General features: G+C 63.7%; 111 protein-coding genes (1 of these 111 running past the window's edge). 65 read left to right on the forward strand and 46 right to left on the reverse strand.

The features are described 5' to 3' along the window. Positions 1-419 carry the 3' portion of a Crp/Fnr family transcriptional regulator gene (locus tag ACN9MU_RS12440; protein WP_426322667.1) on the forward strand. It extends 301 nt beyond the left edge of the window, so 419 of the gene's 720 nt are visible here — the last part of the coding sequence; the start codon falls outside the window, past its left edge; the stop codon is at positions 417-419. Here the strand turns inward: ACN9MU_RS12440 and ACN9MU_RS12445 are convergent. Together ACN9MU_RS12445 and ACN9MU_RS12450 are read right to left on the reverse strand one after the other, a co-directional pair. Beyond that, the gene (locus ACN9MU_RS12445) at positions 416-637 is read right to left on the reverse strand and encodes a glycine zipper 2TM domain-containing protein (RefSeq protein WP_426170985.1); all 222 of its coding nucleotides are present in this window, start codon (positions 635-637) and stop codon (positions 416-418) included. The two genes, ACN9MU_RS12440 and ACN9MU_RS12445, sit on opposite strands and share 4 nt — an antisense overlap. A gap of 89 nt (positions 638-726) precedes the next feature. Further along, positions 727-2,742: an AsmA family protein gene (locus ACN9MU_RS12450; RefSeq protein WP_426344667.1), complete on the reverse strand. Its 2,016-nt coding sequence runs from the start codon at positions 2,740-2,742 to the stop codon at positions 727-729. A gap of 110 nt (positions 2,743-2,852) precedes the next feature. On the opposite strand from ACN9MU_RS12450, the gene ACN9MU_RS12455 reads away from it, so the two are divergent. From ACN9MU_RS12455 to ACN9MU_RS12480, 6 genes are read left to right on the forward strand one after another with little or no spacing between them, the layout of a single operon-like run. Continuing rightward, the gene (locus tag ACN9MU_RS12455; RefSeq protein ID WP_426170988.1) at positions 2,853-3,245 is read left to right on the forward strand and encodes a DUF4398 domain-containing protein; all 393 of its coding nucleotides are present in this window, start codon (positions 2,853-2,855) and stop codon (positions 3,243-3,245) included. A gap of 13 nt (positions 3,246-3,258) precedes the next feature. Beyond that, entirely contained in the window at positions 3,259-4,152 is an 894-nt protein-coding gene (locus ACN9MU_RS12460; protein ID WP_426170989.1) for an OmpA family protein, read from the forward strand. 12 nt (positions 4,153-4,164) lie between these two features. Then, positions 4,165-4,671, forward strand: coding sequence for a ferritin-like domain-containing protein (locus ACN9MU_RS12465; RefSeq protein ID WP_426170991.1), 507 nt, complete (start codon positions 4,165-4,167; stop codon positions 4,669-4,671). Between the two features lie 26 nt (positions 4,672-4,697). After that, entirely contained in the window at positions 4,698-5,000 is a 303-nt protein-coding gene (locus ACN9MU_RS12470; protein WP_426170993.1) for a DUF883 family protein, read from the forward strand. Positions 5,001-5,003: 3 nt separating this feature from the next. Further along, positions 5,004-5,390, forward strand: coding sequence for a phage holin family protein (locus tag ACN9MU_RS12475; RefSeq protein WP_426170995.1), 387 nt, complete (start codon positions 5,004-5,006; stop codon positions 5,388-5,390). A gap of 10 nt (positions 5,391-5,400) precedes the next feature. After that, positions 5,401-5,760 (forward strand): hypothetical protein, encoded by a 360-nt coding sequence (locus tag ACN9MU_RS12480; RefSeq protein WP_426170997.1) that lies wholly within the window; start codon positions 5,401-5,403, stop codon positions 5,758-5,760. Here ACN9MU_RS12480 and ACN9MU_RS12485 read toward each other — a convergent pair. The 4 genes from ACN9MU_RS12485 to ACN9MU_RS12500 all read right to left on the reverse strand — a co-directional run bounded on the left by ACN9MU_RS12485 (position 5,757) and on the right by ACN9MU_RS12500 (position 7,422). Then, positions 5,757-6,368 carry a Crp/Fnr family transcriptional regulator gene (locus ACN9MU_RS12485; protein ID WP_426322672.1) on the reverse strand — a complete coding sequence of 204 codons (612 nt, stop codon included), beginning with the start codon at positions 6,366-6,368 and terminating at the stop codon, positions 5,757-5,759. The two genes, ACN9MU_RS12480 and ACN9MU_RS12485, sit on opposite strands and share 4 nt — an antisense overlap. Before the next feature lie 78 nt (positions 6,369-6,446). Next, complete coding sequence (locus ACN9MU_RS12490) at positions 6,447-6,794, reverse strand: hypothetical protein (RefSeq protein ID WP_426171001.1); 348 nt, start codon at positions 6,792-6,794, stop codon at positions 6,447-6,449. Between the two features lie 14 nt (positions 6,795-6,808). Further along, entirely contained in the window at positions 6,809-6,961 is a 153-nt protein-coding gene (locus tag ACN9MU_RS12495) for a DUF3309 domain-containing protein (RefSeq protein WP_082507486.1), read from the reverse strand. An 11-nt stretch (positions 6,962-6,972) separates the two neighbouring features. Beyond that, complete coding sequence (locus tag ACN9MU_RS12500; protein ID WP_426171002.1) at positions 6,973-7,422, reverse strand: glycine zipper 2TM domain-containing protein; 450 nt, start codon at positions 7,420-7,422, stop codon at positions 6,973-6,975. Positions 7,423-7,578: 156 nt separating this feature from the next. On the opposite strand from ACN9MU_RS12500, the gene ACN9MU_RS12505 reads away from it, so the two are divergent. Then, positions 7,579-7,890: a BON domain-containing protein gene (locus tag ACN9MU_RS12505; RefSeq protein WP_426171004.1), complete on the forward strand. Its 312-nt coding sequence runs from the start codon at positions 7,579-7,581 to the stop codon at positions 7,888-7,890. Between the two features lie 18 nt (positions 7,891-7,908). Next, positions 7,909-8,979 (forward strand): AI-2E family transporter, encoded by a 1,071-nt coding sequence (locus ACN9MU_RS12510; RefSeq protein ID WP_426171005.1) that lies wholly within the window; start codon positions 7,909-7,911, stop codon positions 8,977-8,979. A gap of 16 nt (positions 8,980-8,995) precedes the next feature. On the opposite strand, the gene ACN9MU_RS12515 is transcribed toward ACN9MU_RS12510, so the two are convergent. The 3 genes from ACN9MU_RS12515 to ACN9MU_RS12525 all read right to left on the reverse strand — a co-directional run bounded on the left by ACN9MU_RS12515 (position 8,996) and on the right by ACN9MU_RS12525 (position 11,543). Beyond that, the gene (locus ACN9MU_RS12515; protein ID WP_426171007.1) at positions 8,996-9,898 is read right to left on the reverse strand and encodes a YihY/virulence factor BrkB family protein; all 903 of its coding nucleotides are present in this window, start codon (positions 9,896-9,898) and stop codon (positions 8,996-8,998) included. Positions 9,899-9,992: 94 nt separating this feature from the next. Then, positions 9,993-11,045, reverse strand: coding sequence for an OmpA family protein (locus tag ACN9MU_RS12520; RefSeq protein ID WP_426171008.1), 1,053 nt, complete (start codon positions 11,043-11,045; stop codon positions 9,993-9,995). 249 nt (positions 11,046-11,294) lie between these two features. Next, the gene (locus ACN9MU_RS12525) at positions 11,295-11,543 is read right to left on the reverse strand and encodes a hypothetical protein (protein ID WP_426171010.1); all 249 of its coding nucleotides are present in this window, start codon (positions 11,541-11,543) and stop codon (positions 11,295-11,297) included. Between the two features lie 232 nt (positions 11,544-11,775). Between ACN9MU_RS12525 and ACN9MU_RS12530 the strand changes: the two genes are divergently transcribed. The 3 genes from ACN9MU_RS12530 to ACN9MU_RS12540 all read left to right on the forward strand — a co-directional run bounded on the left by ACN9MU_RS12530 (position 11,776) and on the right by ACN9MU_RS12540 (position 14,613). Next, positions 11,776-12,411: a winged helix-turn-helix domain-containing protein gene (locus ACN9MU_RS12530; RefSeq protein ID WP_229210060.1), complete on the forward strand. Its 636-nt coding sequence runs from the start codon at positions 11,776-11,778 to the stop codon at positions 12,409-12,411. Between the two features lie 93 nt (positions 12,412-12,504). Continuing rightward, positions 12,505-13,401: a zinc-dependent peptidase gene (locus ACN9MU_RS12535; RefSeq protein WP_426322676.1), complete on the forward strand. Its 897-nt coding sequence runs from the start codon at positions 12,505-12,507 to the stop codon at positions 13,399-13,401. A gap of 18 nt (positions 13,402-13,419) precedes the next feature. Next, positions 13,420-14,613: an ATP-binding protein gene (locus ACN9MU_RS12540; protein WP_426171013.1), complete on the forward strand. Its 1,194-nt coding sequence runs from the start codon at positions 13,420-13,422 to the stop codon at positions 14,611-14,613. Here the strand turns inward: ACN9MU_RS12540 and ACN9MU_RS12545 are convergent. Both ACN9MU_RS12545 and ACN9MU_RS12550 read right to left on the reverse strand, forming a co-directional pair. Continuing rightward, on the reverse strand, positions 14,573-15,835 hold the full coding sequence (locus tag ACN9MU_RS12545; protein WP_426171014.1) for an HD domain-containing phosphohydrolase: 1,263 nt from the start codon (positions 15,833-15,835) through the stop codon (positions 14,573-14,575). The genes ACN9MU_RS12540 and ACN9MU_RS12545 overlap by 41 nt on opposite strands. After that, complete coding sequence (locus tag ACN9MU_RS12550; RefSeq protein ID WP_426171016.1) at positions 15,832-17,253, reverse strand: ATP-binding protein; 1,422 nt, start codon at positions 17,251-17,253, stop codon at positions 15,832-15,834. Before ACN9MU_RS12550 ends, ACN9MU_RS12545 begins: the two co-directional genes overlap by 4 nt. 124 nt (positions 17,254-17,377) lie before the next feature. Between ACN9MU_RS12550 and ACN9MU_RS12555 the strand changes: the two genes are divergently transcribed. Continuing rightward, a complete protein-coding gene (locus tag ACN9MU_RS12555; RefSeq protein WP_426344668.1) occupies positions 17,378-17,908 on the forward strand; it encodes a hypothetical protein in 531 nt (176 codons plus the stop codon). A 166-nt stretch (positions 17,909-18,074) separates the two neighbouring features. After that, positions 18,075-18,434: a hypothetical protein gene (locus ACN9MU_RS12560; RefSeq protein ID WP_426171020.1), complete on the forward strand. Its 360-nt coding sequence runs from the start codon at positions 18,075-18,077 to the stop codon at positions 18,432-18,434. Positions 18,435-18,442: 8 nt separating this feature from the next. On the opposite strand, the gene ACN9MU_RS12565 is transcribed toward ACN9MU_RS12560, so the two are convergent. From ACN9MU_RS12565 to ACN9MU_RS12595, 7 genes are all read right to left on the reverse strand, one after another. Then, positions 18,443-19,342: a universal stress protein gene (locus tag ACN9MU_RS12565; RefSeq protein WP_426344669.1), complete on the reverse strand. Its 900-nt coding sequence runs from the start codon at positions 19,340-19,342 to the stop codon at positions 18,443-18,445. Positions 19,343-19,351: 9 nt separating this feature from the next. Beyond that, positions 19,352-19,729 (reverse strand): TraR/DksA family transcriptional regulator, encoded by a 378-nt coding sequence (locus ACN9MU_RS12570; RefSeq protein WP_055934865.1) that lies wholly within the window; start codon positions 19,727-19,729, stop codon positions 19,352-19,354. A gap of 54 nt (positions 19,730-19,783) precedes the next feature. Further along, positions 19,784-20,248 (reverse strand): hypothetical protein, encoded by a 465-nt coding sequence (locus tag ACN9MU_RS12575; protein WP_426171023.1) that lies wholly within the window; start codon positions 20,246-20,248, stop codon positions 19,784-19,786. Beyond that, positions 20,245-21,069, reverse strand: coding sequence for a hypothetical protein (locus tag ACN9MU_RS12580; RefSeq protein WP_426322684.1), 825 nt, complete (start codon positions 21,067-21,069; stop codon positions 20,245-20,247). The genes ACN9MU_RS12575 and ACN9MU_RS12580 overlap by 4 nt, the downstream gene beginning before the upstream one ends. Positions 21,070-21,141: 72 nt before the next feature. Next, positions 21,142-21,924 carry a 2-oxo-tetronate isomerase gene (gene otnI / locus ACN9MU_RS12585; protein WP_426322686.1) on the reverse strand — a complete coding sequence of 261 codons (783 nt, stop codon included), beginning with the start codon at positions 21,922-21,924 and terminating at the stop codon, positions 21,142-21,144. A 29-nt stretch (positions 21,925-21,953) separates the two neighbouring features. Continuing rightward, the gene (locus ACN9MU_RS12590) at positions 21,954-23,375 is read right to left on the reverse strand and encodes a DEAD/DEAH box helicase (protein WP_426171028.1); all 1,422 of its coding nucleotides are present in this window, start codon (positions 23,373-23,375) and stop codon (positions 21,954-21,956) included. 146 nt (positions 23,376-23,521) lie between these two features. Continuing rightward, entirely contained in the window at positions 23,522-24,304 is a 783-nt protein-coding gene (locus ACN9MU_RS12595) for an inositol monophosphatase family protein (protein ID WP_426172179.1), read from the reverse strand. A 151-nt stretch (positions 24,305-24,455) separates the two neighbouring features. On the opposite strand from ACN9MU_RS12595, the gene ACN9MU_RS12600 reads away from it, so the two are divergent. The 6 genes from ACN9MU_RS12600 (at position 24,456) to ACN9MU_RS12625 (ending at position 32,975) form a co-directional block, all read left to right on the forward strand. Further along, a complete protein-coding gene (locus tag ACN9MU_RS12600; protein ID WP_426344670.1) occupies positions 24,456-25,217 on the forward strand; it encodes an RNA methyltransferase in 762 nt (253 codons plus the stop codon). 68 nt (positions 25,218-25,285) lie between these two features. Then, on the forward strand, positions 25,286-25,783 hold the full coding sequence (locus ACN9MU_RS12605) for a hypothetical protein (RefSeq protein ID WP_426322690.1): 498 nt from the start codon (positions 25,286-25,288) through the stop codon (positions 25,781-25,783). Further along, on the forward strand, positions 25,780-27,387 hold the full coding sequence (locus ACN9MU_RS12610) for a GMC family oxidoreductase N-terminal domain-containing protein (RefSeq protein WP_426337399.1): 1,608 nt from the start codon (positions 25,780-25,782) through the stop codon (positions 27,385-27,387). The genes ACN9MU_RS12605 and ACN9MU_RS12610 overlap by 4 nt, the downstream gene beginning before the upstream one ends. Before the next feature lie 3 nt (positions 27,388-27,390). Next, positions 27,391-28,278 (forward strand): esterase/lipase family protein, encoded by an 888-nt coding sequence (locus ACN9MU_RS12615; RefSeq protein WP_426322694.1) that lies wholly within the window; start codon positions 27,391-27,393, stop codon positions 28,276-28,278. Positions 28,279-28,347: 69 nt separating this feature from the next. Then, positions 28,348-29,316, forward strand: coding sequence for a PAS domain-containing sensor histidine kinase (locus ACN9MU_RS12620; protein WP_426322696.1), 969 nt, complete (start codon positions 28,348-28,350; stop codon positions 29,314-29,316). A gap of 35 nt (positions 29,317-29,351) precedes the next feature. Continuing rightward, positions 29,352-32,975: an EAL domain-containing protein gene (locus ACN9MU_RS12625; RefSeq protein WP_426171038.1), complete on the forward strand. Its 3,624-nt coding sequence runs from the start codon at positions 29,352-29,354 to the stop codon at positions 32,973-32,975. Here ACN9MU_RS12625 and ACN9MU_RS12630 read toward each other — a convergent pair. Continuing rightward, a complete protein-coding gene (locus ACN9MU_RS12630; RefSeq protein WP_426344882.1) occupies positions 32,972-34,489 on the reverse strand; it encodes a SagB/ThcOx family dehydrogenase in 1,518 nt (505 codons plus the stop codon). The two genes, ACN9MU_RS12625 and ACN9MU_RS12630, sit on opposite strands and share 4 nt — an antisense overlap. 444 nt (positions 34,490-34,933) lie before the next feature. On the opposite strand from ACN9MU_RS12630, the gene ACN9MU_RS12635 reads away from it, so the two are divergent. Genes ACN9MU_RS12635 through ACN9MU_RS12645 form a run of 3 tightly spaced genes read left to right on the forward strand, consistent with a single transcriptional unit; the run spans position 34,934 to position 36,539 of the window. Further along, positions 34,934-35,281: a phasin family protein gene (locus tag ACN9MU_RS12635; RefSeq protein ID WP_426344671.1), complete on the forward strand. Its 348-nt coding sequence runs from the start codon at positions 34,934-34,936 to the stop codon at positions 35,279-35,281. 59 nt (positions 35,282-35,340) lie between these two features. Then, entirely contained in the window at positions 35,341-36,006 is a 666-nt protein-coding gene (locus ACN9MU_RS12640) for a TetR/AcrR family transcriptional regulator (protein WP_055934831.1), read from the forward strand. Continuing rightward, positions 36,003-36,539 (forward strand): TIGR00730 family Rossman fold protein, encoded by a 537-nt coding sequence (locus ACN9MU_RS12645; RefSeq protein ID WP_426171042.1) that lies wholly within the window; start codon positions 36,003-36,005, stop codon positions 36,537-36,539. Before ACN9MU_RS12640 ends, ACN9MU_RS12645 begins: the two co-directional genes overlap by 4 nt. Here the strand turns inward: ACN9MU_RS12645 and ACN9MU_RS12650 are convergent. Continuing rightward, positions 36,536-37,036 carry a YgjP-like metallopeptidase domain-containing protein gene (locus tag ACN9MU_RS12650; RefSeq protein ID WP_426171044.1) on the reverse strand — a complete coding sequence of 167 codons (501 nt, stop codon included), beginning with the start codon at positions 37,034-37,036 and terminating at the stop codon, positions 36,536-36,538. The two genes, ACN9MU_RS12645 and ACN9MU_RS12650, sit on opposite strands and share 4 nt — an antisense overlap. A gap of 26 nt (positions 37,037-37,062) precedes the next feature. On the opposite strand from ACN9MU_RS12650, the gene ACN9MU_RS12655 reads away from it, so the two are divergent. After that, on the forward strand, positions 37,063-37,908 hold the full coding sequence (locus tag ACN9MU_RS12655; RefSeq protein ID WP_426344672.1) for an endonuclease: 846 nt from the start codon (positions 37,063-37,065) through the stop codon (positions 37,906-37,908). After that, entirely contained in the window at positions 37,909-38,124 is a 216-nt protein-coding gene (locus ACN9MU_RS12660; protein WP_426322702.1) for a DUF7661 family protein, read from the forward strand. Here ACN9MU_RS12660 and ACN9MU_RS12665 read toward each other — a convergent pair. From ACN9MU_RS12665 to ACN9MU_RS12690, 6 genes are all read right to left on the reverse strand, one after another. Further along, positions 38,111-38,992: a PhzF family phenazine biosynthesis protein gene (locus ACN9MU_RS12665; RefSeq protein ID WP_426344673.1), complete on the reverse strand. Its 882-nt coding sequence runs from the start codon at positions 38,990-38,992 to the stop codon at positions 38,111-38,113. The genes ACN9MU_RS12660 and ACN9MU_RS12665 overlap by 14 nt on opposite strands. Positions 38,993-39,076: 84 nt before the next feature. Continuing rightward, positions 39,077-39,229 (reverse strand): cytochrome bd-I oxidase subunit CydX, encoded by a 153-nt coding sequence (cydX, locus tag ACN9MU_RS12670; RefSeq protein ID WP_426171053.1) that lies wholly within the window; start codon positions 39,227-39,229, stop codon positions 39,077-39,079. Between the two features lie 12 nt (positions 39,230-39,241). Continuing rightward, the gene (cydB, locus tag ACN9MU_RS12675; protein ID WP_426322706.1) at positions 39,242-40,384 is read right to left on the reverse strand and encodes a cytochrome d ubiquinol oxidase subunit II; all 1,143 of its coding nucleotides are present in this window, start codon (positions 40,382-40,384) and stop codon (positions 39,242-39,244) included. Then, positions 40,381-41,937 carry a cytochrome ubiquinol oxidase subunit I gene (locus tag ACN9MU_RS12680; RefSeq protein WP_426322708.1) on the reverse strand — a complete coding sequence of 519 codons (1,557 nt, stop codon included), beginning with the start codon at positions 41,935-41,937 and terminating at the stop codon, positions 40,381-40,383. The genes cydB and ACN9MU_RS12680 overlap by 4 nt, the downstream gene beginning before the upstream one ends. Next, entirely contained in the window at positions 41,921-42,130 is a 210-nt protein-coding gene (gene cydP, locus ACN9MU_RS12685; protein WP_426171059.1) for a cytochrome oxidase putative small subunit CydP, read from the reverse strand. The genes ACN9MU_RS12680 and cydP overlap by 17 nt, the downstream gene beginning before the upstream one ends. Beyond that, positions 42,127-42,711, reverse strand: a complete 585-nt coding sequence (locus tag ACN9MU_RS12690; protein WP_426171061.1) for a GbsR/MarR family transcriptional regulator — start codon at positions 42,709-42,711, stop codon at positions 42,127-42,129. The genes cydP and ACN9MU_RS12690 overlap by 4 nt, the downstream gene beginning before the upstream one ends. Positions 42,712-42,827: 116 nt before the next feature. Here ACN9MU_RS12690 and modA point away from each other — a divergent pair, with 116 nt between their 5' ends. The 7 genes from modA (at position 42,828) to ACN9MU_RS12725 (ending at position 49,374) form a co-directional block, all read left to right on the forward strand. Then, positions 42,828-43,562, forward strand: a complete 735-nt coding sequence (gene modA, locus ACN9MU_RS12695; protein WP_426322713.1) for a molybdate ABC transporter substrate-binding protein — start codon at positions 42,828-42,830, stop codon at positions 43,560-43,562. A gap of 3 nt (positions 43,563-43,565) precedes the next feature. Next, on the forward strand, positions 43,566-44,240 hold the full coding sequence (gene modB, locus ACN9MU_RS12700; protein WP_426171065.1) for a molybdate ABC transporter permease subunit: 675 nt from the start codon (positions 43,566-43,568) through the stop codon (positions 44,238-44,240). Continuing rightward, on the forward strand, positions 44,237-44,917 hold the full coding sequence (locus ACN9MU_RS12705; RefSeq protein WP_426337403.1) for an ATP-binding cassette domain-containing protein: 681 nt from the start codon (positions 44,237-44,239) through the stop codon (positions 44,915-44,917). The genes modB and ACN9MU_RS12705 overlap by 4 nt, the downstream gene beginning before the upstream one ends. Further along, positions 44,910-45,710, forward strand: a complete 801-nt coding sequence (locus tag ACN9MU_RS12710) for a TOBE domain-containing protein (RefSeq protein ID WP_426337404.1) — start codon at positions 44,910-44,912, stop codon at positions 45,708-45,710. The genes ACN9MU_RS12705 and ACN9MU_RS12710 overlap by 8 nt, the downstream gene beginning before the upstream one ends. Positions 45,711-45,787: 77 nt before the next feature. Beyond that, entirely contained in the window at positions 45,788-46,150 is a 363-nt protein-coding gene (locus ACN9MU_RS12715; RefSeq protein ID WP_426171070.1) for a DUF805 domain-containing protein, read from the forward strand. 4 nt (positions 46,151-46,154) lie between these two features. Next, positions 46,155-48,353, forward strand: a complete 2,199-nt coding sequence (locus ACN9MU_RS12720; protein ID WP_426337405.1) for an FAD-binding protein — start codon at positions 46,155-46,157, stop codon at positions 48,351-48,353. Position 48,354: 1 nt separating this feature from the next. Next, a complete protein-coding gene (locus tag ACN9MU_RS12725; RefSeq protein ID WP_426337406.1) occupies positions 48,355-49,374 on the forward strand; it encodes a hypothetical protein in 1,020 nt (339 codons plus the stop codon). Between the two features lie 76 nt (positions 49,375-49,450). Here the strand turns inward: ACN9MU_RS12725 and ACN9MU_RS12730 are convergent, their stop codons facing one another. From ACN9MU_RS12730 to ACN9MU_RS12740, 3 genes are all read right to left on the reverse strand, one after another. Continuing rightward, the gene (locus ACN9MU_RS12730) at positions 49,451-49,738 is read right to left on the reverse strand and encodes a KGG domain-containing protein (RefSeq protein WP_426171074.1); all 288 of its coding nucleotides are present in this window, start codon (positions 49,736-49,738) and stop codon (positions 49,451-49,453) included. Between the two features lie 120 nt (positions 49,739-49,858). Then, the gene (locus ACN9MU_RS12735; RefSeq protein ID WP_426171075.1) at positions 49,859-50,404 is read right to left on the reverse strand and encodes a hemerythrin domain-containing protein; all 546 of its coding nucleotides are present in this window, start codon (positions 50,402-50,404) and stop codon (positions 49,859-49,861) included. 57 nt (positions 50,405-50,461) lie between these two features. Further along, entirely contained in the window at positions 50,462-51,472 is a 1,011-nt protein-coding gene (locus ACN9MU_RS12740) for an NADP-dependent oxidoreductase (RefSeq protein ID WP_426344674.1), read from the reverse strand. A 104-nt stretch (positions 51,473-51,576) separates the two neighbouring features. Between ACN9MU_RS12740 and purU the strand changes: the two genes are divergently transcribed. The 7 genes from purU to ACN9MU_RS12775 are packed head-to-tail and all read left to right on the forward strand — an operon-like array spanning position 51,577 to position 57,298. After that, positions 51,577-52,446, forward strand: coding sequence for a formyltetrahydrofolate deformylase (gene purU, locus ACN9MU_RS12745; protein ID WP_426322723.1), 870 nt, complete (start codon positions 51,577-51,579; stop codon positions 52,444-52,446). 6 nt (positions 52,447-52,452) lie between these two features. Continuing rightward, positions 52,453-52,989 carry a YaeQ family protein gene (locus tag ACN9MU_RS12750; RefSeq protein ID WP_426171081.1) on the forward strand — a complete coding sequence of 179 codons (537 nt, stop codon included), beginning with the start codon at positions 52,453-52,455 and terminating at the stop codon, positions 52,987-52,989. 31 nt (positions 52,990-53,020) lie between these two features. Further along, positions 53,021-53,740 (forward strand): M48 family metalloprotease, encoded by a 720-nt coding sequence (locus tag ACN9MU_RS12755; RefSeq protein ID WP_426337408.1) that lies wholly within the window; start codon positions 53,021-53,023, stop codon positions 53,738-53,740. Positions 53,741-53,755: 15 nt separating this feature from the next. Beyond that, entirely contained in the window at positions 53,756-54,175 is a 420-nt protein-coding gene (locus ACN9MU_RS12760; protein ID WP_426337409.1) for a DUF2946 domain-containing protein, read from the forward strand. Positions 54,176-54,210: 35 nt separating this feature from the next. Then, complete coding sequence (locus tag ACN9MU_RS12765) at positions 54,211-54,657, forward strand: copper chaperone PCu(A)C (protein WP_426337410.1); 447 nt, start codon at positions 54,211-54,213, stop codon at positions 54,655-54,657. 10 nt (positions 54,658-54,667) lie between these two features. Next, positions 54,668-55,054, forward strand: a complete 387-nt coding sequence (locus ACN9MU_RS12770) for a YcnI family protein (protein WP_426171088.1) — start codon at positions 54,668-54,670, stop codon at positions 55,052-55,054. Between the two features lie 9 nt (positions 55,055-55,063). Further along, on the forward strand, positions 55,064-57,298 hold the full coding sequence (locus ACN9MU_RS12775) for a TonB-dependent receptor (protein WP_426337411.1): 2,235 nt from the start codon (positions 55,064-55,066) through the stop codon (positions 57,296-57,298). A gap of 141 nt (positions 57,299-57,439) precedes the next feature. Here ACN9MU_RS12775 and ACN9MU_RS12780 read toward each other — a convergent pair whose 3' ends face one another. After that, positions 57,440-58,210, reverse strand: coding sequence for a head GIN domain-containing protein (locus tag ACN9MU_RS12780; RefSeq protein WP_426337412.1), 771 nt, complete (start codon positions 58,208-58,210; stop codon positions 57,440-57,442). Between the two features lie 139 nt (positions 58,211-58,349). Between ACN9MU_RS12780 and ACN9MU_RS12785 the strand changes: the two genes are divergently transcribed. Continuing rightward, positions 58,350-58,985, forward strand: coding sequence for an SAM-dependent methyltransferase (locus ACN9MU_RS12785; protein WP_426322735.1), 636 nt, complete (start codon positions 58,350-58,352; stop codon positions 58,983-58,985). 78 nt (positions 58,986-59,063) lie between these two features. Then, a complete protein-coding gene (locus ACN9MU_RS12790) occupies positions 59,064-60,176 on the forward strand; it encodes a type IV pilus twitching motility protein PilT (protein WP_426171094.1) in 1,113 nt (370 codons plus the stop codon). A 126-nt stretch (positions 60,177-60,302) separates the two neighbouring features. Here ACN9MU_RS12790 and ACN9MU_RS12795 read toward each other — a convergent pair whose 3' ends face one another. Both ACN9MU_RS12795 and ACN9MU_RS12800 read right to left on the reverse strand, forming a co-directional pair. Beyond that, a complete protein-coding gene (locus ACN9MU_RS12795; protein ID WP_426322737.1) occupies positions 60,303-61,586 on the reverse strand; it encodes a c-type cytochrome in 1,284 nt (427 codons plus the stop codon). 12 nt (positions 61,587-61,598) lie between these two features. Further along, a complete protein-coding gene (locus ACN9MU_RS12800; RefSeq protein WP_426337413.1) occupies positions 61,599-62,282 on the reverse strand; it encodes a c-type cytochrome in 684 nt (227 codons plus the stop codon). 91 nt (positions 62,283-62,373) lie between these two features. On the opposite strand from ACN9MU_RS12800, the gene ACN9MU_RS12805 reads away from it, so the two are divergent. After that, complete coding sequence (locus tag ACN9MU_RS12805; protein WP_426337414.1) at positions 62,374-63,807, forward strand: PLP-dependent aminotransferase family protein; 1,434 nt, start codon at positions 62,374-62,376, stop codon at positions 63,805-63,807. Here the strand turns inward: ACN9MU_RS12805 and ACN9MU_RS12810 are convergent. Then, on the reverse strand, positions 63,790-64,446 hold the full coding sequence (locus ACN9MU_RS12810; protein ID WP_426337415.1) for a 3'-5' exonuclease: 657 nt from the start codon (positions 64,444-64,446) through the stop codon (positions 63,790-63,792). The genes ACN9MU_RS12805 and ACN9MU_RS12810 overlap by 18 nt on opposite strands. After that, the gene (locus tag ACN9MU_RS12815; protein WP_426337416.1) at positions 64,446-64,922 is read right to left on the reverse strand and encodes a ProQ/FINO family protein; all 477 of its coding nucleotides are present in this window, start codon (positions 64,920-64,922) and stop codon (positions 64,446-64,448) included. The genes ACN9MU_RS12810 and ACN9MU_RS12815 overlap by 1 nt, the downstream gene beginning before the upstream one ends. A 350-nt stretch (positions 64,923-65,272) precedes the next feature. On the opposite strand from ACN9MU_RS12815, the gene rpoD reads away from it, so the two are divergent. Beyond that, entirely contained in the window at positions 65,273-67,735 is a 2,463-nt protein-coding gene (gene rpoD, locus ACN9MU_RS12820; protein ID WP_426337417.1) for an RNA polymerase sigma factor RpoD, read from the forward strand. A 111-nt stretch (positions 67,736-67,846) separates the two neighbouring features. Here the strand turns inward: rpoD and ACN9MU_RS12825 are convergent, their stop codons facing one another. Next, positions 67,847-68,959, reverse strand: a complete 1,113-nt coding sequence (locus ACN9MU_RS12825; RefSeq protein WP_426322747.1) for an HAF repeat-containing protein — start codon at positions 68,957-68,959, stop codon at positions 67,847-67,849. A 72-nt stretch (positions 68,960-69,031) separates the two neighbouring features. Beyond that, positions 69,032-69,373, reverse strand: coding sequence for a zinc ribbon domain-containing protein YjdM (locus ACN9MU_RS12830; RefSeq protein WP_426337419.1), 342 nt, complete (start codon positions 69,371-69,373; stop codon positions 69,032-69,034). 10 nt (positions 69,374-69,383) lie between these two features. Between ACN9MU_RS12830 and ACN9MU_RS12835 the strand changes: the two genes are divergently transcribed. Continuing rightward, positions 69,384-70,055, forward strand: coding sequence for a GNAT family N-acetyltransferase (locus ACN9MU_RS12835; protein WP_426322749.1), 672 nt, complete (start codon positions 69,384-69,386; stop codon positions 70,053-70,055). Here ACN9MU_RS12835 and ACN9MU_RS12840 read toward each other — a convergent pair. Further along, on the reverse strand, positions 70,039-70,665 hold the full coding sequence (locus tag ACN9MU_RS12840; RefSeq protein ID WP_426322751.1) for a head GIN domain-containing protein: 627 nt from the start codon (positions 70,663-70,665) through the stop codon (positions 70,039-70,041). The genes ACN9MU_RS12835 and ACN9MU_RS12840 overlap by 17 nt on opposite strands. A 182-nt stretch (positions 70,666-70,847) precedes the next feature. Between ACN9MU_RS12840 and ACN9MU_RS12845 the strand changes: the two genes are divergently transcribed. Together ACN9MU_RS12845 and ACN9MU_RS12850 are read left to right on the forward strand one after the other, a co-directional pair. Further along, positions 70,848-72,614, forward strand: coding sequence for a hybrid sensor histidine kinase/response regulator (locus ACN9MU_RS12845; RefSeq protein ID WP_426322753.1), 1,767 nt, complete (start codon positions 70,848-70,850; stop codon positions 72,612-72,614). Continuing rightward, positions 72,598-78,264: an alkaline phosphatase D family protein gene (locus ACN9MU_RS12850; protein WP_426322755.1), complete on the forward strand. Its 5,667-nt coding sequence runs from the start codon at positions 72,598-72,600 to the stop codon at positions 78,262-78,264. The genes ACN9MU_RS12845 and ACN9MU_RS12850 overlap by 17 nt, the downstream gene beginning before the upstream one ends. On the opposite strand, the gene ACN9MU_RS12855 is transcribed toward ACN9MU_RS12850, so the two are convergent. Next, positions 78,161-78,832, reverse strand: coding sequence for a response regulator (locus tag ACN9MU_RS12855; protein ID WP_426322757.1), 672 nt, complete (start codon positions 78,830-78,832; stop codon positions 78,161-78,163). The two genes, ACN9MU_RS12850 and ACN9MU_RS12855, sit on opposite strands and share 104 nt — an antisense overlap. A gap of 177 nt (positions 78,833-79,009) precedes the next feature. Between ACN9MU_RS12855 and ACN9MU_RS12860 the strand changes: the two genes are divergently transcribed. The 5 genes from ACN9MU_RS12860 to ACN9MU_RS12880 are packed head-to-tail and all read left to right on the forward strand — an operon-like array spanning position 79,010 to position 83,635. Next, entirely contained in the window at positions 79,010-80,512 is a 1,503-nt protein-coding gene (locus tag ACN9MU_RS12860) for a hypothetical protein (protein ID WP_426322759.1), read from the forward strand. Beyond that, positions 80,509-81,069, forward strand: coding sequence for a hypothetical protein (locus ACN9MU_RS12865; protein ID WP_426322761.1), 561 nt, complete (start codon positions 80,509-80,511; stop codon positions 81,067-81,069). The genes ACN9MU_RS12860 and ACN9MU_RS12865 overlap by 4 nt, the downstream gene beginning before the upstream one ends. An 18-nt stretch (positions 81,070-81,087) precedes the next feature. Further along, positions 81,088-81,438, forward strand: a complete 351-nt coding sequence (locus ACN9MU_RS12870; protein ID WP_426322763.1) for a hypothetical protein — start codon at positions 81,088-81,090, stop codon at positions 81,436-81,438. Between the two features lie 4 nt (positions 81,439-81,442). Beyond that, a complete protein-coding gene (locus tag ACN9MU_RS12875) occupies positions 81,443-82,402 on the forward strand; it encodes a hypothetical protein (RefSeq protein WP_426322765.1) in 960 nt (319 codons plus the stop codon). Between the two features lie 27 nt (positions 82,403-82,429). Next, positions 82,430-83,635 (forward strand): matrixin family metalloprotease, encoded by a 1,206-nt coding sequence (locus ACN9MU_RS12880; RefSeq protein WP_426337421.1) that lies wholly within the window; start codon positions 82,430-82,432, stop codon positions 83,633-83,635. A 44-nt stretch (positions 83,636-83,679) separates the two neighbouring features. Here ACN9MU_RS12880 and ppc read toward each other — a convergent pair whose 3' ends face one another. Further along, on the reverse strand, positions 83,680-86,502 hold the full coding sequence (gene ppc, locus ACN9MU_RS12885; RefSeq protein WP_426322769.1) for a phosphoenolpyruvate carboxylase: 2,823 nt from the start codon (positions 86,500-86,502) through the stop codon (positions 83,680-83,682). A 166-nt stretch (positions 86,503-86,668) separates the two neighbouring features. Here ppc and hemC point away from each other — a divergent pair, with 166 nt between their 5' ends. The 6 genes from hemC (at position 86,669) to ACN9MU_RS12915 (ending at position 93,166) form a co-directional block, all read left to right on the forward strand. Beyond that, on the forward strand, positions 86,669-87,652 hold the full coding sequence (hemC, locus tag ACN9MU_RS12890) for a hydroxymethylbilane synthase (protein ID WP_426172183.1): 984 nt from the start codon (positions 86,669-86,671) through the stop codon (positions 87,650-87,652). A 100-nt stretch (positions 87,653-87,752) separates the two neighbouring features. Beyond that, entirely contained in the window at positions 87,753-88,517 is a 765-nt protein-coding gene (locus ACN9MU_RS12895; protein WP_426171116.1) for a uroporphyrinogen-III synthase, read from the forward strand. Next, on the forward strand, positions 88,514-89,692 hold the full coding sequence (locus tag ACN9MU_RS12900; RefSeq protein WP_426171117.1) for a uroporphyrinogen-III C-methyltransferase: 1,179 nt from the start codon (positions 88,514-88,516) through the stop codon (positions 89,690-89,692). Before ACN9MU_RS12895 ends, ACN9MU_RS12900 begins: the two co-directional genes overlap by 4 nt. Further along, positions 89,692-90,888 (forward strand): heme biosynthesis protein HemY, encoded by a 1,197-nt coding sequence (locus ACN9MU_RS12905; protein WP_426322772.1) that lies wholly within the window; start codon positions 89,692-89,694, stop codon positions 90,886-90,888. Before ACN9MU_RS12900 ends, ACN9MU_RS12905 begins: the two co-directional genes overlap by 1 nt. 83 nt (positions 90,889-90,971) lie before the next feature. Next, positions 90,972-91,511 carry an inorganic diphosphatase gene (gene ppa, locus ACN9MU_RS12910; RefSeq protein WP_426171119.1) on the forward strand — a complete coding sequence of 180 codons (540 nt, stop codon included), beginning with the start codon at positions 90,972-90,974 and terminating at the stop codon, positions 91,509-91,511. Positions 91,512-91,588: 77 nt separating this feature from the next. After that, on the forward strand, positions 91,589-93,166 hold the full coding sequence (locus ACN9MU_RS12915; protein WP_426337422.1) for an FAD-dependent oxidoreductase: 1,578 nt from the start codon (positions 91,589-91,591) through the stop codon (positions 93,164-93,166). Here ACN9MU_RS12915 and ACN9MU_RS12920 read toward each other — a convergent pair. Beyond that, complete coding sequence (locus tag ACN9MU_RS12920) at positions 93,163-94,284, reverse strand: GNAT family N-acetyltransferase (RefSeq protein ID WP_426171122.1); 1,122 nt, start codon at positions 94,282-94,284, stop codon at positions 93,163-93,165. The two genes, ACN9MU_RS12915 and ACN9MU_RS12920, sit on opposite strands and share 4 nt — an antisense overlap. Positions 94,285-94,419: 135 nt before the next feature. Here ACN9MU_RS12920 and ACN9MU_RS12925 point away from each other — a divergent pair, with 135 nt between their 5' ends. Further along, positions 94,420-96,474, forward strand: a complete 2,055-nt coding sequence (locus ACN9MU_RS12925; RefSeq protein ID WP_426337423.1) for an NAD(+) synthase — start codon at positions 94,420-94,422, stop codon at positions 96,472-96,474. Positions 96,475-96,495: 21 nt separating this feature from the next. After that, positions 96,496-96,834: a P-II family nitrogen regulator gene (locus ACN9MU_RS12930; RefSeq protein ID WP_028103924.1), complete on the forward strand. Its 339-nt coding sequence runs from the start codon at positions 96,496-96,498 to the stop codon at positions 96,832-96,834. On the opposite strand, the gene ACN9MU_RS12935 is transcribed toward ACN9MU_RS12930, so the two are convergent. The 5 genes from ACN9MU_RS12935 to trxB form a co-directional block, all read right to left on the reverse strand. Continuing rightward, on the reverse strand, positions 96,835-98,040 hold the full coding sequence (locus ACN9MU_RS12935; protein WP_426344675.1) for a GGDEF domain-containing protein: 1,206 nt from the start codon (positions 98,038-98,040) through the stop codon (positions 96,835-96,837). Then, a complete protein-coding gene (locus tag ACN9MU_RS12940) occupies positions 98,037-99,263 on the reverse strand; it encodes a GGDEF domain-containing protein (protein WP_426344676.1) in 1,227 nt (408 codons plus the stop codon). Before ACN9MU_RS12940 ends, ACN9MU_RS12935 begins: the two co-directional genes overlap by 4 nt. A 96-nt stretch (positions 99,264-99,359) precedes the next feature. Then, the gene (locus ACN9MU_RS12945) at positions 99,360-99,986 is read right to left on the reverse strand and encodes a trimeric intracellular cation channel family protein (RefSeq protein WP_426171129.1); all 627 of its coding nucleotides are present in this window, start codon (positions 99,984-99,986) and stop codon (positions 99,360-99,362) included. Positions 99,987-100,064: 78 nt separating this feature from the next. After that, the gene (locus tag ACN9MU_RS12950; RefSeq protein ID WP_426337426.1) at positions 100,065-100,754 is read right to left on the reverse strand and encodes a Smr/MutS family protein; all 690 of its coding nucleotides are present in this window, start codon (positions 100,752-100,754) and stop codon (positions 100,065-100,067) included. Then, on the reverse strand, positions 100,751-101,701 hold the full coding sequence (gene trxB, locus ACN9MU_RS12955; protein WP_426171133.1) for a thioredoxin-disulfide reductase: 951 nt from the start codon (positions 101,699-101,701) through the stop codon (positions 100,751-100,753). The genes ACN9MU_RS12950 and trxB overlap by 4 nt, the downstream gene beginning before the upstream one ends. 179 nt (positions 101,702-101,880) lie before the next feature. Here trxB and ACN9MU_RS12960 point away from each other — a divergent pair, with 179 nt between their 5' ends. From ACN9MU_RS12960 to ACN9MU_RS12970, 3 genes are read left to right on the forward strand one after another with little or no spacing between them, the layout of a single operon-like run. After that, complete coding sequence (locus ACN9MU_RS12960) at positions 101,881-104,277, forward strand: DNA translocase FtsK (protein ID WP_426171134.1); 2,397 nt, start codon at positions 101,881-101,883, stop codon at positions 104,275-104,277. A gap of 8 nt (positions 104,278-104,285) precedes the next feature. Further along, positions 104,286-104,903: an outer membrane lipoprotein chaperone LolA gene (lolA, locus tag ACN9MU_RS12965; RefSeq protein WP_426344677.1), complete on the forward strand. Its 618-nt coding sequence runs from the start codon at positions 104,286-104,288 to the stop codon at positions 104,901-104,903. A gap of 3 nt (positions 104,904-104,906) precedes the next feature. Beyond that, the gene (locus tag ACN9MU_RS12970) at positions 104,907-106,217 is read left to right on the forward strand and encodes a replication-associated recombination protein A (protein WP_426322790.1); all 1,311 of its coding nucleotides are present in this window, start codon (positions 104,907-104,909) and stop codon (positions 106,215-106,217) included. Positions 106,218-106,226: 9 nt separating this feature from the next. Here the strand turns inward: ACN9MU_RS12970 and ACN9MU_RS12975 are convergent, their stop codons facing one another. Next, positions 106,227-107,633 carry an alkaline phosphatase D family protein gene (locus ACN9MU_RS12975; protein ID WP_426322792.1) on the reverse strand — a complete coding sequence of 469 codons (1,407 nt, stop codon included), beginning with the start codon at positions 107,631-107,633 and terminating at the stop codon, positions 106,227-106,229. 134 nt (positions 107,634-107,767) lie between these two features. Here ACN9MU_RS12975 and ACN9MU_RS12980 point away from each other — a divergent pair, with 134 nt between their 5' ends. The 3 genes from ACN9MU_RS12980 to ACN9MU_RS12990 all read left to right on the forward strand — a co-directional run bounded on the left by ACN9MU_RS12980 (position 107,768) and on the right by ACN9MU_RS12990 (position 109,465). Next, positions 107,768-108,346, forward strand: a complete 579-nt coding sequence (locus ACN9MU_RS12980; RefSeq protein WP_426322794.1) for a TetR/AcrR family transcriptional regulator — start codon at positions 107,768-107,770, stop codon at positions 108,344-108,346. Positions 108,347-108,356: 10 nt separating this feature from the next. Then, a complete protein-coding gene (locus ACN9MU_RS12985) occupies positions 108,357-108,647 on the forward strand; it encodes a YciI family protein (RefSeq protein WP_426322795.1) in 291 nt (96 codons plus the stop codon). 77 nt (positions 108,648-108,724) lie between these two features. Beyond that, complete coding sequence (locus ACN9MU_RS12990; RefSeq protein WP_426344678.1) at positions 108,725-109,465, forward strand: alpha/beta fold hydrolase; 741 nt, start codon at positions 108,725-108,727, stop codon at positions 109,463-109,465. Positions 109,466-109,516: the final 51 nt, after the last annotated feature.

Genomic DNA, 109,516 nt, shown 5'->3' on the forward strand with positions numbered 1-109,516 from the left:
CCCAGGTGCGTGCCGTGGTCCAGCGCAGCGGCCATGCGCTGCGCATGGAGGCGGAAGATTTCATCGCCGAGTTTGCGGAAATGGAATCGCTGCAGCGCCTGCTGCACCGCTATACCGACACCCTGCTGGCGCAAGCGATCCAGATCGCGGTCTGCAGCCGCTTCCATGTGCTGGAGGCGCGCTTGGCGCGCTCGCTGCTGGTCACGCGCGACCGCCTGCAATCGGACCGCTTCCACATGACCCACGAATTCCTGGCCCACGCGCTCGGCGTGCGCCGCGTTGGCGTGACCAAGGCGGCCAGCGCCTTGCAGGGGCAGGGCTTGATCAGCTACAGCCGGGGCAATATCGAAATACTGGACCCGGCTGGCCTGGAAGCGGTGTCCTGCCATTGCTACCAGCAGGTCCGCACGCCGTCTTAGCGGCGAGGTTTGTCGACCTGGTTACCGATCACGCCGCCGACCACGGCGCCGCCCACCGTACCGGTGGTGGAGCCGCCCGTCAGCACGGAACCGGCGACCGCGCCGACACCGGCGCCAATGGCCGTGTTCTTATCCTGTTGCGACATCGAGGAGCATGCGCCCAGGCCCAGCATGGCGGTAGCGATGGCGAGGCGGGCTGCGATCTGTTTGGTATTCATGATGTTTCCTCCGTAACGTGGAATGCTGGCTCCAGCTTACGGGGGAGGGCAGATGTGATCTGTTCGCTATTTCACGGTGTAACGGTTTGTTACCTTTGCGTCTTGCCCGGCGGCGGCGCCTTCGGCTTTTCGCGCGCGGCGGCCAGCAGGCTGGCGCATTGGTTGTCGCCTTCGCCGCCCGCGCTGATCAGGGGCACCAGGGCCGCCGGTGCGGCCAGCGCGCCCAGCGCCAGTGCGCCGCCGGCCCGCATGGCGATCACGCCCTTGTCGATGTCGACGTCGGGTTGCTTGAGCGAGCCGCGCACATAGATTGGGGCGCGCAGCGAAATAATGCGCAAGCCCTTGCTTTCCGGTTTCATGGTGAGGTCGATTTTCTCGCTGGCCAGGTTGACTGCGCCGTTGATGCGCACCGTGGCATCGTCGGTATCGGCGATGAAATAGCGCGTCTGCGCCAGGCCGTCGCGCACGCCGAAGTCGCCGGCCAGGCAGTTCAGGTGCACCGGCTTGTCGCCAAACAGCTTGGTCAGCACGATGTTGCCGATGTTCAGGCCCATCTGCTCCAGCAGCAGCTTGCTGACGGTGCCGTCGTTGACCAGGGTTTTCAGTTCGCCATTGGAATGCGCCAGCAGGGTGGCCACCGAGTTGCCTTTCGCAGTCAGCTTGGCGTCGGCATTGATTTCGCCGATGGTGGCCTGCTTGAGTTCGGGCAGCTTGGGCAGCAGTTGCCTGAGCTTGATATGGCGGGCCGTGGCGTCGAGCGTGGCGGCGACAGCTTCGCCGCTGCTGCCGTCCAGCGTTGCCTTCGAGGCGACGCGGCCGCCGGCGAAATCAAAGTTGAGCGGGGTCAGGCGCAGCACGCCGTCTTTCAGGTGGAACGCCGTTTCCAGTTTGCTGAGCGGCAGTTCCTTGGTGCGCACGATGCGCTCGGCGCGGAAGCCGACGTCGGCATCGAGCGCCGTCCAGCGTTCAGTCTTGAAGGTCTCCACCGGCAGCAGCTTGCCGGCCGGCTGCACTGCCGCCACGCCGCGTTCTTCTTTCTTGGCATTGGAGTCGGCGCCGATCAGCGGCCCCAGGTCGGCGAACTGCAGCAGGCGCGAGTGCACTGAGCCGGTCAGCAAGCCGCGCGGCTGGCGCTGCTGGTAGGACAAGGTGCCGGCGATATCGCTGTCGCCGACGCGGCCGGTGAATTTTTCGTAGGTCCACTGGCTGGCGCCCTCGGCCAGGTGGCCGCTCAGGCGCCCGGCGGTACTGAAGGGCGGGGTTTCCGGCAGCAGCAGCCCGGTCAGTGCATACAGGCGTGCGGCCGAAGCGCCGGCGACCTTGAGCTGCAGGTCGATGGCAGCGAGCTGGGCCGGATTGGTCAGCGTGCCTTCGGCAGCCACGCTGACCAGGCCGATCTTGGCATCGGCCTGGATCGGGAAGGGCAGGCCGGTGTCGCGCAAGGCCAGCACGGCGCCGGTCTTGCCCTTGCCGCTGATGTCCTGCTTGTTCCATTTGCCGGCCAGGGTCCATTGCACGCCGTAGCGAGGATCGTTGTCGAGCGTGTCGACGTGGGCGGTGGCCGCGATCTGTTGCTGGGCATCGTCCAGCTTGATGGTGCCGCGCGTGAAGACCACGCGCTCCAGTTCCATGCGCCACTCGAACGGCGGGCGCTTGGGCAGGGTCCAGTTGTTCCTGCCGTCGGCCTGGCGCAGCAGGTCGAGCTGCGGCTGGTCGAAACGCAGTTCCGGGATGGCGATCTTGCGGCCCAGCAGGGCAAATGGACTCAGCGAGAACGCCAGGCTCCGGGCTGCCGCGGTGTCGCCTGCCGGCAGGCCGGCCGGGTTACCGACGTGCACGTCTTGCGCGACCAGATGGGGCCAGGGAATATGGTCGCGCCAACTGCGCGCCTGCGGCGGCAGCGCCTGCTTTTGCCAGGTCAGCGACAAGTTGCCGCGCAGTTCCACCGGCCTTTGCAGTGCCTCGGTGGCGCGCGCGCCCAGCCAGGGGCGGGCGCGGTTCCAGTCGTAGTTCAACACGATCACCAGGGCCACCGCCGGAATGGCCAGCAGGAAGCCCAGCACAGCCAGGCTAATCTTTGCGCGGCGAGAAATTGTGTGTGCCATGGCGCCAGCTTACACCCGGGCAGCCCGACTTCAATGTGCGGCACCGTACTGAACCCATCGGGGACAGCTTATATAACTGGCATACCCCAATCGCTTTGAGGAGAACAACAATGGATTCGCTGAATCGCCTACCGCTGTTGACTACCGCCTGCGCAGCATGCGTGATTGCGTTGGCAGGTTGCAGCAGCATGAAGACCCCGGCCACGGCCGAAGTAGCATCGTCGCGTACGGCGGTGGAAGCCGCTGCCTCGACTGGCGCACCGGAACTGGCTCCGGCCGAAATGGCGGCAGCGCGCGACAAGATGCTGCGCGCCAACCAGGCGCTGGCAGCCAAGGATTACCGCACCGCCCAGGACCTGGCACAGCAGGCGCAAGCCGACGCCAAGCTGGCGCAAAGCAAGGCCAGCAGTGCCAAGGCCACCGAGGCCGCCAACAAGCTGCAAGACGATATCCGTGTGCTGCGCGAAGAACTCGATCGCGCCAACAGCACCATGACTCGCTGAGAAAGGGGCCATCATGTTCAAGCCATTCCTGAAACCTGTTGCCCTGGCCGCCGCCCTGGCCCTGGCAGCCTGCAGCACCACCCCGACCACCACCGGCGAACTGGAAACCGCGCGCGCCAATTACGCGCAGGCGCAGGGCAACCCGATGGTCGCCAAATACGCCAGCGCCGAACTGGCTGCCGCCACCCGTGCCATGGACCAGGCCAATACAGCGGCGGCGCGCAATGAAAGCCTGCAAACGATCGACAAGCTGGCCTACATCGCCAAGCAGAAGACCGCCAGCGCCGAGGAAATCGCGCGTGCCAAGTCCGCCGAAGACCAGTTGAAGGACGCCGCCTCGCAGCGCGACCAGGTGCGCCTGCAAGCGCGCACGGCGGAAGCCGAGGCGGCCAAGCGCCGTGCCGACCAGGCCCGCATGGAGGCCGAAAATGCGCAGAACCAGGCCGCCAGCGCCGAAGCGGCGAAAAGCGACGCACAAGCCCGCGCTGCCGCCCTGGCGGCGCAGCTGGCCGACTTGCAGGCCAAGCAGACCGAGCGCGGCATCGTGATCACCTTCGGCGACGTGCTGTTCAACGTCGACCAGGCCGTGCTGACCTCGCAAGGCATGGCGACCGCCCAGCGCCTGGCCGATGTGCTGCGCGACAATCCCGACCGCACCGTGCTGATCGAAGGCTTTACCGACAGCACCGGCAGCGATGCCTACAACCTGCAGCTGTCGCAGCGCCGCGCCGAAGCGGTGCGCAGCGCACTGGGCCAGATGGGCATCGAGCGCTCGCGCATCGAGACGCGCGGCTATGGCGAAGCGTATCCAGTGGCCGGCAATGCCACGGCTGGCGAGCGCCAGATGAACCGGCGGGTGGAAATCGTGCTGTCCGAAGCGGGCCGCCCGGTGACCTATCGCCGCTGACGAGGAGTTTCCATGATCGATAAAAATGCGATCCGCGCGGCAGCCCGCAATATGGCCGACGGTCCGGTGACCGAAGGCTACAAGGGCAACCGCGCGATGGTGCTGCAAATGCTGAACGAAGCGCTGGCCACCGAACTGGTCTGCATCCACCGCTACAAGCGCCACTACTACATGGTGACCGGCCTGTCGAACGCCTCGATCAAGGCCGAGTTCCTGGAGCATGCGACGCAGGAGCAGCAGCATGCCGACTGGCTGGCCGAGCGCATCGTCCAGCTCAATGGCGAACCCGATTTCAATCCAGCAACGTTGCTCGACAGGAGCCATGCCGAGTATGATGACTCAAGGGAGGTGCAAGCGATGGTGCGGGCCAACCTGGTGGCAGAACGGGTGGCCATCGAGAGCTATCGCCAGATGATCGAACTGATTGGCGACAGCGACCCGACGACCAAGCAACTCTTGACGCAAATCATGGCGGTGGAGGAAGAACACGCCGACGATATGCGAGACCTATTGGCGTAAATCACTTACGAAAGAGGAGTCCTATCATGCTGGAACAGAACATCAGTACCGTCAATAACGATGTGAAAACGCTGGTCAAGGATGCGCAAGCCCTGTTCACGGCCGCCACCGCGCTCACTGGCGAAAAAGCGGATGAATTGCGTGGCCGCGGCATGAAAGCGCTCGATAGCGCACTGGCCAAGGCCCATGAAGCCCAGGCCAGCGCGATTGCCGGCGCCAAGCATGCCGCTGCTTCGACCGATGCCTACGTCAAGGAAAATCCATGGCGTTCCATCGCCGTGGCAGCCGGCGTGGGTCTGCTGGTAGGCGTTATCCTCGGCCGCAAATAAGCGATGTCCGCCGAGAACCAGGTACCACCACCGCCCGGCCTGATCGCCTCACTGGCCGGGCTTGCCAAAAACAGCCTGCATCTTTTACTGTCGCGCCTGGAACTGGCAGCCCTTGAGCTGACCGAGGTGCGCGACACCCTGCTGCAATTGTCCATCGTGTTTGCCGTGGCCCTGCTGGCTGCCTGGTTCGCCATCGCGTTCGGCACGGCGACCCTGATCTACCTGTGTTGGGAAGCGATGGGCTGGAAGATCCTGCTGGTGCTGGCGATTGCCTTTGCGGTAGTGGCGATCGGCCTGGTGCTGTGGGGGCGCAGCCTGGTGCGGCAAGGCAAACTGGGCTTGTCGGCGACGATGGCGGAACTCAAGTCCGACCGCGACATGCTGCTTTGAAAGGGAGACCATGGCGTCCAGACAGGAATTACAGGCGCTTGCCGTAGCCAAGGAAAGGCTGGTGCGGGAAGGCGAGTTGTACCGCCTCGGCACGCTGCGCTCCAAGCATGAAGTGATCAACGCCCTGCAGCCGCAAGCGCTGCTGCATGGGGCGGTGGACCAGGCCATCGGCACGCTGCAGTCACGCCTTGGCAGCTTCATCGGGCAGGGCGGCGGCTTGTCCGGCATCAGCTTCAAGACCGTGCTGCCGTATGCGGTGACACTGGGTTCGTGGATTGCCCGCAAGCGCTTGTGGAAGCCGGCCGCGGCGGCCGGGGTGCTGGCGGCAGTCGGCGCCTGGTGGCTGATGCGGCGCAAGCCCGATGCTTAAAGGGTCTTGCGCAGGCGCGACATGTACTGCGTCGTAATGCCGAGGTAGGAGGCCAGCGCGCGCTGGGTGATGCGTTGTTCCAGGCCGGGGAACTGGCTGCGGAACGCTGCCAGCCGCGCTTCCGCCGTATTGTGGCTGCGGATCTGCAGGTTGGCCGCATAACGGCGGATGCTGCATTCGATGATCTTCAGGTAGTACTCATTCACAAAGCCATGCTCGGCCCTGTGGCGCTGCATGGCCATCCAGTCGATGCGCCAGGCCTCGACGGCCGTCTCGGCGACGAAGAATTCGCGCGCCGGCTCGCCCTGCAGGCCGCCCATCATATCGCTGTGCGAACCGGTGTTTTCACCTTCGGTGATGAAGCCCAGGGTCAGGTCTTCGCCGGCCACCGAGATATGGCCGCGCCGCGCCACCCCGCTGGAAATCCAGTAGTAATGGGTGGCGCGCGTGCCGGCCTCCTGCAGCATGGTGCCCTTGCGCACGTGTACCGCAGTCACGTGCGGGGCGCTCAGCTCGGTGTAGCGGTCGTAGAGCTCAATGCCAATGCCCAAGCGCTGGACGGTGGTAGCCCGGTGTTGCTCTCTTTGTAATTGGTATGCATGTGGCATGCTCGCATCATACCCGACCTGCTGCCAGGCCAGGATGACTTTTTATGATGCGGCCATAACTGGCGGTTGTACGCTTGCTTATTTGCCACTGGTTTCAAAGGTACGCGACATGTCGCGCGTGGCCAGGTGGATCTGGCGCGCGTTGGCCATGTCCGACTGGGCAATGCTGCGCGCTTCTTTCACGCAGTCGCTGTTGGCGCCGGCCCCTTGCTGCTTGCAGGCTTCCAGGGCTTCACGCAGGGCTGCGTTGATTTCCTTGCGCAGCGTAGCAAGCTGGGCCGCTTCGGTGCGGTCCGGCCTGGTCCAGCGCGGCGGGTCGCCGCGCTTCAGTTCTTGCTGTTGCTGCCTTGCAACTTCCGGCGGCGTGACCTGGGCGCTGGCCAACCCGCACAGGGCCAGGGCGGCAGCGCCAATCAGCATTTTCATGATGGGCTCCTTCGCTACAGCCTGCCGGTCAGCAGCAGGATGAGCAAGACGACAACAATCAGGCCGGCAACGCCGCTCGGGGCATAACCCCAGTTGCGGCTATGCGGCCAGGTTGGCAGGGCGCCGATGACAAGCAGGACCAGCACGATCAGCAGGATGGTGGCCATGGCAACCTCCTTTAATAGCGGTAAACCCGGCCATCGACCACGCGCACGCGCGTGCCGACCCGCAGGTCGTAGGCGCTGTCCTGGTTGACGGTACGGTAGTCGCCGTTATCCAGGCGCACGCTGATCTGGTACACATCGCGCGGCATGTTGCGGCTCTCTTCAACGCGGTTGCCGATCACGGCGCCGCCAATCGCACCGGCAGCGGTTGCCGCGGTACGGCCGGAACCGGAGCCGATCTGGCTGCCGGCCAGGGCACCCAGCAAGCCGCCGGCGACTGCGCCGGCTCCGCTGGTGGCCGGGTCAACGCGCACCACGCGGATCGAATCGACCGTGCCATACGTCGAGACATCGGCCTGCGAGGAATAATCGGTTGCCTGGGGATAGGATGAGTTGCTGGCGCAGCCGGCCGACAAAGCGGCCACCGCCACCATCATCGCTGCAAGGGATACAGTCGGTTTCATAACGTCTCCTCCTGTGGGTGGGATTAGGCGCAGCTTATGGCCGCCCGCCCTTGCTCGTCTGTGCGATTCCGCACAATGTTCGCCAGCGAACAGAAAAAGGGGCTTGTTAGCTGGACACTAGTGCCCGGAACACCCACCTCACAAAGGAGAAGCGTCATGAAATTCACCCAGAAATTCGCTACTGCCGTGTTCATTGCCTCAACCCTCGGCCTGGCTGGCTGCGCCTCGACCCCCACCAAGGAAAGCGCCGGCGAATATATCGACGACGCCGCCCTGACCACCAAGGTCAAGGCCAGCATCTTCAACGAGCCATCGCTGAAGTCGACTGAAATCAATGTCGAGACCTTCAAAGGCACCGTGCAGCTGAGCGGCTTCGTGGCCCAGCCTGCCGACATCACCCGCGCCGGCGAAATTGCCCGCGGCGTGAAAGGTGTCAAGGAAGTCAAGAACGACATCCGCGTCAAATAAACGCGGGTGGCATGGCTCATGCGCCTGGCGCAGACCATCCTTGCCACCGTCGCCTTCCTGTACGCCTTGCAGTGGGGCCGGGGTTTCCTCGTGCCCCTGCTGCTTGGCATCCTGCTGGCCTACACGCTGAACCCGCTGGTGGCCTGGCTGGAACGCGTGCGCGTACGGCGTGCGCTGGGCACGACGCTTGTCACTTGCGCCATCCTGGGGGGCGGTGCGGTGACGGCGGAGAAAGTGCACGTCGAATTTTCCAACATCATCGAAGAACTGCCCGATGCGGGGCGCAAACTGTCGCGCCTGGTGGCCTCGACCACCAGCGGCAAGGACAGCACGCTCAAGCGCATCCAGGATGTCGCCACCCAGATCGAGCAGGCGACCGCTGGCAAGCCTGCCACGCCGCCGCGCAAAGCGATCGCCGTGGTCACGCAGGATGGCGGGCATATCAAGGTGATCGACTGGGTCTGGGCCGGTTCGCGCGGCCTGCTGTCTTTCCTGAGCCAGGCCACCATGGTGGTGTTCCTGGTGTTCTTCCTGCTGCTGTCCGGCGACACCTTCAAGCGCAAGCTGGTCAAGCTGGCCGGGCCTTCGCTGACGCGCAAGAAGGTCACGCTGCAGATCCTCGACGAGATCAACAGTTCGATCCAGGGCTATATGTTCATGCTGCTGGTGACCAATGTGCTGCTGGCGCTGCTGATGTGGCTGGCCCTGCATTTCATCGGGGTGGAAAACGCCGGCGCCTGGGCCATCGTGGCGGGGCTGCTGCACCTGATGCCTTATTTCGGCCCGCTGCTGATTGTCTGTGCGCTCAGCGTCGCCTCTTACCTGCAATCGGAATCGCTGCAGATGGTGGCGCTGGTGGCGCTGGCCTCGATCGCCATCGCGACCCTGGTCGGCACCGTCATTGCCACCTGGATGACCGGGCGCATCGCGCGCATGAATGCCGCCGCGGTGTTCGTCAGCCTGCTGTTCTGGGGCTGGCTGTGGGGCGTGTGGGGCTTGCTGCTCGGCGTGCCGGTGGTGGTGATCGTCAAGGTCGTGGCCGAGAAGGTCGAGGGCATGGAAGTGGTCGCCGAGCTGCTGGGCGAGTAGGCGGGGAATGCTGCCGCTATCTGAGCGTATCCATTCGGGGGCTGCCGTGCCGGTGGCGCAGGCTGCCCAGCTGGAGCGCATACTGGCGCGCAAATTCGGCGCCGAGGAAGAACACCTGGGCCGAGTAATAGACCCACAGCAGGACCGCGATCAGGGAGCCGGCGGCGCCGAAGCTGTCGGTCACGCCGCTGTTGCCGATGTAGACGCCGATGCCGTATTTGCCCAAGGTGAACAGGGCCGCGGTGCCGAAGGCGCCAATCACCACGTCGCGCCATGACAGCCTGACGCGCGGCAGCATCTTGTAGATCACGGCAAACAGGGCGGAAATCACGAAGAAACTGATGACGTGGTTGAGGATGGTCAGCAGCAATGCGGCATCCTGCCAGTAAGCGCCCATTTTCTTTTCGACGAGGGCGAGGGCGGCGCTGACCACCAGCGAAACCAGCAGCAGGAAGCCGAGCACCAGCACCATGCCGAAGGATAGCAGGCGCGTGCGTACGGTATCCCAGATGCCGCCGCCTTGCGCAGGTGGCAATTGCCAGATTTCGTCGAGGCTGCCTTTCAGTTCGGTGAACACGCTGGTGGCGCCAAACAGCAGCAGGGCGCCGGCCACCAGGGTGGCGATCATGCCTTGTGTTTCATTGCTGGCGCCAGAGAGGATCAGCTGGATCGCTTCCGCGCCCTGGCTGCCAACCAGGCCGCGCAGCTGGAAGAACAGTTCCCCCTGGGCCGCCTCCTTGCCGTAGAACAGGCCGGCTATCGCGATCACCAGCACCAGGATCGGCGCCAGCGAAAACAGGGTGTAGAAGGCGAGCGCGGCCCCTTTGCTGCTGGCGCGGTGCTCGAGCCATTCGGTGATGGCGCACCAGCCAACGGCAGGCAGCTTCTTGGCGATGTGGGGAAAGCGTCTCCAGCCCATGAGCCGAGTGTACGTCCGGCGCGGCCAGGCTGACGGTGCGCCGGGGCACAAAAAAAGGGGCCCGCAGGCCCCTTCCATACCGCGTTGGCAGTGATTACTTCACACGGCGTTCCGCGGTCACATTGTCGATTTCAACGCGACGGTTTGGTTCCAGGCACTTGATCAGGTCGGCGCGCTTCATCTTCTTGTCGTTGCACTGTACCACTGGCTGGGACTTGCCCTTGCCTTGCGCGGTCAGGCGGGATGCATCAACACCCTTGCTGACCAGGTAGGTCTTGACGGCTTCGGCACGACGCTCGGACAGCTTCTGGTTGTACTTGTCCGAACCCAGGCGGTCGGTGTGGCCGGTGATGACCACGTTGTTGACCGACTTGTCTTCGTTCAGCAGCTTGGCCATGTCGTCCAGCTTAGGCTGTTCCGGCGCCAGGTTGGCGCTGTCGAAGGCGAACAGTTCGTTGGCGGACATGGTGACTTTTTCGAACTTCGGTGCTGGTGGCGGAGGCGCCACTGGAGCGGCAACTGGCGCCGGGGTTGGCTCAGGCGCCACGACTGGCGCCACCGGTGCAGGCGGTGGCGCTGGCTGTGGCGCTGGGCCCAGCAGGTAGTTCAGCGAGAACATCAGGTATTTGTTGTTCGATTTCGAGTTGTCGAACTCGTTGCCGCGGATGAAGCCGTGCACATTGCGCAGGTCAGCTTGCAGGAACAGGCGGTCGGTGATGTTCGACTGCAGACCTACGCCAACGGAGACGAATGGGGAATTGCGCTTTGGCTCAGCAACGCTGTTCGCTGCGGTGAACACATCGCGTTCCATGCCGGCACCAACCAGCAGGAATGGACGCACCGTCTTACGGGTCAGCATGTACAGGCCGTCAACGCCCAGGGTCTTCTGGCCGTAGCGGGAGCCGAACTTCTTGGTGGCAGCGTGGGTGGCGTTGAATTGCAGGTCCCACTGTTCATTCAGGGCTTTACCCAGTTTCAGGCCGTAGGCACCGTCGTATTTGTCGATGCCCCAGTCGCCGTCAGGGCGGAACGCGCCAGCGCCAGCGCCGACGTACCAGTTCTGGTTGAGCAGGGTGTCCTGCGCCGAAGCGGCGAACGAAGCCGACAACATCGCAGCGGCGATGGCGATATTCTTAATCTTATTCACTAGAAAACTCCCGTTGTTTGAGTAGCAAAGTCGCAAAAAAAAGTTGCGCGACTCCCTTTCCCAGCGGTGATACATTGCTGTGGGTTCAGTTTAGGCGGCGTTAACCGTCAGTATCCGTGCGTTGGCGCACATTTGGCTTGAAGTATAGCAATCACGTGGCATTTATACAACATATACCATAATTCACTATTGAAATTTCGTCAGGCCGCCACCTAAACGGGGATAGGTGGCGGTCGGTTGACAGACTGACTATTTCTTTTCAGGCTCAGGCGGCGGCGTCTGCGGCTGCACGATGACGGTGTCGCCGGCCTTGCCTGGCTCGCCTTGCGGACCAGGGGTGCCAGGTTCGCCTTTCGGGCCTTCCGGCCCCGGCGGACCCGGCACGACCGCTGGCGGCGGCGCCGGTTCCACCGTGGGCGGCGGATTATTGGTGACGGTCTTTTCGCAGGCGGTCAGGCCCACCAGGGCCAGGGCTGCGAGCAGGACTGGATATTTCATGGTCGTTCCTCTCTGGTTGGTTGATGCCGGCTCCAGCATAGGCCGCTGTCGGGTTGCGCCTCTGTTCGGGAACACACACAGGAAATCAAGGTCCAAGCTCCTGACGCAGCAGAGATTGGCAAATAACCAATGTTTGTTCGTTTGTATGTTCGTTGCCGCACAGACCGATGAGTCGCAGGCAAGGCACTCTGGAGCCTGCGAATCCACCCTGGCATCTACAAGGAGTGTTCAAATGCACGCAATCAGAGAATCGTCCCATGGCCTCGAAATCGAAGCTACCGCAGAGCTGCCGGCACCGTTGCCGGCTGTGCCGTCCCGTCCACGCCTGGCGCTTGTCGAGCGTCCCGGTCCCGTGACGGAGCGCAAAGCCCTGTCGCTGGCCCCGATCGAGCGCGTCCGATCCACCTCGGCGACCCTGCGCCGCATCGAAAATATGCAGAAACTGGTGGCGGAATTACAAAACCACGAAATGCTGGCTGACGAAATCGCCTGGTTCCTGAAATTTTCCCCATCCGGCGCCCGTAAATATATCCGCGACCTGCGCGAAGCCGGCGTGATCGAACTGGCCCGTTATATCGAAGGCACGGCGACCTACCTGGGCAAGGCTGTCTACCAGCTGACCCCGGATGCCGAACGCGTGCAAGCCTTCCTGGCCGCGATCGCCCAGCCCAAGCGCGAAGGCGCGCCGCCGCGCAAGGAGCGCCCCAGCCTGCGCGAACAGAGCATGGCCGGAAATGGCCGTCACTTCCATATCCTGGCAGATGACACCCATTACGCCATCCGCGTCAACCGCGGCCCGGTCCAGCGCGACCCCTTGGTGGCAGCGCTGTTTGGCGCCCCGAGCTCCCTGCAAAAGGCCATGCCTTAAGCCGGAACAGTGATAAGCTTCCATCAATGGCATGTTGAAATGCCATTGACCAGCCCCATCTGTGGCGGAACGAGTTCTGTTATGGACGGCATCATGGACGCTTGGGTTTTGCTTATCTTGACGGCGCTGGGCATCGCGGCGCCGATCGTGTATCCACGCTGGACCTTGCGGCGGGCGCTGGCCCGGCCGCTGGCAGCCGCCGAGCAGGCTATGCTCGAGCGCAGCATGCCTTTCTACCGCCAACTGGCGCCGGACTTGCAGCGCCAGTTGCAGCGCATGGTGGTGCAATTCCTGCACCAGAAAAAATTCGTCGGTTGCGCCGGCCTCGAGGTGAGCGATGAGATGCGCATCACCATCGCCGCCCAGGCTTGCCTGCTGTTGCTGAACAAGCCGAGCAAGGTCTACAGCGCCTTGCACACCATCCTGGTCTATCCGGGCGCCTTTGTCGCCAACCGCGACGAAGTGGGGGCGGGCGGCGTGATCACGCCGGCGCGCCGGCAGATGCTGGGTGAATCCTGGAGCGATGGCCGCATCGTGCTGTCCTGGGACGATGTCGCGCGCGGCACGCTGGATTGGCAGGGCGGAAACAACGTCGTGCTGCATGAGTTCGCCCACCAGCTCGACAGCGAATCGGGCAGCAATAACGGCGCCCCCTATCTTGGCAGCCCGGACAGCTATCGCAGCTGGTCGGAAGTGCTGTCGCGCGACTACGCCAACTTGCGCCATGCTGCCTGGCTGGGCCGGCAGGATAGCGTGCTGGACCATTACGGTGCGACCAGTCCTGCCGAGTTCTTTGCCGTGGCGACGGAAACCTTCTTCACGCGGCCGTGGCAACTGGCCGAGCGCCATGCCGCCTTGTATGGCGAGCTGCAAAAGTATTACCGGGTCGATCCGCGCAACTGGTTGGCCGCACCGCCGCCGCCAGCGCCCGAACCGGCCTTCCTGTCGATGCCAATGCCTGTGCGGTCGTTCGCCTGGGCCGACTGGTAAGGAGACTCAAAGGCGCCCATGGAATTCGAAGACTTCGATTTCATCACCAGCGAAGCGCCGGCCCGCGCCAGCGAACCGGCCGATCCGCTGCAGCGCCTGAAATACCTGGTCGACAATACCCCGGCCATCATCTACAGCACCGTGCCAAGCGGCGACTTCAAGATGACCTTCGTCAGCGCCAACGCGCTCAACGTGCTGGGCTACCGGCCGGAAGACATGGTGGCCGACCCCAATTTCTGGTTCGACCATATCCACCCCGACGATGCGCCGAACATCTTCTCCAGCCTGGCGCAGATCTTTACCGAAGGCGAGAAGGCCTACGAATACCGTTTCCGTACCGCCGATGGCCGCTACCTGTGGATGCATGACCAGTTGCGCCTGATTCGCGACGAGCAGGGCGCGCCGCTGGAGGTGATTGGCTCGCTGACGGACATTACCGACCGCAAGCAAATGGAAGAGACCCTGGTGCAGGCCCAGAACATGGCCTCGATCGGCCAGCTGGCGGCGGGCGTGGCGCACGAAATCAATAACCCGGTCGGTTTTGTCACCTCCAATATCGGCACCCTGAAAAGCTATGCCGACACCCTGTTCGAACTGGTCGAGCACAGCACCACGGCGGAGCAGCGCAGCGCGGCCGATTTCGAGTTCATGAAGGAAGATACGGAAGCCTTGCTGCGCGAGTCGATGGATGGCCTGCGCCGCGTGCGCGACATCGTGCAGGCGCTGAAAGACTTCTCGGAAGCCGGCGACAGCCAGTGGCAGCAGACCGACCTGCATGAGGGTCTGGAGAGCACGCTCCATGCGCTGGCCAATGAGCTGCGCTTCAAGGCCAAGGTGGACAGGCATTATGGCAAGCTGCCGCTGGTGCGCGGCTTGCCGGGCCAGTTGAACCAGGTATTCCGCAACATCCTCATGAATGCCATCCAGGCCATCCCCGGCGAAGGCATCATCCGCATCGTCACCAGCGCCGACCGCGAGGCCGTGCATGTGCGGATCCAGGACAACGGCGTCGGCATCCCGCCCGAGAATCTGGGCCGTATTTTCGATCCCTTCTTCACCACCAAGCCGGTGGGCAGCGGCACCGGGCTGGGGCTCTACCTGGCTTACGGCGCCGTCAACAAGCACGGCGGCCGCATCAACGTGATCTCCGAGCCCGGCAAAGGCTCGGCATTTACCGTGGTCCTGCCACTGCGCTCCGCTGAACCCAGATAGGCAGGCGGTGGCCGCTCTTTTTCTCGAAGTCCTGCAACTGCTGGATCATGCGCTCATTGAGCACGTGGTCGGAGGCCAGCAGCATCAGGCCATCGCGGCTGACGACGTCACGCGCGAGCACCATGCCGGGCACCAGTTCGCCCGACAGCAATTCGACGTCGGTGCTTTCCGCCACGCCGCGCACGCCGCCGTCGACCACCTGGCGGAAGGCTTGCACCACTTGCGGGTCATAGCGCTTGCCGCTGCCATCCATCACCAGCGACTTGGCTTCTTCCGGCTTCAGGTGGCGCTGCACCAGGGCGCCTTGCTGCAGGTTGAAGTAATCGATCGCCAGCGTCAGGATGCGCGAGCCGATCGGGATCGCAAAGCCCGCCAGCCGGTCCGGGAAGCCCTGGCCGTCGAAGCGCTCCATCTGGTGCCGCACGATGGCGGCGACGCCGGCCATGTCGGTCAGCGGCATCAGCAACTGCGCGCCGGAAACAGGATGCTTGCGGAACAGCGCCAGGTCGGCGCCGTGCAGCATGGTCATCGGGGTGCGCAGCATCTCGTCGGAAAAGCCGATGCGGCCAAGGTCGTGCAGCAGGGCGGCGATGAAGATATCCTGCACCTCGTTCATGTCGAGCTTGAGCTGGGTCGCCATCTTGCGCGCCAGGTCGGCCACCTGGCGCGTCTGGCCGGTCTGGCCGGTGCCGCGCGCTTCGGCGATGCTCGACAGGATCTTGATAGTGGTCAGGAAGTTGGCCTTGAGCTGGCGCGTACGTTCCTCGACCTTTTGCTCCAGGCCGGCGTTGAGCGACTTCAGTTCCTCGTTCTGCTTCAGGGTCAACGCTTCCAGGCGCTGCTTTTCCAGCTCGAGCTGGTGGCGTTCCAGCGCGTGGCGCACGATCAGCAGGATGTCGTTGTCGTCCCAGGGCTTGGTGATGTAGCGGTAGATCTCGCCGCAGTTGATGGCGTCCTGGATCGACTGCACGTCGGAATAACCGGTCAGCAGCAGGCGCACGGTATTGGGCCAGCGCTCGCGCACCTGGGCCAGGAAACGCGCGCCGTCCATTTCCGGCATGCGCATGTCCGAGATCACCAGGTCGACCGGCTGCTGCGCCAGCAGCTCGAGCCCCTGCGCGCCGCTGATGGCCGTCAGCACCTCGTAGCCTTTGCCGCGGAACAGGCGGCGCAGGGAAGAGAGGATGTTCGGCTCGTCGTCGACACACAGGATGGTCATCATGGGGTGGCTTCCTTCTGCTCGTTGGGAGGTCGCTTCTTGGGTAGGGTGACGCGGAAAGTGGTGCCCTGGCCGAGGGCAGAATCGACCTCGATCCGGCCGTGGTGCTTTTGCACGATGCCGTAGGACAGGGACAAGCCCAGGCCGGTTCCCTTGCCGACTTCCTTGGTGGTGAAGAAGGGGTCGAAGATGCGGCCCAGGTTTTCCGGCGCGATGCCGGCGCCGTTGTCGGAGACGCTGAACCAGACGTGATCGCCGTCGCAGCCGGTGCGGATCTCGATGCGGCCGCGCATGGAACCGATGGCGTGGGCGGCGTTGACCAGCAGGTTCATCACCACCTGGTTGATTTGCAGCGGCAGGCATTCGATGTCGGGGATTTCGGCGTATTCGCGCACCACGTCGGCCTTGTACTTGATTTCGTTGCTGACGATGTTGAGGGTGGAGTCGATGCCCTGGCGCAGGTCGGCCCAGACCCATTCCTGCTGGCTGTCGACGCGCGAGAAGTCCTTCAGGTCTTGCACGATATGGCGCACGCGCACGATGCCTTCCTTCGATTCCTGCATCAGGGTCGGGATATCGGTGCGCAGGAAGCCCAGCTCCACCTGGTCGCGCATGGCGCGCAGCCGGGCCGCGACGGCCGGATCCACGATCGCCGCCTCGGCTTCCTGATAGGCGTCGAGCATGGAGAACAGGCTGTCCAGGTAACTTTGCAGGGTGCCGAAATTGGAAAAGATGTAGCCGATCGGATTATTGATTTCGTGCGCCACCCCGGCCGCCAGCTGGCCAATGGAGGCCAGCTTGTCGGACTGCACCAGCTGCTGCTGGGTGCGACTCAGGGTTTCATTGAGCTCGGTCAGTTCGATATTGCGGCGCCGCAGCTCCTCTTCGGCGCTCTGGCGCTGGCGGATGTCTTCGGCCAATTGGGCGGTGCGCTGGCGCACGGTCTGCTCCAGGTTGTCGTGCGCGCGGCGCAGGGCGTTTTCCGCCACGCGCCGCTCGGTCACGTCGCGCAGGCTCTGGATTGCGCCGACCAGCTTGCCGTCATGCCCGCGCAGCGGCGCTGCCGTCGATTGCAGCCAATGCCCGGCCGCGCCGAGGTTGGGGAAGAAGTCCTCTTCCTCGTAGGCGCCGTCGATCAGCGAAGACGGCTTGTATTTGTCGCGGAAATTGCGGTCGGTGGCCGGATCGATGTTATCGACGATCAGGTCGGCCAGCAGGGGGCGCGGCTTGGTATAGAAAGCTTGCCAGTGCTGGCGGGTGCCCACCATTTCGTGCGTGCCCCAGCCCAGCAGGTGTTCGCAGGCCTTGTTCCAGTGGGTGATGACGTGGTCGGTATCGATGACGAAGGTCGCAACGGGGTGACCGTCCAGCAATTCGGACAGGGCGCGTTCGACAGACCTTTCGACGTGGAAGCTGCTCATGTCAAAGTGGCATCTGGTGTGGACGGTCTGATTATACGGCGGGAAATAGAAAAGGTGCGCGTGCGATAGCTAACAGTCATAAAGGCCAGGCTTAGGCAGGCTAGGGCTTTTGGGAGGAACCGCCATGGCCACCATCATTGCAGGACATTTCCAGTTGCAGGAAACCGCGCTCGAGGTATGCGAAGCGTTCAAGGCTGCCGGTTTCGCTGCCGGCAGCGTATCGACCTTCTTCAACAACCCGCCCGGGCAGCACAATGTGATTCCGACCGGCGGCGACCGCCCCGAGTCGCCGGGCGCGCAGCAAACCCCGGAGGCGGTGGCCAAGGGCGAAGTGACCGGCGCGGCCATCGGCGCCGCGGCAGGGGCGGCCACCATTCCCTTGACCGGGCCGCTGGGCCCGGTGCTGGGCGGCCTGGTCGGCGCCCACGTGGGCTCGCTGTACAGCTTTTCCGAACTGAAGGAGAAGAACGAATCGGGGCCGCCGCCACGCCGCTCCGGCATGATGGTTGCCGTGGCAGCCGACGGCGGGCAAGAGGCGCGGGCGATCGAGCTGATGCGCCAGCAGGGCGCGGAAAAAATCGAGCGCGCCCAAGGCATTATCGAGAACGGCGACTGGAAGGATTTTGATCCCTTGTCAGTCCCACAATTTGTTTGAGCGCCCTGTTGCGGAATGCAAACGCCCCCTGTGCGAAAAGTAATTTTCGGTATGATAGTTGCTACAATAAAAGCAGCGAACTAGACGTGGATCATGACCACGGCGTGCCGTCCAGTACATCATCTGCCACAAGAGCTATCGCTTTGTTCTGAGGGGGAGAGGGCCAATGACACAGGCATGGGTAGTCCTTTCGCGGCCGGATCGCCGCGATATTTCGGCGCCGACCGAAGCCCAACTGGTGGCGGCACTGTCGGATGTGTACGGCGGCAAGATCCACGGCCCCGATGGCATTCCCGGCAGTGCCACCCTGAAGTTCGGCTATGACGACGGCCTGATGTACCAGGTCGAAGTCGGCCAGGACGGCGCCGTACGCTACGAGGAGTGGTCGGACCGCGATTGCGAAATTGCGCTCGCCACGCCGCGCCATATGAGCTGCAAGCAGGAAGATGCATTGCAAATCTGGAAGTGGCTGGCGCTGCGCCAGGTCGCCAAGATTCGCAGCCAGGCCTGGCTCTCCGAGGGATGATGGCGCGCTCAATGCGACATCAGCAGCGGCAGCGTCATCGCGTCGAGCACGCTGCGCGTGACGCCGCCCAGCAGCGTTTCGCGGAAACGCGAATGGCCGTACGCCCCCATCACCAGTAAGTCGCAATCGCGCTCGCCGGCCAGGGCCAGCAGCTGTTCGCCCACGTTGCCGGGGCGCTTGAGCAGGCCCATGCGTTCGCTCTGGGCCAGCACCAGTTTCGCCATCACGCCGTGCCGCTCCAGCCAGGCCAGCACGTCGGTGCCGGGCGGATCGCCGAAGACGCCGGGACGCGCCTCGGCATCGACAATCGCCACCGTCACGCGGTCGGCGCGGCGCAGCAGGGGCAGCGCATCCTGCAGTGCGCGCCCGGCTTCGCGGCTGGCATTCCAGCCGACCAGGATGTGGCGCGCCGGCGCCGGGCCGCCCGGGCTGGCCACGCCATCGCTGCTGACGGCAATGGCAGACGAGGTGCGGGCGGCAAAGGGCATGACCAGCACCGGCTTGCCGCTGCCGGCCAGCACTTCGGCCGGCACGTCGGGACCGCGCCCGTTCGGCGCGAGCTGGCCGACGATCACCAGGTCGGCATGGCGCGCCATCAGGCTCAGGCCGGCGGCCGGTTCATCGTCGAGGATGCGCTGTTCGAACGATTGCACGCCCAGCGCCTGCAGGCGCGGCGCGAAGTCGGCCAGCGCATGGCTGGCCCGCTCGCGCAGGATGTCGAGGTGGCGCGCCAGGTTGGGATCGTTGTCGTCCACCGTTTCGTTCTGGTACAGGAAGCGCGAAATGCCGGTGGTGGCGACGCCGATGACGTGGGCGCCTTCCTGCAGCGCCAGTTCGCCGGCCAGCAGGATGCGCGCTGCGCTATGGGGCGCTTCATCGACGTGCACCAGGATAGTTTTGTAGGCCATGGCTTTTTCTCAGCGCAGGGCCGCCGTCGCTTTCTCCAGCCGCGTCTGGCACGCGATGCACAGCGGTGCTTCGGGCCGCGCATTCAGGCGCGAGAAGGGGATCTCATTGCCGCAATTGTCGCACAAGCCGTAGCTGCCTTCGTCGATCTTGGCCAGGGCGTGGCGGATACTGCTGAGCTGTGCCTGCTTGTGTTCGTCGGCTTCCAGTTCGAGCTGGTTGAGGGTGCGATTGCTGGCGCTGTCTGCCGGCGAGGTTTCGATTTCCTCCACCGCCGGGACGCGCGCCAGCTCGCCGTCCATGCGGCCGGCAAGCTGCTGCAAAAGTGCTAGCTTGCGTTGCTCCAGCGCGGCTTGCAATGATGCAAGCTGATCCGGCGACAGGCCCATGGCGGTCTCCACGAATTCATTGTTCGGAAGACCATTGTATGCCTGCTGCGTTAATTACGCACTCTCGCGTGCATGGCGTGCGGCCAGCTGTTTTTTCAGGCTCTCCAGCGGCGCTGCCAGGTGTTCGGGCCGGGCCGCGGCAATCGCTGCCGCCACGGCCAGCAAGTCGGCGCTGATGCCGGCCAGTTCCTTGACGCGCTCGATGCGGCGGATGGTTTCGCGTGCTTCGCTGGCCAGCCGCAGCAGTTCGGGCAGGGTGACGCCCATGCCTTCCAGCGAATGGCTGGCGGCATCGACGTACAGGCTGTTGGCCTGCTGGCGCAGCGCCACTTCGTTTTCGAACAGGGCCTGGGCCGCGCCGTGCGTCAGCGGCGCGCCTGCGCCCTTGCCGTTGTTGCCCTCCAGCCGTTGCTGCTGGCGGATGCCGCGCATGATGCGCTCGTGCAGTTCGTCGGCGCTGGCGGACAGGCTGTCGGCCAGCGTTTCCAGGTCGTGCGGCAGGGCGGCGGTCAGGCTCATGGCTGGGCTCCTTGGGCGGTGGCAGGCGGGATGGCGGACGATGCGCTGCCGGCGGTGTCGGTCGCCGGCAGCGGGTCGAGGCCGCGGTACAGGGCGGCGTGGCGTTCGCGGATGGCATCGATGTTTTGCGCCGCCAGCGTGTGGCGCAGGCCGAGCAGGCGGTACTCCTTCAACTTTTCCTGCTGGTGCGCGCGGGCCAGGGCGGCCAGCAGGCGGTCGCGCGGCGCGTCGGCATAGGGAATTTCCACCGCCAGCATGCCGAGCACGATGCGCTGCTCGTTGTCGTGGTTCTTGTTGAAGTAACGCAGCAGGGTGTGCATGGCGTCAAGCGTGCCTTGCAGCGGCTCGTACCCTTCGCGCAGCATGGCTTGCACGGCCTGGTCCTGTTCGCGTGCCGTGGCGCTGCGCAGCAGCAGGCGCACCAGGCCGGCATAGGCGTTGACATGGCGGTCGCTCAGGCCGGTATCGGGCCAGGCCTTGATGCTTTGCGACATTTGCTTGACCTGGTCGCCGTAATGGAAGGTGTCGCCGCTGGCCAGGGCGCCCAGGGCACGCAGGTAGGTGGTGGCGGCGCTGTGCAGGGCGATGAAATCGGGATAGGCGTCGTGGCGCTTGCGGTCGATCGCTTCCTCGCGCTGGACGGCTGCGGCGCTGAGGTAGGGCTGCTCGCGCTGGAAGGTATCGCGGAAGCGTTGGCTCAGGTCGTTGAATCCGGCCAGCTTGGGCGCGTCGTCGGCAAGGGCGCGCACCTCCCGCAGGCGCGGATTGCTGGCGCAGGCGGCCAGTAGCAGGCACAACAGGATGCACAGGTAACGTTTCATGGCGGGTCTCCTCGGGCGGCAGAGACCATCTTGCACCTCGGCGCAGCGGGCGCGTTTGCGCCAGCGCAAAGGTCAGGCGCGCAGGTAGGGCGTGGCCCAGGCCAGGCTGTCTTCGGTGCGCGCGCCAGGCAGGTACTCGCAGCCGATCCAGCCCCGGTAGCCGAGCTCGTCGAGCAGGCGGAACAGGAAAGGATAGTTGATCTCGCCCGTGCCCGGTTCATGGCGGCCCGGCGTGTCGGCCAGTTGCATGTGGCGGATATGGGGCAGGCAGGCGCGGATGGTGTTGGCCAGCTCGCCCTCCATGCGCTGCATGTGGTAAATGTCGTACTGCAGGAACAGGTTGGGGCGCGCGGCGTCGGCCAGGATCTCGAGCGCCTGGCGGCTGTGGTTCAGGAAATAGCCGGGAATGTCGAAATGGTTGATCGGCTCGATCAGCACCTCAATGCCATGGGGCGCGAACTGGTCGGCGGCGTATTGCAAGGCGCGGATATACGCCTCGCGTGCACGTTCCGGCGCCAGGCCGCCGGGCAGGATACCGGCCATGCAATGCACGCGCGGCGTGTCCAGCTCCCTCGCGTATTCCAGGGCGAGGCCGACGCTATCCTGGAATTCCTCGAAGCGGCGCGGATCACAAGCCATGCCGCGCTCGCCCGCTTGCCAGTCGCCGGGCGGCAGGTTGTGCAGCACCAGTTGCAGCTGGTGGCGCTGCAAGCGTTCCTTGATGTCGTCGGAATCGAAGGCGTAGGGGAAAAGGAATTCCACGCCCTTGAAGCCTGCCGCATGCGCCAGCCCGAAGCGCTCGATGAAGGGCGCTTCGGTGAACAGCATGGACAGGTTGGCAGCGAACTGTGGCATGCCCGCGATTATAGCGGGCCTGGCCTGGTTCAGCGTGGAGGGCGGTTGCGCGGGGCGTTGGATGGGCGCGAGCCGCTTGGGCTGCCGCCTGGACGGGCGTCGCGGCGGATGCCGGCCGGGGCTGCTGCGCGCGGGGCGCCGCCGTTGCCGCTGGCAGCCACGCGTGGCTTGCCCTGGCCATTCTGGCTGCGGTTGCCGCCGCCGTTTCCGCCATTGCCGTTGCCGCCAGGGCGTGGGGGGCGATTCGTATGGCGGCCGACACCGCTGCGCAGCTGGATCGGCTGGGCCTTGGCGTTCGGGTCCGGCTCGAAGCCCGGGATGATTTCGCGCGGCAGCGTGACCTTGATCAGGCGTTCGATATCGCGCAGCATGACGTGTTCGTCCACGCACACCAGGGACACTGCTTCGCCCTTGGCGCCGGCGCGGCCGGTGCGGCCGATGCGGTGCACATAATCTTCCGGCACGTTCGGCAGGTCATAGTTGACCACGTGCGGCAACTGGTCGATGTCGATGCCGCGCGCAGCGATATCGGTGGCGACCAGGCATTGCAGCGTGCCATCCTTGAACTCGGCCAGCGCGCGGGTACGCGCGGTCTGGCTCTTGTTGCCGTGGATCGCCATGGCTTTCACGCCGTCCTTGCCCAGTTGCTCGACCAGCTTGTTGGCGCCGTGCTTGGTGCGGGTGAAGACCAGTACCTGGGTCCAGGCGTGGGTGCGGATCAGGTGCGACAGCATCGGGTGCTTCTTGTCGCGGTCGACCGGGTGGATCTTCTGCGAGATGATTTCCACCGTCGAATTGCGGCGCGCCACTTCGATGGTTTTCGGGTTGTCCAGCAGGCCGTCGGCCAGGGCCTTGATCTCGTCGGAGAAGGTGGCCGAGAACAGCAGGTTCTGGCGCTTCGGCGGCAGGGCGGCCAGCACTTTGCGGATATCGCGGATGAAGCCCATGTCCAGCATGCGGTCGGCTTCGTCCAGGATCAGGATCTCGATCTTGTCGAGGTTGACGGTGCCCTGGCCCATGTGGTCCAGCAGGCGGCCTGGCGTGGCCACCAGGATGTCGACGCCGTGCTTGAGCAGCTTGATCTGCGGGTTGATGCTGACGCCGCCGAAAATCACGGCCGAATTCAGCTTGGTGTATTTACCGTAAGTCTTGACGCTTTCTTCCACCTGGGCCGCCAGTTCGCGGGTCGGGGTCAGGATCAGGGCGCGGATCGGGCGCGGCGAAGTATTGTTGACCAGTTTGCTGCCGAAGGCGTCGGTGGACAGGCGGTGCAGAACGGGCAGCGTGAAGCCGGCAGTCTTGCCGGTACCGGTCTGGGCGCCTGCCAGCAGGTCGCCGCCATTCAGTACGGCAGGAATGGCCTGGCCCTGGATCGGGGTTGGGGCTGTATAGCCGGTTTCGGCGACCGCGCGCAGAATGGCATCGGACAAGCCGAGATCGGAAAAGTTCATAGTTATTATATAAATTATGTGGAAATTATTGCCATACGGAAACGTCGGCCCTGTGCGGAGTATAGCAGCAAGTCCGATTCATTGACGCACGGCAATAACAAAAGAGGCCCCGCAGGGCCTCGTTTGTGGCGGTTTTGGGCTTGTTTTTATGCAAATTCTGCCAGCAGGCCAACCATCTGGCCGAACACCTTTGGCGAGGCCGCGATGATGTGGCCGGTGTTCATATAGTTCGATTCGCCGTTGAACTCGCCGGCGATGCCGCCCGCTTCGGTCACCAGCAGGGCGCCGGCCGCGATGTCCCATGGCTTGAGGTTCTTTTCGTAGTAGCCATCCAGGCGGCCGCAAGCGACGTAGGCCAGGTCCAGGGCGGCGGAGCCGGCGCGGCGGATGCCGTGCGAGCGCTCGGCCATGATGGTGAACATCTTGGCGAACTCAGCGATGGCGGCCGGGCTGCCTGGCTTGTAGCCGGAAGCGAGCAGGGCGCCGCTGATGCGGTCGAGCTTGTTGACGCGGATGCGCTTTTCGTTGAGGTAGGCGCCGGCGCCCTTGGTGGCGGTGAACAGGTCGTTGTGTACCGGGTCGTAGACCACGGCCTGGGTCACGACGCCTTTTTGCTGCAGGGCGATAGAGATGCAGTACTGTGGGAAGCCGTGCATGAAGTTGGTGGTGCCGTCCAGTGGATCGATGATCCACACGTATTCGCTCTCGTCATTGACGGTGCCGGTCACGCCGGATTCTTCGGCGAAGATGGCGTGGTCGGGATAGGCTTTCAGCAGCACTTCGATGATGGCCTGTTCGGCGGCCTGGTCAACATCAGTGACGAAGTCATTGTGTTGTTTTTCAGTTACGTTCACGCGGTCCAGGTCGAAGGATGCGCGGTTGATCACAGCGGCGCCACGGCGCGCGGCCTTGATGGCCGTATTCAGCATTGGGTGCATACTAGCTTCCGTAAAATAGACATTGCCGCCCACGGAAACGCTTCGCGCATCCGGCAGCGGAAATGATGACAAGATTGAAAAAGAGCGGCGCGTTGTGCGGGCAGAGTAAAATGCGGCCCAACGCAGAATCCCGCTATTGTAAATGAAGCAGACCGAAACCGCATCCTCCGCCTTCCACCGCCTCCGGGTCGTCCTGGTGGAAACCAGCCGCCCCGGCAATATCGGATCGGTGGCGCGCGCCATGAAAACCATGGGTTTTTCCGACCTGGTGCTGGTCAATCCGCGCTTCGAAGGGGCCTGCGAGCATGAGGAAGCGGTGGCCTTTGCCTCCGGCGCGCAGGATATCCTGTCGTCGGCGCGGGTGGTGGGCAGCATGGCCGAAGCGCTGGAAGGGATCAACTTCACGGCGGCCGTGTCGGCGCGGCTGCGCGAGTTTTCGCCGCCGGTGGTGACGCCGCGTGAATTTGCCGGCCAGCTGGCGGCCGGGGCGGAGCTGAACGCGGCCCTGATCTTCGGCAATGAGCGCTTTGGCCTGCCGAATGAGATTGTCGAACCTTGCAATGTGCTGGTGAATATCCCGGCCAATCCCGACTATTCCTCGCTCAACCTGGCGCAGGCGGCCCAGGTCCTGGTGTATGAATGCCGCATGGCGGCGCTTGACGGGCGGCATGCGGCCAGCCCGGTCGGTTTCCACGGCGAAGCGGCCAGCGCGGCCCAGATCGACGGCATGTACGAGCACCTGGAGCAGGCGCTGGTCGAGGTCGGCTTTCTCGACGCTAACAATCCGCGCAAGCTGATGCCCCGCCTGAAGCGCATGTTTGCGCGCGCCGGGCTGGAAACGGAAGAAGTCAACATCCTGCGCGGCATTGCGCGCCAGATGCAGGTGCGCAGCCGCAAGGATTAGAGGTCTTTCTCTAGCCGGGGCGCGGCGGCGTCCTTAGAATCCCCCTATAACTATTAAGAGGGGACTAGATGCAACGCAGATCATTCTTGAAGGCTGGGCTGCTGGGCGGCCTGGCGCTGGTCGCCGGCGGGGCCGTGTACCGGCAACTCCGTCCGGCCGTGGCCGAGCGTTTTGCGCTCGATGCCGAGGGCCGCACCATGCTGGCGGCGCTGATTCCAGCCATTACCGGCGTCGCGCCCGACGCGGCAGCGCTGCAGGCGGCAATCGACCGCGTCGGCGCGGCCATCAATGGGCTGCCGCTGCGCGTGCAGAAGGAAATCAGTGACCTGTTCGGCTTGCTGAACATTGCGCCCACGCGCCGCCTGCTGGCTGGCGTGCCGGCCTGGCCGGAGGCAAGCCCCGAGCAGGTGGCGGCCTTCCTGGAGGGGTGGCGCACCCATCGCACCGAGATGCTGCAGACGGCCTACCATGGCTTGCATGACCTGGTGCTCGGCGCCTGGTATGCCGAATCTTCGACCTGGGCGGCCATCGCCTATTCCGGCCCGATGAAGGAGTTGAGCGCATGAGCAGCCCGATTCCAGATCCGATCCAGGCCGGCATCGCCGCCGGCTGGCAAGTCATCGATGCCTCCACCTTGCAGCAGGACCGCAGCTTCGACGCCGACGTGGTCGTGGTCGGCACGGGCGCGGGCGGCGGCGTGACTGCGGAAATCCTGGCGCAAGCCGGCCTGAAAGTGCTGATGGTGGAAGAGGGCGCGCTGAAGTCGTCGAAGGATTTCAAGATGCGCGAGGCCGATGCCTATCCTTCCCTTTACCAGGATTCCGCCGCCCGCAAGACCGCCGACAAGGCGATCAACATCCTGCAGGGCCGCACCGTCGGCGGCACCACGGTGGTCAACTGGACATCCAGCTTCCGCACGCCGGCCGACACGCTGGGCTGGTGGCAGTCGAAATATGGCCTGCGCGACTATAGCGTGGAAGGCATGGCGCCCTGGTTCCAGAAAATGGAAGAGCGCCTGCACATCAGCGACTGGCCGACCCCGCCGAACGCCAACAATGACTTGCTGCGCACCGGCGCCGACAAGCTGGGCATCAAGACCGCCCTGATCCGGCGCAACGTCAACGGCTGCTGGAACCTGGGCTATTGCGGCATGGGCTGCCCGACCAATGCCAAGCAGTCGATGCTGGTGACGACCATTCCGTCCGCGCTGGAAAAAGGCGCCGTGCTGCTGACGCGTGCCCGCGCCGAGCGCTTCACGCTGGCGGGCGGCCATGCCACCTCGCTCGAGTGCGCGGCGCTGACTGCGGATGGCATGGAACCGACCGGCCGCCGCCTGACGCTCAAGGCGCGCCACTTCGTGGTCGCGGGCGGCGCCATCAACTCGCCGGCGCTGCTGCTGCGCTCCGGTGCGCCCGATCCGCAGCAGCTGCTTGGCCAGCGCACCTTCCTGCATCCGGTGGTGGTGTCGATGGGGCTGTACCCGCAAGCGGTGGAAGCCTTCAACGGCGCGCCGCAGACCGTCTATTCCGACCATTTCCTGCATACCCAGGCGCTGGACGGCCCCATGGGCTACAAGCTGGAAGTCGCGCCGCTGCATCCGGTGCTGGGCGCGACCACGCTGGCAGGCTACGGCCCGTCCCATGCCAACCTGATGAAGCGCTTTGCCAACGTGCAGGGCATGCTGGCGCTGCTGCGCGACGGCTTCCATCCGGAAGCGGCCGGCGGCCGCGTGACGCTGCACAGCGACGGCTCGCCGCGCCTGGACTATCCGTTGACGCCTTACTTCTGGGAAGGTGCGCGCCGCGCCTTGCTGACCATGGCGGAAATCCAGTTCGCCGCCGGCGCCGACGGGGTAGGCCCGGTGCACGAACTGGTGCGTCAGCCCTACAAGAACTGGGATGAGGCGCGCCAGGCCATTGCCGTGCTGCCGATGCAAAAGCTGCTGACGCGCGTCGTCTCGGCCCACGTCATGGGCGGTTGCGCGATGACGGGCGATGCCGCCACCGGCGTCGTGGCGCCGGACGGGCTGTATCGCGGCATCGGCAACCTGTCGGTGCACGACGGCTCGCTGTTCCCGACCTCGATCGGCGCCAATCCGCAGCTGTCGATCTATGGCGTCGCGGCCCGGCTGGCAAGCGGCCTGGCCGAGCGCCTGGCAAGGAAGGCCTGACCAATGGTAAAACGCATGCTGCTGATGATCATGGCCACGCAAGTGGCCGTTGCGATCGTCATCGCATGGGCGTTATCGCGCCTGGTGCCAGCCGATGTGGCGCTGCTGCTGGCGGTGATTGTTGTGCTATTGGTACGCCTGGCGATCACGGCCAACAATTTCCGCATGACGCTGCGGCCGCTGCCGGAAGAGGCGCACCTGGGCCTGCTGCAACGCTTGCAACTGTTCTTTCACGAGTATGCGTCCACCATGGCCGTGACGTCTTGGCATATGTTGCGCCACCAGCCGCGCATGCATATTGCAAGGACGCCGCGCGGCTTGCCGGTGCTGCTGGTGCACGGCTATGGCGCCAACGGCGGCTTCTGGGTCCACCTGGCCGAGCAGCTGGAAGAGCGCGGCTACAGTCATGCCACCGTGGATCTGGAACCGGTGTTCGGCGATATCGAAGACTTTGCCGTGCAGCTGGAGCAGGGCGTGCAGGCGCTGCTGGCTGCCAGCGGCAGCGAGAAGGTCATCATCGTGGCGCACAGCATGGGCGGGCTGGTGGCGCGCGCCTGGCTGCGCCGCTTCGGCGCCGCGCATGTGGCGCGCATCATCACGCTGGCTACGCCGCACCACGGCACCGACCTGGCGCACCTTGGGCCGGGCCACAACGCGCGCCAGATGCAGCGCAATGCCGAATGGCTGGCGCAGCTGGATGCCGCCGACCGCAACCGGCGCGGCCTGTTCACCTCCATCTACTCCTGGCACGACAACATCATCGCGCCGCAGGATTCCTGCCACCTGCCCGGCGCCCGCAATATCGCACTGCATGGCATCGGCCATGTCGGCATGGGCCGCCATCCAGCGATCGCAAGCCACATTCTTGCGGAGATTTTGGGTATCACTTAGACTGTCTTGAGGCCAAGCAAGAAACGCTGCAATTTTGACCCTGGTTGGTTTCAATAAGAAAGCGGGACGATGGCGACAGACTACGGCAAGCTCGAAGAAACCCTGGAGGCCGAAGAGTGCTTTGGCAGCCTGCTCGAATCCATGCCGGATGCTATCGTGGTGGCCAACGAATCTGGCCGCATCGTGCTGGCCAACTGCCGCGCGGAAGACCTGTTCGACTACCTGCCGGGGGAAATGCGCGGCATGGCCCTGGAAGCCGTGCTGCCCAAGGGGCCGGAAGCCTGGGGGGCGCGCAAGGGCGGGGACAGGTTCGCGGCCGACGTGCGCAGCAGCCAGCTGGGCGCCGGCGCCAGCAGGCTGCAAGTCCATTCCGTACGTGATATCAGCGAACTGGCAAAGGCCAGCCAGGCCAAGGAGCGCTTCCTGGGCAGCATGTCGCATGAATTGCGCACGCCGCTGAATGCCATCATCGGTTTCACAGGCACGTTGCTGATGCAGCTTCCGGGTCCCTTGAATGCGGATCAGGAGAAGCAGCTGCGTACCGTGCAAGCCAGCGCGCGCCACCTGCTCGCCCTGATCAACGACCTGCTGGACTTTGCCAAGATCGGCTCGGGCAAGGTGGAGTTGAACGCCGAGCCGCTGAACTGCCGTGCCGTTGTCGAAGAGCTGGCGATGGCGTTCCGCCCGCAGGCAAAGCAGAAAGGGCTGGTGCTGCATTTCCGCGCGCCGGCGCAAGCCGTGATGCTGCGCACCGACCGCCGCGCCTTGCAGCAAATCCTGGGCAACCTGTTGACTAACGCGATCAAATTTACCGAACGTGGCGAAGTCAGTATCGCCCTGGAACGCAGCGTGGCCGGGGGCAAGCCCGTGGTGCAGGTCAGTGTCAGCGACACCGGTACCGGCGTCACGGAAGACATCATGCAACAACTGGGCATTCGCCTGAGCCAGAAACTGGCGGCACTGTTGAACGGCTCGGTCCGGCATTTCGACAAACCTGGCAATGGCAGCATATTTGTGCTCACATTGCCGCTGGAATAGCGGATACTAGAGGCGATACATTGACAGGAGTACCAATGTCAGCACGCATCCTGATTATCGAAGACAACCCTACGAATATGGAGCTGATGGTGTACCTGCTCCGTGCCTTCGGCTATCAGCCGCTCCTGGCCCACAACGGAGAGGAAGGCGTGGAAGTGGCGCGCCGCGAAGTGCCCGACCTGATCATCTGCGATGTGCACCTGCCCAAGCTCGATGGCTACGGCGTGGTGGCGCAACTGAAACAAGACCCGGAACTGAAAGACATTCCCGCGCTGGCCGTGACCGCACTGGCCATGGTCGGCGACCGCGAAAAGCTGCTCGCTGCCGGCTTTGACGGCTATATCGGCAAGCCGATCGAACCTGACACCTTCGTCTCGCAAATCGAGTCTTTTTTGCCGGGGGAGATGTCGCCCCGGGATGAGAACGACATCGCGACGATCCTGATCGTCGACGATCATGTACTGAACCGCGAATTCCTGATGACGCTGCTGGGCTACAGCGGCCACCGCCTGCTGGAAGCGTCCAGCGGCATGGAAGGCTTGAAGGTGATGGAAGCGGAGCGGCCGGACCTGGTCATTTCCGACATCCTGATGCCGAACATGGATGGCTATGAGTTCGTCAACCGCATCCGCAGCAAGCCGGAACTGGCTGACGTGCCGATCATTTTCTATACCGCGACCTACCGCGAGCGCGAGGCGATGGCAGTGGCGGAAGCGTGCGGCGTGCGCTGGGTGCTGCCCAAGCCGTCCGACCCGGACGTGATCCTGAAGACGGTGCACCAGGCCCTGGGCATGGCGGAGCAGGGCGAGGCGCTGCCGGCATTTGCACCGGAGCCGCCCAGCCAGGGCCGCCTGTTCGATATCGAGCACAAGGTGGCGGAATACATCGACGAACTGGAGTCGAGCAGCCAGGGCATTACGCGCATCGCCAACAACGGCGAGACGCATGAAGGCGAGCCGGAACACCTGAACCAGATGACCGAGCGCCTGTCGCGTTCCCTCTCCAGCCTGCAGGCTGTCAGCTTGCGCCTGACGGCCCTGATCGAGCTGGGGATCGAGCTCGGCGCCGAGCGCGATGCGCAAGGCCTGATTGAAATCGGCGTGCGCGTGGCCCAGAATATTTGCGTGTCGCGCTTCGCCTGCATCGGCGTGCTGGAACAGGATGCGCAGGAGACCAGCTATTTTGCATCCTGCGGCGTGGGCGAACAGGCCCAGGTCGTGGCGGGCCAGCCGCGCGCCGGCATCCTTGACAGCCTGCTGCAGCAACGCCAGCCGGTTCGCATGAGCCGCCTGGGCGGCGATCCGCGTGAGATCGGGCTGCCGGCCGGGCACCCGCAGGTGCATTCCTTCCTTGGCGTGCCGATTGCCTCGCGCGAACGCGTGCACGGCTGGCTTTACCTGGTGGACAAGCTGGGCGCCGACGAATTCAACGAAGTCGATGAACGGGTGGCGGTGACGGTGGCGGCGCAGATTTCAGTCGCCTACGAAAACCTGCTGCTGTACGAGGAAATCAGCCGCCACCACGCCCAGCTCCAGCTGGACATGAACGCGCGCATCCGGCTTGACGAAGACCTGCGCCGCTTCCGGCTTGCCATGGACGCGACGGCCGATGCGATCTTCCTGGTCGACCGCGCCAATTCCTGTTTCATCGACGTCAATGTGACAGCCTGCCGCATGCTGGGTTTCGCGCGCGAGGAATTCCTGAAGGTTGGGCCGGATCGTGAGCTGGTTCCCGGCTTGCAGCCTTTGCAGGACCTGTACGACAAGCTGCTGGCGGGCGACCAGAGCGGGGCGATGGCCGAGTTGCTGCTTGAATGCAAGGATGGTTCGCCGCTGTCCGTGGAAGTGCAGCGCCGCACGCTGCGCTCGGGCCAGAACTGGATCCTGGTGGCCGTTGCGCGCGACATCACGGAGCGCAAGGAGGCGGAGCGCCGCCTGCTCAAGCTGGCCCATTTCGATACCCTGACCGGCCTGCCGAACCGCAGCCAGTTCTACGATTCCCTGACGCTGTCGCTGAAACAGGCGGCCGAGCATAACTGGGCGCTGGCGGTACTGTTCCTCGACATGGACCGCTTCAAGAACATCAACGACACGCTGGGCCACACCATCGGCGACGAGCTGCTGCGGCAGTTCTCCAGCCGACTGGTGGAGTGCCTGCGCGTGCGCGACACCATCGGGCGTTTCGGGGGCGACGAGTTCGCGGCGATCCTGATGCTGCCGGAAGGTGCGCAGAACGCCATCGCGGTAGTCGACAAGATCCGCGAGGCGATGCGCCAGCCCTTCGACCTGAAGGGCCACGAGGTGACGGTCACCGCCAGCATCGGCATTTCCGTTTTCCCGGAAGATGGCAGCGATCCCGATACCTTGATCCAGTACGCCGATACGGCGATGTACCGCGCCAAGGAGGCGGGCCGAGACGCCTTCCGCTTCTTCACCGCGGAGATGAATGCGCAATCGCTGGCGCGGCTGGACATGGAAAATGCGCTGCGGCGCGCCATCGACAACAATGAATTCAGGCTGTACTACCAGCCCAAGGTGCATATTGCCTCCGGCCGCATCAGCGGCGCCGAAGTGCTGCTGCGCTGGGAGCGGCCAGGCCACGGGCTGGTGTCGCCGGCGCTGTTCATCCCGCTGCTGGAGGAAACCGGCCTGATCGTGCGAGTCGGGAGCTGGGTGATGCATGAATCCTGCCGCAAGATTGCCGAGTGGGCGAAAGGAGATGTCGGCCCCGTGCATTTGTCGGTCAACGTATCCGGGATACAGTTCTTCGTCGGCGGCCTGGAAGAAGAGGTGATGCGGGCGATCAAGGAGAACGATATCTCGCCGGAACTGCTGGAGCTGGAGCTGACCGAAAGCTCGCTGATGTCCAATGCCGAGGAAACCATCACGGTCCTGCAAAACCTGAAGGCGCTGGGCGTGAAGATTTCGATCGACGATTTCGGCACCGGCTACTCGTCGCTGGCTTACCTGAAACGCTTCCCGATCGACAAGCTGAAGATCGACATCGCTTTCGTGCGCGAGGTAACCAGCAATCCGGACGATGCGGCGATCGTGCTGGCCATCATCAATATGGCCCACAGCCTGAAATTGAAAGTGATTGCGGAGGGCGTGGAGAAGGATGCGCAACTGTCCTACCTGCGGCGCCACGACTGCGACGAAATGCAGGGCTATTACTTCAGCCGCCCCTTGCCCGAGGCCGACTTCGTGCAGATGCTGCGCGAAGGGCGCCACCTACAAACGCCGACGGACGAAAGCATCGTCGACCAGCAAACCTTGCTGATTGTCGATGACGATGCCTTCATGCTCGATGTGCTGAGCGATTTCCTGGCGCAGGACGGCTACCGGATCCTGACTGCCCAGACCGCGGCGGAAGGCTTCGACGTGCTGGCGCGGCACCGCGTGCAGGTGATCCTGTGCGACCAGTGCATGCCGATGATGACCGGGACCGAGTTCATGGAGCGGGTCAAGAACCTGGCGCCGGATACGTTCCGCATCATGCTGTCGGCCTATGCAGACCTGACGCCGATCATGGCTGCCATCAACCACGGGGCGATTGACCGCTTCTACACCAAGCCTTGGAAGGGAGCGGTGCTGCGCGAGAATATCCGCGAAGGGTTCCGGCTGCATTCGCAAGTCAGGGCGCCGCAATACCTCAATTAATCGGCCGCCTGGCCGAGGGCGGCGAAGTGCAGGACCCAGCGGCCTTTCTCCGCCTTGACCAGCGCCGCCGCCTCGTCGTCGTAGAACGCGCCGACGGGGCAGGCGCCCAGCCCCCTGGCGACGGCCCCCAGCAGCCAGCGCTCGCTCATCAGGCCTGCTTCCAGGAAGGCCATGCGGTAGCCGCGGGCGCCGTTTTCCAGCGCCCGGGCGCTGTCGGCGGAGAGGATGAGGACGACGGCGGCGTTGCCGATGACGTCCTGGTCCAGCGCCGCGTTGCGGGCCTGTGCCGCGAAGTCGCCAAGCTGCACTGGCTGCAGCGCATGCCGCGTTGGCAGGTAGCGATAGACGCCGGGCCTTAGTCCAGCTACGCGATTCACCACCAGGTCTGCATGCAATGCGCCTGACAAGAGCGGTGCCTGCGCCATGTCGGCCAATATCGATGCCAGTTGCTGGAGCTGGACCGGCTGTTCCGAGAAGCGGCGCTGGCTGCGGCGCTGCAGGATTGTTCGGGCCAGGTCCATTGGCGCCGCATCGCCCGGCGGCAGGGCGACCAGTCCGTCCGCACGCAGTGCGCGCGCGGACGTGCCGCCGTTGGCCGCCGAGGTGGCGGCATGGATTTCGCCGGTCACGCCGAGGCTGGCCCCTGGAGCAGAATCGGCACTGCCGGGAGGCAGCAGTTGGGCCACCGGCCTGCCCGGCGCGGCCGCAGCCGGGCGTGAAAAAGCCGCCATCGCAATCACGCCTTCCTGCACGCCATCCAATCCGAATAGCGACGCCAGGGCCGTTTCGTCGAATTGTTCGAGAAGGACTGCGTGCACGCCAACATAATGTCCCGCCAGCCGGGCATTTTCCACTAGGTGCCCCAGGTCGGCTGCGACATAGCGGTAGGCGCGATCGCGATACTTGTAACCGGTCCTCTGGAAGACAGCCGACACCACCATCAGCAAATCCGCCTCGACTGCAAGCAGCCCGGAAGGAAGTCCGCCAAGCCACGCCAGCCGATGCTGGTCGGGATCAAAATGGTAAAGCCCCGGTTGCAAGCCATTGACACGCCTGGCAACCAGGTAAAGCTCGGCAGGGAACAGGGCGCCGGAAGAGGGCGCCGCGCGCAATGCAAGTCCTCCGCGCCTGGCGGTGACGCCTGCAGTCAGGTGCAGTAACTGCCCAACGGCCGCAAGGTCGAGAGCCCGCCCTGGGTGCGGCGCTGCCGGGCCGCGCAGCATGGCGCCCAGGCTGCGAGAGCCGGCATCGTCCGGTACGGCGCGAGGCAAGGCGATATGTGGCGAGGCCGGATAGCTTTTGAAGGGAGGCCGTTGTGCGCCCCAATCGACCGCAGGAGCGCGGCGCAGCACGCCGCTGCGCGAAGACGATGACGCTTCGTGATAGCGCTGCACCGTCGCAATGGCAGCCGCGAAAGTGTCGCCGCGCGCGTCCGTCACGGCAACTGGGGGCGGTACGCCGCGCGCGCCCCAATGCGCACCAAGCGCAAAGGCCAGCACCAAAGCCGCCGCCATCCCGGCGATCAGCACGCTGCTGTGCCGCGCCCTCGCGCCGGCAGGCCGGTGCGGCGCTGGCGCCGAGCCATGCCGCTGCCGCAGCCAGCGCAGGGCCGTCGGCAAATTAAAGAACAGATGCAGCGACACCAGGAGTAGCGTCGCATAGCCGAACAGGTAATGCCAATCGAACACGGGGAGCTGCTGGTTGGCGACCCAGAACAATCCCAGGCCGGCAGTGCAGAGAAGGTAGGCCATCAGCAGCAGGCTGCTATGCATATTGAGCGCAAGGCGCGACGGTGCTTTCCCGCGCCATGCCAGCGCGAGCAGGGCGGCGTACACCGCCAACGGCAGCAGCACCCACAGGATTTTCGGCCCCATGCGGGCATTGTAGACCGCATTAGAAGCCCCGTTCTAGAGAGCGCGACTTACAATGGCAGCAGAATAAATACAGGAGCCGCCGCCATGGGTAAAAAGACGAAATCGTTTGAGGAAAGCGAAGAACGGCTGACCAAGGCAGTACGCGAATCGGCACAGGAGATCTGGAAGGCGGGGCTGGGGGCCTTCACCGACCTGCAAAAACGTGCCCGAGCCGTCGAAGGCGACCGCGCCGTCCATGTGCGCGAAACCGTCAATTCGCTGGAAAAAGTGTTCGAGGAGCGGGTGACCCGGGCGCTGGACTCGATTGGCGTGCCAATGCGGCAGGACATCAACGCCCTGATCGACCGGATGGATGAACTGAGCCGGCAGGTCGAAGAATTGAAGGCTTTGGTGAAAAAGCCCGTCAAAAAGGCCACAACGAAAAAAGCGTAACTTCTGGAAAACTTCTAATAGTGATATCCTTGCAGGGGAAACAATAGAGCCCCCCTGTTATGCTACAAAAAGCGCCAAGACGAACCCGCGAACGCATCCTGGAACTCTCGCTGCGCTTGTTTAACGAGTTCGGCGAGCCCAATATCACGACCACCGTCATTGCCGAGGAGATGAATATCTCCCCGGGGAACCTCTATTACCATTTCAGGAACAAGGACGACATCGTCAACTCCATCTTCGTCCAGTTCAAGGCTGAAGCGGAGCGCATGCTGCAGGTGCCCAGCGGCCGCCGCTCAAACGTGGAGGACGTGTGGCTGTACCTGCACCTGATGTTCGAGCTGATCTGGCGTTACCGCTTCTTCTACCGTGACCTGAACGACCTGCTGTCGCGCAACCGCAAGCTGGAGCTGGAGTTCAAGGAACTGCTGGCCCACAAGATCAAGGTGGCGCGCAATCTGTGCCTGGACCTGCGCAGCGAAGGCTCGCTGGAAGCCAGCGACATGGCGATCGACGCGATGTCGGTGAATATGGTGGTAGTGGCGACGTATTGGCTATCCTACGAATACGTGCGCAACCCGCGCAAATACTCCGAACAGCAATCGATGGCGGATGCACTGGCGCGCGGCTGCTACCAGGTGCTGTCCCAGATCGGCCCTTACCTGCGCGGCGAAACCAGCCTGCTGTTCCAGAAACTGTCCGAAGAATACCTGAAGAAGCTCAAATGAAATCGATTTGCGTATATTGCGGCGCCAATGCCGGCGCCTCCCCTCGTTACGCCGAACAGGCGCGTGCGCTGGCCGCGGCCCTGGTGGAGCAGAACCTGGCGCTGGTGTATGGCGGCGGCAATGTGGGCTTGATGGGCGTGATTGCCGACGAAGTGCTGCGCCTTGGCGGCGAAGTGACCGGCGTGATCCCGACCGCCCTGGTCGAGCGCGAAGTAGGCCATAACGGCCTGACGCGCCAGTTCATCGTCAAGGATATGCACGAGCGCAAAGCCATGATGGCGCAGTTGTCGGATGGCTTTATCGCCATGCCGGGCGGCATGGGCACGCTGGAAGAACTGTTCGAGATGCTGACCTGGTCGCAGCTCGGCATCCACAGCAAGCCGGTTGGCCTGCTGAACGTCGATGGTTTCTACGACAAGCTGGTCGGCTTCATCGAGCACGCCCGCGACCAGGGATTCATCAAGCCCCAGCATGCAGCCATGGTGCGCGTGAACGCCTCGCCGACGGCCCTGGTGCAAAGCCTGCGCGGCTAAGGCCAGAGCTTCTTGCCTGACGCATCGAGGTGGGTCAGGTACAGGCGGGTGTCGAACTCGTATTGGTGGTAGTTCGGCTCCATATACGTGCACAGCTTGTAGAACGCCTTGTCGTGTTGCTTTTCTTTTACGTGGGCCAGTTCGTGCACCGCGATCATGCGCAGGAATTCCAGCGGCACTTCCCTGAACATCGTCGCGACGCGGATTTCGTGCTTGGCTTTCAGCTTGCCGCCCTGGACGCGTGACACGGAGGTGTGCAGGCCGAGCGCGTGGTTGATCACGTGGATCTTGCTGTCGAAAGCCACTTTGTCAATCGGGGCCGCATTGCGCAGGAATTCGTTGCGAAGATCCTGGACGTAGTCGTACAGCGCACGGTCATTGCGGATATCGTGGGCTTTCGGATAACGTTGCAGCAGTACTTCGCCAAGGCGGCCCTGGTCCATTACCTGGCGGACCTGCGAAAGTGTCTGTTCTGAGTAAGCGCTGAGGTATTTCATGGCGGGGCGAATGGTATCATGGCCGCATGCGCACCCACGTCAATTCGGTGGGACTGCTGGTGGTCAGCGACCCCGTATTGAACTTCAGCTATCCCGCCCACATCCCCAGAGAATGCATCGATGCCTTGCCGTCGCTGCCGGGTATTTACATCTTTCGCGATGCGGCCGGCAAGCCGGTCTACATCGGCAAGAGCGTCAATATCCGCACACGGGTGCTGTCGCACATGCGAACGACGGAGGAAATGCAGATGCTGGCGCGCGCTGCCACGATCGACTTCGAGCGCACCGGCGGGGAAATCGGCGCTTTGCTGCGCGAATCGGAACTGGTCAAACGGCACCAGCCGGTCTTCAATTCCAAGCTGCGCAGGTTGCGCGAAATGTGCTCGATCAGCATGGCGGGCGACCATCCCGAGATCGTCTTTACACGGGAAATGGACTTTGCGTTGGCCGGGCAGCTATATGGACTGTTTGGCAGCAAAAAGGCGGCCATCGAAACGCTGCGCGACGTGGTTCATGCACGTGGCCTATGCCCGGTGGCGACCGGGCTTGAGAAGGGCGTTCCGGGTCGCCCGTGTTTTGCGCGGCAGGTGGAGCGCTGCAAGGGCGCTTGCACTGGCGAAGAGCCTGCCGCCGATCACGCTGCACGCGTACGCCAGGCGCTGGAACCGTTGCGCGTGACGCGCTGGCCGTTCGCTGGCGCGGTGGCAATCGTCGAAGAATCGGCGGGACTGCGCCAGCGTGCGATCGTCGATCGCTGGTGCTATCTTGGTGTCGACAAGCCGCGCGCGGCCGCTGTGAGCTTCGATATCGATGTGTACAATATCCTCGTGCGCCCGCTGCAGTCGGGCACTTTACGCATCGAGGAGCTTTGAATGTCGTTGAAGTTCAATGTATTCGGCACGCGCATCCATATTGAGCGCCAGGGCGGTCAGTGGGCTGCTTTCTATCCCGGTTCGGACGGCAAGCGGCGCGCGGCCGACTTCGTGATCCCGCACGATGTCGAGGAGGCCGACCTGGCCCTTTACCTCGGCGATCTTTTCCATGAAGAGGCGCGGCCTGCCTACCCTGAAGTGATCAGGGTAGCGTAATGGTTCCGTCAACACAGGTGATGGCGTTGCCGCCGACGCGGATTAACTTGTCGCCGATCGACAGTTTCAATATTCCCGCACGTCCGACGCGCGCGCCTTGCGACGCAAGGAAATCGCGGCCAAAGGCGTCTGCCTGGCCGGTGTGGCGCAGGTAGGCGGCCAGGCTGCCATTGCCGCTGCCGCAAACGGGATCTTCATTGACGCCATGTGCAGGCGCGAAGGCGCGCACTTCGATCTGTGTCGCGGCGCCTGCAGCGTGCGGACCGAATATCACTACGCCAGTGTGGCGGCCTTTGGCGCCTTGCGCCTTCATCCGCGCAAAATCCGGAGCGCATTCCAACACGGCTTCTGCGCTCGGCAACTGCGCGACTACCCAGCGCGCGCCGACCTCGACCAGGTGAGGTGAGGCGCCTTGCGCCAGTGGAGTGTTGAGGATAGCGTGCAATTCATCAGCCTGACCGGCGTCGAGCGCGGTACAGGTCGGGGTGGGCAGGTCAAACGCGATCCATTGGGCGCCGTCCGGGGCGATTTCCACCGTCAAGCGGACCAGTCCAGCGGCGCACTGCTGGACTAGCGCGCCATCGCGGGCGGTCACCATGCCGGCTTCCAACAAGGCGTGTGCCGTGCCAATGGTTGGATGCCCGGCGAAAGGCAGTTCGCCACCGGGAGTGAAAATCCGCACGTGGTAGTCGGCGCCAGGGGCGGTTACTGGCAACACGAAGGTGGTTTCGGACAGGTTGGTCCAATTCGCGATTTGCTGCATCTGCGCCGTGGACAGGCCAGCGGCGTCAAGCATGACAGCGACCGGATTGCCCTTGAAGGGCGTGCTGGTGAAGACGTCAACAGTTTTGAGCGGAACGGTTTTCATGGCCTCAAGTGTATTTGCCGCTTGCCGCGGGCTGAAGCGACACTTGAGCAATCCAGGGCCAGTACTGTACTGGCCCTGCGACCGTTACACATCGGCGTCGCGTGCGGATTCGAAGCGGGCGCGCGTCAGTTCTTCCTTGCGCTCTCCGAAGGCGTAGTTCGCCTCCAACCACATCACATTGATGATGGCGGCGAAGACGGCGACGCAGATGCCGAGGATCCAGGTGAAGTACCACATGACTGATTCCTTTCAATAAGCGGTGTGTTCGTTTTCGTGAATATGGGCGCTGGTGACCTTGCCGCGCACCACGCGGTACACCCAGCTTGTGTACATCACGATAATCGGCAGCATGATCACCACGACCCAGAACATCACGGCCAGTGTCTTGTGGCTGGAGGTGGCGTCCCATGCAGTCAGGCTGTGCGAGGGCGCCAGCGAAGACGGCAGGACGAAGGGGAACATGGCGCCGCCAACAGTGAGCAGGATGCCGGCGACGCTCACGCCGCTGGCAAGGAAGGCTGCAACGGTGCGGCCTGCGGCGCTGAGCACGATCACCAGCACGGCGCCGAGGATGGCTGCCGCCGGGAAGGCCAGCGTCAGCGGCCAGTGCGAATAATTGTCCATCCATGCGCCGGCGGCAAGTACCACGGTTTTCGCCGGAGGCATGAAGGCGGTGCCGGCATCGGGCATGGCGGTGATGCGGTAGCCGGGCAGGGACGTGGCGACCCATAGTCCGGCGGCGGCGAACAATACGATGGTCAACGCGGCGGCAACCATCGCCATGCGGCGCGCGCGCTCGGCGATGACGCCCTCCGTCTTCTGGTGCAGGAAGGTGGCGCCGTGCATGGCGAGCATGGCGACAGCCAGCACGCCCGACAGCAGGCCGAATGGGTTGAGCAACTGGAAGAAATTGCCGGTGTATTCGAGCCGCAGCAGGTCGTCGTAGCGGAACGGGACGCCTTGCAGCACGTTGCCCATGCCGACGCCGAAGATCAGCGGTGGCACGAAGCCGCCGATGAACAGTCCCCAGTCCCAGCTGTTGCGCCAGCGCGGGTCGGCGATCTTGCTGCGGTAGTCGAAGCCCACCGGCCGGAAGAACAGGGCGAAGAGGGCGACGAGCAGGGCGATGTAAAGGCTGGAGAATGCCGCGGCATACACCAGCGGCCAGGCTGCGAACAGCGTGCCGCCCGCGGCTATGAACCAGGTCTGGTTGCCTTCCCAGGTCGGGCCGATGGTGTTGATGATGACGCGGCGTTCGGTGTCGTCCTTGCCGAGGAAGGGGAGCGCCATGCCGACGCCGAAGTCAAACCCATCGGTCAGTGCAAAGCCAAGCAGCAGTACGGCGACGAAGCACCACCAGATCACCTTATAGGTTTCGTAGTCGAAGATCATGCTTGCTGCTCCCAATGGTATTTGCCGGTGTGCAGGGCGCTTGGGCCGAGGCGGGCGTACTTGAACATCAGCTTCATTTCAATCACCAGCAGCACGGTATAGAACAAGGCGAAGCCGGCCAGGCTGAAATACAGGTTCGATGGCTGGATGCTGGAGGCCGACAGGTGGGTCGGCAAAATCCCCGCAATCGTCCAGGGCTGGCGGCCGTATTCCGCCACGATCCAGCCCAGTTCCGCGGCAATCCACGGCAGCGGGATCGCCAACACGGCCAGCTTGAGCAGCCAGCGCTGCGGCGCCAGGCGCTGGCGGATCAGGAAGTAGAACGAGGCGCTGAAGATGAACAGGAAGGCCAGGCCAAGTCCTACCATGCCGCGGAAGGCCCAGAACAGCGGGGCTACTTTGGGGATGGTGTCATCCACCGCCATCTTTACCTGGGCGTCGGTGGCGTCGATCACGTTTGGCGTGTACTTCTTGAGCAGCAGACCGTAGCCCAAGTCTTCCTGCAGCGCTTTGAAGCCTGCCAGCGCCTCGGGCGACTTATCGCCGGCCTTGATGCGCGTCAGTGCGGCATAAGCTTTCATGCCATTGCGGATGCGGACTTCGTGGTTCGCCTTCAGCTCGGAAATGCCAGTGACCGGCTTGTCGATCGAGCGAGTGGCAATGAGTCCCATGACGTAAGGGATCTTGATCGCGTAGTCGGTGCGTTGATGCTCGTCGTTGGGCAGTCCGAATACGGTGATGCCGGCAGGAGCGGGTTCCGTGTGCCATTCGGCTTCGATGGCGGCCAATTTGACTTTGTTCACTTCACCCACGGTGTAGCCGGATTCGTCCCCCAGCACGATCACGGACAGGGTCGAGGCCAAGCCAAAGCCTGCGGCAATCGCGAACGAGCGCAGGGCAAACGCCACGTCGCGCGCCTTTAGTAAATACCAGGCGGAGACGCCGAGCACGAACATGGAGGCGGTGACATAGCCTGCCGCCACGGTATGCACGAACTTCACTTGCGCCACCGGGTTGAAGATCACGTCGGCGATGCTGGTCAGTTCCATGCGCATGGTTTCGACATTGAACTCCGCGCCGACCGGATGGTTCATCCAGCCGTTGGCGATCAGGATCCACAGCGCGGACAGGCTGGAGCCGAAGGCCACCAGGAAGGTGACGAGCAGGTGCTGGCGCCTGGAGAGCTTGTTCCAGCCGAAGAAGAACAGGCCGACGAAGGTTGATTCGAGGAAGAAGGCCATCATGCCCTCGATCGCCAATGGCGTGCCGAAGATATCGCCCACATAGTGCGAGTAATAAGCCCAGTTGGTGCCGAACTGGAATTCCAGCGTGATGCCGGTGGTAACACCCATGGCAAAGTTAATGCCGAACAGCTTGCCCCAGAACTTGGTCATGTCGCGATAGATTTCGCGGCCGGTCATCACATAGACCGACTCCATGATGACCAGGATCCAGGACAGGCCCAGCGTCAGCGGGACAAACAGGAAATGGTATAGGGCGGTGAGCCCGAACTGCAGCCGGGACAGGGCAACAACTTCATCGACGGGTGCCATCTTTGACCTTTTCGGTAAGGGTTGGCGCGGGCGCCGCCAGCAGGTGTTTTTCCACCTGCCCGGTCGGCAGCCGCATTTTCTTGGTTTGCGGATGCGAGAAGAAGGCGTACCACAGGCCGTACAGCAGCAAGGCCTTGACGGCCAGTGCGATCGTGATGGTCAGGGCCAGGCTGTGGCGGCCGGGGGGCTTCATTTGCTGTCCTCTTCAGCCTCGCTGCGGCTGGAGCGGAATTTGCCGCGCACAACGTCGCCCACATCAAGCAGCTTCTTGACGGTGGAGCCCATTTTCATCAGGGAAGCCAGGGTGTCCGGCGACAGGCGCTGCACGTCGTCGAACCAGGAGCTGGAAAGCTCGATCAGTTCATACATCTCGCGCATGCGTTCCTGGGCATAGCGGTCTTCCGCCGTGGAGGCGGATTCGAGCATCGCGTCGCGCAGCATGGACAGGGTCGGTTCGACCTCGCGGCGGCGCCGTTCTTCCAGCAAGGCCTTGAAAATGTCCCACACGTCTTTCGGCGGTTCGAAATATTCGCGGCGATCGTTTGGCTGGTGCAGCAGCTTGACCAGGCGCCAGGATTGCAGTTCCTTCAAGCCCATGGAAACGTTGGAACGCGAAAATTCCAGGTGCTCTGCAATTTCATCGGCATTCAGCGGGCGGTTGCTGACGTAGAGCAGGGCATAGATTTGCCCGACAGTGCGGTTGATCCCCCAGCGGCTGCCCATTTCGCCAAAGTGGAGGATGAATTTCTGTGCGAGGGGGCTCAGGTTTACCATTTCTTGATCTGCTTCCTTGAGTTTTTGAATTTTCAGGATTTCCTGAAATTATAGGACGATTCAAAAAACTTTGCGCTGTATAATCGTGTATATTGCGCTTTTGCAAAGGAATGCTGATGAAACGTATCACTGCTGTCTTGCTGTTGGGCGCCGCTGGCGCCGCCTCTGCTGCAGATATCACTGTATCCGCCGCAGCCAGTCTCAACAACGCTTTCCGTGAGGCAGCAGCGGCCTACGAAGCAGCCCATCCGGGCGACAAGGTCCTGCTGAACTTTGCAGCATCCGATGCGCTGGTGGCCCAGATTGCCAAGGGGGCGCCGGTGGATGTCTTTGCCTCCGCCGACCAGGACGCCATGGACAAGGCCCAGCCGCACCTGGCGCCGGGCAGTCGCCGCGACTTCGCCAGCAATCGCCTGGTGGTGGCTGTTCCGTTCGGCAGCAAGCTGGAACTGCGCACGTTGGCCGACTTGCGCCAGCCGGCGCTGCAGCGGCTGACCACGGGCAATCCGGCCAGCGTGCCTGTTGGCCGCTACACCAAGGGCGCGCTGGAAAAAATAGGGCTGTGGGGCGAACTGGAACCCAAATTCGTGTTCGGAACGAATGTGCGCCAGAGCCTTGACTATATCGCCCGTGGCGAAGTCGAGGCAGGCCTGGTGTACCAGACCGACGTCGCTTCGCAAGCGGAGAAGGTGCGCACAGCGATGGTGGTGCCGACCAGGACGCAGATCACCTATCCGCTGGCCGTCATCAAGGACGCGCCAAATCCGGTGGGTGCGCGCGGTTTTGCCGATTTCATCATGTCCGCCGGCGGCCAGGCCATCCTGGCGCGCCACGGATTCGGAAAACCATAAGCAATGGATGCTGCGCTGATCGCCCTTGGCCTGTCACTGAAGGTGGCGTTGTGGGCCACCTTGATTGACCTGGTCCTGGGTGTCGGCTTCGGCTACCTGCTGGCGCGCGGCCGCTTCCCCGGCCGCGATGTGCTGGATGCCTTGCTCACGCTGCCGATGGTGATGCCGCCGACGGTGCTGGGTTATTACCTCCTTGTGCTGATCGGCCGCAATGGCCCGTTAGGTCATTGGCTGCAGCAGCACTTCGGCATCAACCTGATCTTCACCTGGCAAGGTGCAGTCATCGCGGCAGCGGTCGTCGCTTTTCCGCTGGTGCTGAAAGGTGCGCGCTCGGCCTTCGAAGCTGTCGACGTGCAGCTGGAGCAAGCCGCCCGCGTGCTGGGCGTGCCGCCGCTTGGCGTATTCCTGCGTGTCAGCCTGCCGCTGGCGTGGCGCGGCGTGCTGGCCGGCACCTTGCTGGCTTTCGCTCGTTCGATGGGCGAGTTTGGCGCCACGCTGATGGTGGCGGGAAGCATTCCCGGCAAGACGCAAACGCTGTCGATTGCCGTCTATGAGGCGGTGCAGGCGGGGCAGGACGATACGGCCAACCTGCTGGTGATCATTACGTCGCTCACCTGCATTATCGTGCTGGTGGCTGCGAACCGGCTGGTACCGAATCGCGCGCAGGGGGCGGCATGACGATCAGTGTGAATATCCGCAAGGCCCTGCGCGCCGGGCCGCGCAGCTTCCTGCTCGATGCGCGGTTCGAATCGGCGAGCAAGCGGGTCGTGATTTACGGCGCATCAGGTGCCGGCAAGAGCCAGATGCTGAAAGCGATTGCCGGCTTGTCGCGTCCTGACAGCGGCATGATCGAACTGGATGGGCAGAAGCTGTTCGACAGCAGCACGGGAATCGATGTGCCGACGCGCAAGCGGCGCGTAGGCTACCTGTTCCAGGACTATGCCTTATTCCCGCACCTGAACGTGCGGCAGAATATCGGCTTCGGCCTGCAGCGCGGCTGGTTCAATCCGTCGCATCGCGGCGAGCCGGAAGCAGTGCGCTATTGGCTGGAAGCCTTTGGCCTGGCCGAGGTCGCGCATCAGCGGCCGGCGGAATTATCCGGCGGCCAGCGGCAGCGCGTGGCGCTGGCCCGTGCGCTGGTGGCGGAACCGAGTGCGCTGCTGCTGGACGAGCCATTCGCTGCGCTGGACCCGGCGCTGCGCGTGCGCATGCGCGCCGAACTCGATAGCCTGCAGCGCCGGCTCGATATCCCGATGCTGCTGATTACGCATGATCCCGACGACGCCGCCACTTTCGGGGGGCATGTATTGACGATGGCTGACGGCCGCGTGGCCGGAGAGGGCAGCAATGGTTAAAGAGGTCGCACTGCAAGGCGAGGTGTGGATCACGCTTGATGGCAAGGACTTCGGCGGCCACCAGCGCGTCGAATTGCTGGCCAGCATCGCGCAGCATGGCTCGATCACGCAAGGCGCCAAGGCAATCGGCATGAGCTACAAGGCTGCATGGGATGCGATCGATGCGATGAACAACCTGGCCGGCGAACCGCTGCTGGAACGATCCGCCGGCGGCAAGGGCGGCGGCGGTACGCGGCTCACGCATCGCGGCGCGCAGCTGGTGGCGAACTTCCGCCGCATCGAATACGAGCACAGGGTGTTCATGAAACACCTGAGCCGCCAATCGCAAGGGTTGGCAGATGATTACCTCCTGTTGCAATCAATGAAAATGAAAACCAGCGCGCGCAATCAATTCTCCGGAACCGTCACACGCATCAAGCCGGGCGCGGTCAATGACGAAATCATCCTGCGCATTGTTGGCGGCCAGGAGATTGTTGCAATCATCACACACGAGAGCGCAGAAAGCCTTTGTTTGCAAGAAGGAACGGAAGCTTTCGCTTTAGTTAAGGCTTCTTCGATCATCCTGGCGACCGGCGAAACCGGCAAACTGTCGGCGCGAAATCAGCTGCGCGGCACGGTATGCCGCGTGCAGCCTGGCGCCGTCAATTCCGAGGTGACCATCGCCTTGCCCGGCGGCGGCACCATCGCGGCCACTGTCACGCGCGACAGCGAGCAAGCGATGGAGCTCGAAGTGGGCATCGAAGCAACCGCCTTGTTCAAGGCGTCGAGCGTGATCATCGGTGTTCCGATATGAATTCCGTTTTGCAACCTTATGAGGATTTGCTAAGCTAGTCCACTTTTCGGGCCCGCCCCGTCCTTTGTGGAAAAGAAATGGAACTGCTAGCAAAATATTTCCGATGCCAGGGGCGCATCAATCGCCGCACCTGGCTGACACGTATCATCGCGCTTGGCCTGGTCTGCCTGGCCTTCGGCATGCTCGCCAATGAGCTGCTTGGCGATCCCGGCGCCGCCGCGTTCGCGCTGGCCTTCACCTGGGGCGCTCTGGCCGTCTCCACCCAGCGCCTGCATGATATCGGCCGCTCCGGCCCGAGTCTTCTTTTGCTGTTGATCCCTGTCCTGGGCCCGCTCTGGGTACTGCTCCTGCTTTGCCGCCGCGGCGGAGAAGGCAAGAACCGCTATGGCGACGACCCGCTGTCGCGCCACGATTACCTGCAAGTGAACATCGCAAAGTAAGACTATGCCAACTGTAAACGACGTCACCCAGCTCAACCCGATCAATGTCTACGCGGTAGCGACACCAAGCACCACGGCCGACCTGCAGGATGCGTTGCGCAAGACCAGCCTGCCGATTTCCATCGGCGGCGGCCATTTCAGCATGGGCGGCCATACGGCCAGCCCCGGCAGCCTGCACCTTGACCTGCGCGGCATGAACCGCGTGCTCGAATTCTCGCCGGCGGACCGCCTGATCCGCGTGCAGGCCGGCATCCGCTGGTGCGATATCCAGCGCTTCATCGACCCGCACGGGTTGTCGGTGAAGATCATGCAGACCTATGCCAATTTCACCGTCGGCGGCGCGCTGTCGGTCAATGCCCACGGGCGCTATATGGGCCTGGGCCCGGTGGTGCTGTCGGTGCGTTCGATTACGCTGGTGCTGGCCAGCGGGGAAGTGCGCGAAGCGAGCCCGCAGCAGGACAGCGAGCTGTTTTACGCGGCAATTGGCGGCTACGGCGCGATCGGCATCATCGCCGAGGCGGAGCTGGAACTGGTGCCGAATACGCGCGTGCAGCGCGGCAGCGTAAAGCTGGCGACCAGGGATTACCCGGCGTGGTTCGACGTGAATGTGCGCGGCCGCAAGGAGATCACTTTCCATAACGCCGACCTGTATCCGCCGCAGTACAACCGTGCGCGCGCCGTGACCTGGACCGTGACCGACCTGCCGGCCGACAAGCCGCGCCTGCAACCGCTGAACCGCGCCTACCTGGCGGAGCTGTATTTCCTGTGGTCGGTGTCCGAATCGCCGTTCGGCAAATGGCGCCGCGAGTACCTGCTCGACCCGCTGCTGTACCGGAAGAAGAAGGTCCACTGGCGCAATTACGAGGCCGGCTACGACACGGCGGAACTGGAGCCGCTGGGCCGCACCGAGCGCACCTACGTGCTGCAGGAGTATTTCGTGCCTTGCACGCGCATGGACGAATTCGTGCCGAAGCTGTCGGCTATCCTGGCCAAGCATCGTGTCAACACCATCAATATCTCGATTCGCCATGCACTGTCCGATCCGGGCACCTTGCTGTCGTGGGCGCGCGGCGAGACCTTCGCTTTCGTGCTGTACCACAAGCAGCGCACGCGCGACAATGCGCGCGAACGCGTTGGCGTGTGGACGCGCGAGTTGATCGACGCCGTGCTGGAATGCGGCGGCACCTACTACCTGCCATACCAGCTGCACGGCACGCATGAACAATTCCACCGCGCCTACCCGCGCGCGAAAGAGCTGTTCGCCATGAAGCGCGAGCTCGATCCCGAGTACCGCTTGCGCGGCGCCCTGTGGGACAAATACTATGCGCCGACGCTGGACCTGAACCCGGATGGCGAAGCGGCGCGCCGTTCGCTGTTCCATTCGGTGTACGGCAGCGAGCGCGAAGCGGACAAGTTCTACGCCTTCCTGCAGAACATCTTCAACCTGTTCCCGGAAGACCGCTTCCACACCCTGATCCGCAAGGCGACCACCGAAAACGACGACGAGGAATCGATCTACCGCGCCTTGCAGGCTGGCCTGCCGGGCATTACGCCGCCGCTGTCGCTGCTGCGTTATGCCTTGCCGTCATTGATGGTGCAGAAAGAAGAAATGGGTGTTCAGGCCAAGCGCCTGCTGGGCGACCAGGTGTTGAGGGATTACGTGGAGATCGGCACCACCGGCCGCTACGTCAACGCACTGCGCAAGCACCTCAAGCTGAAGGGCAAAGTGACGCTGGTGCACGACAAGGCGCCAGGCTATTCTCCTGTCGATATCGTGGAGCGGGGCGGCTTGCTGCAGGTCGGCAAGTTCGTGCAGATGAAGGACTTCGCGCCCATCGAACTGCCGGAGCAAAGCGCGGACCTGGTCAGCTGCTTCGTCGGCCTGCATCACATGGAACCGCACAAGCTGGCGCCGTTCCTGGCGTCGGTGGCGAATGTCGTGCGTCCCGGCGGCTATTTCGTGGTGCGCGACCACGACGTGAAAGACCGCGCCATGGACGATTTCGTCAGCCTGGCCCATTGCGTGTTCAATGCCGGCCTGGGCGAGCCGTGGGCGGTCAATTCGTCGGAGCTGCGCTTCTTCGCTTCGGTGGACGAATGGATCAAGCGCGTGGAAGCAGCCGGCTTCGAGCACACGGGCGAGCGCATCGTGCAGGCTGGCGATCCGTCCGCGAACGTCCTGATGGCCTTCAAACGGATCTGATATGCGCAAACTCTTGCTGGCTTTGAGCCTGCTGGCCGCTTGCCTGACCAGTTCCGCCGAAAGCCCGATTGCGGCGGAACAACGGCGCAGCGTGGAGCAGACTTTCCTGACCTTCCCTGAATGGTTCCTGGTGCACAGCCCGGCCGAATACGCCCGCTATGTGAAGCAGCATCCGGCCCACAACTTCCCCTTCCTCGGGCATGTAGGCCAGATCTGGACCAGTTATGCAGCCGTGACTGAAGAACAGGTGCGTGCCAGGTATCCGGGCAACGCCGGCTATCACGTGATGATCGGCGTCATCGGCGGCAGTACCTCGGTGGAATATGGCTTGCGCTCGCTGTATGAAAACACGCTGGGCCGCATCAGCTGGGCCACCGCCTCGGCGCTGACGCCGGAAGACGAATACGGCGCGCGCGTGGCGCAGGATTACGTCGACTTCATCCGCAAGGAGCCTTGGTACCTGTACAACTTCAGCATCAAGCTGAAAGGCCTGTGGACGGATACGCCGCTGTTCGGCGCCAATATGCTGCGCAAGCTCGAGCGGCGCTATGCCTTGACCACCGAATACCTGGTGAAGGCGGCCTACGGCAAGTTGATCAAGCTGGCGACCAGTGCCGCCTACGAGCCGGCCCTGATGACGACGCAGGTGGTGGTCGACCACGAGCCTTACGACCTGGCAGACATGCCCAACGTCAAGCTGCTGCGCATGCTGGACGATGGCCGCGCCGTGCTGGAGCTGCCGCGCTATTACGACTTCCGCCTGGCAGCAACGCGCCTTGGGCTGCAGGACGTGCAGTTGCAGGACATTGCCGGCAACAGCGGCGTCATCCTGGTGACGGTACTGACGCGCGGGCAGGGCACGGCGGCGCCACCGGACACGCGGGTGTTGTTCGAACAGCCGATCCTGACCGAACCGGGGCGCAAGCGGGTGGCGCTGGTGATGCGGGTGTCGGCATTGTCACGCTACCTGGTCGACGCGCCGCGCCAGGGCGTCGAGGTGGAGCACGTGTACGACTATTAATGCCGGCCGCTGCTGGCGACGCGCTGGAGCGCGCCGTGCTTGACGCAAGGCGCGGCCAGCGCTCGCCAGGCAGGCCTCAGCCTGCTTCGCCTTTTTCGCCTTGCCGGTTGCCGCCGCGCGCAGTCTGTCGACTCTCGCCGCCTTTGCGCCCGATTTCCGCCATGTGCTCGCGGTTGCGGCTCACCACTTCGCCGCCTTTCTGGCCGGCGCGGCGCGCTTCTTCCGGGGTGAATTCATGCGCCGTGCCCTTCTGGTGCGCGGCCTGGCCGCCCTTGCTGGCAATCATGCGCTGGGTTTCCTTATCCATCGCTGCGAAGCCGCGCTTGCCATTGCCGATTCTGACCTGCTCGTCCTGTGTAGCCATGATCCACCTCCCTCAATGTGCCCAGAAATCCGGGCGTGTGCCCGGGCCGGAAGCAGCGTCGCGGCTGCTTCTTGGGCTTGGAGGGAAGGTCTGCAATAAAGTTCAAACTTTTTTTTCGGTTCAGGAACCAGCCTGCCCGGTGGCGGAACGTTCGCCCTCCGCTTCGGCGGTGTTGTTGCCGCGCACCGGGGTGGCGCCGAAGTCATGCTCCAGTTCTTCCTTGCGGTCCTTGAGCTGTTCGCACAGTTCGGCCAGGTTGGCATCGCTCTGGCGGACTTTGGGGAACATTTGCTGTTCTTCTTCGGTAACGTGGTGTTCCACGCATTCGTGCAGTTTTTGCACGGTGGCATCCAGCTCGCCGTTCCCGGTGGCCATGCCGCGAATGTGCTCGACCAGCTCCTTGATCGAGCCATGCTCCTCGAGGGCTTCATCGACTTGCTGCTGGTGGCCGGTCTCGGCGCGCACAGCGGGATAGAAAATCTCTTCTTCGATGGTGGCGTGAATGGTCAGGTCCATGCAGATTTGCTGCGCCAGGTCGTGCTTCAATCCCTGGTGCGAGGCATCGCATTTCTCGAATTCACGGAACAGTTTCTTGACCTTGTCGTGGTCGGCGGTGAGTAGCGCCACGGCATCTTTTGCCGTGGCGCCCTGGTTTTGCTGGCTCATGCTGGCTCCTTCGCTGCGTCGGTTAGGCCGCGCAGAAGGAGCCGCAGGGGAAGGGGCTCAGGCGACTTGCAGCACCAGCTTGCCGAAGTTCTTGCCTTCGAACAGCATGGTCAGCGCCTGCGGGAATTTCTCGATGCCTTGCACGACATCTTCCCGGCTTTTGATTTTGCCTTCCTGCAGCCATTTGCCGAGCGCGGCAACGGCTACGTGGTAGCGGTCGGCGTAGTCGAACACGACCATGCCTTCCATGCGCGCGCGGTTCACCAGCAGGGACAGGTAGTTGGCCGGTCCTTTGACCGCCGTCGTGTTGTTGTACTGCGAAATTGCGCCGCAGATCACGATGCGGGCCTTCAGGTTGATGCGCGTGAGAACGATGTCGAGGATGTCGCCACCAACGTTGTCAAAGTATACGTCAACGCCATTTGGACAGTGTTCCTTCAGGCCGGCTCGCACATCGCCGCCCTTGTAGTCGATGCAGGCGTCGAAGCCGAGCTCATGGACCACGAAATCGCATTTTTCCTTGCCGCCGGCAATGCCGACCACGCGGCAGCCAAGCTGTTTGGCCACCTGGCCGACGGTCTGGCCGACGGCGCCGGCCGCGCCGGAAACCACCACGGTTTCGCCGGCTTTCGGCTGGCCCACTTCGAGCAGGCCGAAGTAGGCGGTCATGCCCGGCATGCCGAGGGTGTTGAGCCAGGTGGTCGCGGGAGCCAGGCGGGTGTCGATCTTGTGCAGGCCGGCATGACGGTCGTCGGCGGCGCCGACCCAGTACTGCTGCACGCCGAAGCCGCCGCCGACCTGGTCGCCCACGGCAAAGCGCGGCGATTTGGAAGCGACCACCTCACCCAGGCCGCCGGCGCGCATGACTTCGCCGATGCCGACCGGGCGGATATAGGATTTGGCGTCGTTCATCCAGCCGCGCATGGCGGGGTCGAGCGACAGGAAGAGCGTCTTGACCAGCACTTCACCGTCGGCCAGCTCGCGCACCGGCTCCTTGGTGATTTGCCAGTCGCTGTCCTTGGGCAGGCCGACCGGACGGGCGGCGAGGCGGAACTGGGTGTTCTCCATTTTTGCTCCTTTTTTATAAAAAAGTACGGTCATTCTATTCCGGAATTTGCCAGACGTGGCAATGTTCATGCGACAATACCGTCCCGCCCATGACTTGAAATGCCATGAATCACCCAGAATACATCCTTACGCTCTCTTGCCACGACCAGCGCGGCATCGTCCATCGTGTATCGGGATTCCTGGCTGAACATGGTTGCAACATCATCGATTCCGCCCAGTTTGGTGACGCGGAAACGCAACGATTCTTCATGCGCGTGCACTTTGCGCGCGAGGATGCCGCGTTTACCGATGCCGCACTGCGCGAGGATTTCGCCAAGGTGGCGGAAGCCATGGGCATGGAATGGGCGCTGCACGATGCGCACGCCAAGCCGCGCGTGATGCTGATGGTGTCCAAGATCGGCCACTGCCTGAACGACCTGCTGTTCCGCTACAAGAGCGGGCTGCTGCCGGTCGACATTCCAGCCATCGTGTCCAACCATATGGACTTCTACCAGCTGGCGGCCAGCTACAACATTCCATTCCACCACCTGCCGCTGGCAACCGGCGCGCCGGAGGAAGCCAAGCTGGCGCAGGAAGCCCGCATCGCGGAACTGATGGAGAACCACAAGGTGGACCTGGTGGTGCTGGCGCGCTACATGCAAATCCTGTCGCCGTCGATGTGCGAACGCCTGAAAGGGAAGGCGATCAACATCCATCATTCCTTCCTGCCCAGTTTCAAGGGCGCCAAGCCTTATGCGCAGGCGCACAAGCGCGGCGTGAAGCTGATCGGCGCCACCGCCCACTTCGTGACCGGCGACCTGGATGAAGGCCCGATCATCGAGCAGGACGTGGAGCGCGTCGACCACGCCATGGATTCGGATGCGCTGACCGCGATCGGCCGCGACGTCGAGTGCGTGGTGCTGGCGCGCGCCGTGAAATGGTTCGTCGAACATCGCATCCTGCTGAACGGCGACCGAACTGTAATCTTCAAATAATTAGTAATGGCACTGAAATCTACGATCTACAAGGCGGAACTGTCCATCGCGGACATGGACCGCAATTACTACGCAACCCATATGCTGACCCTGGCGCGCCATCCGTCCGAAACGGATGAACGCCTGATGGTGCGCATTGTCGCCTTCGCGATCCACGCCGATGAAGCGCTGGTGAATGCGAAAGGCATTTCCGATACCGAAGAACCTGACCTGTGGCAGATGGACCTGACCGGCGCCATCCAGTTGTGGATTGAAGTCGGCCAGCCGGACGAGCGCCGCATCCTGAAGGCCGCCGGGCGTTCCGAGAAAGTGATGGTGTATTCCTATAGCTCCGCCTCGCACGTGTGGTGGAAGCAGCTCGCCAGCAAGATCGACCGCGCCAGGAACGTCAGCGTGGTGAATATCGATGCCGAGGCCAGCGCCGCGCTGGAAAAGATGGCGCAGCGTTCCATGCAACTGCAGTGCACGATCCAGGACGGCCAGATCTGGCTGACCGACGGCGCCACCACCGTGGAAGTCACGCGCGAGGTCTGGAAGTCCTGATCCGGCGAATCGGTGGCAGAATGTGCTCATCATGTTGCGCTACCTGATTGCCTTTCTATTCCTCGTCCAGGGGGCCACGGCCCAGGCGGTGACGCAGGCTGAAGTCATGGCCGGTTCCGCAAAGCTGTATCGCGGGCAGCTCGATGAGCTTCGCAAAGGCTATCGCCTTGTCGACGATGAGCGTTTTGGCGCGCGGGTGGCAGCGCTGGCGCGCCCCTTGATCGAGCAGGCGAAGCGCGAGTTTCCGGAAACGACCGCATGGGACTGGGAGCTGCACACCACGACCGACGGCGATGCCAATGCCTTTGCCATGGCGGGTGGAAAACTACTGGTCAGCCGCGCCTATGTCGATGAGCTGGCGCTGTCCGATGCGGAACTGGCAATGCTGCTGGCGCACGAAATCATGCACGCGGTACTGCGTCACAACCTGAAGGAATTCGAAGAGGCGCTGCGGCTCGAGCCGGGGCGGGCGACGCAGCCCTTCGCCGAATTCGAATACGATATCGACAACGATAGTGCCCTGATGCGCAAACTGGCGAGCTTCAATCAGCAACAGGAATTGGAAGCCGACCGCGAAGGCCTGCTGTTTGCGGCGCGCGCCGGATGGCCGCCGCAGGCGCTGGCGGCCTATTTCCGCAAGCTGGCAAAGCACAGCCACTCCCCCAATGTCGCACGCTTCGACCATCCTTCACCTGCCAGCCGCTGGCACGCCGCGCGGGAGCTGGCTGCGCAAATGGAAGCGTCCCGCTAGGCTATAATGCCCGCCATGCATATCAAATCGTCAACCCGCTTGCGCTGGATCTGGATCGCGTGCTTCGCCATCCTGATGAACGCACTTGCGCCGGCAATTTCGCATGCGGTGAACGGCAAGCCGCGCACATGGGAGATCTGCCTGAACGACGGCACGCGCGTGACCGGTGTCGGCGATCTCGATTACGCCACCTTCGTGGCCGTGACCGACCGCAGCAAAGCGCAGTCCCCGGCGCGGCCGATGGCGCAAATGGACATGGAAGACTGTTCCTACTGCTTGCCGCATGCCGGCTGGTTTGGCCTCCCGCCAACCGACCTTGCCTTGCCGTTGCCCCTCGACGGTGCGACCATGCGCCCAACCCTGTTCTACCAGTCGCCACAACCACTGCCGGTGTGGTCTGCGTCCAATCCGCGAGGACCGCCTGCACACGCCTGATTTCGTCCCCCATTTAACGAATCAAGGAGTGAAAAATGAAAAAGCAGTTCTTCGCGTTCGCAATGTCGATCGCCTTCGCCGCCTCCGCCGCGGCACAAGTTACCGTGCGCGAGCCATGGATTCGCGCCACCGTGCCGGCCGCACAGGCCACCGGCGCCTTCATGGAGCTCGTTTCCAAACAGGACGCGCGCCTGGTGGAGGTGCGTTCGCCTGCCGCCGGCATTATTGAAATCCACCAGATGTCGATGCAGGGCGACCGCATGATGATGTCGGCCGTCGAAGGCATCGACCTCCCGGCCGGCAAACCGGTGGCGCTGGCATCCGGCGGCTACCACATCATGATGATGGACCTGAAGCGCCAGATGAAGGCGGGCGAAATGGTGCCCATGACGCTGGTGATCCAGGGCAAGGGCAAGAAGCAGGAGACGGTGCAAGTGCAAGTGCCGGTCAAGCCGCTGTCGTACACCGCTCCCAAGCACTAAGGAGCCGACCATGAAAAAATACCTGATGGCCGCAGCACTGCTCGCGGCAGCGTCCGCGCACGCCCATATCTCGCTGGAGCAGCGTGAATTTGCGGCGGGCAGCTACCAGAAGCTGGTGTTCCGTGTCGGCCATGGTTGCAATGGCAGCCCCACGGTGGCGGTCAGCATCCGGCTGCCGGAAGGCTTTGCGCCGATGAAGCCCATGCTGAAGAATGGCTGGAGCATCGAACGCACGCCCGACAGCCTGGCCTGGCGCGGCGGTCCCTTGCCTGACGAGTTCTACGACGAATTTGTCATGTTCGGCAAAATGCCGGCGGCGGGCAGCCACACCTTCAAGATCGTCCAGTCCTGCCAGTTCGGCAGCGCGAACTGGGAAGCCACCCTCGAAACGCGCTAGGGGCTGATCATGAAATGCCAATACAAACCGCTGGCCGCAATGCTGGCGGCGATGGGCCTGGCTTGCCCGGCGCAAGCGGACCACGTGGTGACGATCAACGGTGGCCGCCCGACGTCGCTGCCTACGCAGATACCGACCACGATCGAAGGGATCACCGGGGCGCAGGTGGAAGACCGCATCAACGCCTTCGATAGCGAGGATGCGCTGAAATACCTGCCAAGCCTGAATGTGCGCAAGCGTTTTATCGGCGATTACGACCATGCTGTGCTGGCCAGCCGCGCTTCCGGCACTGGCAACAGTGCACGTTCACTGGTGTATGCGGACGGCATCCTGCTCTCCAACCTGCTGGGAAATGGCGCAAGCTACACCCCGCGCTGGGGATTGGTAACGCCGGAGGAAATCGAACGCGTCGACGTGCTGTACGGTCCGTTTTCAGCCGCCTATGCAGGCAACTCGGTGGGCGCGGTGGTGGATTTCCAGACCCGCATGCCAAGCAAGCTGGAGGCGCACGCCAAACTGTCGTGGGTGAGCCAGGATTTCGAGCAATACGGAACTGATTCTCGCCATGCCGGCAGGCAGTACAGCGCCTCGCTGGGTAATCGGACGGGCGCCTTGGCGTGGTGGCTGAACCTGTCGCGCCTTGACAGCGACGGCCAGCCGATCGCCTTTGCCAACAAGCTTTTGTCGGCAGGCGTCGCGCCAAAACCGGGCGAGCCGGCCGGCGTGGCCGTGACAGGCGCTGTTGGGGATCGCAATCCCGCCGGCAAGGATTGGTACATCCTTGGCAGCACGGGCCAGGTGAACACGGTGCAGGACCACGCCAAGCTGAAGCTGGCATATGATTTGTCGCCAACGCTGCGTGCCAGCTACACGCTGGGCTGGTGGCGGAACGACGTGGTGCGCAGTGCCGAATCGTATTTGCGCGATGGCGCAGGCAATGCCGTGACCAGCGGCGCAATCAATATCGGCGGCAAGCGTTTTACGCTGCTGCCTTCCGACTTTGCTGGTGCGCGTGCGGACCTTGAACATCTGATGCACGGATTGTCGTTGAAAACGCACGGGCGCGGCAGCTTCAATTGGGAAATCGCCGGCAGTGCTTACGACTATTCGCGCGACCTCGCACGAGTGCCGACAGGAGGCGGGCAGGGCAACCTGACCGATATGGGAGGCAGTGGGTGGAACACTTTGGCGTTACGCGGTAGCTGGCGCGCTGGCACTGTGCACCAAGTGGAGTTTGGCGTGCAGCGCGAGAATGCCAGGTTGCGCACGCATGTGACCAGCGTGGCGGACTGGATCGCAGGAGCAGGCGGCAAGCATGTGTCGACCTTCAATGGCAATACGCGGCTTGAGAGCCTGTATGCGCAGGACACCTGGCGGCTGTTGCCGGATTGGAAGGCAACGCTTGGCCTGAGGCAGGAAACCTGGCGCGCATATGGTGGACAAATCTCGGCTGCGACTGGAAATCTGCTGCCTTTCACCGAACGCCGCGAGCAGGCCTGGTCGCCCAAGGCTGCGCTGGCGTGGCGTGCAGGCGAGACCTGGAGCCTGAAGGCATCCATCGGCCGTGCGGTACGTAATCCGACCGCGGCGGAGCTGTTCCAGGGTTCCATCGTGGACGACAGGATCGTCAACACGGATCCGAACCTGGGTGCCGAGAAATCGTGGACCAGCGAGATGACAGCGGAGCGCATGACAGCGCAGGGTAGTGTGCGCGCCACGCTGTTTGGCGAAGCCACGCGCGATGCCTTGTATTCGCAGCCGCTGACTGCGACTGTGAATACGGTACAGAACGTGGGCAAGATCCGTACACGTGGGTTGGAGTTGTCGCAACAGGCTGACGACGTCCTGACGCATGGGCTGACGCTGCAAAGCAGTCTTACCTATGCGGATTCCGAGATCGTCTCGAACGATGCCATGCCTTCCAGCGTCGGCAAGCGGCAACCGCGCGTGCCGAAGTGGCGCGCGAATGCCTTGGCGTCTTACCATGTGGGCCAGCACTGGACCGGTACATTCGGTGTGCGTTATAGCGGCAAGCAGTTCGGCACGCTGGATAACAGCGATCCGAATGGGGCAACGTATATGGGAGTGTCGGACTACCTGGTCGCCGACGTGCGCTTGCGCTACCGCTTCAATCGCCAGTGGACGGCATCGGTCGGCATCGACAACCTGAACGGCGAAAAGTACTGGGCTTTCCACCCATATGCCCAGCGCACGTTCAGCGCTGACCTCAAGTTCGACCTCTAAGCCCCCAGTGAACAACGCCCCGCCGGGGCGTTCTCCTTTGCGCGGCTTGACAAGCTGATCGCAGGTGAAAAATTAGAAGAATTTCTGAGGGACGATGGCCCGTGAACTTTGTGGCGACACGGGCCGGGACAGAGGCATTGATCAGTTCGGGTTGCCAGTCAGGCGCTTCACGCTGCCGGAGCCCATCACGCTCTTGGTGAGCTGCGGCTCACCGTAGTAGCTGACATCGCCCGAGCCAGCCACGCTGACCGACAGCGATTGCTTGGCCCACACCACAGCGCGGCCTGAACCGCCAATGCTGACCGCAGCTTCGCGCGTCGCCAGTTGCCCGGTGCTGACCTTGCCCGAACCGCCAATCGACACCTTCAGTTTGTCGGCCGAACCGCTTGCCTTCAGGTTGCCGCTGCCGCCGAGGGAAACGGTGACGGACTCGCCTTCGATATTGCGCAAGTTCATGGAGCCGGAGCCGCCGACATTGAAGGACAGTTTGCCGCCACGCAGGCCTTCCGCATCGACCGAGCCGGAGCCGCCAACCGAAATTCGTTCCAGATTCTTTGCAATGATCACAACCTTCAGGTTGCGGGTATCGAACTGCAGGTTGGGACGGACAGGACGAATCTGCAGGGTGCCGTCTTCGACCACGGTTTCGATCAGCGGCAGGATGTTGTCATCCGATTCGATGCTCACGCTCTCGGTACTGCCGATGCGGACTTCGACGCTGCCGGGCAAGCCCAGGCCAAGGCCGGTGAAGTTGGCCGCTTCCCGCGCCTGCCTGGAGATTTTGCCATTGCCCTGCACGCGTTCGCCGGCAAACCAGCCCAGCGGGGCGGCTGAGACCACGGCAACCGGAGCGGCGACAGCAAAAACGGAAGCGGCGACCAGGGCATTGCGCATTGCAGCAGACATCTTCATCTTGTTTCTCCTCAATTTGAATAAGAAACATCGTATCGAAGCCGGCGCCCTGATGCCTGCGCAATGCGACAGGACGCCGCCTTGCGGGAACAGAATGCAAATGCCGCGGGCAGGGCGTCGCTCCTGTATCATTTCGCCCATGCTTACCATCATCATCAAACAGGGCAAGGAGAAATCCATCCTTGCCGGCGATCCCTATATTTACCTGTCCGCCATCGAGCGCGTCGACGGCCGTCCCGCAGAGAAAAACAAGCCAGGCGCCACGGCCACGGTCGTGTCCTCATCGCGCCAATTCCTGGCCCGCGCCGCCTATAACGCCAAGTCGCAGATCGCAGCCCGCGTCTGGACCCTGCGTGAAGACGAGCCGGTCGACCACGCCATGGTGAAACGGCGCGTGCGTGCCGCCATCGCGCGCCGCATCCATTCCCTGCAAGCGGCGCGGCCAGATGAGCTGGTGCCGATCGTGCTCGGCGATGAAGATGGCTTGTCCGGCCTGCTGGTGCAGAGTTATGGCGGCAAGGATGGCTACCTGGTGTGCCAGTTCCAGTCGGCTGCGGTGGAAGCGTGGAAGATCGCCATCGTGCAGGCCCTGATTGCCGAAACTGGTTGTCAAAATGTTTACGAGCGTGCGGACAAGCTGATTCGGGAAGGAGAAGGCCTGCATGTGAAGTCGCGTGCGCTGGCCGGCGAGGAACCGCCGCAACGGCTGACTGTGAGCGAGCGCGGCCGCAGTTTTGCCTACGATCTCCGTACCGGATTTGAATATCCGAAATAAATGTTGTTCACCAGCCACTTACATTCTACAAAGCAAATGCAATAGAATCTTGCGTAACAATTGGAGAACACAGGCACAATGGAAACCTCGCAAATTCGCACCCTGACGTATATCGAGAACGAAGACCACCCGGTCTTTGGCACCCTCGTCGAGCAAATCCTGCACCTGCTGAATTCCAAACTGGTTTTTTCGGACATCCTGATCCACCAGAACAGCCCTTTGCTGCTGCGCCAGCCGAAGGGCCTGGTGGCCGTGACCGATTCGCCGATCACGCGCGAAGAGCTGGAAGAATTCTTTGAAGTGGTGGAGCCAAACTGGCGCGAACGCATCCAGGACCGCGCCTTCGACCGCGCCATCGACCTGCACACTGCGCGCATCCGCGCCAACTGCTTCAGTTTCCAGGGCAAGAAGCGCCTCGGCTGCGTGATTCGCCGCTTCCCGAAAGAACCGCTGCTGTTGTCTGGCCTGGGCCTGCGCCCGACGGAAGAAAAGTTCGCGCAGCTCTCGAGCGGTTTGGTGCTGATTATTGGCGACACCTGCCAGGGCAAGTCGACCACCATCGCCTCCATGCTGGACGACATCAACAAGAACCGTTCCGGCCATATCATCACCATCGAAGACCCGGTCGAGACCCTGATCCCGCAACGCAAGTGCGTGATCACCCAGCGCGAAGTCGGCTTTGACGGCGACGTTGAAACCTTCGACCTGGGCGCCAAGGATGCGCTGCGCGAACGTCCCGACGTGATCGTAATCGGCGAGATCCGCGATGCGGAGACCGCACACGAAGCGCTGGCGCTGGCCGAATCCGGTCCGCTGGTGCTGGCCTCGCTGCATGCACGCTCGACCGAGCTCGGCCTGCAAAAGATGATCCGCCTGCTGGGCAACACCGAACCGCAACGCCAGGCACTGGCGCACGCCCTGCGCGGCGTGCTGTGCCAGGCGCTGATGCCGGCGATGGATGGCGACCGCTACTACTTGGGTACGGAAAGCCTGACCGTCAATCCCGACGTGGCGGCCGTGATCGAAAACGGCAATGTGGCCGACCTGCGCAATGTCATGGAGCGCAAGTCCGCCCCCGGTTGCTACACGATGAACGAATGCCTGCGCAAGCTGCTGGCCGAAAAGAAGGTCAGCATCGAAGACGCCCGCCACGCCACCACCGACCGGCTCGGCTTCGCCGACATGCTCTAAGAACAGCCGAGCCCGTGTCACACCTTGGGGTCACACCCCGAGTGTGACACGGGCTCATCCGATACCAGTTGAGGCCGTGTCACAGTTTGGGTGTGACCCCAGGGTGTGACACGGACTGGGCTGTAGTTATTCCAGCGGTACGTTGCGGTAGCGGTTGACCGTGCTGCTTTCGACCGGTGGGGCGTTGTTGCCCCATGCGGCGCGCAGGTAGGACACTACTTGTGCTACTTCCACATCATTCAAAGAATGGCTGAACGGCGGCATGCCGTAGGGACGCGGGTTGCCTGCCGTGCCGGGGGCGAAGCCGCCATTCAGCACAATGCGGATCGGGTTTACCGCTTCGTCCATCGTCAGCGCGCGGTTGCCGGCCAATGGCGGGTAGTGCGGCGCGATGCCTTCGCCTTTTTCACCGTGGCAGTCTACGCACGCCTTGCTGTAGATCTTTTCGCCCGCTGCGAGAAAGGCGGCGGCTTCAGGTTCCTTTGAACGTTCGTACGGCTCGCGGCTGCCGCTTTCGTTCGGCAGCGATTTGAGGTACACGGCCATGGCGCGTGCGTCTTCATCGCTCAGGTGCTGCAGGCTTTCGCGCACGACTTCCGCCATCGGGCCGAACACGGTGGCGCGCTGCGAGACGCCGGTCTTCAGCAGGTCGGTGATGTCTTTTACTTCCCAGTCGCCCAGGCCGGCTTCCCGGTCGGAGGTGAGCGAGGGCGCGTACCATCCCAGCACGGGAATCAGGCCGCCTGACAGGCCTTTGTCGCTGGCGCCCAGGGCGTTGCGTTCGCTGTGGCAGGCAATGCAGTGGCCGGGGCCTTGCACCAGGTAGGCGCCGCGGTTCCATTCGGCGGACTTGCCGGCGTCTGGCGTGTACACGGCGGGCTTGAAGTACAGGGCGCGCCATACCGCCAGCATGGCTTGCTGGTTGTAGGGGAAGCGCAGGCTATGCGGCTGGCTGGCCTGCTTCACCGGTGTGATGGACTGGAAGTAGGCGTACAGCGCGTCCGAGTCGTCGCGCGTCATTGCGGTGTAGTTGGTGTATGGGAAGGCTGGGTACAGCAGGCGGCCATCCTTTGCCTTGCCGTTGTGCAGCGCGTTCCAGAAATCGTCGGCGCTCCAGTTGCCGATGCCGGTTTCCTTGTCTGGCGTGATGTTGGGCGACATCACGTTGCCGAACGGCGTTTGCAGGGCGCGGCCGCCGGCAAAGGCGGCGCCGCCGCGCGTGGTATGGCAGGCCATGCAATCGGCGGCCTTGGCCAGGTAGGCGCCGCGCGCCGCCTTTTCCGCGATCGGCATGGTCTTCGAGGCGGCGCTTGGCGCCGGGCCGGTGTCGTGCTTGGGCCAGAGGAAGCCGACCGCTGCGACGACGAGCAGCAGCGGTACGGCGATGGCGATTTTCGTATTGCGCTTCATGGTCGGTTCTGTTTATTTGTGGATGCCGCCGCATTCCAGCGGCAGTTGTCCGGGCAGGGCGGGCGCTGGACGCGCGTTCGGGTCGGCCGGTTGCGCGGCCAGCCAGCCGGAGACGGCGGCAACGTCGGATTCGCTCAGGCGATTGGCCACTTCGGCCATGCAGTCCGGCGCGTGCGCCTTGCGTTTCTGGTTGCGCCAGGCGCCGAACTGGGCGTTGATGTAGTCGCGCGGCAGGCCAATCAGGCCGGGAATCGCGGGTGCCACCCCGGTCATCGCCTCGCCGTGGCAGGCCACGCAGGCCGGCACTTTGCGCGAGGGGTCGCCCTGGTGCACCAGCACGCGGCCACGCTCGATCATTTGCGGCGTGGCGCTGGTGGCGGCCGGCGGCGGGTAGGGGGCGTGCTGTTCGGAGAAGTATTGGGCGATCTCCCTCAGGTAGGCATCCGGCAGCTGTTCGACCATATACGTCATCATCGGGTACTGGCGGCGGCCCTGCTTGAAGTTCAGGAGCTGGTTGTACAGGTAGCCGGCGGGCTTGCCGGCAATGCGCGGGAAGAAGGCGTCTCCTTGCTCGTTGGCTTTGTGGCAGGCAATGCAGGCGGCGACGCGCTGCTCGACGGTGTCCGGCAGGCTGGCCGGTGCGGCCAGCGCCGAGGTGGCCACAACTGCGGCGCCAAATGAGAGAATGCGGAGCATGATGAATCCGTTTTTCTTGTGATGGGTCAAGGATACGCCTGCGAGGCGGAGAATAACAGGCTCAGAATGGCCACGGAATGAGGGTATCAGTTTGAAGCTTTACGAGGCGCTAGCCGATGAACTGGCGGGCTTGATGGCGTCCGGCGTGCTGCGGCCGGGCGAGAAGCTGCCTTCGGTGCGGCAGCAGCAGGAGCGGCGCGGCGTCAGCCCGTCCACCGTGTTCCAGGCTTATTACCAGCTCGAGGCGCGTGGCCTGATCGAGTCGCGTCCGCGCTCGGGGTATTACGTGGCTTCGCGGCGCTTTGCTGCCGCGGCGGAACCGGAGGTCTCGCGGCCCGATGCGGCTTCCACCCTGGTTGACGTCAGTGAGCTGGTGTTCCAGGTGCTGGAGGCCAGCCGGGCGCCGGGCAACGTGCCTTTCGGTTCCGCCTTCCCCAGTCCCTTGCTGTTCCCGCTCGATAAGCTGGGGCGCGCGGTCGCGGCCAGCATGCGCCATATCGATCCCTGGAGCACGATTGCCGACCTGCCGCCGGGGAATGCGGAGTTGCGGCGCCAGATCGCTTTGCGCTACCAGCTCGATGGCTTGCAGGTGGCGCCGGACGACATCGTGGTCACCAATGGCGCGCTGGAAGCGCTGAATCTCTGCCTGCAGGCGGTGGCGCGGCCGGGCGACACGGTGCTGGTGGAGTCGCCGAGTTTCTACGCGGCCTTGCAGGCGCTCGAGCGCATCGGCTTGAAAGCGCTTGAGGTGGCGACGCATCCGCGCGAAGGGATCGAACTCGGGGCGCTGGCTGCGGCGCTGGAGCAGCACAGGCCGAGCGCCTGCTGGCTGATGACCAGTTTCCAGAATCCGCTTGGCAGCCTGATGCCGCCGGAGAAGAAGCGGGCCCTGGTCGAATTGCTGGCGGCGCATGACGTGCCCCTGGTCGAGGATGACGTGTACGGCGAGCTGTATTTCGGCGCGCAGCGGCCGGCGCTGGCGAAGCGTTTCGACAGCAAGGGACTTGTGATGCATTGCAGCTCGTTTTCAAAATGCCTGGCGCCGGGATTCCGGGTTGGCTGGGCTGCGGCGGGGCGTTTTGCGCGGCAGGTCGAGCGTCTTAAACTGACTACCTCGCTGTCGGCGGCGATGCCTTCGCAGCTGGCGCTGGCGGAATACCTGGGGCAGGGTGGATATGAGCGGCATCTGCGCCAGTTGCGTGGTGCGCTGGCGGGACAGCAGCAGCAGATGTTGGCGGCGATCGCGTCGCACTTCCCGGCGGGGACGCGGGTGACGCAGCCGCAGGGCGGGTATTTCCTGTGGGTGGTGTTGCCGGAGTCAGTGGATGCGCTGGAGCTGCATCGGCTGGCTTTGGCGCACGGGATCAGCATTGCGCCGGGGCCGATGTTCAGCGCGAAGCGGGCGTTTCGCAATTGCATTCGCCTCAACTACGGGCATATTTGGGATGAACGGCAGGCGGCGGCGATTGCGAAGCTTGGGGTGCTGGCGAAAACCGTGAAGCCAGTGTCAGACCCTTGGGCCTGACACTGGCTTCCCGGTTTTAGGTCGCTTGGGCGGCTTGATCGGCGGCAGCACATTGCCGATGCCGACCCAGTGCCGGTACACGCGCAGCGCCACTTGCGCATCGTCGGCGGCGTACAGGATCTGCTTTTCATTGAGCCGCGGCGTGGCCCAGTTGGTGGTGGAGATCTTCTTGGACTTGGTCAGCGCCTGGCCGAAATACTTGGCGACAGCGCTCTTGGCGCCCAGGTCATTCTTCTGTCCTGGCACGCGCAGCACCACGCCCAGGTCCACCACTTTCAGCGGCTCGATGCCCAGCTTGGCGCGCACGCGCTTGATGTCGTCGGACAGGCCGAAGCCGATCTTCAGCGTCATGTCGGATTCAAGGATAGCCTTGACCACGGCCAGATGGGGAAAGGCAGCGCCAACCTGGAACAGCCAGGCATGGCGGTCGTCGGCAAACTGGATCAGGTGCGGGCCGTCCGAGCTCTCCCCCTTGACAAAGGTCGGCTTGGATTCGGTATCGAAACCGATAGCATCCGCCGCCAGCAGGGCCGCTTGCGCTGCCTCCGCGTCGGCGGCGGTCTTCACGAGCCTGACGTCGGCCAGCCGGATGCCTTCATAAGGAGGCAGCTCGGGGACCGCTTCTGGCGCGTCGCTCATTACTTCCTGGAGAACTTGGCGGTCAGCGCCTGCAGCTTCTCTGCGCGGCGGCGCTCAGCTTCCTGGGCGGCTGCAGCTTCGCGTTCGGCAGCGCGTTCAGCCTTGCGACGCTCCACTTCTTTCTTGTAGCGTTCAGCCAGGGTTTCCTTGGCGTGCTTGCGGTGTTCGTCGGTGACTTCAGCGCCGGTGCTGCCATCCAGGTTGTAGCGGACGGTGGCTTTTTCCATGGCGCGCAGGTAGCGCTGCGAGGAGGTGTGAATGCCCAGGGCGGCGCGCATCAGCTTGCGGTTAAGCTCCGGCATCGCGGCGATGAGCTGTTTGTCGATGCCGATCGACAGCGGCAGGCTGTCGCGGAACGGGGCATACTGTTGCTGCAATTGCTTGAGCAGGGCGCGTGCGGAATTGGGAGCGGCAGGTGCGGCGGCTTGGCCTTCGGCCGACTGCTGAGGGGTAGTGCTAGTGTTCATCGACTTCATAGGTTAATCAAGAGCCGCCAGCATACCACGACGCAAGCGCCCGGCGCATTGTGTTTTCGCTCATGATGTGGTTTTGATATCGAATTAATGGGTGCAGTCCGGGCCGAAACCTTGTATAATGACAGACGCACCAAATGCAGGACGGTGCGAATTCAGTTTGGTAAAGAGTTTTCGGCCGGGGCCGCGCTGCCCTGTGAAGTCCAGTTCCAGGGCATGTGCCCTCTCTAATCACTGAATCATCGGAATCGAGCCCGGTCATGCGGGCTTTTTCTTTTCCCGATTATCCCTGAAACCGGGCCATCGCGAGCCTTCGATAAGTGCACCTTCGGGTGTGCTGAGAGAGATATTGAATGACGAAACCTAAGACCCTGACGTTGTCCGCCAAGAAGTCCACTGGCTCCTCCACTACCAGCGCTCCGTTGGCTGTGCCAAAGACCAGCCTTTCGTATGTGATCGACAACGCTCAAGAGGAAGCAGGAAAAGTCACCGTAGTAAAGAAATCGCGCCGCCTGGCTGCCGTGCCGCCAGTGGAAGCGCCGGCGGAAGCCGTGGCCGACGAAGCGGTCGTCAAGACCCGCGCCCGTAAGACCGCTGCTGCCAAGCCGGTGTCGCTGGCTGTCGTCGCTGAAGAAGCGCCGGCGGCGCCTGCAAAGCGCGGCCGCAAGCCCAAGGCCGCCGAACCTGCGCCCGTGATCGTGACGAGCGGCCCGGCTGCCGTGACTGAAGTGCGCGACGCAGCCGTGCTGGCATCGATCGACACTTCCGGCTACCTGCTGCCGCAAGTGAAGGTGCCGGGCCGTCGCGGCCGCAAGCCAAGCGAATTCACCCCGGAAAACGATGAAGTGGCGGCACTGAACGCCGTGGAACGCGCCGAACTGAAGGCAGCGTCCAAGGCGCGCGAGCGCAAGGCCAAGGGCATCGACGCCTTCGGCATGGCCGACGGCGCCAACGCGGAGGAGCTGGAAAAGCGCCGCACCCAGTTCAAGAACCTGATCAACCTGGGCAAGGACCGCGGCTACCTGACTTACGCCGAAATCAACGATCACCTGCCGGAAAACATCGTCGAGCCGGAAGCGATCGAAGGCATCATCGCGACTTTCAACGACATGGGCATCGCCGTGTACGAGCGCGCGCCGGATGCGGAAGCGCTGCTGCTGTCCGATAACGTGCCGACCGCCGCCAGCGACGATGAAGTGGAAGCCGCAGCTGCCACCGCGCTGTCGACCGTCGATTCCGATTTCGGCCGCACCACCGACCCGGTCCGCATGTACATGCGTGAAATGGGCGCCGTGGCGCTGCTGACCCGCGAGGGCGAGATCGAGATCGCCAAGCGTATCGAAGGCGGCTTGCGCGACATGATCCAGGCGATTTCCGCCTGCCCGACCACCATCGACGAGATCCTGCTGCTGGCGGAGAAGATCGCGAAGGACGAGATGAAGGTGGACGACGTGGTGGACGGCTTTGTCGACTTGAACGAAGACGCGCCGGTTCCTGCGCCCGCCAAGGTCGTTGCCGCGGCTGACGAAGACGAGGAAGAGGAAGAGCTGGACGACGAGGAAGAAGACGGCGACGTCAACGGCGGCGCTGCCGGCTACTCGACCGAACAACTGGCGCAGTTGAAGGATGACGCGCTGGCCAAGTTCGCCCTGATCTCGAGCCAGTACGACAAGATGCGCAAGGCCGCCTACGGCAATGCCGCCTACGTGAAAGCGCAGGACATCATCTCCAACGAGCTGCTGGGCATCCGCTTCACCGCGAAAGTGGTGGAAAAGCTGTGCGACACACTGCGCGGCCAGATGGAGCAGGTGCGTTCGATCGAGCGCGCCGTGCTGGAACTGTGCGTGAACCGCTGCGGCATGCCGCGCGCTCACTTCATCAAGGTCTTCCCGGGCAATGAAACCAACCTGGATTGGGTGGACGGCGAAGTGGCGGCAGGGTATCCATACAGCGCGGTGCTGGGCCGTAACGTTCCCGCCATCAAGGAACTGCAGAACAAGATGATCGACCTGCAGGAGCGCGTGGCGCTGCCGCTGGCCGACCTGCGCAAGATCAACAAGCAGATGGCTGCCGGCGAAAAGCGTGCGCGCACCGCCAAGCGCGAAATGACCGTAGCCAACCTGCGCCTGGTGATCTCGATCGCGAAGAAGTACATCAACCGCGGCCTGCAGTTCCTGGACCTGATTCAGGAGGGCAATATCGGCCTGCTGAAGGCGGTCGACAAGTTCGAATACCGCCGCGGCTACAAGTTCTCGACCTACGCTACCTGGTGGATCCGCCAGGCGATCACGCGTTCGATTGCGGACATGGCCCGCACCATCCGCGTGCCGGTGCACATGATCGAGACCATCAACAAGATGAACCGCATCTCGCGCCAGATCATGCAGGAAACCGGTTCCGAGCCGGATATGGCAACCCTGGCGCTGAAGATGGAAATGCCGGAGTCCAAGGTGCGCGAGATCATGAAGATCGCCAAGGAGCCGATTTCCATGGAAACCCCGATGGGCGAGGACGGCGATTCCCAGCTGGGCGACTTCATCGAAGACAACACCACGCTGGCGCCGCTGGACGCCGCGCTGCACGCATCGATGCGCAACGTGATCAAGGAAGTGCTGGATTCCCTGACCCCGCGCGAAGCCAAGGTGCTGCGCATGCGCTACGGTGTCGAGATGTCCAACGACCACACGCTGGAAGAAGTGGGCAAGCAGTTCGACGTGACCCGCGAACGTATCCGCCAGATCGAAGCCAAGGCGATGAGCAAGCTGCGCCAGCCTTCGCGTTCGGACAAGCTGAAAACGTTCCTGACGGAGAAGTAATGAAGACGGAGGCCTCGGCCTCCGTTTTTTTTTGGCCTTGCGCGTCGCCGATTGCCTGAACAACTGCGATTAAGCGAGGATGGGAGCCGCTGCTCCCTCCTCAAGCAAGTTCTATGCGATAGAAAGCATCAGGCGTTTGCCGAAATCAAAGCCTTTGCGGAGGTGTTCGCGGACCTTGAAGCCTGCTATTGCGGCGATAACGGCCAGGAAGCCGAGCGTGAGCCAGTCGACCGGCTTCAGGCCATGGTCGGGGCGGGCCGAATCCACCGCGCCGGACTTCAGCACGTGGCCGGTGTAGCTGGAGCCAATCACCGTGCCGTCTTCCGTGATGTCGCGCGTCAGGTACAGGCTCTCATAACCGGAGCGCACCTGCATCCGGCCGCCCTTGTAGATGAAGGTATGCGGCGCGTCGTGGTCTTTCATGCGCACGGTGCCGACGATGTCGCCGTGGTTGTTGATGCCGTTGGCGAAGCTGGAGCCGTGCGCGATCATCGCGCCCAGGTCGATCATGCGGCCGTTTTCGTACATGAAGGCGTGCCAGCTGCGATCCTCCATTTCGGAGGCGCCGACCACCACGCCGTGGTCGTTGACGCCGGTTGCCACGCTGACGCGGCCGCCCAGCGTCGGCAGCTCGATCATGCCGCTACCCGGCTTGTACAGGAAGGCGCGGCGGTAGCCGTTCGGCAGCTGCGCGGCGCCGACCACATAGCCATTGATGTTGATGCCGGTGGCGTAGCTGTTCTTGCCTCCGAAGGTGCCCAGGTCCAGCATGGCAATGCCGGTATCGACAAAGGCGTGGTAGTTGCCGTCGGCGGTGTCGGCGTAGCCGACGATGTGGCCGGATTCATTGAGTGCGGTGCCGACGCTGCTGCTGCCGCCCAAGGTGCCGAGGTCGCGCATGCCCAGCGACTCCTCGTAGCGGAAGGCATGCCAGGCATTGTTGGCGGTCAGGGCGCCGCCGGTGACCACGCCCTGGTTGTTGATGGCGTTGGCGGTGCTGTCGGTGCCGCCGAGGGTGCCGATCTCGATATGACGGCCTTGCGACATCAGCACTGCGCGGCGGCGGCCGTCTTCGTCCTTGATTTCGCCAACCCATTCGCCTGCTGCGTTAATGCCTGTCATGGTGCTGGACTCTGCTTTTCGTTCCCCCATCGGGCCGGCGGCGTGGGTAGTGGTGAAGGGCAGGGCCAGTGCGATGGCCAGGGCAAGCGTGGCAGGCTTCATAGGCAGTCTCCGGTAAATGGGAATTATTCCGGAGACTATACGGGAATCTTGCGAATAAATATTCGCAAATTGTCACACTTTGCGAACGAACTCCGATTTCAGGCTCATGGCGCCGAAGCCGTCGATCTTGCAGTCGATATCGTGGTCGCTGTCGACCAGGCGGATGTTCTTTACCTTGGTGCCTTGCTTGATCACGCCGCCGGAGCCTTTTGGCTTCAGGTCCTTGATGACGGTGACAGTGTCGCCATCTTGCAGGAGATTGCCGGCGGCATCCTTGTAGACACGTGCGGATTCGCCGGCTGCTTCAGCGGCCTGCATTGGCCACTCGTGGGCGCATTCAGGGCAAACATAGTTTTCGCCGTCTTCGTAGGTATACTCGGACTGGCATTTTGGGCAGGCTGGGAAATTGGACATTGGAACTCACATGCAGGAATTGGAAAACCCGATCTGGGCTGCGCTGTATGGCGCACAGCAACATTTTAGCATTCCGGCAGGCGCGGCCCGCCGCTATCCGGCCGAGGTGGCGCCGTTCATGGCGGTGCCCGAGGCCGGCGTGGCCTTGCCTGCGGCCGACCTGGAAGGCGTGGGCGCCGGCTACTACTTCCTCGGCGCCATGCCGGAACTGCCGCGGGGCTGGTCGCTGCAGCCGCTATCGGGCGTCCTGCAAATGGTGTACCAAGGCGGGCCGGTCGCGGCACCGGATGCCGGGGCGATCCGCGTGTTGGCGGCAGACGATCCCGCGATGGTGGAGCTGACCAATCTCGCCTTCCCCGGCTACTTCCGGCCGCGCACCGGCGAAATGGGCAGGTACGCCGGCATCCACGACGATGGCGGCCGGCTGGTGGCGCTCAGCGGCGAGCGCATGGATCTTGGCCACCTGCGCGAAGTGAGCGCCGTCTGCACCCACCCTGAATTCACGGGGCGCGGCTACGCGCGCAAGCTGGTGGAATTCATCATGCACGGCATGCAGCAGCAGGGCGTGCGCCCCATGCTGCACGTGGGAGCGGCCAATGCCCGCGCCCAGGCCTTGTACCGCTCAATGGGATACGTGCCAACCCGCGAGCTGGCGCACGCACGGCTTATTTGCCCGGACTGACGTTGCCGATGCCCTTGGCCGACTTGTTGATGTGTTTCGGGTTGCCGTAATAGGTGAAGTTGCCCATGCCTTCCACAATCAGGTTCAGGGTGTCGCTGGCGTAGAGGCTGATGTCTCCCATGCCGGTGAAGTTCACGTCGGCGCGTTCGGCTTTCAGGTCCTTGAGGTTGGCCTGGCCAACCCCCTGGCCTTTCATGCGCAGCAGCTTGACCTTGCCGCTGGCGTAGAGCGCGCCGGCGCCTTCGAAGCTGATGTCGATCCGTTCGCCGTTGATGTTGGTGACGCGCGATTCGCCGGCGCCCAGCACGCGATAGCTGGTCAGCGCCGGCACGGTGACGGTGATCTTGTCGCCTTCTTTGACGTCGACCGGGGCCTTGTTGGTATTTTCGTAGACGACGCGCAGCACGCCGCCTTCCACGACGATGCTGACCTTGTCGATGTATTCCTTGCGGCCGCTGATCTTGACCGACTGTTCCTTGCCGACGTCAACGTAGACGTTGATCGGGCCTTTGACGTTGATGCCATAGAAATTGTCAAGCTTGCGAGCCTGGTCCGCAGCCTGCGCCGAGGCAGATAGCAGCAGGGCGGAAAAGACGAGGGTTCGATACATTGTAAACAGCTCCTGGGTGAATGGACGCCTACTTCGTTGCCGCGCAAGTTTAACTGGCAATGCACCAGCTTGCACGCGGATTTCCGTGAGGCTTTTCGGGTGAATTAGCCATCTGGCCAGTTGGCGCATGAAGACAGGCTGGTTATTCTGGATCGGACCAGCCTTCAACTGCCGGATACCCCATGACCACGGTCACGCCAGCCGCCGCCGACAATATCGACCAGGAGTTGCTCCTGTTCTTCGCTCGCCAGGGCCGCAGGATGCCTGTGCCGGTATTTGTTGCTGCGCTCATGCTGGCCATGCTGGTGCATGGCCATGTGGCCGATGCGCTGGTGGTAGCCTGGGTCGGCGTGGTTTGTCTGATGCTGGTGGTGCGGCGCATTGCATTGGGACGGCTGCCCGCCATGCATGGCCTGTCCGGCGCGCGACGCTTGCAGATTGCAATTTGCCTGAGCGGCTTGAACGGGCTGGCGCATGCGCTATCGCTGCTGTTTTTCGGCAGCCTGCCAGAGTTGGAGCGGGTCATCCTGACGTTGTTGCTGGTTGGCTTATGCACCGGCGCCATCGCGACCACCGCAGGCTATCGCCCGGTTTTCGTGGCCTACATCCTGCCGATATTCGCGCCGCTGGTGCTGCTGTGGGCTGGCGGGCAGCGCACCGGGCATTCGGGCTGGACCCCTGGCGCGGCAGCCCTGATTCTTGCCGTGCTGGCGACGCTCCTGACCGCCATTGCAGGTGATTCCTATCGCCTGTTCCGCGAATCGTTCGAGATCCGGCTGCAACAGGTGCGCCTGAACCGGGAACTGACGGATGCGCTGGCAAGAGCAGAGCAGGCGAACCAGGCCAAGACGCGCTTCCTGGCTTCGGCCAGCCATGACCTGCGCCAGCCAATCCATACCTTATCGCTGTTCGCCGCTGCCTTGGCGATGCGTCCGCTGGACGAAGCAAGCCGGGAGATCTCCGGCCACATGCAAGCCGCCCTTGGCAGCCTGACCGCCCAGCTCGACGCGCTGCTCGATGTTTCTAAGCTCGACGCCGGCGTGGTACTGGCCAGCGTGGTGCCGGTGCGCCTGCCCGCCCTGTTGCATCGCGTGCACGACGAGTTTGCGCCAATCGCGCAAAGCCGTGGGCTCGCCCTCGGCTTTCACAGCGTTGGCGAGGCAGTAGTCGATACCGACCCGGTCTTGCTGGGGCGTGTGCTCTGCAACCTGGTGGATAACGCCATCAAGTACACGGCGGAAGGCGGTGTGCAGCTTGAGTTGCTGGCGCAGGGCGGCCTGGCTGTCGTGATCGTCGAGGACAGCGGTTGCGGCATTCCGGTCGATGAGCAGGGACGGGTGTTCGAAGAGTTCTATCAACTGGACAATCCGGAACGGGACCGTGCCAATGGCCTCGGCCTCGGCCTGTCGATTGTGGCGCGGCTGGCAAAGCTGCTGGCGCTGCGGCTGGAAATGGTGTCGCGCGAGGGCGTGGGCACCGCATTTTACGTGATACTGCCGCTGGCGCAGGCGGCGCCGGCGCCAGTCACTGCACAGTCGAGTGTGGCCGGTTCGCTCGCCGGGCGCCAGGTGCTGGTGGTCGACGACGAATTGGCAGTGCGCAGCGGAATGCAGGCGCTGCTGGTGGAGCTGGGCGCGCGGGTCAGCCTGGCCGATGGCACGGCGCAGGCCGTCGCGCTGGCCGCGCTGGACCGGCCCGACCTCGCCCTGGTCGATTTCCGCCTGCGTGGGCAGGACAGCGGCCTGCTGGCAGTCCAGTCGCTGCGCGAGCTCTATCCCGGTTTGCCGGTCATCCTGGTCAGTGGCGATACCGCCCCCAACCGGCTGCGCGAAGCGCGCAGTGCCGGCCTGCCTTTGCTGCACAAGCCGGTTCCGCTGGCCGCCTTGCTGGCGGCGGTAGCGCAACTGGAACAGTCACCGAAAGGGGTACATCATGGATACATGCAATAGGGAGCCGGACGCTGGCAGCACGCAGCGCCATCGCAACTGGCTGTCGCACGGCCTGGAGAGCCTGGCCGCGAAGCTGGCGCTGCGCGGCGCGGAGCCAGCGCCGGACTATGATGTCGTTATCGTCGGCAGCGGCTACGGCGGCGCAGTGGCGGCAGCCGGGCTGGCCGGCTGCCGTGGCGAGGAGTCGGGACAGCCGCTCTCGGTCTGCGTGCTGGAACGGGGCAGGGAATACCTGCCGGGCGCCTTCCCCAGCCGGCTGGCAGAATTGCCTGGACACCTGCGCTTCAGCACCCCGGGCGGCCAGGTACGCGGCCAGCGCGAGGGCTTGTTCGATTTGCGCCTGGCTGGCGATGCCAATGTGCTGCTGGCCAATGGCCTGGGCGGCGGTTCGCTGATCAACGCCGGTGTGCTGGAAGAACCTGCGGCCGAGGTGGTGGCGGCGCTGGAACAGGCGGCGCCCGGGCTGGCAACCCATTTCGCCAGCGCGCGCGCCAGGCTGATTGCCGTTGATGGCGGCACCTTGCAAGCGCACGGTATTGCCGCTCCGGCCAAATTGATGGCGCTGGAGCAGCTGGGGCGGCAAGTCAAAGGGGGCAAGCTGCGCCAGGCCCGTATCAGCGTGGCGCTCGAAGCCCGCGACAGCAGCGCACAGGTGCGGCTTGACCGTTGCGTTCAGTGCGGCGACTGCGTTACCGGCTGCAACTTCAACGCCAAGGAATCGCTCGACACCAACTTGCTGGTAGACGCCTGGCGCCATGGCGCCGAACTGTATACCGGCGCCACGGTGCTGCGGTTCGAACACGACCGGGCCGCCGGTTGCTGGCTGCTGCACCTGACGTATACCGACCCCGGCTTGCGCGAACGGCAGCCGCAGCCGCTGGTGCTGAGGGCCGGCAAGCTTATTCTCGCTGCCGGTGCGCTGGGTTCGACCGAGATCCTGTTGCGCTCCCAGACTGCTGACCTGCAGTTTTCCGGTCAGCTGGGATGCGGCTTCTCGAGCAATGGCGACATGATCGCCGCTGTCTACGGGCAGCAAGCCCCGGCGCATCCGACCGATGATGAAAACACGGCTGCGGGCGCGCGCAGGGTTGGCCCTACCATCACCGGCATTGTCGATGTGCCGGCGCAGGATGGGCAGCCGGGCTTCGTGGTCGAAGAGCTGGGAATTCCGGCGCCGCTGCGGCGCGTGCTGGAAGAAGTACTGGCCACCACCCATACCCTCGATGCGCTGGCCTATGCGGACGAGAGTGAACACGGCAACGATGGCAGCCAGGGCGATCCCTGCGCAGTCGATGCCGGGGCGATCGAGCGCAGCAGCATCCTGGCGATCATGGGCGATGATGGGGCCGCCGGCGCGCTGGAGTTGGCCATCGCCGACGATGAGAACGAAGGCAGCTTGCGGGTACGCTGGCCGGGCTTGCGGAACAGCGAACTGTTCCAGGGCCAGATGGCGGCGCTGGCCGCCGCTTGCGCCGGCCTGGCGCCGGACGGACAGGGCGAACCGCCGCGCCTGCTTGCCAACCCGCTCTGGAAGACCCTGCCCGATTCCATGGAATTCCTGCTGTCGGGGCGGCGCGGTCCTCCCTTGACCGTGCATCCTTTAGGCGGCTGCCGGATGGCGCACGACAGCGAGCATGGCGTGGTGGACGATTGCGGCCGCGTGTTCATGCGCCGCAAACGGGGCCAGGAGTCATTTCATCCAGGACTGGTAGTGCTGGACGGTTCCATCGTGCCGCGCGCGCTTGGCATCAACCCGGCGCTGACCATTGCGGCGCTGGCCGAACGGGCGATTGAGGCGCTGCGCAAAGAGTGGAAACTGGCCAGGCCGCCTGAGGCCGGCCTGGTCGGCCTGCCGCAGGAGCGCCCGCGCTTCCAGCTGGCGCCCAGCGCACAGGCGCGCAGCGCAGCGCCCACCATGGTCGACCTGCGCGAACGGCTGTGCGGCCCAAGCTGGCTCGATACCGCAGCCGGTCCGCGCCAGTTTTTTGTCGAACTGACGATCGCTTACGAACGGCAGGACCTGGCGCGGCTGGTCTTGCCGGCGGACGGCGGCGCCGTGCCGCTGCAGCGCCGCATGCTCACCCGGCCTGGGGAAAGCTGGCTCACGCTGTATGACTGGGATGCCTGGCAGGCGTGGAGCCCGAAGCGCGATGACCCCAGCCATCCCAAGCCGCCCATCTTGCTGAAAGCCAGGGTGGAAGGCGAGTTGCGCCTGTTCCATCGCGAGCCGGGCACGGCAGGCGGGCGCCGCTGGGCAGCGCTGCCCGCCTGGTTCCTGAACCGGGGCCTGCGCGACGCCTGCCAGGTATTGTGGCAGACGGTGCGCAGGGGGGAGTGGCGGCACGAACCCGCCCTGTTGTTTGCCAATGGCGGCCGGCGCATCCGGTCGGCCTGGAACCTGGCCTCGCGGGCCGGCGAGGTGCGCCTGCTGGAGTACGTGCTGCAGGTGCGCGAGCTGGTGGTCCCGCCCGCTGAGGCGCTTGCCGGGCTGGAGGTGGAGGGCCAGCCGATCGTTGGCCGCAAACGCCTGACCTATGCGCGTGCCGCCAACCCCTGGCACCAGTTGACCCGGCTGCAGCTCGAGCAGTTTCCCGGCCTGCGCGCCGGCAGCCCGGCCCGGCTCGAACTCGACACCGGCTTCCTGGTATGGAAGCAGCAGCCGCTGCTACGCATCCTCCGCCAGCAGGACCAGGTGTCGGCACTGGCCGATTGCGCCGGACTGGCCGGCTATTTCCTGCGCCTGTTCCTGAGCGTCCACGTGTGGAGCTTCCGCAAGCCGGACGATTCCGCGCCGCGTGCGCCGCGGCGCCTGCCTGGCAAGCTGCCGGGCTGGTTCCGGCCGGCACCCGAGGTGACCGAGCTTGAAGTCGACCGCCTGCCCGACGGCACCCCCGTGGTGGCGCGCCTGACCCGTTACATGGGCCACGTCGACCAGGGGACGCTGCCGCCCGTGCTGCTGATACACGGCTACAGTGCCAGCGGCACCACCTATGCCCATCATTTGCTGCGCCCGGGGCTGGCCAAGTACTTGTGGCAGCGCGGCCGCGATGTATGGGTGGCCGACCTGCGGACTAGCAGTGGTTTGCCCAGCGCGCGCCACCCCTGGACACTGGAAGATGTGGCGCTGGCCGATATTCCGGCCGTGGTGGCGCATGTGGCGCGCAGCAGCGTGCACGGCACGGTTGACGTGTTCGCGCACTGCATCGGGGCGGTAATGACCAGCATGGCGGTGCTGGCGCTGCCCGAGCCTGGCGCGCGTTTCCAGCAAGAGCGGCAGGCGCTGCCGGGAATGATCCGCAGCCTCGTGCTATCACAGCTGGGACCGGTGGTGAAGTTCAGCCGCGACAACCGCCTGCGCGGCTACCTGATGGGCTACCTGCGCCGCATGCTGCCGCTGGACCGCTACGAGTACCGGCTGGAGCGCGAGGCGACCTTGCTTGACGAACTGATTGACCGGCTGCTGGCGACCTTGCCGTATCCGGACGAGGAGTTCCGCATCGAAAACCCGCTCGGGCCGTGGCGCAACGCAAGCTTCGTGCGCACCCGGCATCGCATGGACGCCTTGTATGGGCGAGACTTCAACCTGCCGCAGCTCAGTTCCGCCATCCTCAAGCATATCGACGACTTCTTCGGGCCGCTGAATACCGAGACCCTGGCCCAGACCATCCATATCGCGCGGCTGCAGCGCATCGCCAACCGCGCCGGACGCAATGTCTATGTCGCGCAGGGAACGCTGGCCACGCGCTGGACCTTCCCCACCCTGGCACTGTTCAGCGACCAGAGCGGGGTGTCCGATCATGCGGCAGCCGCCTTGTTGCAGCGCCAGTTGTGCGGCACGCCGGTCCGGCTGACGCCGGTGATCCTGCACGATTTCGGCCACCAGGACTGCCTGATCGGGAAGCGCGCCGCCGGCGAGGTGTTCGGGCGGGTGGCCGCCTTCATGGCGCAGCCGCAATGCGCGGCACCGCTGCCGGCCATGCGGCGCTGGCGCGTGGCGCCCCCGGTTGCAGGCCCCTTGCGCAGCAGCCTTGACGAGGCGGTGCGCTGGAAGATTGGGCTCGGCATCGATCCGCAACAAAATGGCGCGGCCATGATTGCGCTGGTGCCGGTGGTGGAAAGGGGGCAGCGCCTGCAGGCGTCGCACGCGCCGCTGGCGAGCCACATCCAGTTCCGTCCAACCCCGGCCGAATGCGAAGGCTGGCTGCGGCTGGATATACCGCCGCCGCCCGCCGGCGCTACGGGCTGGCTGGTGCTGGTGGTGTACGACCTGGGGGCGCAGGCGCACGCGGATCGCGAGATCTACCACGAGCCCTCGGTGCGCGACATGAAGTTCATCGCCGGCAAGGCTGAGGCGGGACTGACGGCGGACGAGTCGGCACGGGTCCGCATGCAAGCCTTTATCAACCAGCAAGCCGCCGATATCGCCGCCGCAGTCGGCGATGCGCTGCAAGCCGGCTCGGCGATCGCCCACGGCTACCTGCCGCGCCGCCAGCGCGACGACAGGGTCGCACCGGCCCTGTGCATCGCCTTCGGCAGCTGCCAGTACCCGGCTGGCCTGTTGGATCGCTATCCGGCATATGGCTCCTATTTCCGGCTCGGCAGGCTGTTGCGCGAGCATGCCTGGCGGCCTGACTTCCTGCTCTTGCTGGGCGACCAGATCTATAGCGACGCGACGGCCGGCCTGTTCGATCCAACCGCCAGGGACGATCGCTTTGTGCGGCCCTACGAGAAGTTGCTGGGTAATCCGGATGTGCGCCGGGTCCTGCGCCGCCTGCCCGTGCTGGCGATGCTGGACGACCATGAAATTGCCGACAACTGGGAAGGCGCTGCCGGCGACCCGCAGATGCAGGCGGGGCGGGACGCCTTCCGCGGCTATTTGCGGGCCAAGGAGCGCGCTGGCGCGCCAGCGTGGCTGGATTTTGCCGCGCAGCCGCGCGGATTTCCACTGTTTGTCGCCGATACGCGCACCGAACGCGCCCGGCGCAGCGCCGCCGGCATCGCGCAGGACCGCATCATGAGCGAGCGACAGATGCAGTGCCTGCTCGATTGGCTTGACAATGCACCGCCAGAGCGGCCGAAATTCATCGCCAGTCCGTCCATGGTGCTGCCGCGCCGCCTGCTCGCTGCGCGCGACATCAGCGGCCCGCATTGCTTGCGCTCCGATGCCTGGGATGGCTATCCCGCATCCTTGACGCGCCTGTTGGGGCATATCGCCGAGAATGGCATCCAGCACGTGGTGCTGCTGTCGGGCGATGAGCATATCTCCTGCGATGCGCAGGTAACGTTGTCATGTCCTGGACGCGAGCCGGTGCGCCTGCGCTCCATTCATAGCTCCGGCTTCTACGCGCCGTTCCCCTTCGCGAATTCGAGCGAGGCCGACTTTGCGGGCGACGAGGACTTCAGCTTCAAGACGGGCGGCGGGCTGCAGGTCGATTGCCAGGTCCGGACGCGTTTTTACCCGGGCGACGGCTTTGCCCTGCTGCGCGTTGTGGCGGCAAGCGGGGGCGGCTGGCGCACCGAACTGCGCTTCCACCGCGGCGCTGGCGTCAGTGTAGCGAGCGGGTCAGGCCAAGCCGCGCAATCAGGGCAGCCAGTTCGCTCCTTGTCCGAGCCCCAAGCACCCCTCGAGCTCCAGTCAGATGAACCTTGACGGTGGCGATCGCCAGGTCCATGTCGCGGGCAATTTCCTTGTTCGACTTGCCCGCCGCCACCTGGCGCGCCACCTCCAGCTGGCGCGGCGACAGGCCGTGGGAACCCGTGTCGCCAGCTGGCGGAGCCGGGCGGGGAGCCCTGGCGGAGGTTGCCACGACAGCGAGATACTCCATGACCTTGCGCGGAATCACCACCCCGCCAGACATTGCCGCCTTGAGCGAGCCTTTCAATTCTTCTTCGTCCGCTGATTTCATGATCAGTCCGTCCGACGTGATCTTCAGCACGTCCACCGCCAGCTTCATGTCTTCATCGCCGGTGAGCACCACCACGCGCGATGGGGGGCGAAAGGCCGCGCGCGTCCTCTCCAGTGTCTCGATCGGCGTGCAGCCGGGCAGGTGAAGATCGAGCAAGACCAGGTCCACCACAGGGCCGCCGGCAAAGGCCAGGGCGGTGGCGGTGTCGCCAGCTTCCAGCACCTCGTAGCCGCCCTCGGGCATGACCGAGGACAGCGCGCTCATCAGCCCGCGGCGGTACATGGGGTGGTCGTCAACTAGCAGCACACGCATGGCACGGCTCCTTAAGCATCCTGGCCGTTCGGCCTAGTCCCAGTGTCTAGGTTAGCACAGCGCCACCGTGCTGAATACGTTGTTGGTTTAGCCGTCCGGCGAATGGCGCCGGCAGGGCTGCTTTCCTACACTGGACACGTTCCGATAACAACAGTGTCGACGAGGAAGGAGACCCAAATGAATATTCTGATGCAAGGCACAAAGGCCGCTACGGCAGGCGCCATGCTGGCGTTGCTGAACGGCTGTGCGGGATTCCAGCTGTATGACGAAGCGCGCGATAAACAAGGCCAGGCAGTGGTGAAAGCGTGGGGTGAAGTCAAGGCGGAAAACTACTTCGACTCCGTGCGCAAGGTGCGTGCCGCGGATGAAGTGCAGGCGCGCGAGTACCGCAAAGCCAAGCTGATGTTCGAGCGCGACAGCAGCTTCCAGCCCGTGCTTGATCTGCCCTTGGATAAAGGCCTGGCGGCCAATATCGACCACCGCCTGCTTGAGCTGGCCGGCCCCGCAAGCGCGGACTATGCCGTGCTTGACAGGAAAGTGCGCAACATCATGGACGCGATCGGCATCGAGCGGGTGAGCCAGGAGTTCTTCCAGCGCAGCCTGCTGGAGCGCCATTTCGCTGCGGACTGTACCAGCGCGCTGGCGGGCGAGCTGCGTGCCAGGCTGGAGAAGGCGCGCGAATTCGGCCTGTTGCTGGAGGCTGAAGGCTTGCGTGCTTCCTGCCAGCAGGAACAGGAGGCATCCGCCAGGCTGGACCAGGCTCTGGCAGGCACAGGCGGCGAATTGAAGAAGCAACAGGATGCGCTGCAAGCCTTGCGCAAGCAGTTGGTGTTCGAGGCGGGGCAGGCCCGCCAGGCGGAACAGGCGTTCAAGCTGGCCCAGGAAGAATACCGGCTTGCCGCCGAGCGCGCAGCACAATTTGCCGCCCGGCCGCTGCCGGGCGATGAGTTGCAGAAGTCGGCCGCGTCGCTGCACGACGCCATCGCCGTGTTGCAGAAGCTCGAGACCGCTGCCGGCAAGGAGGCGTTGGCCAGGACCAGCCTTAGCACGATCGACGATATCCTCGCCAGCGTCAGCGGCGACAAAGCGCCTGCCGCCGATGACGGCAAGCTCGAAAGCGCCGCCAGGATGTTCCCGGCGCTTGCCAACGACCTGCATCAATTACGCGCAGTGCGTGGCACCAACGTCATGCCTTCTTTGCAGATCGCGAAGGCGATTGCCAGCAGCCGCTCCGACACGGCACACAAGATGCTGGCGCTGCAAGCGCAACGGCTGGAGTACCTGGACCAGGCGCGCCTGGCCGCCTATGGGGAATTTGCATCCCTGCTTGCGGCGCGCGGGGCGCTGCCGGGCTTGAACGGCCCGCAGCGCAAGCTGAGCTTTGCTCAATTGTGGGACAAGTTTCCCGCCCATCGCCACGCGCTCGCGAAATCTGCCATCGACTACCAGACGGCGATCGGCGCGCGCCACCTCGCTACAAGTGATCTGCTCGCGGCCGCTGAAACCGTCAGGAACGAAGGCCCCTTGGTGCGGGCGGAGGGGAACTTCGGCGAATGGAGCAGCCTGATTACACCCACCGTGGACGAAGCAGCGCGTTTCGCTGCCAACGGACAGAAACCGGACCTTGTGCTGAATCTGGTCAAGGCCATTTCCCTGCTATGGATTGGAGTAGAACAATGAATTATCTCGCCATCTTGGGAGCAAGCTTGCTCAGCGCCTGCGCGGCGCCCCCTGCAATCCAGGCCAATATCGACAACGGAAGAAACCTGCTCGCTTCGGTGCGTGAGGAGCTGGCGGCGTTCAACGAACACGAGCAGGCCGCACGGCGCGGCCGGGTGACCAACCTGCGCTCGGATTGGGCGAAATTAACGAGCGACATGCACCAGGCCATGCTGGAGCGGCTGGCAGCACAATCGGCCGGCAATCCCGGGGCGGGGCAGTTGTTCGACCACCTGCGCCAGGCAGCCGACCAGCGTGTCCAGCAAGAGGCCGCCCTGGCCGGCCAGCAAGGCCATTTCCATGAGCGCGCCGATGCGCCGCCCACCGCATCCTTGCAGGCGACGGAGCTGTCCTTGCAGGAGTTGGGTAGCACGGCCCGCAAACCCGACCGGGTCAGCGTGTTGCGCCAGTTCGCCGTGGAACTGGCGCGCACGCAGGGGCCAGCTCCTGCCGCCGCCGAAGGCGTTCCCGCACCGGTTGCCGCCAACGAGGGCGCGGCACCGGTCCTGTCCAAATGAACTTGAATGGAGGTTGCCATGTCCGAAACCCTGATTGAATACCACATCTGGCTGCAATTGCTGATTGATTTGTGCATCGCAATCAAGAAGCGCATGGAGTCCGACGGCCGGCCGGAGCTGCACAGCCGTTTTACCAAAGCCGATGCGGCACGGCGCGAAGTGATGGGGCGCATCGTCGAGGCCGAGACCCAGGGGCTGAGCCTGGCGCCGCCGTCGCCGGCAGTGATCGATGGGACCAAGCGCGTGGCTGATGCCGCACGCGGCAAGAACCTGCAGCTCGAGACGACCTCGGCCCTGATGAAGCTGTCCACCGACCTGCTCAATCTTGTGTCCGTCGGTACCGGCAAGCCCGGGCTGGCCGCGGGTTAGCATCATGGACATGTGGCAAGCGATCGGCAACGTCAGCTCCCCGCTGACGTTCGTTGCCTTCCTGGCTGCCCTGGTATCGCGCATCTACGAAGGCCAGTTGCAGCGCATGGCGGAGGAAGTGCGCAGCAGCAGCGGGGCCCAGCGCGATGTCCTGCTGGGCGCCCTGTCCAACGTCATGCGACGCGCTGATGGCGATCAGGCGATGGCAGCGCTGACGCGCCAGGAAACCCGGCTCAAGCTCGCCTGGTTTAGTTTCCTGATCGTGGCGCTGTGCCTGATCGGCCTGTCGGCATTCGCCTATTGGGGCGAACATCCCGAGCGTACGGTGCGGGAAATGCTGCAGGGAGAGCACAAGGCGGCCGTGATTGCTGCGCTGAAGAGCCAGAAGATCTATCCGATCACCGATGCCGAACTGCCGGATGCGCTGACAACGCTGGTCAGCCTGGATGCCAGGGAAAATGCGCTGGACCGCTATGGCAAGTGGGAGAGCAAGCAGGTCAAGATCATGGCCGTGCCGTCGCTCGCCGAATTGCGCCGCCGGGCGGCCAAGCGCGAAGAACCGTTCGAGCCCATGGGAGAGCAATTCAGGGTCGGCGTGCCGAACATCGGGCCGGAACAGCCGGCGCGCTTCCACGTCTATGTGGGCATGAAGTCGCCCCTGGCCTGGCAGCGCCTCAGCATCACCAATCCCGTTACCGACCGCACGCTGCGGGTGCTGGCCAAACCCGGAATCGAGGAAGACAGCGATGTTGACCTGCACTTGAATTACCTGCAGGTCCGGCAGCTATTCAATGGAAACCTGCCGGCCCGGACCGCATCGGTGTGGGTTGAAGTACTGCAGCCAGGCACCTTGTACGACCCAGCCTGTGAACCGGCCCGCAAGCGGGGGGCGCGCGCTGGCCAATGCGATCCGGACCAAAGGCCCGATTCGAAGCAGTTCCTGCCCAAGGCCGGCGCCCTTTAAAGCAGCCCATACCTACCGGAGGAAGACATGAAAGAAACAGCCAAGTTCAAGCTGACAGTACGCGACCTCGACATCGGCGAGCGGCATGAAGACGTGCCGCGCGTTCAGATGTTCCTGCGCCGTTTTGGCTACCTGAGCGAATCGGCCTCGACGGACGGCACGTTCGACGAAGCGACGCGGCAGGCCGTCAAGCGCTTCCAGGCCTACCACCGCCTGCACGACTCCGGCCTGCTGGACGACCCGACGGTGCACCAGATGGAGCGCCCGCGCTGCGGCAATCCCGATTTGCGTCCGCCAGGGTTGCAGTCGCGCTTCCTGTTAAAAGGATGCAGTTACTGGTCGCGGCGCCGCTCGCTCACCTTCGGGTTTGCCAACGCGACGCCGGACATCGCGGGGGACGGGGAAAGGGAAGCGGTTCGCAGTGCTTTCCGCACCTGGCAGCAGGTGGCGTGGGTGGATTTTGTGGAGGTGCCGATCGAAGCCAACCCAGACCTGCGCATCGAATGGCAGGCCGGCGACCATGGCGATGGCTCGGCCTTTGACGGCGTGGGACGGATATTGGCCCATGCCTTTTACCCGCCGCCTTGCGGCGGGGCGCATGCCGGCAAGTGTCATTTCGACGAGGCCGAAGCCTGGGCGCTGGGGGCCTTGTCCGGCATGATCGACCTGGAAACCGTGGCGTTGCACGAGATCGGGCACCTGCTTGGCCTGGACCACAGCGCCGATCCGTCCAGCGTCATGGCGCCCAGCTACCCTGGCGTCAGCCTGCGCACCCTGCAGCCGGATGATGTCGCCGGCATCGAGGCCCTGTACGGCAAGCGCGGCCCGGCTATGCGGGTGCGCGCGCACGTGGAGGGTTATGGCGACATGCTTGGCGTGGAAAACCAGTTCCTCGGCACGCGCGGGGAGTCGCGCCGGCTTGAAGGGATGCAGCTGGAAATCAGCAGTCCGGTGCCCGGCCTCAGCATCGAATACATGGGCCATGTGGAAGGGTATGGCGACACGCAGTTCCAGTCCGAAGGCAGTTACCTGGGAACGCGCGGCCAGGGGCGCCGGCTGGAAGGAATCGCCATCCGGCTGGCAGGTCCAGCCGCCGGCCAGTACACCGTGCGTTATATGGCACATATCGAAGGGCATGGCGACTCGGCGTTGCACAGCGATGGCCAGTTCCTCGGCACGCGCGGTGAAAGCCGGCGCCTGGAAGGGCTGCTGGTGAGGATCGAAAAACGCTGAGGGAAAGGGGCAGCCGCCGTGCCGGCTGCCCCGCTGCGATCAACTTAGCCTGTGTTGCGCAGGCCGGCGGCGACGCCGTTGATGGACAGGTGGATGCCGCGGTTGACGCGCGGATCGGCCCTGTCCTCTTCATTACCCAGCGCGCGGCGGCGCTTGATCAGCTCCACCTGCAGGTGGTTCAGCGGATCGAGGTAAGGGAAGCGGTTGGTGATGGAACGCGCCAGCAGCGGGTTGCCTGCCAGGCGGTCGCGGGTGCCGGTGATCGACTCCAGGCAGTCGAGGGTCTGGTGGTATTCCTCGGTGATGCGCTTGAAGATGCGTTCACGCAGCTCCTTGTCCGCCACCAGCTCGGCGTAGCGCGAGGCGATTGCCAGGTCGGTCTTGGCCAGCACCATGTCCATGTTCGACAGCAGGGTGGCGAAGAACGGCCAGTGCTGGAACATGTCGCGCAGTTGCGCCTTGCGTTGTTCCTCGTTGCCGGCGGCGATCCAGGCGCCGATGGCGGAGCCGAAACCGTACCAGCCCGGCAGCAGCAGGCGGCACTGGCCCCAGCTGAAGCCCCACGGGATGGCGCGCAAGTCTTCGATGCGGCGCGTCGATTTGCGGGAAGCCGGGCGCGAACCGAGGTTCAGTTCCGCGATTTCCGCAATCGGGGTGGCCGAGAAGAAGTAGTCGGTGAAGCCCGGGGTTTCGTACACCAGGTTGCGGTAAGCCTTGTAGGCCAGCTCGGAGATTTCCGCCATCGCGTTTTCGAATCCGGCCAGGCGCGGGCCGTGGCAGGCGTCGGCCGGCGGCGGCATCAGGCTCGCTTCCAGGGTCGAGCACACCAGCAGCTCCAGGTTGCGGCGGCCGATTTCGGCGTTGGAGAACTTGGAGGCGATGATCTCGCCCTGTTCGGTCAGGCGCAACTGGCCGTTGACGGTGCCTTTGGGCTGCGCCAGGATGGCCTCGTAGCTTGGACCGCCGCCGCGGCCGACAGTGCCGCCGCGGCCATGGAACAGGCGCAGCTTGACGCCGGCCTTGGCGAAGATTTCCACCAGCGCCAGTTCCGCCTTGTACAGCTCCCAGTTGGACGTCATGAAGCCGCCGTCCTTGTTGGAGTCGGAGTAGCCCAGCATGACTTCCTGGATCTGTCCCTGCTTGGCGATCAGCTTTTGCACCATCGGCACGGCCATCAGCGCTTCCATGATGCCGGCGGCGCGCTGCAGGTCGGGGATGGTCTCGAACAGCGGGATCACCATCAGGTCCGAGGTGCGTTCGCCGTCGGCACCCTGGCGCAGCAGGCCGGTCTCCTGCTGCAGCACGAACACTTCCAGCAGGTCGGACACGGTCTCGGTGTGCGAGATGATGTAGTTGCGGATGGCGCGCTTGCCGTAGCGCTGGCGGATGTCGCGCGCGGTGCGCAGGATGGTCAGCTCGGAGCTGGTCTCGTCCGAATACTCGATGTAAGGCGAATACAGCAGGCGTGGTTGCGCTAACTCCGCCAGCAGCAGCTTGACCTTGGCATCCTCATCCAGCGACGGGTAGTCGGCCTGCACGCCGGCCTTGGCGAACAGCTCCGCCAGCACGCGTTCGTGGATGTCGGACGACTGGCGCATGTCCAGCGACGCCAGGTGGAAGCCGAAGATGTCGGCGGCGCGTTTCAGGGTGGTCAGGCGCGGGCGGGCCAGCACGGAACCGTGGTTGGCGTCCAGCGACTCGATCAGCACCTGCAGGTCGGCCGAGAAATCGGCCGGACACGGGTAGGGGGCGGCGTGGCCGACTTCCTTGCGCAGGATATTGGTCGCGCCCAGTGCGCGGGCGGTCGCTGCCAGTCGGGCGTACATGCCGATCAGGGCGCGGCGATAAGGCTCGTCGCTGCGGTGGTCGGACGTGTCGGTGGAGGCATCCGACAGTGCCTGCAGTGCGGGCGAGCAGCCGATCATCAGGGTCGACACCGACAGCTCGGCGCCCAGCGCGTGGGTTTCGTCGAGGTAGAAGTCGAGGATGGTGGTGGCCTGGCGCTCCAGCGCATGCTGCATGGTGCCGGCGTTGACGTTCGGGTTGCCGTCGCGGTCACCGCCGATCCAGCTGCCCATCTGGACGTAGGAACCGTCGATGGCGGCCGGCGCGGCCTGGCCGTAATGCTCGGCGATCTCGGATTCGATGTCGTCGTACAGGGCCGGCAGTTCGCGCAGGAAGGTAATGCGGTAGTAGGACAGGGCGTTGTCGATTTCATCGGCCACGGTCAGCTTGGAGTAGCGCAGCATGCGGGTCTGCCACAGCGTCGCGATACGGGCGCGCAGCATGTGCAGGTTGGCGGTGCGCTCCTTCGGCGTCAGCGGCAGGTCGCGCTGGGCCAGCAGGCGGGCGATATCGTGTTCCGCGTCCAGGATGGACTTGCGCTGCACCTCGGTCGGGTGGGCGGTCAGGACGGGGCTGATCAGGGCTTCCTTGAAGAAGCTGGTGACGGTGTCCAGTTCGACGCCGGATTCTTTCAGCTTGTCGAGAGCAAAGCTGATGCTGCCTTTTTGCGGCGCCGAGCCGGCCAGCAAGTGGGCGCGGCGGCGGCGGATGTGGTGCTGGTCTTCCGCAATATTGGCAAGGTGGGAGAAGTAGGAGAAGGCGCGCACCACCGTGATGGTCTGTTCGCGTGTCAGGATTTTCAGCATGCCGTCCAGTTCCTTGGCGGCGCCGGCGTCGGCTTCACGGCGGAAGCGGACAGCGGTCTGGCGAATGGTTTCTACGACGGCGAATACTTCCTCTCCCTCCTGTTCCCGCAGGACGTCGCCCAACAGGCGGCCCAGCAGGCGGATGTCTTCTTTCAATGGCGCGTCTTTATCGGCGCTCTGGTTTGCTTCGTCTGTTGCACTTACTTGATTTGCCATAGTTAATCAGTCAAAAGATAAGAATGGTCGTGCAATAGGCTTGTGGCCCGCTCTCTGCATAGGGGCGCGCATGCTAGAATTTGTGGTCCCAATCATGCGCAATAAACTGGTGAACGCCGGTTTGGCGCTAGCAACAGCGAAAGAACTGGTCTTGAATACTCCTGAAATGGCCCAACAGCTCCCTTCCAAATTGGTGATCGCTTCGCGCGAGAGCCGCCTTGCCATGTGGCAGGCCGAACACGTCCGCGCTCGCTTGTCTCAATTATATCCGCAGTGCAGCATTGAGATCCTGGGCATGACAACCCGCGGCGACCAGATCCTCGATCGCGCCCTGTCCAAGGTGGGCGGCAAGGGGCTGTTCGTGAAGGAGCTGGAAGTGGCGATGGAAGAAGGCCGTGCCGACCTAGCCGTCCATTCGCTGAAGGATGTGCCGATGGAACTGCCGGAAGGCTTCGCGCTGGCGGCGGTGCTGGAGCGCGAAGATCCGCGCGACGCCTTCGTTTCGAACGACTATTCCTCGCTGGCCGAACTGCCTGCCGGCGCCATTGTCGGCACCAGCAGCCTGCGCCGCCAGGCCCTGATTTCGGCGCGTTACCCGCACCTGGTGATCAAGCCTTTGCGCGGCAACCTGGATACCCGCCTGGGCAAGCTCGATCGCGGCGATTACGCGGCCATCATCCTGGCCGCCGCCGGCCTGAAACGCCTCGGCCTGCCGCAGCGCATCAAATCGCTGCTGGCGCCGGAAGATTCGCTGCCGGCCGCAGGGCAGGGCGCGATGGCAATCGAAATCGCCGAGCGTAACGATGGCCTGGACCTGAAAGCCATCCTGGCGCCGCTGAACGACCTGCCGACCGCGCAGGCCGTGACGGCGGAACGCAAGGTGTCGAAAGTGTTCGGCGGCTCCTGCCAGGTACCGTTGGCAGCCTTCGCCACCGTTGATGGCGGCCAGATGCACCTGCGCGCCATGGTCGCTACGCCGGACGGCACCCGCGTCGCCCGCGCCGAGATCAATGGCGCCGCCGCCGATGCCGAATCGCTTGGCGCCCAGGTTGCGGAACAACTGCGCGCACAGGACGCCGAAGCCATCCTCGCCGTCTGCGCCGCCGAGCAAGCCGACGCCATGAACCCCAACGCCGCCCCATCGGTATAAAAGCGCCGCCCGGATGTCCGCCGATCCCGCGAGCCCAGCAAACCAGGGACAGCCCCTTGCCGGATGGCCGTCCCGTCTGACCCAGATTTACCGGGTTTAAATGCCACGCCCAGTCATACTCACCCGCCCGATAGCCCAGGCCGAGCCCCTGGCCAGCCGCATCCGCGCCCTCGGCCGCGAGGTCGAAGTGCTGCCGCTGCTGGAAATCAGCCCGCTGCCAGACCAAACGCCATTGCAGGACGCCCTGGCCAGCCTGGCGAGCTACCAGCTGGTGACCTTCGTGTCCCCGAACGCCATTGACGCGGCCTTCGCCCACATCCCCGCATGGCCGCCAGGCCTGCAAGCCGCAGTAGTGGGCGAGGCCAGCCGCCTGGCGCTGATCGCCCAAGGTGTCCCCGCCAGCCAGATCTCCAGCCCCGCCGACCCAGCCCACAGCGACACCGAGCACCTGCTGCAAGCCCTCGACCTGCCAGCCCTGCGCGGCGCCAGGGTCCTGATCGTGCGCGGCGAATCCGGCCGCGAACTGATGGCCGATTCCTTCCGCGCAGCCGGCGCCGAGGTCACCGTGCTGCCGGCCTACAGGCGCGCCGTGCCGCAGCTGACGCCAGCACTGGCCGGGCGATTGACAGAACTGGCCGCCACGCCAGCCGACTGGATCATCACCAGTTCCGAAGCCTTGCGCGGCCTTGTCGGGCTGCTAAAGGAATTAAACAAGTTGACAATCGTTGCATCTTTGCAACATCATCGCCTGATCGTCCCCCATCCCCGCATTGCCGAAACGGCAAGAGATTTGGGCTTCCCGAATGTGACTCTCACAGGATCAGGCGACGAACGGGTACTCGCCGCGTTACAATCACGTCCATGAACGATTTGCCTAACCAAACTGACAACTTGCCAACGACGCCAACTGCGCCGGCCGTCGACACTCCCAACACCGCCCAGGCTGCGCCCGCGACCCCGCCGGCACAGGAGCGCGATGCCTTGCGCCAGCCGCTGACCATTGCCGTAGTGGTGCTCGGTATCCTGCTGGCAGCGCAAGCCTTCTACTCGAAGAACCAGGTGTTCCGCCTGCGTGAAGAGATGGCGCGCCGCCTGCAGCAGGGCGACTCGCTGAATGGCCAGACCAGCCAGCTGGCGAAGAACGTCCAGGAGACGACCAAGGAAATCCAGCTCAAGGTAGGGGTGCTGGAAAACCGCCAGCAGGAAGCGCAGGCGCAGCAGCTCGCGCTGGAACAGCTTTACCAGGACATGTCGAAAAACCGCGACGAGTGGGCGCTGGCTGAAATCGAGCAAGTGCTGTCCACTGCCAGCCAGCAGCTGCAATTGGCCGGCAACGTGCCAGGCGCGCTGATCGCGCTGCAAAATGCCGACCGCAGCCTGTCCCGTTCCGACAAGCCGCAATTCATCACCATCCGCCGCGCCATCGCCAAGGACATCGAACGCCTGAAGGCGCTGCCGAACGTCGATAACGTCGGCCTGGCCGTGCGCCTGGATAACGTCATCGCCCAGGTCGACGGCCTGCCGATGCTGTCGGACGCCAAGCCAACGCCGCCGGCGCCTGCGGAGCGCAAGCCGCACACCCCAGCGCCGGCCAAGGCCAAAGGGAAGGGCGCAGCCGGCAAGGAAGCTGCTTCCGCACCGGCAGAAGATGAAGATAGCTGGGGCAACCGCCTGAAGACCGTGTGGCAGGACTGGAGCAGCGACATGTGGTCGGAAGTGTCGACCCTGATCCGCGTGCGCCGCGTCGAAACACCGGACGCCATCATGCTGGCGCCGGAAGAAGCCTATTTCCTGCGCGAGAACCTGAAACTGCGCCTGCTGAACGCGCGCATGGCCCTGCTGTCCCGTAACGAAGCCGCCTTCCGCGCCGACCTGCTGGCCGCGCAAGAAGTGCTGGCGCGCTACTTCGACACCAAGACCGCCCAGACCAAGACTGCGCAGCAGCTCCTGCGCCAACTGCAGGGCAGCAACCTGCAGATCGAAATGCCGACGCTGGCCGATAGCCTGAACGCGGTGCGCAACTACAAGGCGAAGCCATAATGCGTCTCTTTATCTGGCTCGTTGTAATGATGGCTGCGGCCATCGGTATCGCCGTGACGGCGCGCTTCAATCCCGGCAATGTGGTGCTGTTCTACCCGCCGTACCGCGTGGACCTGTCGCTCAACTTCTTCATGGTGCTGCTGGTTGCAGCTTTCCTGCTGGTGCATTTCCTGGTGCGCGCCTTCAACGCCACCGTCGACATGCCGCGCAAGGTGGCTGCCTACCGCCAGAACAAGCGTGAACGCGACGGCAACAAGGGCCTGCGCGACGCACTGAAAGCCCTGTTCGAAGGCCGCTTCGGCCATGCCGAAAAGGCCGCGCTGCGCGCTGCTGAATTGCCGGAAAACGCCGGCGTGGCTGCCCTGATCGGCGCCCGCGCCGCGCACCGCATGCGCCAGCAAGCCCGCCGCGACCAGTGGCTGGCCCGCATCGCCAGCGACAACGGCATGAAAACCGCGCGCCTGATGACCGTGACCGAACTGCTGGTCGACGACCACCAGCCGGAAGCGGCGCTGGAAGCCGTGCGCGAACTGAATGCCAGCGGCACCCGCCATATCCATGCCCTGCAATGGTCGCTGAAGGCCGAGCAGCAAGCCAAGAACTGGCCCGAAGTGCTGCGCCTGGTGCGCCTGCTGGACAAGCACAAGGCCCTGCATCCGGCCCTGTCGGCGCGCCTGCGCGAACTGGCATATGACGACCTGCTGTCCGATAACTCGCACGATGCGGAATCGCTGCAGCGCGTCTGGAGCACCATCCCGAACGCCGATCGCTTGAAGCCCTACGTCGCCTGCCGTGCAGCCACCGCCCTGAATGCGCGCGGCCTGCATGACGAAGCGCGCGTGGTGTGCGAAGAATCGCTGGCCGCCAACTGGGACGAGCGCGTGCTGCGCGCCTACCGCGACGCCGCGGCGCCGGTTGGTTCCGCTGCGCTGCTGGTGCAGATCGAACACTGCGAAGGCTGGGTGCGCGAGCGCCCCAACGATGCCGAGCTGGCGCTGACCCTCGGCTCCCTGTGCCTGAAGCAGAAACTGTGGGGCAAGGCCCAGCGCTACCTGGAGCAGGCCCTGTCCGATGCCTCCGAATCGCGCATGGTACGCGAGTCCCACCTCAAGCTGGCGCAGTTGCACGAAGCGCTGTCCCAGCCCGAAGAAGCGGCGAACCACTATCGCCAGTGCGCCTTGGCAACTATTTTGTGAGACTGCTGCGCCGCACAAGCGGCGCGCAGTTCGCTATAATTGCAAGGTTAGACTGTCCAAAAATGCATTAATCCGAGGAAAACATGAGCCTGAACAAAGTACCGGCCGGCAAAGACCTGCCGAACGATTTCAACGTGATTATCGAGATTCCGATGAACGCGGATCCGATCAAGTACGAAGTGGACAAGGAATCCGGCGCCATCTTTGTCGACCGTTTCATGGGCACCGCCATGCACTATCCGTGCAACTACGGCTACATCCCTAACACCCTGTCCAACGACGGCGACCCGGTCGACGTGCTGGTGATCACCCCGTTCCCGCTGATCCCTGGCGTGGTGGTACGTTGCCGCGCTATCGGCGTGCTGAAGATGACCGACGAATCCGGCGAAGACGCGAAAGTGCTGGCCGTTCCGGTCGACAAGATCCTGCCGATCTACAAGCACTGGCAGAAGCCTGAAGACCTGCAGGACCTGCGCCTGCAGCAGATCCAGCACTTCTTCGAGCACTACAAAGACCTGGAGCCAGGCAAGTGGGTCAAGGTTGAGGGCTGGTACGGTCCTGAAGAAGCCAAGAAGGAAATCATGCACGGCGTTGCACAAGCCGCCAAGCAGGAAGGCAAATAAGCCTGATCGAAGAAAGCGCCCCGCGGGGCGCTTTTTTTGTATAGTCGTTGCGTGCACCCTTGCAGGGAGGACGCAACATGGAAGGATCATTGTCGATCTGGGCGAAGACCGCCCCCGTCGCCGCGATGCCGGAACTGAGCGGCGAACTGCAGGCCGATGCCTGCATCATTGGAGGCGGCATTGCCGGCCTCACCACCGCCTACCTGTTGACGCTGGAAGGGCGGCGGGTGGTGCTGCTGGAAGCGCGGCAGCTCGGCAGCGGCGAAACCGGCCGCACCACCGCCCACCTGATGCCGCCGGACGAGTGGTATCACTGCATAGAGCAAAATTTCGGCTCAGTCAACGCGAGGCTGGTTGCCGCTGGCCAGATGGCGGCCATCGAACAGGTGGCGTCCATCGTGGGCAGCGAAGGACTGGACTGCGAATTCGAGCGGCTCGACGGCTACCTGTACTCCGCAACTGGCGACCCCAATGAAATCCGGCGCGAGTGCGAAGCTGCAACGCGCGCCGGCCTGGAGGCCGAGCTGCTGCCCCAGGTGCCTGGCCTGCCGTTTGAAAGCGGCAGCTGCGTGCGTTACGCCCGACTGGCGCAATTTCATCCGCTGAAATACCTGGACGGGCTTGCCGACTGCATCCGCCGCCGCGATGGACGCATTTTCTGCGGCAGCCGCGCCACCGGCATCGACCGGGTTGGCGACAAGCTGCACGTGAACACGGCCGGCGGGCGCGTGGTGGCAAACGCCGTGGTGGTGGCCACCAACACCCCGTTCAACAACCGCGTCGTATTGCATACCAAGCAGAATGGCTACCGTACCTACGTGATCGGGGTCGAGGTGCCGCGCGGGTCCTTGCCGCGCATGCTGCTATGGGACAGTGGCGACCCCTATTACTACGTCCGGCTGGAATCGGGCGGGGCCAGCCCGGGCCACGACGTGCTGATTGTCGGCGGCTGCGATCATAAGGTCGGGCAGGACGGCGACCCGCGCCACCGGCATGAGCAGCTCGAGGCATGGACGCGGCAGCACTTCCCGATGGCAGGCGCGGTAACCCTGCGCTGGTCCGGGGAAGTCATGGAGCCAGCAGACGGCTTGCCCTTCCTGGGCCGCAATCCGGCCGACGACAGCCAGGTGTACGTGATAAGCGGGGACTCGGGCACCGGCATGACCAACTGCACGCTTGGGGCGATGATCGTGCGCGACCTTGTGGCCGGGCGGGAAAATCCCTGGACCGAACTGTATGACCCGGCGCGCAAGCCTTTCCACGGCATGAAGGAATTCATGCAGGAGCAGGTGAATACGCTGGCGCAGTATGGCGGCTGGCTGCGCGGCGGCGACGTGGAGTCGGCGGTGGAAATTGCGCCGGGGCAGGGCGCCATCCTGAATCGCGGCGCCAGGAAACTGGCGGTCTATCGCGACGACGATGGCGGGCTGCATGCCATGTCGGCCGCCTGCACCCACCTGGGCTGTGCAGTGAGCTGGAACCCGGCCGAGAGGTCCTGGGATTGCCCTTGCCACGGTTCGCGCTTTTCAGCCGAGGGGGCGGTGCTGCACGGGCCGGCCAACACGGCGCTGGCGGCGGAAGAACTGGACGATGACGAAGCCGGCATCCAGCCTGTGCCCGGCCAGCACGGCAGCAGCCACCGCGCGCCGCGCTAGCGCCGGAAAGGCGTGTGCTCGTTCAGTTCATCGAGGTAGGCATCGATACCGCCTGCCTCGCGCTCCAGGAAGCGCTCCACCGCGTCGCTGAAAGCGGGGTGGGCCAGCCAGTGGGCAGAGTAGGTTTTCTGCGGCAGGAAGCCGCGCGCCATCTTGTGCTCGCCCTGCGCGCCGCCTTCGAAGGTCCTGATGCCGTTGGCGATGCAGAATTCGAGCGGCTGGTAGTAGGCGGTTTCGAAATGCAGGCAGGGGATGTGTTCCATCGCGCCCCAATAGCGGCCGTACAGCGTGTCGCCGGTGTGGACGAGCAGCGAGGATGCGAGCGGCTGGCCATCGCGCTCGGCGAGCACCAGCAGCAGGTTTTGCGGCATGGTACGGGCCAGGCGCAGCCAGAAATCCAGGTTCAGATAGGGCGAGGAGCGGTGCTCGGCGTAGGTGTTGCTGTAGCAGCGGTGGAAGAAGCGCCAGTCTTGCTCGGTCGTTTCGGCTCCGCGCAGCTGGCGCATGGCGATGCCGGCTTCCCTGACCTTGCGGCGCTCGGCGCGGATGTTCTTGCGTTTTTTGTGCTCCAGCGTATCCAGGAACTGGTCGAAGTGCTGGTAGTCCTGGTTCAGCCAGTGGAACTGCACGCCGGTGCGCAGCATGAAGCCCGCCTGGCGCAAGTGTTCCGCTTCCTCCTCCGTCGGGTAGAGGACGTGGGTAGAGGACATGCCGGCGGCGCCTTGTTGCTCGCAAAGGAAGGCCAGCAAGGCGCTTCGCGCCGCTGCGTTGCGCGCCATCAGGCGCGGGCCGGTAACGGGCGTAAACGGGATGGCGGAGAGCAGCTTCGGGTAATACTCGATGCCGTTGCGGTGGTAGGCGTCGGCCCAGGCCCAGTCAAAAACATACTCGCCGTAGGAGTGGGATTTGACGTAGAGCGGCATGGCAGCGGCCAGGCTGCCGCCCTGCCAGACGGCCAGGAATTGCGGCTGCCATCCCGTATCGGCGCACGCGCTGCCCGATTCATGCAGGGCATGCAGGAAGGCGTGCGACAGGAAGGGATTGCCCGCCGCCAGCCGATCCCATTCGGCTGGATCGACATCGGCAAGGGAAGAAAGGACGCTGGTACGGTATTCCATCGGGCCATTCTAGCCAATTACGGCCGAGCCCGTGTCACACCATGGGGTCACACCCCAAGTGTGACACGGGCTCGGCCGTACGCTGGGGCGGGGGCAATGTTAAAATCTTCGCCATCACCTTTGCCTTGCCGAGATATGCCGCATTTCTTCCATAATTTGTACAACCATGACTTTGCCCGTGTGGCGGTTGGCGTGCCGCGCTGCCGGGTGGCTGATCCGCAGTTCAATGCGGCGCAGACGATCGCCTTGGCGGAGGAGGCGGCGGCGAAGGGCGCGGTCCTCGTGGCTTTCCCGGAGCTGGGCCTGTCTGCCTACTCTTGCGATGATCTGTTCCACCAGCGCGCGTTGCTGGACGGGGCGCTGCAGGCGCTGGCTTCCGTGGTCGAGGCTTCGAGCCGCATTCCGACGGCGATGGTCGTGGGCGCGCCGCTGCGCATCGACCATCAGCTGTTCAATTGCGCGGTCGTGGTGTCGGGCGGCGTGATTCGCGGCGTGGTGCCGAAGTCCTATTTGCCGAATTACGGCGAATTCTACGAGGCGCGCCAGTTCAGCGCGGCCGATGAGGCGATTTCCACCGAAATCTCGCTGCTCGGCCAGCAGGTGCCTTTCGGAGCCAACCAGCTGTTCGAGCTTGAAAACCTGCCGCTGTTCAAATTCCATATCGAGATCTGCGAGGACGTCTGGGTCCCGATTCCGCCGTCGTCCTTTGCCGCATTGGCCGGGGCGACCGTGCTGGTCAACCTGTCCGCTTCCAATATCCTCGTCGGCAAGGCCGATTACCGCCGCCAGCTGGTCGGCCAGCAATCGGCGCGCTGCATTGCGGCTTACCTGTATTCTTCGGCAGGCCGCGGCGAGTCGACCACCGACCTGGCCTGGGATGGCCAGGCGCTGATCTGCGAGAACGGCGAAATGCTGGCCGAGTCCGAGCGCTTCGCCGAAGAATCGCACATCATCTTTGCCGACGTCGACCTGGAGCGCCTGTCGCGCGAACGCATGCGCACCACCACGTTCGGCCATTCGACCCGCCGCCATAAGGCCGAAGTGGCGCAGTTCCGCACCGCGCGCTTTCCGGTCGAGCTGCCGTCGCAGCGCGTGCTGCCGCTGGAGCGCAATGTGGCGCGCTTCCCTTACGTGCCGTCCAACCCGCAACTGCGCGACAAGCGTTGCAACGAGGTCTATCACATCCAGGTCAGCGCGCTGGTGCAGCGCCTGTCCTCGTCCGGCATCAGGAAGGTGGTGATCGGCGTGTCGGGCGGCCTGGATTCAACCCACGCGCTGCTGGTCTGTGCCAAGGCCATGGACCACCTCGGCCTGCCGCGCACCAATATCATCGCGGCCACGATGCCGGGCTTTGCCACCAGCAGCCGCACGCTGGACCAGGCGAGGGCGCTGATGCAGTTCGTCGGCTGCACTGCGATGGAAGTCGACATCAGGCCAAGCTGCATCCAGATGCTGAAGGACCTGGGCCACCCGTACAGCGAGGGCAAGGAACAATACGACATCACCTTCGAGAACGTGCAGGCCGGCGAGCGCACCAATCACCTGTTCCGCATGGCGAATCATCATAACGGCATCGTGATCGGCACCGGCGACCTGAGCGAGCTGGCGCTGGGCTGGTGCACCTACGGCGTCGGCGACCATATGTCGCACTACAACGTGAATGCCAGCGTGCCCAAGACCCTGATCACCCATCTGGTGCGCTGGGTGGCCGAGAGCAAGCAGTTCGGCGACGTCAATTCAAGCGTGCTGCTGGCGGTGGTGAATACCGAAATCAGTCCGGAGCTGGTGCCCGGCAAGGCCGACGACGAAGCGCCGGCGCAGATCACGCAGAATGTGATCGGCCCCTACGAGCTGCAGGACTTCAACCTGTACTACACGCTGCGCTTCGGTTTTTCGCCGGCCAAGGTAGCCTTCCTGGCTTACCACGCCTGGCGCGACCGCGACGCAGGGTTGTGGCCGGAAGACGAGCACGTGGTGCGCAACCAGTACGAATTGAAAGACATCAAACACAACCTGGGCATCTTCCTCAAGCGCTTCTTCCAGACCTCCCAGTTCAAGCGCACCTGCGTGCCGAACGCGCCGAAAGTCGGATCGGGCGGCTCGCTGTCGCCGCGCGGCGACTGGCGCGCGCCAAGCGACTCGGAGGCTGCAGCCTGGCTGGAAAACCTGAAGACCGTGCCTGACGCTTAAAACCACTATAAGGAGAACGCAATGAAGCAAATTACCGCCATCATCAAGCCATTCAAGCTGGACGAGGTACGCGAATCGCTGGCCGAAGTGAACGTGACCGGCCTGACCGTGACCGAGGTAAAAGGCTTTGGCCGCCAGAAGGGCCACACCGAGCTGTATCGCGGCGCGGAATACGTGGTCGATTTCCTGCCGAAGGTGAAAGTGGAAGTGGTGGTGGACGACAGCGTGGTCGATACCGCTGTCGATGCGATCATCAAGGCGGCCCGCACCGGCAAGATCGGCGACGGCAAGATCTTCGTGCAGAACATCGAGCAGGTGATACGCATCCGTACCGGCGAAACCGGCGCTGACGCGGTTTGATCAGGCCGCAGATCTAACGACCTGCACGCAATCGCGGCCTGCGTGCTTGGCCGCGTACAAAGCCTGGTCGGCACGCGCCAGCAGCGTGTCCGGCCCGCTGTCTCCCGCCTCCAGGCAGGCAATGCCGATGCTCAGCTTGAGCGGCACGGCCCGGCCCTCATGCATAAGCTGCAGCGCCCTGGTGCCGGTGCGCAGGCGCTCCGCCACGACCTGCGCTTCGCTGATTCCTGTCGATGGGAGCACGATTGCAAATTCCTCGCCGCCCAGGCGGGCCGCCAGGTCGCTGCGCCTGCAGGCGGTGGCGCAATGGCGTCCGATGGCGATAATCGCCTGGTCGCCGGTGAGGTGGCCAAAGCTGTCGTTGATTGCCTTGAAGTGATCGATGTCGATCATCAGCAGCGAGAGCTTGTGCCCATAGCGCCGCGAGCGTTCGATTTCCATTTCCGTGCGCGCCATGAACTGGCGCCGGTTGGCGATGCCGGTCAGGAAATCGGTGGTCGCGATCTCGTGCAGTTCACGGTTGCGGTCCTCGATCGTTTTTTCCAGTTGCAGGCTTTCCATTTCCAGCGCTGCGGCCAGGGCCTCGAGCGAAGCGCGTGCATTGTCGCTCTCGATGCGGAACTGGGCTGCGATAACGAGGATGGCCAGGGCCCCGCGCAACAGCTCGCCGGCAACGACGTCTCCGCCCTGGACGGCCAGGGCGGCAAACAGCTGCCATGCAGTGTCGATGCCAAACAGCGCGCACAGCATGGCGCGGCCATTGCGCGGCGCATGGCGCGAAAGGAGCGCGATGGCTGCCAGCGGCAATGGAATGCGTATCGCCGCCGCGAGAACCAGGCGCGCGTGGTCGCTTGCATGGCCGGTCGAGGCGCAAAGGACGGCGGCCGCCAGCAGGAATGCGAGCCAAGGCTGGGGCTTGAGCAGGCATGGCGGCGGGGCAGGCATATAGCGCACGGCGCCGCGCAGCAGCAGCATGGCGTTGGCGGCGGCCAGCACGTTGGGCAGCACCACTGTCAGCGCCACAGGCAAGTCGCCGCGCATGCCGGCCAGTATCCATGCCAGGCCCTGGCAGATCGCCGCCAGGCTCCAGTTGGACCCGGCGGAACGGCCATCGCGTACCGCGTGCAGGCCGATGAAGGCGATGCCGAGTGCCAGGCAGGCAATGCCGAGGGTCAGTTGGCAAGTTCCGATGTGCAGGGTATTCATACTGCCTCCACCCGGTTGCGGCCGCCGTTCTTGGCGCGATACAGGGCAGCGTCGGCGCGAACCACCAGGCTGTCCATCGAGGCATCATGCGACTTGAGTGCGGTGATGCCGAAGCTGGCAGTAACCTGGTGCGGCACGCCGGACAGCGCGGGCGGGATGGCGCTGATGGCACGCCGCAGGCGCTCGGCCGCAAGCCGGGCCGCAATGGCGCTGGTTTCAGGCATCAGCAAGGCAAATTCTTCGCCGCCGAGGCGGCCGGGCAGGTCGACGTTGCGGGCATTGGACTGGCAGGCCTGGGCAATGACTTGCAGCAGCTTGTCGCCTGCCGCATGACCGAAGCGGTCGTTAATCTGCTTGAAGTGGTCGATATCGAGCAACAGCAGCGTGAGCGGCAGGTGGTAGCGGCGGGCCCGTTCGATTTCGTCGTTGCCGCGCTCCATGAAGTGACGGCGATTGGCGATGCCGGTCATGCTGTCGGTGGTCGCTTGCCGGGTCAGTTCCGCGGTGCGTTCGGCGACCACGGCCTTCAGTTTGTTGCGCTTGTCCTGCAGGCGGCCGGCGTGGGCCGCAAGCTCGTCGCGGATCTTTTCGCTCTCCAGCCGGAACTGGAAGGCGTTCACCAGCAGATGCAGGATGCCGCCCACCGAGACCATGACTGCAAACGAGGAGCCGCCGTCCAGAAAATTGTCGACGTGCTCGCCTGAAAGGAGGGCAGTGCCTAGACGCACCACGCTCCAGATGGTGGCCAGCGCCAGGATGTCGACCAGGTAGCGGGTGCCGGCCGGCAGGCCGGGCCGCCTGACCAGCATCAGCAAGGTCGCGCAGTAAAAGGCGGCGCGGCAGGCAGACACCAGCCCGATCCGGGCCTGCACGCTCGGCTGGCCGTAACTGAACCAGGCGAACGCTGCGGCGGCCGCACCGACGCACAGGGCGTAATAACGGTCGCTGTAGCGTGCGCCGACCAGCATTGCCGTGCCGCGATGAATGAACACCAGGCTGACGACGGACAAGGCGTTGTCGGCGACGGTTCCAATGTAGCCGGGGAGTGTGGCGGAATTGGCAACAAGCAGCGCTGCGACACCGCCGGCCAGGGCGGAAAGGGCCCACTGGCCGCCGGGCGTGCCCGCCAGGGAGCGGCCGTGCAAGCCCCGGAAGGCGCAGGCAATCAGGATCGACAGGAAGCCGACCAGGCTCGTTGCAGTAGCGACATCAAAGGTAAACACGGACAGGCAAGCGCATCAAGAAAGTTGCGCAATTGTATCAGTTGTTACTTGATGGTAAGTTTTAACTTTCCAATTGAAAGTCTGTTGGCGATAGCCCTACGGCCGGCTGATCTTCAGGTCAAAGCGCCAGGCCAGCAGGCGCATCACGGTGATCAGGCCGGCACTGGACCACAGGGCGACGTCGTCCGAAACCTGGGTATATTGCAGCGCGATATAGAACCAGCAGCCGAAGAAGGCGCAGATCGCGTACGGTTTTCCATCGCGGAAGACCATCGGCACCTCGTTACAGATGATGTCGCGCAGCACGCCGCCGAAAATGCCCGTTACCACGCCCATCATCACGGCGACGAAAATCGGCATGTCGGCCGCAAGCGCTTGGGCCACGCTGGCAACCGCGAACAGGCCGAGGCCCACCGCGTCGGCTATCACGATCAGCCGTTCGGAAACGATATGGCGGATATGCTTGACGAAAGGCGCCGCCACCAGTGCCACCACGAACAGCAGGATCGTATATTCCTGGTGCGCTACCCAGAACAGCGGACGCTTGTCGAGCAGGATGTCGCGTACGGTACCGCCGCCGAAGGCGGTAATGAAGGCGACGATGAACACGCCGACAATGTCCATGCGCTTGCGGCGCGCTTCGATGAAGCCGGAGAATGCCCCAACCAGGATTGCTACGACCTCAATGATGGTGATCAGGGAAACGGCGGGGACTATTTTCATGAGGCGCAGATTAGCATCCTGATAGCAGAACCTGCAAGCCACGCATGCCGTGGCGCCGCCGCGGCGAAAGGAGGCCGGTCAGCGCTGGGGCGCGAGGGCGGAGCGCAGCAGCACCATGATGGCGCCTTCGCCGCCTTCTTCGGCGCGGGCCTGGCAGAAGGCGATTACGCCGTCGGTCTGCACCAGCCAGGAGTGGACCATGGATTTCAGCACCGGCTCGCCGCCGCGCGAACCGAAGCCGCGGCCGTAGATCACGCACACGCAGCGGTAGTTGCGGCGTTTGGCCTTGAGGAGGAAATCGTCCACCGCCTGGCGCGCCTCGTCGCGGCGCTTGCCGTGCAGGTCCAGTTCATCCTGTACCGGCCAATGGCCCTTGCGCATCTTCTTCATCACGTCCGGGCCGATGCCGGGCGCGCTGTAGTTCAGCGAGGGATCTTCTTCCATGTAATGGTCGACGTCGAACATATCCGACAGCATCGACTCGCGCAGCACGGCTGCGTCGTCCGCCGCCTGCTCCTCGGCCGTCTGCTGCTTGCGCGGGCCGGATGGGGCAGGGCGGCCCGCCGCGGCCGGGCCCTTGGCGGGCGGCGGCACGTAGCGGTCGGACGGCTTCATCTTCTGCACGCCGGCCATGGAGGACTGGAACACGTTGGCAGCGGCGGCCGCGGCCTTTTCCTGCCTGGCGCGCTCCTTCTGCTCGGCCGCGCGCTGCTCTTCCTGCTCCTTGAGCTGCTTGCCCAGTCCCTTCAGGTCGGCGAAGCTTTTCACTCTTGCGCTTCCAGGTAGCGTTGCGCGTCCAGCGCGGCCATGCAGCCGGTGCCGGCGGAAGTGATGGCCTGGCGGTAGATGTGGTCTTGCACGTCGCCGGCTGCAAATACGCCTGGCACGGAGGTGGCGGTGGCCATGCCTTCGGTGCCGGTGCGGGTCTTGATATAGCCATCCTTCATTTCCAGCTGGCCTTCGAAAATGCCGGTGTTCGGCTTGTGGCCGATGGCGATGAACAGGCCGTGCACTGCCACGTCGGACAAGCCGCCGTCATTGTGCTTGATGGTGATGGCGTTGACGCCGGACTGGTCGCCCTTCACTTCGTGCAGGGTGGAGTTCAGCTTCAGCTCGATCTTGCCTTCGGCGACCTTGGCCATCAGGCGGTCCACCAGGATAGGCTCGGCGCGGAACTTCTCGCGGCGGTGCACCAGGGTGACCTTGGTGGCGATGTTCGACAGGTACAGGGCTTCTTCAACGGCGGTATTGCCGCCGCCAACCACGGCCACTTCCTGGCCGCGGTAGAAGAAACCGTCGCAGGTGGCGCAGGCGGACACGCCGCGGCCCATGAATTCCTGCTCGGTCGGCAGGCCCAGGTACTGGGCCGAGGCGCCGGTGGCGATGATCAGGGTGTCGCAGGTGTAGGTGTTGCTGTCGCCCACCAGGCGGATCGGCTTTTCGTTCAGGTGGGTGGTGTGGATGTGGTCAAACACGATTTCGGTCTTGAAGCGCTCGGCGTGCTGCAGGAAGCGCTGCATCAGGTCCGGACCCTGGACGCCCATCGGGTCGGCCGGCCAGTTTTCCACGTCGGTGGTGGTCATCAGCTGGCCGCCTTGCTCGACGCCGGTCACCAGCATCGGATTCAGGTTGGCGCGCGCGGCGTAAATCGCGGCGCTGTAGCCTGCTGGACCGGAGCCGAGAATCAGGACTTTGGCGTGTTTGGTAGTAGTCATATGCGGATTCTTTACCTAGTTGGAGTGTCTGGTATATGGGTGCGGACAGGAATGCGACAAGTCCGGCCCCAAGCAAACCGAAATTATATGCGAAGCGTGCATTTCACATGTACCGTGGGGCCGTTTTACCTTGATATGCCTTAGAATAAGCGCAATTATGGAATTTTTGCCTCCAAGCAATGAGTAAGAAGAGTCAAAAGAGCCAGGAGACTTCTTCTGGTTACACTCGCAATGTCACCGAACGCCAGCCCTTACCCAATCGGCTGGTGCGACTGCTGTCGGAGGCCCGCTTTTTCGCGCTGTTTGTCGTCTGCGTTTATTTCATCCTGATCCTGGCCAGCTACAACCGGCTGGATCCGGGCTGGTCGCACAATAATGTGGTGCCCACGGTGTTCAACCTGGGCGGGCGCGGCGGCGCCTGGCTGTCCGATTTGATGCTGTTCATCTTTGGCTTCTCAGCCTGGTGGTGGTGCGTCTACATGCTGCGCGTGGTGTGGCAGGGCTATCGCCGCCTGACCCGCAAATTCGTGCTGGAGAAGGACGAAGATCCTGAACACAAGCAGGAAGGCCTGATCCGCGTGATCGGTTTCGGCCTGATGCTGGTGGGTTCGATGGGCCTGGAGTTCCTGCGCCTCTACACGCTGAAAGTGCAGTTGCCGCGCGCGCCGGGCGGCGTGCTGGGTGAGCTGATCGGACACGGCGCGCACGTGGGCCTGGGTTTTACCGGCGCCACGCTGCTGTTGCTGCTGTTGTTCGGCACCGGGTTCAGCCTGTTCTTCCACGTATCGTGGATGTCGGTGGCCGAGAAGATCGGTGAAGTCATCGAGATGGGCATCGACTGGGTCCGCGCCCGCATGGAAGACCGCGAGGATCGTCGCCAGGGCGACGTGGCCGTGGTCAAGCGCGAAGAAAAAGTGGTCAAGGAACGCGTCAAGCACGAGGAGAAGCATCCGAAGCCGGCCGACTTGCCGCCGGATGCGCCGCCGGCGCCTATCGTCAAGATCGAGCCGCAGATCACCCAGGTGGTGCAATCCGAGCGCGTGATCAAGGAAAAGCAGGGCACCCTGTTCCAGGAAATCGAGAACACCACGCTGCCGCCGTTGTCGCTGCTGGACGATGCGCCGCCGCAGCAGGAAACCGTGGCCGTGGAAACGCTGGAATTCACCAGCCGCCTGATCGAGAAAAAACTGTCCGACTTTGGCGTGGAAGCCAAGGTGGTAGCCGCCTATCCGGGTCCGGTCGTGACCCGCTACGAAATCGAGCCTGCCACCGGCGTGAAGGGCAGCCAGATCGTCAACCTGGCGCGCGACCTGGCGCGTTCGCTGTCCCTGACCTCGATCCGCGTGGTGGAAACCATCCCGGGCAAGAACTACATGGCGCTGGAGCTGCCGAATCCCAAGCGCCAGATCGTGCGCCTGACCGAAATCCTCGGCTCCAAGGTCTATAACGACAACCACTCGCCGCTGACCGTGGCGCTTGGCAAGGATATCGCCGGCAAGCCGGTGGTGGCCGACCTGGCCAAGATGCCGCACCTGCTGGTGGCCGGTACCACCGGTTCCGGCAAGTCGGTCGGTATCAACGCCACCATCCTGTCGCTCTTGTACAAGGCCGACCCGCACGACGTGCGCATGATCCTGATCGACCCGAAGATGCTGGAAATGTCGGTGTACGAAGGCATCCCGCACCTGCTGGCGCCGGTCGTTACCGATATGCGCCAGGCCGGCCACGCCCTGAACTGGGCGGTGAACGAAATGGAGCGCCGCTACAAGCTGATGTCCAAGCTGGGCGTGCGCAACCTGGCCGGCTACAACGCCAAGATTGCCGAGGCCGAGAAACGCGAAGAGAAGATCCCGAATCCGTTCTCGATCACGCCGGACGCGCCGGAACCGCTGGAAAAACTGCCAACCATCGTCATCATCATCGACGAGCTGGCCGACCTGATGATGGTGGTCGGCAAGAAGGTGGAAGAGCTGATCGCCCGCATCGCGCAGAAAGCGCGTGCGGCAGGCCTGCACTTGATTCTGGCGACCCAGCGCCCATCTGTGGACGTGATCACGGGCCTGATCAAGGCCAATATCCCGACGCGTATCGCGTTCCAGGTATCGTCCAAGATCGACTCGCGCACCATTCTGGACCAGATGGGCGCCGAAACCCTGCTGGGCATGGGCGACATGCTGTACATGCCGCCGGGTACCGGCTTGCCGATCCGCGTGCACGGCGCCTTCGTGTCGGACGATGAAGTGCACCGCGTCGTGAAGCATCTGAAAGCCCAGGGCGAGCCGAATTACATCGAGGGCATCCTGGAAGGCGGCACGCTGGAAGAAGGCGGCGGCGACGGCGCCGCGGCCGGTGCTGGCGGCGGCGGAGACAGCGAGGCCGATCCGATGTACGACCAGGCGGTGCAAGTCGTGCTGAAGCACCGCAAGGCATCGATTTCGCTGGTGCAGCGCCACCTGCGCATCGGCTACAACCGGGCGGCACGCCTGTTGGAACAGATGGAAAACAGCGGCGTTGTATCGGCCATGCAGTCGAACGGCAACCGCGAAATCATCGCACCTACCGCATCGGCGGAATAAGGATTCTTATGAAGTACACCAAGTTGATGGCGGCCCTGGCCGCCGGCCTGCTGTTCGCAGGTTCCGCCAGCGCTGCGGCGCTGGACCAGTTCAAGTCTTTCGTGGCCAGCACCAAGGCAGCCAGGGGCGAATTCACGCAAAAGGTCGTGGCGCAAGGCAGCAAGGACAAGCTGTCCTCCGGCAGCTTCACCTTTGCCCGCCCGGGCAAGTTCATCTGGACCTACACCAAGCCTTACGACCAGGTGCTGCAGGCCGACGGCGAGCAGCTGTATATTTTCGACAAGGACCTGAACCAGGTTACCGTGCGCAGGCTGGGCGATGCTTTGGGTTCCTCGCCAGCCGCCATCCTGTTCGGCTCCAACGACCTGGAAAAGAACTTTGCCCTGGCCGAGGCGGGTTCGCGCGATGGCCTGGAATGGCTGAAAGCCACGCCCAAAGCCAAGGATGCCAGCTTCGAGCAGATCCAGATCGGCCTGAAAAACGGCGTGCCGGAAGCGATGGAACTGAAAGACAGCTTCGGCCAGACTTCCATCCTGTCGTTCAAGAAGTTTGAAAAAAATCCTGCGTTGAATGCAACGTCCTTTAAATTTGTCATGCCCAAGGGCGCGGACGTCATCAACAATTAGGGCATGATGACGCAAGACCTGTTCGCCCCGGAACCCACCCCGCCGCTGGCCGAAGCGCTGCGCCCGCATACCGTTGCGGACGTGATCGGCCAGAGCCATTTGCTGGGCGAGGGCAAGCCTTTGAACCTGCTGTTCAAGTCCGGCAAGCCGCATTCGATGATCCTGTGGGGGCCGCCGGGCGTGGGCAAGACCACGCTGGCGCGCTTGTCGGCGCGCGCCTTCGACTGCGAGTTCATCGCCATTTCGGCCGTGCTGGGCGGGGTCAAGGACATCCGCGCCGCCATCGAACAGGCGGAGCAATTCGTCGCCAATGGCAAGCAGACCATCCTGTTCATCGACGAAATCCACCGCTTCAACAAGGCGCAGCAGGATGCGCTGCTGCCGTATGTCGAATCCGGCCTGGTCACCCTGATCGGCGCCACCACCGAAAACCCCTCGTTCGAAGTCAACTCCGCACTGCTGTCGCGCGCCCAGGTCTATGTACTGAAGGCGCTGACCGAAGAAGAGATGCGCCAGCTGCTGGCCCGCGCCCGCGAACGCTCCATGCCGGACCTGGACTTCGACGAGCTGGCGATCGATACCCTGATCGGCTACGCCGACGGCGATGCGCGCCGCTTCCTGAACCTGCTGGAGCAGACCAAGACCGCTGCCGCCACCGCGCGCACCAGCAAGGTCACCGGCGAATTCGTGCAAAACGCGCTGACCTTGAATGCGCGCCGCTTCGACAAGGGCGGCGACAATTTCTACGACCAGATATCGGCCCTGCACAAGTCTGTGCGCGGCTCAAACCCGGACGGCGCCTTGTACTGGTTCTGCCGCATGATCGACGGCGGGGCCGATCCGCGCTACCTGGCGCGCCGCATCGTGCGCATGGCGTGGGAAGACATCGGCCTGGCTGACCCGCGCGCCCTGACCATGGTCAACGACGCCGCCGAAACCTATGAGCGGCTCGGCTCTCCGGAAGGGGAACTGGCGCTGGCGCAGGCCGTGATTTACCTGGCGGTTGCGGCCAAGAGCAATGCCGGCTACAACGCCTATAACGCCGCCATGGCCTTCGTGCGCCGCGACAAATCGCGCGAAGTGCCGGTCCACCTGCGCAATGCGCCGACCAAGTTGATGAAGGAGCTGGGCTACGGCCACGAATACCGCTACGCCCACGACGAGCCGGACGCCTATGCCGCCGGCGAAACCTACCTGCCGGATGGCATGGCGGAACCGGGCTGGTACCAGCCGGTTCCACGCGGCCTGGAATCCAAGATTGCCGACAAGCTGGCCTTCCTGCGGAAACTGGACGAAGAAGCCCGCAAGGGTTAAGTGGCCGGTCTAGAGCGCAAGGGTGATGGTTTTACCTAGTTTGTCGCCTTTGCGGCCGAAGTAAGTGATGTTGACGGTGCCCGGCGATGCCTCCATGCGCGCGAAGTTGTCGTCCGAATAAACCGGCGAGGTTCGCTTGATCTGGTAGTTGCCAGGTCCTGCGGTCTGGAATCCAGAAAAGTCGAACTGGTTTTCTTCCATGTGCGGGTAAGGCCAGTAGAACGAGGAAGAGACAATCTGGCTTATCTTCAATGTGGGCGACAGCTGTAGCTGGCAGGTAAAAGAACAGTGAACGTCGCCAGAGACGAAAGCTACCCGGCGTATGCTGTTCTTCTCGATGTGCTGCAAGATGCGGTCCCGGTCCGGTACGAAACCATCCCATTTGTCGTTCCTGTCCGATTTCATGTCGGGGATAAAAGGCACCGACGTGACAATGAACTTGTTGCGGCCCGACCCGTCGGAAAGCCAGTCAAGAAGCGCCTTCATCTGCTCATCCTTGATCATTCGGCGATTTGCCGTCGGTGTCGGGATTCGCTCAGTACGAACATCCATCACGAACCAATCGACGCAACCGTCCTGGAAGGTGTACCAGAAGTGTGTTGGCGTACCTTCTATGCGCCCTTCAGCATTGGATTCGAACAGCGGGCTATGGCTGCACTGGTATATCTGGTAAGCGTGGATGGCGTGCGGATAAAGGTTGATCCGGTCACTGGGCGAGGCATTGCTTGGCCAGTTGTTTTCGATTTCATGATCGTCCAGAATCATGTAGGTTGGTACACGCGACATCAGTTCACGAATCGAGTCCTGTGAAAATGCGGTCCGGTACCGGTCCAGGAAATCGTCGATTGCGCTTGCTGGATCGAGGAAACTCTTATCGTCGGCGTAAATCTGGTCACCTATCATCAACAAGGCATCGACAGGTTGAGGCTGTTTGGCGTCGTCAATCTGCGACAGAATGCTTCTGAAACATTTGTCGCCCCGGCTGTCAAAGATGGCGCCCCCGAACAGGCGCAACACGTAACGGCAAGACCCGACGATATATGACCGCGCGTGGTTGGCGGCTTGGCTTCCGCTATTGAAGACGCGGGCATCGGGCCATTGGAAGAGAGCGCCATCCATGCGGGCCACATCGGTCAGTTCACTCTCGGCAAAGAACCATCCTGCCTGGTATTCATACGGCGTATTCCGCGCCAGGCCCTTCAGCGCAAATACGCCGGTCATGTCGAAATGTGGCTCGAGTTTGTTGAAAATCGGGTCGGACCATTGCTTGGCTCCCGGCTTGCGATAGCGCACCGCACCGAAGCAACGCCGTGGCTGGCCATTGTCCAGTTTCAAGTCTCCGCGTAACCAGATGCGTGACTCGGCTTCGCTGGTATAGCCCACGATAGGGCCAACTGTCGGCTGCGAAAGTTGCATTTCAACTCCTTTCGTGGCGGGCGTAGGAAAAATCCTACGTCATTATTGGCCTAAAAAAGAGGCAATATTCTCACGGATCGTAACGATGGCTTAAATTCTTGACATCGTAGGACGACTGTCCTACTCTTGTCGGCATGAACAAGCAGGCAATCAGCACCCGCGAACGCATTGTCGAAACGGCCGACCGGCTGTTCTATGAGCGCGGCTACGGCCACACCAGCTTCGCCGACATCGCGGCGGCGGTCGAGCTCTCACGCGGCAATTTCTACTATCACTTCAAGACGAAGGACGAGATCCTGGCGGCCGTGATCGAATTGCGCCGGCAGAAGACGCAAGCCATGCTCGATGCCTGGGCCGCGGACTCCACGCAGCCGGCGGCGCGCATCGGCCGCTTCATCGACATGATGGCGATGAACGCGCCATCGATCCGCCGCAATGGCTGCCCGGTCGGCACGCTGTGCACCGAACTGGCCAAGCTTGAACATCCTGCGCTGCCCCAGGCGAATATCCTGTTCACGCTATTTCGCGAATGGCTGCGCGCGCAATTCGCGCAGCTGGGCAGGAAGGCTGCGGCCGATGCCGATGGCCTGGCCATGCACCTGCTGGCACGCAGCCAGGGCATTGCCACGCTCGCCAACGCCTTTGACGACGGGACATTTATCCAGCACGAAGTTTCGCAACTACACAAATGGCTGCATGCCATTTCCAACTAAAGGAGGAATCATGTTTGTTGTATCGCTCAAATTGACCGGCAGCCGCGAACAGGCCGCGCCATGGATGGCCGCACACAAGGACTGGTTGCAGGCCGGTTTTGACGATGGCGTATTCCTTGCGGCGGGCAACCTGCTGGGGCAGGCGGGCGGCGGCATCCTGGTGCATGGGCTGGAAGAGGGCGCCGTGCGTGAGCGGCTGGCGCTAGACCCGTTCGTTGCAAACGGCCTGGTGGAGGTGGAACTGACCGGCTTCACACCTGCCAAGGCCGATTCCCGGCTGCAATTCCTATTGCCTTCATAAGCGGAACCCTTAAGCGAAGCGTTTACATTTCTATTGTCCAACGTTAGGATGTTGTAAATATTTTAACGGAGGGCGGGATGTCGCAGCGTCTGACAGTCGATGGAGTGACCGTCCATGTGGATGGTGTAGGAGAGGAAGCCATCATGATGATTCATGGCTGGCCGTATGACCGCAGCCTGTGGGATGCCCAGGTCGCTGCCTTTTCTTCGAGCTATCGCTGTGTGCGGTTCAGCTTCCCCAGTCAAAGTGCCAAGGGTAGCCATACGATCGATGAAGTCGCAAAACTCTACGCCGATACGGTCCAAGCCGTGAATGGCGGCCGCCCCGTGATCCTGATGCTGAGCGACTGGGGCTGCGTGTTCGGCTACCAGTTCGCGCTGCGCTATCCCGAACTGGTGAGCCGGGTGATCAGCGTCGGCATCGGCGGCTCCAGCCAGATGACTTACCGTGCCTCGCTGGACTGGAAAACCCGCTTGCGCCTGGCCTTTGCGCACCGCCGCCTGAAGGCATCCAGCAGCACCAGCCGGGCGGCGCGCGATGCTTGCGACCGCCTGCAATTGCCGCACGCAATTACCTGGCTGCGCGCCGCCACGCCTGCCGCAGGGACGCTGCCATTCAAGCTGCGCTGGCCCATGCTGTACATCTACGGCAAGCGCAAACCGTTCCCGTTCCATACGCGCAGTTTCGAGGCGGCCGTGCAATCCAAGCCGGACAGCCGCGTGATTGCCTTCCGTAGCGGCCACTGGGTCATGCGCGAGCAGCCGGAAGCGTTCAACAGTGCCGTGAAGGGATGGCTTGAGCAGGGCCGTACGGTCTGAAATTTGCATTTCATCCCGTGTTTTTTGCGCTTCGTCGCAAGTGCAAGGCAG

Source organism: Pseudoduganella sp. R-32 (assembly GCF_049913245.1).
Lineage (GTDB): Bacteria > Pseudomonadota > Gammaproteobacteria > Burkholderiales > Burkholderiaceae_D > Rugamonas.

Coding starts and splice junctions, on each gene's coding strand:
- ACN9MU_RS12515 (WP_426171007.1), bottom strand. CDS start 9,898: ATGGGCTGGAGACGCTTTCCCCACATCGCCAAGAAGCTGCCTGCCGTT.
- ACN9MU_RS12925 (WP_426337423.1), top strand. CDS start 94,420: ATGCCGCATTTCTTCCATAATTTGTACAACCATGACTTTGCCCGTGTG.
- ACN9MU_RS12790 (WP_426171094.1), top strand. CDS start 59,064: ATGGAAACCTCGCAAATTCGCACCCTGACGTATATCGAGAACGAAGAC.
- ACN9MU_RS12760 (WP_426337409.1), top strand. CDS start 53,756: ATGCATATCAAATCGTCAACCCGCTTGCGCTGGATCTGGATCGCGTGC.
- ACN9MU_RS12525 (WP_426171010.1), bottom strand. CDS start 11,543: ATGAAATATCCAGTCCTGCTCGCAGCCCTGGCCCTGGTGGGCCTGACC.
- ACN9MU_RS12570 (WP_055934865.1), bottom strand. CDS start 19,729: ATGGGCCTGTCGCCGGATCAGCTTGCATCATTGCAAGCCGCGCTGGAG.
- ACN9MU_RS12720 (WP_426337405.1), top strand. CDS start 46,155: ATGCCAACTGTAAACGACGTCACCCAGCTCAACCCGATCAATGTCTAC.
- ACN9MU_RS12645 (WP_426171042.1), top strand. CDS start 36,003: ATGAAATCGATTTGCGTATATTGCGGCGCCAATGCCGGCGCCTCCCCT.
- ACN9MU_RS12510 (WP_426171005.1), top strand. CDS start 7,909: ATGCGCCTGGCGCAGACCATCCTTGCCACCGTCGCCTTCCTGTACGCC.
- purU (WP_426322723.1), top strand. CDS start 51,577: ATGAATCACCCAGAATACATCCTTACGCTCTCTTGCCACGACCAGCGC.
- ACN9MU_RS12830 (WP_426337419.1), bottom strand. CDS start 69,373: ATGTCCAATTTCCCAGCCTGCCCAAAATGCCAGTCCGAGTATACCTAC.
- ppc (WP_426322769.1), bottom strand. CDS start 86,502: ATGGCAAATCAAGTAAGTGCAACAGACGAAGCAAACCAGAGCGCCGAT.
- ACN9MU_RS12865 (WP_426322761.1), top strand. CDS start 80,509: ATGAATTATCTCGCCATCTTGGGAGCAAGCTTGCTCAGCGCCTGCGCG.
- ACN9MU_RS12505 (WP_426171004.1), top strand. CDS start 7,579: ATGAAATTCACCCAGAAATTCGCTACTGCCGTGTTCATTGCCTCAACC.
- ACN9MU_RS12985 (WP_426322795.1), top strand. CDS start 108,357: ATGTTTGTTGTATCGCTCAAATTGACCGGCAGCCGCGAACAGGCCGCG.
- ACN9MU_RS12580 (WP_426322684.1), bottom strand. CDS start 21,069: ATGAAACGTTACCTGTGCATCCTGTTGTGCCTGCTACTGGCCGCCTGC.
- ACN9MU_RS12750 (WP_426171081.1), top strand. CDS start 52,453: ATGGCACTGAAATCTACGATCTACAAGGCGGAACTGTCCATCGCGGAC.
- ACN9MU_RS12575 (WP_426171023.1), bottom strand. CDS start 20,248: ATGAGCCTGACCGCCGCCCTGCCGCACGACCTGGAAACGCTGGCCGAC.
- ACN9MU_RS12840 (WP_426322751.1), bottom strand. CDS start 70,665: ATGTATCGAACCCTCGTCTTTTCCGCCCTGCTGCTATCTGCCTCGGCG.
- ACN9MU_RS12800 (WP_426337413.1), bottom strand. CDS start 62,282: ATGCTCCGCATTCTCTCATTTGGCGCCGCAGTTGTGGCCACCTCGGCG.
- ACN9MU_RS12655 (WP_426344672.1), top strand. CDS start 37,063: ATGCGCACCCACGTCAATTCGGTGGGACTGCTGGTGGTCAGCGACCCC.
- ACN9MU_RS12855 (WP_426322757.1), bottom strand. CDS start 78,832: ATGCGTGTGCTGCTAGTTGACGACCACCCCATGTACCGCCGCGGGCTG.
- ACN9MU_RS12460 (WP_426170989.1), top strand. CDS start 3,259: ATGTTCAAGCCATTCCTGAAACCTGTTGCCCTGGCCGCCGCCCTGGCC.
- ACN9MU_RS12500 (WP_426171002.1), bottom strand. CDS start 7,422: ATGAAACCGACTGTATCCCTTGCAGCGATGATGGTGGCGGTGGCCGCT.
- ACN9MU_RS12930 (WP_028103924.1), top strand. CDS start 96,496: ATGAAGCAAATTACCGCCATCATCAAGCCATTCAAGCTGGACGAGGTA.
- ACN9MU_RS12450 (WP_426344667.1), bottom strand. CDS start 2,742: ATGGCACACACAATTTCTCGCCGCGCAAAGATTAGCCTGGCTGTGCTG.
- ACN9MU_RS12490 (WP_426171001.1), bottom strand. CDS start 6,794: ATGAAAATGCTGATTGGCGCTGCCGCCCTGGCCCTGTGCGGGTTGGCC.
- rpoD (WP_426337417.1), top strand. CDS start 65,273: ATGACGAAACCTAAGACCCTGACGTTGTCCGCCAAGAAGTCCACTGGC.
- ACN9MU_RS12705 (WP_426337403.1), top strand. CDS start 44,237: ATGACGATCAGTGTGAATATCCGCAAGGCCCTGCGCGCCGGGCCGCGC.
- ACN9MU_RS12900 (WP_426171117.1), top strand. CDS start 88,514: ATGAACGATTTGCCTAACCAAACTGACAACTTGCCAACGACGCCAACT.
- ACN9MU_RS12485 (WP_426322672.1), bottom strand. CDS start 6,368: ATGCCACATGCATACCAATTACAAAGAGAGCAACACCGGGCTACCACC.
- ACN9MU_RS12445 (WP_426170985.1), bottom strand. CDS start 637: ATGAATACCAAACAGATCGCAGCCCGCCTCGCCATCGCTACCGCCATG.
- ACN9MU_RS12550 (WP_426171016.1), bottom strand. CDS start 17,253: ATGAGCAGCTTCCACGTCGAAAGGTCTGTCGAACGCGCCCTGTCCGAA.
- ACN9MU_RS12810 (WP_426337415.1), bottom strand. CDS start 64,446: ATGAGCGACGCGCCAGAAGCGGTCCCCGAGCTGCCTCCTTATGAAGGC.
- ACN9MU_RS12990 (WP_426344678.1), top strand. CDS start 108,725: ATGTCGCAGCGTCTGACAGTCGATGGAGTGACCGTCCATGTGGATGGT.
- ACN9MU_RS12860 (WP_426322759.1), top strand. CDS start 79,010: ATGAATATTCTGATGCAAGGCACAAAGGCCGCTACGGCAGGCGCCATG.
- ACN9MU_RS12935 (WP_426344675.1), bottom strand. CDS start 98,040: ATGAATACCCTGCACATCGGAACTTGCCAACTGACCCTCGGCATTGCC.
- ACN9MU_RS12620 (WP_426322696.1), top strand. CDS start 28,348: ATGGCGACAGACTACGGCAAGCTCGAAGAAACCCTGGAGGCCGAAGAG.
- ACN9MU_RS12770 (WP_426171088.1), top strand. CDS start 54,668: ATGAAAAAATACCTGATGGCCGCAGCACTGCTCGCGGCAGCGTCCGCG.
- ACN9MU_RS12980 (WP_426322794.1), top strand. CDS start 107,768: ATGAACAAGCAGGCAATCAGCACCCGCGAACGCATTGTCGAAACGGCC.
- ACN9MU_RS12845 (WP_426322753.1), top strand. CDS start 70,848: ATGACCACGGTCACGCCAGCCGCCGCCGACAATATCGACCAGGAGTTG.
- ACN9MU_RS12560 (WP_426171020.1), top strand. CDS start 18,075: ATGACACAGGCATGGGTAGTCCTTTCGCGGCCGGATCGCCGCGATATT.
- ACN9MU_RS12825 (WP_426322747.1), bottom strand. CDS start 68,959: ATGAAGCCTGCCACGCTTGCCCTGGCCATCGCACTGGCCCTGCCCTTC.
- ACN9MU_RS12470 (WP_426170993.1), top strand. CDS start 4,698: ATGCTGGAACAGAACATCAGTACCGTCAATAACGATGTGAAAACGCTG.
- ACN9MU_RS12535 (WP_426322676.1), top strand. CDS start 12,505: ATGGACGCTTGGGTTTTGCTTATCTTGACGGCGCTGGGCATCGCGGCG.
- ACN9MU_RS12625 (WP_426171038.1), top strand. CDS start 29,352: ATGTCAGCACGCATCCTGATTATCGAAGACAACCCTACGAATATGGAG.
- ACN9MU_RS12680 (WP_426322708.1), bottom strand. CDS start 41,937: ATGGCACCCGTCGATGAAGTTGTTGCCCTGTCCCGGCTGCAGTTCGGG.
- ACN9MU_RS12610 (WP_426337399.1), top strand. CDS start 25,780: ATGAGCAGCCCGATTCCAGATCCGATCCAGGCCGGCATCGCCGCCGGC.
- ACN9MU_RS12710 (WP_426337404.1), top strand. CDS start 44,910: ATGGTTAAAGAGGTCGCACTGCAAGGCGAGGTGTGGATCACGCTTGAT.
- ACN9MU_RS12870 (WP_426322763.1), top strand. CDS start 81,088: ATGTCCGAAACCCTGATTGAATACCACATCTGGCTGCAATTGCTGATT.
- ACN9MU_RS12740 (WP_426344674.1), bottom strand. CDS start 51,472: ATGGAGAACACCCAGTTCCGCCTCGCCGCCCGTCCGGTCGGCCTGCCC.
- ACN9MU_RS12690 (WP_426171061.1), bottom strand. CDS start 42,711: ATGGTAAACCTGAGCCCCCTCGCACAGAAATTCATCCTCCACTTTGGC.
- ACN9MU_RS12545 (WP_426171014.1), bottom strand. CDS start 15,835: ATGATGACCATCCTGTGTGTCGACGACGAGCCGAACATCCTCTCTTCC.
- modB (WP_426171065.1), top strand. CDS start 43,566: ATGGATGCTGCGCTGATCGCCCTTGGCCTGTCACTGAAGGTGGCGTTG.
- ACN9MU_RS12815 (WP_426337416.1), bottom strand. CDS start 64,922: ATGAAGTCGATGAACACTAGCACTACCCCTCAGCAGTCGGCCGAAGGC.
- ACN9MU_RS12715 (WP_426171070.1), top strand. CDS start 45,788: ATGGAACTGCTAGCAAAATATTTCCGATGCCAGGGGCGCATCAATCGC.
- ACN9MU_RS12795 (WP_426322737.1), bottom strand. CDS start 61,586: ATGAAGCGCAATACGAAAATCGCCATCGCCGTACCGCTGCTGCTCGTC.
- ACN9MU_RS12660 (WP_426322702.1), top strand. CDS start 37,909: ATGTCGTTGAAGTTCAATGTATTCGGCACGCGCATCCATATTGAGCGC.
- ACN9MU_RS12905 (WP_426322772.1), top strand. CDS start 89,692: ATGCGTCTCTTTATCTGGCTCGTTGTAATGATGGCTGCGGCCATCGGT.
- ACN9MU_RS12970 (WP_426322790.1), top strand. CDS start 104,907: ATGATGACGCAAGACCTGTTCGCCCCGGAACCCACCCCGCCGCTGGCC.
- cydX (WP_426171053.1), bottom strand. CDS start 39,229: ATGTGGTACTTCACCTGGATCCTCGGCATCTGCGTCGCCGTCTTCGCC.
- ACN9MU_RS12605 (WP_426322690.1), top strand. CDS start 25,286: ATGCAACGCAGATCATTCTTGAAGGCTGGGCTGCTGGGCGGCCTGGCG.
- ACN9MU_RS12880 (WP_426337421.1), top strand. CDS start 82,430: ATGAAAGAAACAGCCAAGTTCAAGCTGACAGTACGCGACCTCGACATC.
- ACN9MU_RS12785 (WP_426322735.1), top strand. CDS start 58,350: ATGCTTACCATCATCATCAAACAGGGCAAGGAGAAATCCATCCTTGCC.
- ACN9MU_RS12920 (WP_426171122.1), bottom strand. CDS start 94,284: ATGGAATACCGTACCAGCGTCCTTTCTTCCCTTGCCGATGTCGATCCA.
- ACN9MU_RS12835 (WP_426322749.1), top strand. CDS start 69,384: ATGCAGGAATTGGAAAACCCGATCTGGGCTGCGCTGTATGGCGCACAG.
- modA (WP_426322713.1), top strand. CDS start 42,828: ATGAAACGTATCACTGCTGTCTTGCTGTTGGGCGCCGCTGGCGCCGCC.
- ACN9MU_RS12540 (WP_426171013.1), top strand. CDS start 13,420: ATGGAATTCGAAGACTTCGATTTCATCACCAGCGAAGCGCCGGCCCGC.
- otnI (WP_426322686.1), bottom strand. CDS start 21,924: ATGCCACAGTTCGCTGCCAACCTGTCCATGCTGTTCACCGAAGCGCCC.
- ACN9MU_RS12565 (WP_426344669.1), bottom strand. CDS start 19,342: ATGGCCTACAAAACTATCCTGGTGCACGTCGATGAAGCGCCCCATAGC.
- ACN9MU_RS12875 (WP_426322765.1), top strand. CDS start 81,443: ATGGACATGTGGCAAGCGATCGGCAACGTCAGCTCCCCGCTGACGTTC.
- ACN9MU_RS12635 (WP_426344671.1), top strand. CDS start 34,934: ATGGGTAAAAAGACGAAATCGTTTGAGGAAAGCGAAGAACGGCTGACC.
- ACN9MU_RS12590 (WP_426171028.1), bottom strand. CDS start 23,375: ATGAACTTTTCCGATCTCGGCTTGTCCGATGCCATTCTGCGCGCGGTC.
- ACN9MU_RS12665 (WP_426344673.1), bottom strand. CDS start 38,992: ATGAAAACCGTTCCGCTCAAAACTGTTGACGTCTTCACCAGCACGCCC.
- ACN9MU_RS12555 (WP_426344668.1), top strand. CDS start 17,378: ATGGCCACCATCATTGCAGGACATTTCCAGTTGCAGGAAACCGCGCTC.
- ACN9MU_RS12595 (WP_426172179.1), bottom strand. CDS start 24,304: ATGCTGAATACGGCCATCAAGGCCGCGCGCCGTGGCGCCGCTGTGATC.
- hemC (WP_426172183.1), top strand. CDS start 86,669: ATGGCCCAACAGCTCCCTTCCAAATTGGTGATCGCTTCGCGCGAGAGC.
- ACN9MU_RS12895 (WP_426171116.1), top strand. CDS start 87,753: ATGCCACGCCCAGTCATACTCACCCGCCCGATAGCCCAGGCCGAGCCC.
- ACN9MU_RS12765 (WP_426337410.1), top strand. CDS start 54,211: ATGAAAAAGCAGTTCTTCGCGTTCGCAATGTCGATCGCCTTCGCCGCC.
- ACN9MU_RS12495 (WP_082507486.1), bottom strand. CDS start 6,961: ATGGCCACCATCCTGCTGATCGTGCTGGTCCTGCTTGTCATCGGCGCC.
- cydB (WP_426322706.1), bottom strand. CDS start 40,384: ATGATCTTCGACTACGAAACCTATAAGGTGATCTGGTGGTGCTTCGTC.
- ACN9MU_RS12465 (WP_426170991.1), top strand. CDS start 4,165: ATGATCGATAAAAATGCGATCCGCGCGGCAGCCCGCAATATGGCCGAC.
- ACN9MU_RS12640 (WP_055934831.1), top strand. CDS start 35,341: ATGCTACAAAAAGCGCCAAGACGAACCCGCGAACGCATCCTGGAACTC.
- ACN9MU_RS12850 (WP_426322755.1), top strand. CDS start 72,598: ATGGATACATGCAATAGGGAGCCGGACGCTGGCAGCACGCAGCGCCAT.
- ACN9MU_RS12725 (WP_426337406.1), top strand. CDS start 48,355: ATGCGCAAACTCTTGCTGGCTTTGAGCCTGCTGGCCGCTTGCCTGACC.
- trxB (WP_426171133.1), bottom strand. CDS start 101,701: ATGACTACTACCAAACACGCCAAAGTCCTGATTCTCGGCTCCGGTCCA.
- ACN9MU_RS12730 (WP_426171074.1), bottom strand. CDS start 49,738: ATGGCTACACAGGACGAGCAGGTCAGAATCGGCAATGGCAAGCGCGGC.
- ACN9MU_RS12915 (WP_426337422.1), top strand. CDS start 91,589: ATGGAAGGATCATTGTCGATCTGGGCGAAGACCGCCCCCGTCGCCGCG.
- ACN9MU_RS12455 (WP_426170988.1), top strand. CDS start 2,853: ATGGATTCGCTGAATCGCCTACCGCTGTTGACTACCGCCTGCGCAGCA.
- ACN9MU_RS12475 (WP_426170995.1), top strand. CDS start 5,004: ATGTCCGCCGAGAACCAGGTACCACCACCGCCCGGCCTGATCGCCTCA.
- ACN9MU_RS12960 (WP_426171134.1), top strand. CDS start 101,881: ATGAGTAAGAAGAGTCAAAAGAGCCAGGAGACTTCTTCTGGTTACACT.
- ACN9MU_RS12735 (WP_426171075.1), bottom strand. CDS start 50,404: ATGAGCCAGCAAAACCAGGGCGCCACGGCAAAAGATGCCGTGGCGCTA.
- ACN9MU_RS12755 (WP_426337408.1), top strand. CDS start 53,021: ATGTTGCGCTACCTGATTGCCTTTCTATTCCTCGTCCAGGGGGCCACG.
- ACN9MU_RS12530 (WP_229210060.1), top strand. CDS start 11,776: ATGCACGCAATCAGAGAATCGTCCCATGGCCTCGAAATCGAAGCTACC.
- ACN9MU_RS12650 (WP_426171044.1), bottom strand. CDS start 37,036: ATGAAATACCTCAGCGCTTACTCAGAACAGACACTTTCGCAGGTCCGC.
- ACN9MU_RS12975 (WP_426322792.1), bottom strand. CDS start 107,633: ATGCAACTTTCGCAGCCGACAGTTGGCCCTATCGTGGGCTATACCAGC.
- ACN9MU_RS12480 (WP_426170997.1), top strand. CDS start 5,401: ATGGCGTCCAGACAGGAATTACAGGCGCTTGCCGTAGCCAAGGAAAGG.
- ppa (WP_426171119.1), top strand. CDS start 90,972: ATGAGCCTGAACAAAGTACCGGCCGGCAAAGACCTGCCGAACGATTTC.
- ACN9MU_RS12945 (WP_426171129.1), bottom strand. CDS start 99,986: ATGAAAATAGTCCCCGCCGTTTCCCTGATCACCATCATTGAGGTCGTA.
- lolA (WP_426344677.1), top strand. CDS start 104,286: ATGAAGTACACCAAGTTGATGGCGGCCCTGGCCGCCGGCCTGCTGTTC.
- ACN9MU_RS12630 (WP_426344882.1), bottom strand. CDS start 34,489: ATGGCGGCGGCTTTGGTGCTGGCCTTTGCGCTTGGTGCGCATTGGGGC.
- ACN9MU_RS12780 (WP_426337412.1), bottom strand. CDS start 58,210: ATGAAGATGTCTGCTGCAATGCGCAATGCCCTGGTCGCCGCTTCCGTT.
- cydP (WP_426171059.1), bottom strand. CDS start 42,130: ATGAAGCCCCCCGGCCGCCACAGCCTGGCCCTGACCATCACGATCGCA.
- ACN9MU_RS12615 (WP_426322694.1), top strand. CDS start 27,391: ATGGTAAAACGCATGCTGCTGATGATCATGGCCACGCAAGTGGCCGTT.
- ACN9MU_RS12775 (WP_426337411.1), top strand. CDS start 55,064: ATGAAATGCCAATACAAACCGCTGGCCGCAATGCTGGCGGCGATGGGC.
- ACN9MU_RS12600 (WP_426344670.1), top strand. CDS start 24,456: ATGAAGCAGACCGAAACCGCATCCTCCGCCTTCCACCGCCTCCGGGTC.